106 protein-coding genes, 4 tRNA genes and 1 pseudogene (1 of these 111 running past the window's edge) are annotated in these 115343 nt (G+C 69.4%); 80 read left to right on the top strand and 31 right to left on the bottom strand.

The genetic code is table 11. The features are described 5' to 3' along the window. From atpB to murA (RF646_RS06940), 9 genes are all read left to right on the top strand, one after another. On the top strand, positions 1–442 hold the 3' portion of the coding sequence (atpB, locus tag RF646_RS06980; RefSeq protein WP_144930710.1) for a F0F1 ATP synthase subunit A. It extends 350 nt beyond the left edge of the window; only the last 442 of its 792 coding nucleotides appear in the window; its start codon lies beyond the left edge, outside the window; the stop codon is at positions 440–442. Positions 443–555: 113 nt separating this feature from the next. Continuing rightward, positions 556–756 carry an ATP synthase F0 subunit C gene (atpE, locus tag RF646_RS06975; RefSeq protein WP_035964663.1) on the top strand — a complete coding sequence of 67 codons (201 nt, stop codon included), beginning with the start codon at positions 556–558 and terminating at the stop codon, positions 754–756. A gap of 49 nt (positions 757–805) precedes the next feature. Then, entirely contained in the window at positions 806–1357 is a 552-nt protein-coding gene (locus RF646_RS06970) for a F0F1 ATP synthase subunit B (protein ID WP_035964661.1), read from the top strand. Between the two features lie 38 nt (positions 1358–1395). Then, complete coding sequence (locus tag RF646_RS06965; protein WP_368835573.1) at positions 1396–2169, top strand: F0F1 ATP synthase subunit delta; 774 nt, start codon at positions 1396–1398, stop codon at positions 2167–2169. 169 nt (positions 2170–2338) lie between these two features. Beyond that, the gene (atpA, locus tag RF646_RS06960) at positions 2339–3964 is read left to right on the top strand and encodes a F0F1 ATP synthase subunit alpha (protein ID WP_367402225.1); all 1626 of its coding nucleotides are present in this window, start codon (positions 2339–2341) and stop codon (positions 3962–3964) included. 57 nt (positions 3965–4021) lie between these two features. Continuing rightward, on the top strand, positions 4022–4933 hold the full coding sequence (locus RF646_RS06955; RefSeq protein ID WP_144998107.1) for a F0F1 ATP synthase subunit gamma: 912 nt from the start codon (positions 4022–4024) through the stop codon (positions 4931–4933). 42 nt (positions 4934–4975) lie between these two features. Beyond that, entirely contained in the window at positions 4976–6442 is a 1467-nt protein-coding gene (gene atpD / locus RF646_RS06950; protein ID WP_085106342.1) for a F0F1 ATP synthase subunit beta, read from the top strand. A gap of 2 nt (positions 6443–6444) precedes the next feature. After that, positions 6445–6723, top strand: a complete 279-nt coding sequence (locus RF646_RS06945) for a F0F1 ATP synthase subunit epsilon (RefSeq protein ID WP_064845716.1) — start codon at positions 6445–6447, stop codon at positions 6721–6723. A 131-nt stretch (positions 6724–6854) separates the two neighbouring features. Further along, positions 6855–8138 (top strand): UDP-N-acetylglucosamine 1-carboxyvinyltransferase, encoded by a 1284-nt coding sequence (gene murA, locus RF646_RS06940; RefSeq protein WP_368835572.1) that lies wholly within the window; start codon positions 6855–6857, stop codon positions 8136–8138. Between the two features lie 262 nt (positions 8139–8400). On the opposite strand, the gene RF646_RS06935 is transcribed toward murA (RF646_RS06940), so the two are convergent. The 3 genes from RF646_RS06935 to RF646_RS06925 all read right to left on the bottom strand — a co-directional run bounded on the left by RF646_RS06935 (position 8401) and on the right by RF646_RS06925 (position 10973). After that, positions 8401–8604: a cold-shock protein gene (locus RF646_RS06935; protein WP_064845714.1), complete on the bottom strand. Its 204-nt coding sequence runs from the start codon at positions 8602–8604 to the stop codon at positions 8401–8403. Between the two features lie 292 nt (positions 8605–8896). Then, positions 8897–9592, bottom strand: a complete 696-nt coding sequence (gene nucS, locus RF646_RS06930; protein ID WP_368835571.1) for an endonuclease NucS — start codon at positions 9590–9592, stop codon at positions 8897–8899. Positions 9593–9791: 199 nt separating this feature from the next. Further along, positions 9792–10973 (bottom strand): AI-2E family transporter, encoded by a 1182-nt coding sequence (locus RF646_RS06925; RefSeq protein WP_368835570.1) that lies wholly within the window; start codon positions 10971–10973, stop codon positions 9792–9794. 150 nt (positions 10974–11123) lie between these two features. Between RF646_RS06925 and RF646_RS06920 the strand changes: the two genes are divergently transcribed. The 4 genes from RF646_RS06920 (at position 11124) to RF646_RS06905 (ending at position 15373) form a co-directional block, all read left to right on the top strand. Continuing rightward, a complete protein-coding gene (locus tag RF646_RS06920; protein WP_085106339.1) occupies positions 11124–12083 on the top strand; it encodes a tetratricopeptide repeat protein in 960 nt (319 codons plus the stop codon). 186 nt (positions 12084–12269) lie between these two features. Continuing rightward, positions 12270–13271, top strand: coding sequence for an ABC transporter ATP-binding protein (locus RF646_RS06915; RefSeq protein WP_368835569.1), 1002 nt, complete (start codon positions 12270–12272; stop codon positions 13269–13271). After that, complete coding sequence (locus tag RF646_RS06910; RefSeq protein WP_368835568.1) at positions 13253–14998, top strand: hypothetical protein; 1746 nt, start codon at positions 13253–13255, stop codon at positions 14996–14998. The genes RF646_RS06915 and RF646_RS06910 overlap by 19 nt, the downstream gene beginning before the upstream one ends. 24 nt (positions 14999–15022) lie before the next feature. Beyond that, positions 15023–15373 carry a DUF3039 domain-containing protein gene (locus tag RF646_RS06905; RefSeq protein WP_179861270.1) on the top strand — a complete coding sequence of 117 codons (351 nt, stop codon included), beginning with the start codon at positions 15023–15025 and terminating at the stop codon, positions 15371–15373. Positions 15374–15431: 58 nt separating this feature from the next. On the opposite strand, the gene RF646_RS06900 is transcribed toward RF646_RS06905, so the two are convergent. Next, entirely contained in the window at positions 15432–15611 is a 180-nt protein-coding gene (locus tag RF646_RS06900) for a hypothetical protein (RefSeq protein WP_121544245.1), read from the bottom strand. Between RF646_RS06900 and RF646_RS06895 the strand changes: the two genes are divergently transcribed. Beyond that, on the top strand, positions 15612–17399 hold the full coding sequence (locus tag RF646_RS06895) for a DEAD/DEAH box helicase (protein WP_167318356.1): 1788 nt from the start codon (positions 15612–15614) through the stop codon (positions 17397–17399). Between the two features lie 79 nt (positions 17400–17478). On the opposite strand, the gene RF646_RS06890 is transcribed toward RF646_RS06895, so the two are convergent. Then, positions 17479–18096 carry an isochorismatase family protein gene (locus tag RF646_RS06890; protein WP_368835567.1) on the bottom strand — a complete coding sequence of 206 codons (618 nt, stop codon included), beginning with the start codon at positions 18094–18096 and terminating at the stop codon, positions 17479–17481. Positions 18097–18110: 14 nt separating this feature from the next. Then, a complete protein-coding gene (locus tag RF646_RS06885; RefSeq protein WP_318545728.1) occupies positions 18111–19451 on the bottom strand; it encodes a nicotinate phosphoribosyltransferase in 1341 nt (446 codons plus the stop codon). 112 nt (positions 19452–19563) lie between these two features. Between RF646_RS06885 and clpS the strand changes: the two genes are divergently transcribed. From clpS to RF646_RS06845, 8 genes are all read left to right on the top strand, one after another. Continuing rightward, complete coding sequence (gene clpS, locus RF646_RS06880; protein WP_179861274.1) at positions 19564–19866, top strand: ATP-dependent Clp protease adapter ClpS; 303 nt, start codon at positions 19564–19566, stop codon at positions 19864–19866. Continuing rightward, positions 19866–20441 (top strand): DUF2017 domain-containing protein, encoded by a 576-nt coding sequence (locus RF646_RS06875; protein WP_064845706.1) that lies wholly within the window; start codon positions 19866–19868, stop codon positions 20439–20441. Before clpS ends, RF646_RS06875 begins: the two co-directional genes overlap by 1 nt. Positions 20442–20509: 68 nt before the next feature. Continuing rightward, the gene (gene murI / locus RF646_RS06870; protein ID WP_098054744.1) at positions 20510–21400 is read left to right on the top strand and encodes a glutamate racemase; all 891 of its coding nucleotides are present in this window, start codon (positions 20510–20512) and stop codon (positions 21398–21400) included. A gap of 25 nt (positions 21401–21425) precedes the next feature. After that, a complete protein-coding gene (locus tag RF646_RS06865; protein ID WP_368835566.1) occupies positions 21426–22226 on the top strand; it encodes an MBL fold metallo-hydrolase in 801 nt (266 codons plus the stop codon). A 49-nt stretch (positions 22227–22275) separates the two neighbouring features. Next, positions 22276–23085, top strand: coding sequence for a ribonuclease PH (rph, locus tag RF646_RS06860; protein WP_085106331.1), 810 nt, complete (start codon positions 22276–22278; stop codon positions 23083–23085). After that, positions 23075–23776, top strand: coding sequence for an RdgB/HAM1 family non-canonical purine NTP pyrophosphatase (gene rdgB, locus RF646_RS06855; RefSeq protein ID WP_098054742.1), 702 nt, complete (start codon positions 23075–23077; stop codon positions 23774–23776). Before rph ends, rdgB begins: the two co-directional genes overlap by 11 nt. A gap of 3 nt (positions 23777–23779) precedes the next feature. After that, positions 23780–24640, top strand: coding sequence for a phosphotransferase family protein (locus tag RF646_RS06850; RefSeq protein WP_064845701.1), 861 nt, complete (start codon positions 23780–23782; stop codon positions 24638–24640). A 39-nt stretch (positions 24641–24679) separates the two neighbouring features. Continuing rightward, a complete protein-coding gene (locus RF646_RS06845; RefSeq protein WP_368835565.1) occupies positions 24680–25261 on the top strand; it encodes a 3'-5' exonuclease in 582 nt (193 codons plus the stop codon). 28 nt (positions 25262–25289) lie between these two features. On the opposite strand, the gene RF646_RS06840 is transcribed toward RF646_RS06845, so the two are convergent. From RF646_RS06840 to RF646_RS06830, 3 genes are all read right to left on the bottom strand, one after another. Beyond that, on the bottom strand, positions 25290–26498 hold the full coding sequence (locus RF646_RS06840; RefSeq protein ID WP_368835564.1) for an ADP-ribosylglycohydrolase family protein: 1209 nt from the start codon (positions 26496–26498) through the stop codon (positions 25290–25292). Between the two features lie 214 nt (positions 26499–26712). Then, on the bottom strand, positions 26713–27684 hold the full coding sequence (locus RF646_RS06835) for a hypothetical protein (RefSeq protein WP_368835563.1): 972 nt from the start codon (positions 27682–27684) through the stop codon (positions 26713–26715). A gap of 131 nt (positions 27685–27815) precedes the next feature. Beyond that, positions 27816–28595 carry a DUF6318 family protein gene (locus tag RF646_RS06830; protein WP_368835562.1) on the bottom strand — a complete coding sequence of 260 codons (780 nt, stop codon included), beginning with the start codon at positions 28593–28595 and terminating at the stop codon, positions 27816–27818. Positions 28596–28909: 314 nt separating this feature from the next. On the opposite strand from RF646_RS06830, the gene RF646_RS06825 reads away from it, so the two are divergent. Genes RF646_RS06825 through RF646_RS06815 form a run of 3 tightly spaced genes read left to right on the top strand, consistent with a single transcriptional unit; the run spans position 28910 to position 34713 of the window. Next, complete coding sequence (locus RF646_RS06825; protein WP_368835561.1) at positions 28910–30133, top strand: exonuclease SbcCD subunit D; 1224 nt, start codon at positions 28910–28912, stop codon at positions 30131–30133. Then, positions 30130–33417 carry an AAA family ATPase gene (locus RF646_RS06820; RefSeq protein ID WP_368835560.1) on the top strand — a complete coding sequence of 1096 codons (3288 nt, stop codon included), beginning with the start codon at positions 30130–30132 and terminating at the stop codon, positions 33415–33417. The genes RF646_RS06825 and RF646_RS06820 overlap by 4 nt, the downstream gene beginning before the upstream one ends. Before the next feature lie 9 nt (positions 33418–33426). Continuing rightward, positions 33427–34713, top strand: coding sequence for a hypothetical protein (locus RF646_RS06815; protein WP_368835559.1), 1287 nt, complete (start codon positions 33427–33429; stop codon positions 34711–34713). Positions 34714–34792: 79 nt separating this feature from the next. Here RF646_RS06815 and RF646_RS06810 read toward each other — a convergent pair whose 3' ends face one another. The 8 genes from RF646_RS06810 to bcp form a co-directional block, all read right to left on the bottom strand. Then, positions 34793–35476 (bottom strand): MBL fold metallo-hydrolase, encoded by a 684-nt coding sequence (locus tag RF646_RS06810; RefSeq protein ID WP_368835558.1) that lies wholly within the window; start codon positions 35474–35476, stop codon positions 34793–34795. Continuing rightward, entirely contained in the window at positions 35473–36570 is a 1098-nt protein-coding gene (locus RF646_RS06805; protein WP_368835557.1) for an S-(hydroxymethyl)mycothiol dehydrogenase, read from the bottom strand. The genes RF646_RS06810 and RF646_RS06805 overlap by 4 nt, the downstream gene beginning before the upstream one ends. Positions 36571–36827: 257 nt before the next feature. Continuing rightward, positions 36828–37907 carry a YihY/virulence factor BrkB family protein gene (locus RF646_RS06800; protein ID WP_167318365.1) on the bottom strand — a complete coding sequence of 360 codons (1080 nt, stop codon included), beginning with the start codon at positions 37905–37907 and terminating at the stop codon, positions 36828–36830. A 312-nt stretch (positions 37908–38219) separates the two neighbouring features. After that, positions 38220–38570, bottom strand: a complete 351-nt coding sequence (locus RF646_RS06795; protein WP_231885488.1) for a MarR family winged helix-turn-helix transcriptional regulator — start codon at positions 38568–38570, stop codon at positions 38220–38222. 307 nt (positions 38571–38877) lie between these two features. Further along, positions 38878–40362: a malate:quinone oxidoreductase gene (locus RF646_RS06790; RefSeq protein ID WP_368835556.1), complete on the bottom strand. Its 1485-nt coding sequence runs from the start codon at positions 40360–40362 to the stop codon at positions 38878–38880. 115 nt (positions 40363–40477) lie between these two features. Then, complete coding sequence (locus RF646_RS06785) at positions 40478–42085, bottom strand: ABC transporter substrate-binding protein (protein ID WP_368835555.1); 1608 nt, start codon at positions 42083–42085, stop codon at positions 40478–40480. Positions 42086–42137: 52 nt separating this feature from the next. After that, positions 42138–42222: transfer RNA gene (locus tag RF646_RS06780), tRNA-Leu, on the bottom strand. Between the two features lie 157 nt (positions 42223–42379). Beyond that, positions 42380–42853, bottom strand: coding sequence for a thioredoxin-dependent thiol peroxidase (bcp, locus tag RF646_RS06775; protein WP_085106319.1), 474 nt, complete (start codon positions 42851–42853; stop codon positions 42380–42382). Between the two features lie 287 nt (positions 42854–43140). On the opposite strand from bcp, the gene RF646_RS06770 reads away from it, so the two are divergent. After that, positions 43141–43656: a MarR family winged helix-turn-helix transcriptional regulator gene (locus tag RF646_RS06770; protein WP_368835554.1), complete on the top strand. Its 516-nt coding sequence runs from the start codon at positions 43141–43143 to the stop codon at positions 43654–43656. 127 nt (positions 43657–43783) lie between these two features. On the opposite strand, the gene RF646_RS06765 is transcribed toward RF646_RS06770, so the two are convergent. After that, a tRNA-Lys gene (locus RF646_RS06765) sits at positions 43784–43856 on the bottom strand. A gap of 165 nt (positions 43857–44021) precedes the next feature. Here RF646_RS06765 and RF646_RS06760 point away from each other — a divergent pair. From RF646_RS06760 to RF646_RS06700, 13 genes are all read left to right on the top strand, one after another. Then, entirely contained in the window at positions 44022–44999 is a 978-nt protein-coding gene (locus RF646_RS06760; RefSeq protein ID WP_368835553.1) for an NAD(P)-dependent oxidoreductase, read from the top strand. Between the two features lie 365 nt (positions 45000–45364). Next, entirely contained in the window at positions 45365–47242 is a 1878-nt protein-coding gene (locus RF646_RS06755) for an acetolactate synthase large subunit (RefSeq protein WP_368835552.1), read from the top strand. Positions 47243–47245: 3 nt separating this feature from the next. Further along, entirely contained in the window at positions 47246–47755 is a 510-nt protein-coding gene (gene ilvN, locus RF646_RS06750; protein ID WP_064845687.1) for an acetolactate synthase small subunit, read from the top strand. A gap of 98 nt (positions 47756–47853) precedes the next feature. Further along, a complete protein-coding gene (gene ilvC / locus RF646_RS06745) occupies positions 47854–48879 on the top strand; it encodes a ketol-acid reductoisomerase (protein WP_085106315.1) in 1026 nt (341 codons plus the stop codon). Between the two features lie 144 nt (positions 48880–49023). Continuing rightward, entirely contained in the window at positions 49024–50577 is a 1554-nt protein-coding gene (gene metG, locus RF646_RS06740) for a methionine--tRNA ligase (protein ID WP_131332696.1), read from the top strand. A gap of 212 nt (positions 50578–50789) precedes the next feature. Continuing rightward, complete coding sequence (locus tag RF646_RS06735) at positions 50790–51878, top strand: 3-isopropylmalate dehydrogenase (RefSeq protein WP_368835551.1); 1089 nt, start codon at positions 50790–50792, stop codon at positions 51876–51878. A 108-nt stretch (positions 51879–51986) separates the two neighbouring features. Then, complete coding sequence (locus RF646_RS06730; RefSeq protein ID WP_368835550.1) at positions 51987–53084, top strand: branched-chain amino acid aminotransferase; 1098 nt, start codon at positions 51987–51989, stop codon at positions 53082–53084. A gap of 117 nt (positions 53085–53201) precedes the next feature. After that, the gene (locus tag RF646_RS06725; RefSeq protein WP_368835549.1) at positions 53202–53975 is read left to right on the top strand and encodes a fumarylacetoacetate hydrolase family protein; all 774 of its coding nucleotides are present in this window, start codon (positions 53202–53204) and stop codon (positions 53973–53975) included. Between the two features lie 194 nt (positions 53976–54169). Then, on the top strand, positions 54170–55690 hold the full coding sequence (gene gltX / locus RF646_RS06720) for a glutamate--tRNA ligase (RefSeq protein ID WP_368835548.1): 1521 nt from the start codon (positions 54170–54172) through the stop codon (positions 55688–55690). 143 nt (positions 55691–55833) lie between these two features. Then, positions 55834–55905, top strand: a tRNA-Gln gene (locus RF646_RS06715). Positions 55906–56069: 164 nt separating this feature from the next. Beyond that, positions 56070–56142: transfer RNA gene (locus tag RF646_RS06710), tRNA-Glu, on the top strand. A gap of 120 nt (positions 56143–56262) precedes the next feature. Next, a complete protein-coding gene (locus RF646_RS06705; RefSeq protein ID WP_368835547.1) occupies positions 56263–58017 on the top strand; it encodes a dynamin family protein in 1755 nt (584 codons plus the stop codon). Further along, positions 58014–59681 (top strand): GTPase, encoded by a 1668-nt coding sequence (locus RF646_RS06700; RefSeq protein ID WP_368835546.1) that lies wholly within the window; start codon positions 58014–58016, stop codon positions 59679–59681. The genes RF646_RS06705 and RF646_RS06700 overlap by 4 nt, the downstream gene beginning before the upstream one ends. 63 nt (positions 59682–59744) lie before the next feature. Here the strand turns inward: RF646_RS06700 and RF646_RS06695 are convergent, their stop codons facing one another. Beyond that, a complete protein-coding gene (locus RF646_RS06695) occupies positions 59745–60479 on the bottom strand; it encodes an IclR family transcriptional regulator (RefSeq protein ID WP_167319135.1) in 735 nt (244 codons plus the stop codon). A 238-nt stretch (positions 60480–60717) separates the two neighbouring features. Between RF646_RS06695 and leuC the strand changes: the two genes are divergently transcribed. From leuC to RF646_RS06660, 7 genes are all read left to right on the top strand, one after another. Beyond that, positions 60718–62151: a 3-isopropylmalate dehydratase large subunit gene (gene leuC / locus RF646_RS06690; protein ID WP_085106308.1), complete on the top strand. Its 1434-nt coding sequence runs from the start codon at positions 60718–60720 to the stop codon at positions 62149–62151. 46 nt (positions 62152–62197) lie between these two features. Further along, on the top strand, positions 62198–62797 hold the full coding sequence (gene leuD / locus RF646_RS06685; protein WP_035964598.1) for a 3-isopropylmalate dehydratase small subunit: 600 nt from the start codon (positions 62198–62200) through the stop codon (positions 62795–62797). Positions 62798–62894: 97 nt separating this feature from the next. Continuing rightward, on the top strand, positions 62895–64214 hold the full coding sequence (murA, locus tag RF646_RS06680; protein WP_064845678.1) for a UDP-N-acetylglucosamine 1-carboxyvinyltransferase: 1320 nt from the start codon (positions 62895–62897) through the stop codon (positions 64212–64214). Between the two features lie 72 nt (positions 64215–64286). After that, a complete protein-coding gene (locus RF646_RS06675) occupies positions 64287–65030 on the top strand; it encodes a 1-acyl-sn-glycerol-3-phosphate acyltransferase (RefSeq protein ID WP_098054707.1) in 744 nt (247 codons plus the stop codon). Next, complete coding sequence (locus tag RF646_RS06670) at positions 65027–66097, top strand: NAD(P)H-dependent glycerol-3-phosphate dehydrogenase (RefSeq protein WP_144998168.1); 1071 nt, start codon at positions 65027–65029, stop codon at positions 66095–66097. Before RF646_RS06675 ends, RF646_RS06670 begins: the two co-directional genes overlap by 4 nt. Beyond that, complete coding sequence (locus RF646_RS06665; protein WP_064845675.1) at positions 66094–67245, top strand: D-alanine--D-alanine ligase family protein; 1152 nt, start codon at positions 66094–66096, stop codon at positions 67243–67245. Before RF646_RS06670 ends, RF646_RS06665 begins: the two co-directional genes overlap by 4 nt. Before the next feature lie 58 nt (positions 67246–67303). Continuing rightward, positions 67304–68386 (top strand): sulfite oxidase, encoded by a 1083-nt coding sequence (locus RF646_RS06660; RefSeq protein WP_368835545.1) that lies wholly within the window; start codon positions 67304–67306, stop codon positions 68384–68386. Here the strand turns inward: RF646_RS06660 and RF646_RS06655 are convergent. Beyond that, positions 68373–69023: a DUF3515 family protein gene (locus RF646_RS06655; RefSeq protein ID WP_368835544.1), complete on the bottom strand. Its 651-nt coding sequence runs from the start codon at positions 69021–69023 to the stop codon at positions 68373–68375. The two genes, RF646_RS06660 and RF646_RS06655, sit on opposite strands and share 14 nt — an antisense overlap. Before the next feature lie 74 nt (positions 69024–69097). Here RF646_RS06655 and thiL point away from each other — a divergent pair, with 74 nt between their 5' ends. The 4 genes from thiL (at position 69098) to rsmD (ending at position 74013) form a co-directional block, all read left to right on the top strand. Then, positions 69098–70213, top strand: coding sequence for a thiamine-phosphate kinase (gene thiL, locus RF646_RS06650; protein ID WP_368835543.1), 1116 nt, complete (start codon positions 69098–69100; stop codon positions 70211–70213). After that, positions 70203–71150 (top strand): DAK2 domain-containing protein, encoded by a 948-nt coding sequence (locus tag RF646_RS06645; RefSeq protein WP_240505578.1) that lies wholly within the window; start codon positions 70203–70205, stop codon positions 71148–71150. Before thiL ends, RF646_RS06645 begins: the two co-directional genes overlap by 11 nt. 65 nt (positions 71151–71215) lie before the next feature. Further along, positions 71216–73423 (top strand): ATP-dependent DNA helicase RecG, encoded by a 2208-nt coding sequence (locus RF646_RS06640; protein ID WP_241180823.1) that lies wholly within the window; start codon positions 71216–71218, stop codon positions 73421–73423. After that, positions 73420–74013: a 16S rRNA (guanine(966)-N(2))-methyltransferase RsmD gene (rsmD, locus tag RF646_RS06635; RefSeq protein ID WP_064845671.1), complete on the top strand. Its 594-nt coding sequence runs from the start codon at positions 73420–73422 to the stop codon at positions 74011–74013. The genes RF646_RS06640 and rsmD overlap by 4 nt, the downstream gene beginning before the upstream one ends. Before the next feature lie 140 nt (positions 74014–74153). Here the strand turns inward: rsmD and RF646_RS06630 are convergent, their stop codons facing one another. Then, positions 74154–75422, bottom strand: coding sequence for an aminotransferase class I/II-fold pyridoxal phosphate-dependent enzyme (locus RF646_RS06630; protein WP_368835542.1), 1269 nt, complete (start codon positions 75420–75422; stop codon positions 74154–74156). A gap of 38 nt (positions 75423–75460) precedes the next feature. Here RF646_RS06630 and coaD point away from each other — a divergent pair, with 38 nt between their 5' ends. From coaD to RF646_RS06590, 8 genes and pseudogenes are all read left to right on the top strand, one after another. After that, a complete protein-coding gene (coaD, locus tag RF646_RS06625; protein ID WP_368835541.1) occupies positions 75461–75931 on the top strand; it encodes a pantetheine-phosphate adenylyltransferase in 471 nt (156 codons plus the stop codon). A gap of 356 nt (positions 75932–76287) precedes the next feature. Then, positions 76288–76491 carry a hypothetical protein gene (locus RF646_RS06620; protein ID WP_368835540.1) on the top strand — a complete coding sequence of 68 codons (204 nt, stop codon included), beginning with the start codon at positions 76288–76290 and terminating at the stop codon, positions 76489–76491. A 60-nt stretch (positions 76492–76551) separates the two neighbouring features. Then, the gene (locus RF646_RS06615; RefSeq protein ID WP_064845669.1) at positions 76552–77142 is read left to right on the top strand and encodes a DUF177 domain-containing protein; all 591 of its coding nucleotides are present in this window, start codon (positions 76552–76554) and stop codon (positions 77140–77142) included. A 2-nt stretch (positions 77143–77144) separates the two neighbouring features. Next, positions 77145–77348, top strand: a complete 204-nt coding sequence (gene rpmF / locus RF646_RS06610) for a 50S ribosomal protein L32 (protein ID WP_012398114.1) — start codon at positions 77145–77147, stop codon at positions 77346–77348. Between the two features lies 1 nt (position 77349). Further along, positions 77350–78054 (top strand): ribonuclease III, encoded by a 705-nt coding sequence (gene rnc / locus RF646_RS06605; RefSeq protein ID WP_312796701.1) that lies wholly within the window; start codon positions 77350–77352, stop codon positions 78052–78054. Positions 78055–78061: 7 nt separating this feature from the next. Next, a complete protein-coding gene (mutM, locus tag RF646_RS06600; RefSeq protein ID WP_368835539.1) occupies positions 78062–78991 on the top strand; it encodes a bifunctional DNA-formamidopyrimidine glycosylase/DNA-(apurinic or apyrimidinic site) lyase in 930 nt (309 codons plus the stop codon). 130 nt (positions 78992–79121) lie between these two features. Beyond that, the gene (locus RF646_RS06595) at positions 79122–79778 is read left to right on the top strand and encodes a cation transporter (RefSeq protein ID WP_368835538.1); all 657 of its coding nucleotides are present in this window, start codon (positions 79122–79124) and stop codon (positions 79776–79778) included. Positions 79779–79849: 71 nt separating this feature from the next. Then, a pseudogene (locus tag RF646_RS06590) lies at positions 79850–79945 on the top strand (type II toxin-antitoxin system YoeB family toxin); the annotation flags it as partial. Positions 79946–80030: 85 nt separating this feature from the next. Here the strand turns inward: RF646_RS06590 and RF646_RS06585 are convergent. The 3 genes from RF646_RS06585 to RF646_RS06575 form a co-directional block, all read right to left on the bottom strand. Further along, positions 80031–81191: an NAD-dependent epimerase/dehydratase family protein gene (locus RF646_RS06585; protein WP_368835612.1), complete on the bottom strand. Its 1161-nt coding sequence runs from the start codon at positions 81189–81191 to the stop codon at positions 80031–80033. A gap of 245 nt (positions 81192–81436) precedes the next feature. Further along, positions 81437–84178: an alpha/beta fold hydrolase gene (locus tag RF646_RS06580; protein WP_368835537.1), complete on the bottom strand. Its 2742-nt coding sequence runs from the start codon at positions 84176–84178 to the stop codon at positions 81437–81439. A gap of 46 nt (positions 84179–84224) precedes the next feature. Next, positions 84225–85250, bottom strand: coding sequence for a 3-oxoacyl-ACP synthase III (locus RF646_RS06575; RefSeq protein WP_368835536.1), 1026 nt, complete (start codon positions 85248–85250; stop codon positions 84225–84227). Between the two features lie 344 nt (positions 85251–85594). On the opposite strand from RF646_RS06575, the gene smc reads away from it, so the two are divergent. Then, positions 85595–89245, top strand: coding sequence for a chromosome segregation protein SMC (smc, locus tag RF646_RS06570; protein WP_368835535.1), 3651 nt, complete (start codon positions 85595–85597; stop codon positions 89243–89245). A gap of 206 nt (positions 89246–89451) precedes the next feature. Here smc and RF646_RS06565 read toward each other — a convergent pair whose 3' ends face one another. Both RF646_RS06565 and RF646_RS06560 read right to left on the bottom strand, forming a co-directional pair. Next, positions 89452–89610 carry a hypothetical protein gene (locus RF646_RS06565; RefSeq protein ID WP_368835534.1) on the bottom strand — a complete coding sequence of 53 codons (159 nt, stop codon included), beginning with the start codon at positions 89608–89610 and terminating at the stop codon, positions 89452–89454. Positions 89611–89616: 6 nt separating this feature from the next. Continuing rightward, positions 89617–90984: an MFS transporter gene (locus RF646_RS06560; protein ID WP_368835533.1), complete on the bottom strand. Its 1368-nt coding sequence runs from the start codon at positions 90982–90984 to the stop codon at positions 89617–89619. A gap of 25 nt (positions 90985–91009) precedes the next feature. On the opposite strand from RF646_RS06560, the gene ftsY reads away from it, so the two are divergent. The 21 genes from ftsY to RF646_RS06455 all read left to right on the top strand — a co-directional run bounded on the left by ftsY (position 91010) and on the right by RF646_RS06455 (position 109658). Then, positions 91010–92116, top strand: coding sequence for a signal recognition particle-docking protein FtsY (ftsY, locus tag RF646_RS06555; protein WP_368835532.1), 1107 nt, complete (start codon positions 91010–91012; stop codon positions 92114–92116). Positions 92117–92389: 273 nt separating this feature from the next. Next, complete coding sequence (locus RF646_RS06550; protein ID WP_239321680.1) at positions 92390–93709, top strand: ammonium transporter; 1320 nt, start codon at positions 92390–92392, stop codon at positions 93707–93709. Further along, the gene (locus RF646_RS06545) at positions 93706–94044 is read left to right on the top strand and encodes a P-II family nitrogen regulator (protein ID WP_368835531.1); all 339 of its coding nucleotides are present in this window, start codon (positions 93706–93708) and stop codon (positions 94042–94044) included. The genes RF646_RS06550 and RF646_RS06545 overlap by 4 nt, the downstream gene beginning before the upstream one ends. Positions 94045–94157: 113 nt before the next feature. Beyond that, positions 94158–95729, top strand: coding sequence for a signal recognition particle protein (ffh, locus tag RF646_RS06540; protein WP_368835530.1), 1572 nt, complete (start codon positions 94158–94160; stop codon positions 95727–95729). Positions 95730–95735: 6 nt separating this feature from the next. Next, positions 95736–96230 carry an NUDIX hydrolase gene (locus RF646_RS06535; protein ID WP_064846132.1) on the top strand — a complete coding sequence of 165 codons (495 nt, stop codon included), beginning with the start codon at positions 95736–95738 and terminating at the stop codon, positions 96228–96230. After that, positions 96227–97213, top strand: coding sequence for a hypothetical protein (locus tag RF646_RS06530; protein ID WP_368835529.1), 987 nt, complete (start codon positions 96227–96229; stop codon positions 97211–97213). The genes RF646_RS06535 and RF646_RS06530 overlap by 4 nt, the downstream gene beginning before the upstream one ends. Before the next feature lie 177 nt (positions 97214–97390). Then, positions 97391–97819, top strand: a complete 429-nt coding sequence (rpsP, locus tag RF646_RS06525; protein ID WP_064846130.1) for a 30S ribosomal protein S16 — start codon at positions 97391–97393, stop codon at positions 97817–97819. Between the two features lie 2 nt (positions 97820–97821). Then, a complete protein-coding gene (locus RF646_RS06520; RefSeq protein WP_035964545.1) occupies positions 97822–98064 on the top strand; it encodes an RNA-binding protein in 243 nt (80 codons plus the stop codon). 124 nt (positions 98065–98188) lie between these two features. Then, the gene (rimM, locus tag RF646_RS06515; RefSeq protein WP_368835528.1) at positions 98189–98764 is read left to right on the top strand and encodes a ribosome maturation factor RimM; all 576 of its coding nucleotides are present in this window, start codon (positions 98189–98191) and stop codon (positions 98762–98764) included. A gap of 3 nt (positions 98765–98767) precedes the next feature. Then, complete coding sequence (gene trmD, locus RF646_RS06510; protein ID WP_368835526.1) at positions 98768–99718, top strand: tRNA (guanosine(37)-N1)-methyltransferase TrmD; 951 nt, start codon at positions 98768–98770, stop codon at positions 99716–99718. Between the two features lie 177 nt (positions 99719–99895). Then, a complete protein-coding gene (gene rplS / locus RF646_RS06505) occupies positions 99896–100258 on the top strand; it encodes a 50S ribosomal protein L19 (RefSeq protein WP_098056045.1) in 363 nt (120 codons plus the stop codon). Between the two features lie 10 nt (positions 100259–100268). Beyond that, positions 100269–100958, top strand: coding sequence for a signal peptidase I (gene lepB, locus RF646_RS06500; protein ID WP_368835524.1), 690 nt, complete (start codon positions 100269–100271; stop codon positions 100956–100958). A gap of 132 nt (positions 100959–101090) precedes the next feature. Further along, on the top strand, positions 101091–101906 hold the full coding sequence (lepB, locus tag RF646_RS06495; protein WP_368835523.1) for a signal peptidase I: 816 nt from the start codon (positions 101091–101093) through the stop codon (positions 101904–101906). Further along, positions 101903–102604, top strand: coding sequence for a ribonuclease HII (locus RF646_RS06490; protein WP_368835522.1), 702 nt, complete (start codon positions 101903–101905; stop codon positions 102602–102604). Before lepB (RF646_RS06495) ends, RF646_RS06490 begins: the two co-directional genes overlap by 4 nt. A 140-nt stretch (positions 102605–102744) precedes the next feature. After that, a complete protein-coding gene (locus tag RF646_RS06485) occupies positions 102745–103224 on the top strand; it encodes a YraN family protein (RefSeq protein ID WP_368835521.1) in 480 nt (159 codons plus the stop codon). A gap of 155 nt (positions 103225–103379) precedes the next feature. Beyond that, entirely contained in the window at positions 103380–104537 is a 1158-nt protein-coding gene (locus tag RF646_RS06480; RefSeq protein ID WP_368835520.1) for a hypothetical protein, read from the top strand. Between the two features lie 9 nt (positions 104538–104546). Beyond that, positions 104547–104711 (top strand): hypothetical protein, encoded by a 165-nt coding sequence (locus RF646_RS06475; RefSeq protein WP_193519836.1) that lies wholly within the window; start codon positions 104547–104549, stop codon positions 104709–104711. Between the two features lie 296 nt (positions 104712–105007). Continuing rightward, complete coding sequence (locus tag RF646_RS06470) at positions 105008–106579, top strand: YifB family Mg chelatase-like AAA ATPase (RefSeq protein ID WP_368835611.1); 1572 nt, start codon at positions 105008–105010, stop codon at positions 106577–106579. Next, positions 106576–107955, top strand: coding sequence for a DNA-processing protein DprA (gene dprA, locus RF646_RS06465; protein ID WP_368835519.1), 1380 nt, complete (start codon positions 106576–106578; stop codon positions 107953–107955). The genes RF646_RS06470 and dprA overlap by 4 nt, the downstream gene beginning before the upstream one ends. Further along, positions 107915–108937, top strand: a complete 1023-nt coding sequence (locus tag RF646_RS06460; RefSeq protein ID WP_368835518.1) for a tyrosine-type recombinase/integrase — start codon at positions 107915–107917, stop codon at positions 108935–108937. Before dprA ends, RF646_RS06460 begins: the two co-directional genes overlap by 41 nt. A 217-nt stretch (positions 108938–109154) precedes the next feature. Further along, positions 109155–109658 (top strand): DUF3145 domain-containing protein, encoded by a 504-nt coding sequence (locus tag RF646_RS06455; protein ID WP_085106278.1) that lies wholly within the window; start codon positions 109155–109157, stop codon positions 109656–109658. Positions 109659–109902: 244 nt separating this feature from the next. Here RF646_RS06455 and RF646_RS06450 read toward each other — a convergent pair whose 3' ends face one another. The 5 genes from RF646_RS06450 to RF646_RS06430 all read right to left on the bottom strand — a co-directional run bounded on the left by RF646_RS06450 (position 109903) and on the right by RF646_RS06430 (position 115049). Continuing rightward, positions 109903–111165 carry a beta-ketoacyl synthase gene (locus RF646_RS06450; RefSeq protein WP_064846119.1) on the bottom strand — a complete coding sequence of 421 codons (1263 nt, stop codon included), beginning with the start codon at positions 111163–111165 and terminating at the stop codon, positions 109903–109905. A 123-nt stretch (positions 111166–111288) separates the two neighbouring features. After that, a complete protein-coding gene (locus RF646_RS06445; protein ID WP_035964527.1) occupies positions 111289–111534 on the bottom strand; it encodes an acyl carrier protein in 246 nt (81 codons plus the stop codon). 148 nt (positions 111535–111682) lie between these two features. After that, positions 111683–112750: a beta-ketoacyl-ACP synthase III gene (locus RF646_RS06440; RefSeq protein WP_368835517.1), complete on the bottom strand. Its 1068-nt coding sequence runs from the start codon at positions 112748–112750 to the stop codon at positions 111683–111685. A gap of 60 nt (positions 112751–112810) precedes the next feature. Next, positions 112811–113722: an ACP S-malonyltransferase gene (locus RF646_RS06435; RefSeq protein WP_368835516.1), complete on the bottom strand. Its 912-nt coding sequence runs from the start codon at positions 113720–113722 to the stop codon at positions 112811–112813. A gap of 91 nt (positions 113723–113813) precedes the next feature. Continuing rightward, positions 113814–115049 (bottom strand): CdaR family transcriptional regulator, encoded by a 1236-nt coding sequence (locus tag RF646_RS06430; RefSeq protein ID WP_064846116.1) that lies wholly within the window; start codon positions 115047–115049, stop codon positions 113814–113816. Between the last annotated feature and the right edge of the window lie 294 nt (positions 115050–115343).

The following is a 115343-nucleotide window of genomic DNA, read 5'->3' as shown; positions in this document are numbered from 1 at the left end:
GCCCACGTTCTCGCACCCCGGCACCGCGTACGTCTTCGCGGCAATCGCCTACGTCGTGTGGGTCGGGGTCGGCATCAAGCGCCACGGTCTGGGCCACTTCATGGCCAAGATGACCATGCCGCCGAACGTCCCCAAGGTCCTGTACCTCATCCTGATCCCGCTCGAGTTCCTCTCGAACATGATCATCCGCCCCGTGACCCACGCACTGCGTGTGTTCGCCACCATGTTCGCCGGCCACATGGCCATCATGGTCGCGGCGGCCTTCATGGCGTACCTCGCCACCGAGGTGGGCGGCGCCCTGGGCATCGGCGGTTCGATCTTCGGTCTGGTCCTCGGACTGTTCATCTACTTCCTGGAGGTTCTGATCCAGATCCTTCAGGCCTACATCTTCACCCTGCTGTTCGCCGTGTACGTACAGGGCGCACTGCAGGAGGGGCACTAGCCCCACGAAGGAGCGCGACCTCCGGGCCGCTCACGTGACCATCGACCATTCACGGTTTCCCGTAATGGCACCACGGCCCGCTCCAGCGGGCACCCAGAAAGGAAATATCCATAATGGAAGGTTCGCTCAGCGTTATTGGCTACGGTCTCGCTGCCATCGGCGGTGGCATCGGTGTGGGTCTCATCTTCGCGGCTTACATGCAGTCCGTGGCCCGTCAGCCCGAGTCCCAGCGCGTGATCCAGCCCATGCTGTTCATGGGCTTCGCCGTGGTCGAGGCGCTCGCCATTCTGGGCTTCGTCCTGGCGCTGCTCTAAGGGCTCTCCCTTTCGCACTCGCCCTAACTAGAGAACAGGAATCGCGCTCATGAACGCAATGGTGTTGGCAGCTGAAGAGGGGCAGAGCCCTCTGTTCCCCAACGGCTGGGAAATGCTGATTACCTTTGTGGGGTTCGCAATTCTGCTCTTCATCGCGTACAAGTTCATCGTCCCGGCGTTCGAGAAGGTCTTCAGGGACCGCGCCGACGCCATCGAGGGTGGACTGGCCAAGGCCAAGGCTGCTCAGGCCGAGGCGAAGGCCGCTCGCGACGAGTACAACCAGCAGCTCGAAAGTGCCCGGCTCGAGGCCCAGAAGATTCGTGAGGAAGCTCGCTCCGAGGGCGAGAAGATCCTGGCGGACTTCAAGGATCGCGCCAACCTCGAATCCGCGCGGATCACCGAGAACGCCCACAAGGCCATCGAGGCCGAGCGTGCGGCCGCTGTGGTCTCACTGCGTGACGAGGTCGGCACTTTGGCAACACAGCTCGCGTCCAAGATCGTCGGGGAGTCCTTGAACGACGACGATCGCGCCAACCGCGTGGTCGATCGTTTCCTGGCTGATCTCGAGGCCGAGCAAGGTCGCACGGGAGCTGCACGGTAATGGCAGAAGCATCGAACGAACCCTATCGTCCGCTCTCCGTGGACGTTGACCGCTGGGCATCTGCCGCGAGTCCCGAGATCGCACACCAGTTGTTCGAGATCCTGGACATCGTGGACGAGAACGGCGCACTGCGCCGCGCTCTCACGGATCCCTCCCGGCCCGCAGAGGACCGCGCCCGGTTCGTGCACACGCTGCTCGACGGCCGCGCGCACGAGGTGGCCGTGGACGTCGTCGCCGAACTCGCATCCCAGCGCAGCGCCACCGAGCGCCAGCTGGGTGACGGGATCGAACGCACGGCCGTGTTGTTCGCGGCCGCGTCCGCCGAGAACCGCGGCGGCGTGAACGCGCTCGAGACCCTCGTGGACGAACTGATCCGGTTCAAGTCCGTACTGGATCACTCCACCGAGGTGCAGAACGCGTTCTCGGACTCGCGCGCGAGCGCGCAGGCCAAGGTCACCCTGGCCCGTCGTCTCATGACGGCGAGCTCGGAGGAGGTGTCCTTGCTGATCGAACGCGCGGCGAGCGAACCCCGGGGCGCACTACCCGGTCGCCTGCTCGGGCACTTTGCCGAGTTGGTCGCGGACCGTCAGCAGCGCTGGATCGCGCGGATCACCACGGCTCGTCCCCTCCGGGAGGACCAGACGGAGAAACTGCGCCAGGGTCTGAACCGGCTGTACGGACGGGACCTGAAGCTCACCACGGAGGTGGACCCGTCGTTGGTGGGTGGCCTGCGGGTGCAGGTGGGCGAGGAGGTCATCGACGGATCGGTGACCCACCGGCTGGAACAGTTGCAGCAGCGGATCGCAGCCTGATCCCCGCGCGCAGCGGGGATCGCGGGGAGTCGGTCGATGCCGGCATCTCGTCACGTTGCCCCCCGACCGCTGAGGCGGCCGCACGGCGATGGGGCAACGCATCGCGACAAGTACAACCGTGGTCATGGCTCGAGCGATGATCACAAGACGTAGAGAGCAGGGACAGTAGATGGCCGATGTGACCATCAATGCCGATGAGGTCCGTAGTGCGCTGAATGAGTTCGCGGCGTCCTACGATCCCGGCAATGTGGAACGAGTAGAAGTCGGACGCGTGTCGTCCGCCGCGGACGGTATCGCGCATGTGGAGGGCCTGCCCTCCGTCATGGCGAACGAGTTGCTCAAGTTCGAGAACGGGGTGCTGGGCCTGGCCCTGAACCTCGACACCCGCGACATCGGCGTCGTGGTGCTCGGTGACTTCCAGGGCATCGAGGAAGGCCAGGAGGTGCACCGCACCGGCGAGGTGTTGTCGGTGCCCGTGGGCGAGGGCTACCTCGGCCGCGTCGTGGACCCCCTGGGCGAGCCCCTGGACGATCTCGGACCCATCGCCACCGAGGGTCGCCGCGAACTGGAGCTGCAGGCTCCGGGCGTGACCATGCGTAAGTCGGTGCATGAGCCGCTGCAGACCGGCATGAAGGCCATCGACGCCATGATCCCGATCGGGCGTGGCCAGCGTCAGCTGATCATCGGTGACCGTCAGACCGGTAAGACCGCAATCGCCGTGGACGCCATCCTGAACCAGCGCTCCAACTGGGAGTCCGGTGACGTGGACAAGCAGGTGCGCTGCATCTACGTGGCCATCGGTCAGAAGGCCTCCACGATCGCCGCGGTGCGCCAGACCCTCGAGGACAACGGCGCCCTGGAGTACACCACGATCGTGGCCGCTCCCGCGTCCGAGTCCGCCGGTCTGAAGTACCTGGCCCCCTACTCGGGTTCCGCGATCGGTCAGCACTGGATGTACGGCGGCAAGCACGTGCTCATCGTCTTCGACGACCTCTCCAAGCAGGCCGAGGCCTACCGTGCGGTGTCGCTGCTGCTGCGCCGCCCGCCGGGACGTGAAGCGTACCCGGGTGATGTCTTCTACCTGCACTCCCGTCTGCTCGAGCGTTGCGCCAAGCTCTCCGACGAGCTGGGCGCGGGCTCCATGACCGGTCTGCCGATCATCGAGACCAAGGCGAACGACGTCTCGGCGTTCATCCCGACCAACGTCATCTCCATCACCGACGGCCAGATCTTCCTGCAGTCGGACCTGTTCAACGCCAACCAGCGTCCCGCTGTGGACGTGGGCATCTCGGTGTCCCGCGTGGGCGGTGCCGCGCAGGTCAAGGCCATGAAGAAGGTCTCCGGCACGCTGAAGCTGGACCTCGCGTCCTATCGTTCCATGCAGGCGTTCGCCATGTTCGCCTCGGACCTGGACGCCGCGTCCCGTCAGCAGCTGACCCGCGGTGAGCGGCTCATGGAGCTGCTCAAGCAGCCCCAGTACACGCCGTACCCCGTCGCGGACCAGGTCGTGTCCATCTGGGCCGGTACCACGGGCCAGCTCGACGACGTCGACGTCGCCAACGTCGCGGACTTCGAGCGCGCGCTGCTGGACCAGGTACGGCGCACGACCAACGTGATGGACTCGATCAACTCCACGGGCAAGCTCGAGGACGACGCGGTCGAGGCGCTCAAGACGGCCGTGGCCGAGGTCAAGCGGGACTTCCACGGTTCCAAGCACGGGATCGAGGCCGGGGTCGAGGAGCACGAGTCCCTGGGCGCGACCGCTGTGAACCAGGAAACGATCGTCAAGAAGTAACCGTTCTCGTGGTGCGCCGGGATCCGGCGCACCACGGCGGTGCCGAAAGGAAATTTCATGGGAGCGCAGATTCGGGTCTACCGACAGAAGATCGCGTCCACGTCGTCGATGAAGAAGATCTTCAAGGCGATGGAGATGATCGCGACCTCGCGCATCAACAAGTCCCGTCAGAGTCTCGAAGCCGCGTACCCGTACGCCAATGCGCTGACCCGCGCGGTCTCCCAGATCGCCACGCAGCACAACATCTCCCACCCCCTGACCACCGTCCCCGACGATGTGCGGCGTTCGGCCGTCCTGGTGTTCACGTCGGACCGCGGGCTCGCGGGTTCCTACTCCTCCAACGTGCTCAAGCGCACGGAGGAGTTGCTCGAGCTGTTGCGTTCGCAGGGCAAGGAAGCACGCGTGTACCTCGTGGGCCGCAAGGCCAAGGCGTACTTCGACTTCCGGCACCGTGACTACGACGAATTCTGGACGGGCAACACGGACAACGCCACGACCGAGCGCGCCGAGGAACTCACGGACCAATTGATGCGCGACATCAACGCCCCGTACGAGGACGGTGGCGTGGACGAGGTGCTGCTCGTGTACACGCAGTTCAACTCCATGGTGAACCAGGAGCCGCGGGTGTTGCGCCTGCTGCCCCTGGAGGTCGTGGACGCGAACGACCTCGGGGACGAGATCTCCGAGCGTTACGAGGCCCTCGAGGAGACGCAGAACAACTTCGAGTTCGAGCCGAACGCGGAGGAGCTCTTCAACCAGATCCTGCCCCGGTACGTGAAGGCGCGGATCTACTCCGCCCTGTGCCACGCGGCGTCGAGCGAGCTCGCATCCCGCCAGCGCGCCATGAAGGCCGCCGGGGACAACGCGACCGAGCTCATCAAGAAGTACACGCGCTTGATGAACAACGCCCGCCAGGCCGAGATCACCACCGAGTTGACCGAAATCGTCAGTGGCGCCGAGGCACTGTAGCCCGCGCTGCCCGCCCTTGCCAGCCGAAACGAAGTGAGAGAAATGACTGCCACAATCAACGACCAGGCCACCCAGCCGGTCTCGGAAGGTGCCACCGGCCGCATCGCCCGGGTGATCGGGCCCGTGGTCGACGTCGAGTTCCCCGAGAACCAGGTCCCCGACCTCTACAACGCGCTGACCGCGGACTACGAGTTCAACGGTCAGCCCCGCCGGATCACCTTCGAGACGGCACAGCACCTGGGCACCAACGTGGTGCGCGCGATCTCCCTGCAGCAGACCGACGGTCTGGTGCGCGGGACCCCCGTGCAGGACACGGGCGCCCCCATCTCCGTGCCCGTGGGTGACGTGGTCAAGGGCCACATCTTCAACGTACTCGGTGACGCGCTGGACCTGCCCACCTCCGAGCTGGACATCAAGGAGCGCTGGCCCATCCACCGCAAGGCCCCGTCCTTCGCGGAGCTCGAGGGCAGCACCGAGATGATGGAAACGGGCATCAAGTCCATCGACCTGCTGACCCCCTACATCAAGGGCGGTAAGATCGGCCTCTTCGGCGGTGCGGGGGTGGGCAAGACCGTGCTGATCCAGGAGATGATCACGCGTGTGGCCCGCAACTTCGGCGGTACCTCCGTGTTCGCCGGCGTTGGTGAGCGTACCCGTGAGGGCAACGACCTGTGGGTCGAGATGGAGGAGGCGGGCGTTCTCAAGGACACCGCCCTCGTGTTCGGCCAGATGGACGAGCCGCCCGGAACGCGTCTGCGCGTGGCCCTGACCGGTCTGACCATGGCGGAGTACTTCCGCGACGTGCAGAACCAGGACGTGCTGTTGTTCATCGACAACATCTTCCGGTTCACGCAGGCCGGTTCCGAGGTCTCTACGCTGCTGGGCCGCATCCCCTCCGCCGTGGGCTACCAGCCCACCCTCGCGGACGAGATGGGTGTGCTCCAGGAGCGCATCACCTCGACCCGTGGTCACTCCATCACGTCCATGCAGGCCATCTACGTGCCCGCTGACGACTACACCGACCCGGCTCCCGCGACCACGTTCGCGCACCTGGACGCGACCACCGAGCTCTCGCGTGAGATCGCCTCGCGTGGTCTGTACCCCGCGATCGACCCGCTGTCCTCGACCTCCCGCATCCTGGACCCGCAGTACGTGGGCCAGACCCACTACGACGTGGCCACCCGTGTCAAGGGGATCCTGCAGGAGAACAAAGAACTGCAGGACATCATCGCGATCCTCGGTGTCGAAGAACTCTCCGAGGAGCAGAAGGTCGTGGTCTCCCGCGCCCGCCGCATCGAGCAGTTCCTGTCCCAGAACACCTACACCGCCAAGCAGTTCACCGGCGTGGAGGGCTCCACGGTTCCCCTCGAGGAGACCGTCGAGGCCTTCGGCAAGATTTGCGACGGCGAGCTGGACAACGTCCCCGAGCAGGCGTTCTACAACGTCGGCGGCCTGGATGACGTCATGCGGCGCTGGGACGAGATCAAGGCCGAGACGGGCGAGAAGTAATCATGGCCGAACTCATCGTGGAAATCGTCGCCCTGGATCGCAAGATCTGGACGGGTACCGCGCGCCTCGTGCGGGTACGCACCACCGAGGGCGACATCGGCATCATGCCGGGACACGAGTCCATGGCGGGGCTGCTCAAGCCGGGGGAGTTCGCCATCGACCGTGTGGACGGCGACCGTCTCGTGGGCAGCATCGACTCCGGGTTCGTCTCCGTGGACAACAACCGTGTCACGGTGGTTGCGGACGAGGTCTCCCTGGATTCGGAGGCGCGTTCCGCCTGAGCGGTATCGCGTGACCCGTCGACGTCGACCCTCGTGCCTTCGGGTGCGGGGGTCGACGTCGTTCGCGTACCGTGGTGCGCCGGCCCAGGTGTCGCGGCGGACTGTCCCGTACTCGTGATCGAGGAGAATGCATGGAAGAGAAGATCGAAGTACACGGGCCCACGAAGGTCAACGGTGAGCTGCCCGTGTACGGCGCCAAGAACAGTGTGCTCAAGCTCATGGCTGCGGCGCTGCTCGCCACGGGCCATTCCACGATCACCAACGTCCCCGAGATCCAGGACGTCACGATCATGGCGGAGCTGTTGCGCCGGCTCGGGTGCGAGGTCTCGTACGAGCCCTCGGCGCACACCGTGACCATCGACGTCCCGGAGGAGCTCGGTCACCAGGCCGACTACGACCTCGTGCGGGCCATGCGGGCGTCCATCTCCGTGCTGGGCCCGCTCATGGCGCGCTGTCTCCAGGCCGAGGTCGCCCTGCCGGGCGGGGACGCGATCGGAACCCGGGGCCTGGATATGCATCGCGCGGGACTCGAGGCCATGGGGGCCCGGTTGACCATCGAACGCGGGTTCCTGCGAGCTAGTGCACCGGACGGTCTGACGGGTGCGGCCTATCGACTGGACTACCCCTCCGTGGGGGCCACCGAGAACCTGATGACCGCGGCCACGACCGCCCGGGGCGTCACGGTGCTGGACAACGTGGCCCGCGAACCGGAGATCGTGGACATCGGCCGGATGCTGCAGGCCATGGGTGCACGGATCGAGGGGCTCGGTTCCACCACGATCATGGTCGAGGGGGTCCCGCGGCTGCACCCGGTCACACACCGCACGGTCCCGGACCGTATCGTGGCCGGGACGTGGGCCTTTGCCGCCGCGGTCACGGGCGGTCGCGTGGAGATCGTGGGCGCGGAACCGGAACACCTGGACGTGGTGCTGGCCAAGCTGCGCTGCGCGGGTTGCGAGATCAACACCGCCGATGGGCGGTTCGTGGTGCGCGGTCCCGAGCGGCCCAAGGCCATCAACGTCTCGACCCTGCCCTATCCGGGGTTCCCCACGGATCTGCAACCGTTCGTGGTGGCGCTCAACGCGGTGGCCGAGGGTAGTGGGATCATCACGGAGAACGTGTTCGAGGCCCGGTGGGGATTCACCGCGGAGCTTGAGCGGCTCGGTGCGCGTGTGCGCCTGGACGGGCATCACGCCCGGGTGGACGGCGTCCCGTCGAACAAGCTGTCGGGTGCTCCCGTGGAAGCCATGGACATCCGGGCCGGCGCGGCTCTCGTGATCGCGGGGATGGCGGCCCACGGGGTCACCGAGGTCTCCGGGGTGGGGCACATCGACCGCGGCTACGAGCACTTCGTGGACCATCTGGCCGGAGCGGGAGCCAAGGTGCAGCGCCGCATGGCGCGCAGTTGGAACTGACCGCCCCCGCGGCGCTCCTCGGATAACCCACCGCGCCCACCCCCACCCCTGCTCCTACTCAGCAAAAGCAGATTTTGGCGCGCTGAGCTGCTTCTGCTCCACTTGACATTCTGTGGAGTGGGATTGCCGCGGCGTACGAACGTCCCGTGCGTTCCGGCATCTGCCCCTCAGCTCACCCGGCCCCGCGACTCGCTCGCGTCACAGCGGGCACGAGAAAACCCCCGCCACCTCGAAAGGCGACGGGGGTTTCGTCCGGGGAATGTCAGATGACGTTCACGCCGGTGGCCTGCGGGCCCTTCTGGCCCTGACCGATCTCGAACTCGACGCGCTGGTTCTCTTCGAGGGTGCGGAAGCCGCCCGACTGGATTTCGCTGTAGTGCACGAAGACGTCGCCATCAGCGTCGTCCGGCGTGATGAAGCCGAAGCCCTTCTCTGCGTTGAACCACTTAACGGTGCCCTGAGCCATAATGGGGCATCTCCTTCTGGAGTATGTAGTGCGTGCACACGATTGTGCACCTGAACCGGTACCGCGAGAAGGCTGTGGATGCGGCTCACAAGATGTTGTGCCACAGCGCCAGTCAGAACTTCACGCTCGCTACCATTCCTGCGAGCATGTCAAACATGATGCGAGAACACCTCAAGCATCACACACTGCCGCCCCAGGGTCAATCGGCATCAGGTGATTTACTACGAGGTCCGAGAATATGACCGGTTTCCTCCCACGCGATCCGTAGACGGGTTCCGACATAGGGGGCTGATCAGAAGAGGCGGGACTGGGTGTCCACGTTGCCGCGCATCTCGTCGTAGTCCAGGGTCAGGCACTCGATGCCGCGGTCGTGCGCGAGGACACGGGCCTGCGGTTTGATCTGCTGGGCCGCGTAGACACCTCGCACGGGGCTCAACAGGGGATCGCGGTTGAGCAGTTCGAGGTAGCGGGTCAGCTGCTCCACGCCGTCGATGTCACCGCGGCGCTTGAGCTCCACGGCCACCGTGGCCCCGCCGGCGTCCCGCGCGAGGATGTCCACGGGGCCGATGCTCGTGGGGTACTCGCGACGCACCAGGGAGAACCCGTCCCCGAGCAGGGTGATCTGCTCGGCGAGCAACCGCTGCAGATCGGCCTCCACGCCGTCCTTGACCAATCCGGGGTCCGTGCCGAGGTCGTGGGTGAGCTGGGAGTGGACGGTCATGATGTGGATGATCAGCCGGTCGTCGGACTTGCCCGCCTGGACCTCCCACACCTCGCTCACACCGTCCGCGGCAAGCTCGTCGGAGGGTTCGCGCACGTGCATCGTGGCGGGCGGGCTCATCCAGTTCAGCGGTTTGTAGGATCCGCCGTCGGAGTGGATCAGCACCGAGCCGTCCGCCTTGAGCATAATGAGCCGACGAGCCAGGGGCAGGTGCGCGTTCAAGCGCCCTTCGTACCGGACCGAGCAGTCTGCAATCACTAAACGCACCAGGACAGCCTAGCGGTCCGGCTGCCCCCGGCTCACGCGCTCTTGTGCACCGGCGACGACGCCGCGCGTCGGCATGGGCGGCAACGGCACGGAGCTGCCGCCGCGGACGACGGCCCGCACCTGCCTGCTCGGACGACGACGCGCCCCCACCTGCACGGGCGACAACGCGGCGCGGCGGGGTACAGCGGCGTCGCCGCCGTCAGCGCGCGTCCTGGCGCGGGACGAAGACCTCGCGCACCAGCAGCAGTCCCGCGGCCGCGGTGGGGATGGCGATGAGTGCACCGAGGATGCCCCACAGCGCACCGCCGGCGGCCACCGCGATCACCGCGACCGCGCCGGGAACGGCCACCGCGCGGGCCATGATCCTGGGCGAGACCACGTAGGCCTCGAGCTGGAGGTACGCGAAGTAGCACAAGGCAAACGGGATCGCGGTGTCCCACCCGCCGAGCGTGGCCATGAGCGTCACGAGGATGCCGGCGAGCACGCCACCCACCAGGGGGATGAACGCGAGCAGCGCGACGAACAGGACCAGCAGTGTGGCGTAGGGGACCCCCGTGACGTTCATGAGGATGAACGCGACGAGCGCGTTGAGCAGTGCCACGCACGCCTGACCCATGACGTAGTTGCCCACGCCCTTGGTCATCTGGTCGCCCAGGTGCTTGACCCGGGCGCGCTTGCTCGCGGGGGCCAGGCGATAGCACCAGGCCTTGATCGTGGGCAGCGAGAAGAGGAAGTACAGGCTCAGCGCCATGACGATGAGCGTCCCGGTCACTGCATTGATCACCACGCCGCTCACGCTCACGACCGAACCGAACATCCCGCCCAGCAGGTTCTCGTCCGTGGCGAGGCGATCCTGGAAGGCCCCGGTGGTGTGTTGCACGGACGCGGCGATGTCGAAGCGGTCGTCCAGGCCCTGGAACAACTCGGAGTTCATGAACTCGGTCACGAGCTCGGGGGCGCGGGCCACGAGTTGCTGGGCCTGCTCGATCATGCGGGGGACCACGACCATGATGAACGCGGTGATCACCAGGGCCAGGGCCAGGATCACCACCCCGGCGGCCACCGCGCGGGGCAACCCCTTGGTCTCGAGCCGGCGGACCAGGGGATCCATCCCCAGACAGATGAACGCGGCCGTGACGATCCACCCCACGAGTCCGCCCACGTTGGTCAGCACGTAGTAGCCCAGCAGCGCGATCCCCACGCCCACGGTGAGCAGGAAGCCCGTCTGGATGGGATGCGTCCGCGTGTTCACGGGGTGGTCCCACGGCGCACGCCGCACGGGCTCTCCACCCGCAGCGGGTTCGGGCGGCACCTCGAAGCGGTGGCGGGTCGGACGGAAACGCGCGGGGGGCCGACCCTGCGCTCCTGGGGATGTGCTCACGCCGGAAGCGTACAACGCCGGGCCGCCGGGACTTCCAGCGTTCCCGGTGCACATAATGGGAGCAAAAGACACCCGTCCGTGCGCCCGGGAACAGGGCGCACGATCGAGTCCGCGTCGCATGTCGCGGACTCGCCGTCGAAGGAGGTTCCCATGAGCGAATTCCCCCGTTCCACCCCGGACCAGCAGCCCCCACGGGACGAGCAAGCGGTTCCTGCGTCCGTGCGCGGTGCCGTGGATCTCGGCGCGTCGGGCGGTGCCCGGACGGGTGCCCCGAACGACGACGCCGCGGCGGCGTCCGCGGGCGCCGGTAGCTACCGCGTGGAGCTGACCACCGCGAACTTCCAGCGCTACGCCGAGGCTTCCGCGACGTACCCTGTGGTCGTGGTGCTGCACGCGCCCCAGAGCCCGGAGTCGGAGACGTTCGTGGACGTGGTCGGGCGGGTCGTGGACGAGTTCCGGGGTCGGCTCATGCTGGGGACCGTGGACGCCGCCGCGGAACCGCAGATCGCGCAGGCGTTCCAGGCGCAGACCGTTCCCACCGTGCTCGCATTGCTCGGTGGGCGCGTGGTGCCGCTCGTGAACTCCACGGTCTCGGAACAGCAGTTGCGTGAGCTGCTGACCGAGCTCGTAAGCCTCGCGCAGCAAAACGGCGTCACGGGGACGGCCGAACCGGTCGCGGCGAACGAGCCCAAACCCCTGCCCCCGCTGCACCAGGAGGCCCTGGACAAACTCGAGGCCGGGGACCTGGCCGGCGCGGAGGCTAGTTACAACAAGGCGCTCGCGGAGAACCCGGGTGACCACGACGCCAAGCTCGCACTCGCCCAGGTGCACCTCTTGCAGCGCGTGAGCGCGATGGACGCGGCCGCCGTGCGGGAAGCCGCGGCCGCTGATCCCACGAACGTGCAGGCCGCTCTGGACGTCGCGGACCTGGACCTCTCCGGTGGGCACGTGGAGGACGCGTTCCGGCGCCTGCTCAACCTCGTGCGCACCACGGCCGGGGACGACAAGGATGCCGCGCGGGCGCGCCTCGTGGACCTCTTCGACGTCGTCGGCGCGGAGGATACCCGCGTGGTGGCCGCGCGCGCCCAGTTGATGCGGGCGCTCTTTTAGGCTGCCGCTGATGTCCGGGCTGCGGCTGAAGTCGACCGGTACGGGCGGTGGGCCTTGCGGCGACGCGCGGCCCCGGACGGGCGTCGTTCAGCGGCCCCGGTGAAGGGTTGGCGGGATCCTCGGGTCGACAGTGACGAGGTCCGGTGAATCCGCCATGCCACGCGGGTCACTCAGTACATTGGTGACATGAGTAGCCCAGTGAACGGACCCACGACCCCGCGCCGCGAGCCCGCCCCCGGTGCCGGGGGACCCGTGGCGAACGACCCCTCGACCGAGCAGCAGGGAGCACCCCGGCACGCGGCGCCCTCTGAGCATGCGGCACTCCCTGAGGCCGCCCAGCGGTATGCGGCGCCCCATGCCACCACGCAGTACGCGCCCCGAGACCCCGCGCTGCACTCCGGCACGGGGACGCCCGCGCTCGCCGTGCGGGACCTCACCAAGTTCTACGGCCAGTCCGGCCGACCCGCCGCGGATCATGTGAACCTCACGGTGCCGCGGGGCTCCTTCTACGGCCTCGTAGGGCGTAACGGCGCTGGCAAGACGACCACGCTGTCCATGGCCACGGGATTGCTGCGCCCTTCCGCGGGCTCGGTGCTCGTGGGCGGGGGAAGCCGCGACGAGCTCGTGGACGTGTGGCGTGATCCCGTGACCGCCAAGCGACGCATGGGTGTGCTGCCCGACGGCGCCCACCTGTTCGACCGGCTCACGGGACGCCAGCTCGTGACCTACTCGGGTCTGCTGCGCGGGATGGACCGCGAGCTCGTCGCGCAACGGACCGAGGACCTCATCGTGGCCATGGACCTGCAGGACGCAGCGGGGCGCCAGGTGCAGGACTACTCCGCGGGTATGACGAAGAAGATCGCCCTGGCCGCGGCCATGATCCATGCACCGAGCCTGCTCGTGCTGGACGAGCCGTTCGAGTCGGTGGACCCGGTCTCCGCCGCGAACATCCGATCGCTGCTGCACCAGTACACGAATTCGGGCGGCACCGTGGTGGTCTCGAGCCACGTGATGGACCTTGTGCAGCGCATGTGCGATCACGTGGCCGTGATGGACCAAGGCCGTGTCCTCGCGCAGGGGACCATGGACGAGGTGTGTGCCGGCATGTCCCTCGAGGACCGGTTCGTGTCCTTGGTGGGCGGACGCACCGAAGCGGGGGAGGGGTTGCAGTGGCTGCGTCCCGAGTGAACGACCCGCGCGACGCCGCGGCTCCCGACCACCTCGACACCGCATTCGCAGGAGGCCCCGCACAGGACGTCGCGCCCGACGCCGCCGTTCCCGCCTCCGTGCGCCCCTCGCACGGCGGGGGTGAACCCGTCACGCGCAGCATCGGGGCGTTCGAGGAGGCCCGGCGGCTGGCCGGGCTGAAATGGCGCGTGCTCATCAACACCCTGACCCGCAGCACGTGGATCCTGGTGGGCACGATTCTGGGTGGCCTCTACGCACTGTTCCTCCTGGGGATGGCGCTGACCGCGTTGATCGCGCTCGGGGGTGAAGCCCTCGAGACCGTGGTGGTCGCGTCGGTCCTGCTGGGTTCCCTGCTGCTCGTGGGCTGGTGGCTCGTACCGCTGGTCTCGTCCAAGGCCGACTCCACGCTGGACCCTTCCCGGCTCGCCCTGTTCCCCCTGAGCACCACGGGTCTGGTGGCCGGCCAGGTGGCGGGCGCGGTCGTCGGGATCCCGGGGGTGCTGACCGTGATCGCCCTGCTCGGCTGGCTGTTCTCGTGGCGCGGTTCCACGGTGGCGCTCATTGCGGCAATTCCGTGCGCGATCATCGGCGCCCTGCTCGCGTTCGTCGGTTCGCGCTGCGTTACGGCCCTGGGCGCGAACTTCGCGAAGGGGCGGCGCGCGAACGAGATCATCTCCATGGTCGTGCTGGTTCTCGTTGTGCTGCTGGGGCCCCTCATCTCCTTGTTTGCGACCGGCCTGGGCCAGGTGTGGCAGCTGCTGCCCACATGGGCGGGAGTTCTCGCGTGGACCCCCCTCGGTGCTACCTGGGCGGTCCCCGGCGACGTCGCGTCGGGTCACTGGCTCGCGGCCCTCGCCCGGGTGGCGATCTCCCTGGTCACGCTGCTCCTGCTCGTGGTCGTTACGTGTGCGGGTCTGCGCCGCGCCCTCGGCGACGCCGCCGGCGGAGGCGCCCGGGGGACGTCCCGCCCGCAGGAGGGCGTCGGTCTGTTCGACCGGTTCCCGGCGAACCAATGGGGTGCGGTGGCCGCACGGTGTCTCACGTACTGGCTCAAGGACCCGCGCTACTCGGCGTCGCTGCTCATGATCCCCGCGATCGGGGCGGTCTTCTGGTTCATCGCGGGTGAGTCGGGGTTCAGTCTGTGGGCGCTGCCCCTGTTCGTGTCGCTGCTCATGGCGTACGCGATCTCCGCGGACGTCTCCTACGACAACACCGCGTTCAGCCTTCACGTGCTGGCACCGGTCTCCGGGCGTGCGGATCGGCTGGGGCGCGTGGTGGCCCTGCTGATCGTGGCCGTGCCGCTGGTGCTGCTCTCCATCGTGCTCTGGCTCGTGGGCGTGCAGCGCTGGGACGCCCTGCCCGCCGTGGTGGGCGTGTGCGTGGGGATCCTGCTCGGTGGCGCCGGCGTGGTCTCGATCGTCTCGGCCCGGTACACGTATCCCACGCCGCCCCCGGGCGCGTCCCCCATGAAGACACCCCAGGGGTTCACGATCCTCAACATGGTGGTGCAGTTCGTGATCATGGGTCTGATGGCCCTGCTCGCGCTCCCGGCCGGGATCCTGCTGATCGTGTACCTCGTCACGGGAGCCGCCGTGTGGTGCTGGCTCGCGCTCGCGGTGGGCCTCGTGGAAGGCTTTGTGGTGTTGTGGATCGGCGTGCGTTCGGGCGGTAAGTGGCTGGACGCGCGCGGGCCCGAACTGCTCCAGGAGGTGGCCGCCTACCGGTGAGCCGGGCCCGGTGCGCGGGGTAGAGTGGGGGACATGGAAATCACCGAAGCCCAGGAATTCACGGATCCTTCCGTGCGCTCCTCCCGGGTGATCAGCAACGGTCTGTTCGGCACGAAGCCCGAGACCGTGGGTGGCACCTCCACGATCGAGCGCGAGGACACCCGGCAGCTGCAGGAACCCGGTGATCACGAGCGGTTCGCGCACTACGTCCGGAAGGAGAAGATCATGGAGTCGGCACTGTCCGGCGAACCCGTGATCGCCCTGTGCGGCAAGGTGTGGACCCCGGGTCGGGATCCCCAGAAGTTCCCCGTGTGCCCGGAGTGCAAGGAGATCTACCAGGGCCTGCGTCCCGGCAAGGACGAGCCCGAGAACTGACCACCCTTCCCTTCTCGTGAGGTCCCGCGCCGGGCGGGACCACCGGCGGCGCCCGCGCTCAGCGGGCGCCTTTGCCGTGCAGGGTCGCGCGGGCGTCGTCGTCCGTGCCTCGTACGACGGCGATCCGAGCGTCGTCGTCCGCGCGAGCGAGACCCCCGATCCGTGTGACGGGACCGGAGTGGATGCGCGCCAACGAGCGCGCGGAGAGGACGAGCACCACGTGTCTGACAGCGATCAAATGTCCCTTTTCGGAGCCGCGGCGGATCTCCCGCCGGCCTATCCGGACCGGGCGGCGTGGGGGACCGCGCCCAAGTTGCGCGCGTGGCAGGCGGAGGCGATCCACCGCTACGAACAAGCCCAACCGCGTGATTTCATGGCCGTGGCGACCCCTGGTGCGGGTAAGACGACCTTCGCGTTGACCGTGGCCAAGAAGCTGCATGACGCGGGGACCGTTCAGCGCGTGACCGTGGTGACCCCCACGGAACACCTCAAGCGCCAGTGGGCCGACGCCGCGGCGCGCGTGGGACTCGCGATCGACCCCAACTTCAAGAACGCGGACGGCCAGCACGGCCGCGGCTACATGGGCGCGGCCGTGACCTACGCACAGGTGGCCAACAAGCCGCTGCTGCATCGCGCGCGCACCGAGGCCGGGCGCACGCTCGTGATCATGGACGAGATCCACCACGCCGGTGACTCCCTGTCCTGGGGCGACGGGCTGCGCGAGGCCTTCGAACCCGCGACCCGCCGGCTCGCCCTTACGGGTACACCGTTCCGCTCGGACACCTCGCCCATCCCGTTCGTGAGCTACGAGGAGGACGGGGACGGGATCCGCCGGTCCACGGCCGATTACACGTACGGGTACGCGGACGCCCTGCACGATCACGTGGTGCGTCCCGTGATCTTCATGGCCTACTCGGGTCAGATGCGCTGGCGGACCTCGGCCGGTGAGGAGATGGCCGCCCAGCTCGGGGAGGGGTTCACCAAGGACATCACGTCCCATGCGTGGCGTACCGCCCTGGACCCGCACGGGCAGTGGATCCCGTCCGTGCTGCGCGCCGCCGATCAGCGGCTCACGCAGGTGCGGCGCACCGTCCCGGACGCCGGGGCGCTCGTGATCGCCACGGACCACCAGGACGCCAAGGCCTACGCCGAACAGTTGCACGCCATCACGGGGGAGCGGCCCACCGTGGTGCTCTCGGACGACAAGACCGCGTCCAACAAGATCGACGAGTTCTCCGAATCCGACAAGCGCTGGATGATCGCGGTGCGCATGGTCTCCGAGGGCGTGGACGTGCCCCGGTTGGCCGTGGGCGTGTACGCCACGTCCACCTCCACGCCGCTGTTCTTCGCCCAGGCGGTGGGTCGCTTCGTGCGCGCCCGCAAGCGCGGGGAGACCGCGTCCGTGTTCCTGCCCTCGGTGCCCACGCTCATGGCGCTCGCCAACTCCATGGAGGAGGAGCGGGACCACGCGTTGGACAAGCCCAAGAACATGCCGGGGGTCGTGGACTTCGACCAGCCCATGGAAACGGGCTGGGACGACGACCTGCTGGATGAGGCCAACCGCGAGGACAAGGCGTCGTCGTCCCTGGCCCAGGGCAACTTCCAGGCCCTGGACTCGGACGCGTCCTTCCACGGTGTGCTCTTCGATGGCGGCGCCTTCGGCGGTGGCGCGGCGGTTGGTTCCGAGGAGGAAGCCGAATACCTGGGGATCCCCGGGTTGCTCGACGCGGACCAGGTCTCGGCCCTGCTGCGGGAGCGGCAATCGCGCTCGGCCCAGCGCAACGGTCGGAGCGGCCATGACGCACCCCAGACCCCCGCGGTGCCGGATCACCGCCGCCTGAAGGACCTGCGCTCGCAGCTGTCCAAGAACGTCTCCGCGTGGTCCGCGCGCACCGGAACACCGCACGGGGTGATCCACAACGAATTGCGCACCAAGTGCGGAGGCCCGGCCGTGGCCCAGGCCTCCGAGGACCAGCTGACCGCACGGATCGCCCTGTTGCAGCGCTGGTTCATCGGCCGGAAGTAGCCGACGCCGCGTAGTGGCCGACGCGGCGACGCGGCCAAGCGACGCAGCGTCGCGGCCCGCACGGCGGCGCGGCGGGCGTTCAGTCCAGGTCGGTCACGACCTCCGCGCCCGCGGCCTCGAGTTCCTCGACCGCCCGCTCACCGGACTCGGCTGCCACGGGCGCGGTGAGCGGCAGCAGCACCCGGGTCTCGTAGCCGGCCTCCACGGCGTCCTTGGCGGTGGCCAGCACGCAGTGGTCCAGCGCGAGACCGACGACGTCCACGGCCTCGACGCCGCGTTCCTGCAGCCAGTCGTCCAGGCTCACGCGTTCTTCGTCGGAGTCCTCCTCCGATTCCCCCATGGGGACGTCCACGTCCGGGGCGGACAGGCCCTCGAAACCGGAGTAGGCGGCGTCGTATGCGCCCTTACGGAAGTACTCCGTGACGTACTCGGTGTCGAGATCGGGGTGCGTGTCAGCGCCGGTGGTCTCCGCGACGCAGTGCACGGGCCAGCTCGTGGCGAAGTCGGGGGTGTCGCTGAAGTGCTCCCCGGGGTCAACATGCCAGTCCTGGGTCGCGGCCACGGCAACGTAGTCGCCGTGGTGGTCCTCGAGGTACTCGGAGACCTGCGCGGCGACCGCCGCCCCGCCTTCGACGGCCAGGCTGCCGCCCTCGCAGAAGTCGTTCTGGATGTCCACGATCAGCAATGCAGTGCGCATGGCTACCTCCCTGGTCAGTGTGCGGTTCCGGGTTCGATCACGGTGGGGATCACGGGCTCGCCCTCGGAGAGTCGGCGCGCCGCGCGGGGCAGTTCGGCCACGGAATCGACGTGGCGCTGCCGGGCACGGGTGACGGCCTCGGGGCCCGTGTAGCCGTCGTGCAGCTCGCCGCCGGTGACGTAGTCCACGAGCAGGGGGCGGTCATCGCCGTCGTCCTCGGGCACGTGCGACACGCCCACGATCTCGTGTGTGGCCACGCCCTGGGGATCACGACGGCGCAGCGCGTACTTCTCGCCGCCCACCGACTTCTTGCCGGAGGACGCCTTGGCCACGGGTTCCATGGCGCCCGAGGCGCCCTCGCGCGAGACGAGCTTGTAGACCATCGACGACGTGGGGGCACCCGAGCCTGTGACGAGGCGCGTGCCCACGCCGTATGCGTCCACGGGAGCGGCGCGCAGGGCGGCGATCGCGTACTCGTCCAGGTCGCTGGTGACCGTGATCCGGGTGTTGGAGTTGCCGAGCTTGTCGAGCAGCGCGCGCACGGACGTGGCCTGCGTCACGAGGTCGCCGGAGTCCAGGCGTACGCCCCCGAGGTCCTTGCCCGCGATCTCGACGGCGAGCGTGACGGCCCGTTCGACGTCGTACGTGTCGACCAGAAGGGTCGTGGACACACCCAGCGCGTCCAGTTGGGCGCGGAACGCCTGCTCCTCGGAGTCGTGCAGCAGGGTGAACGAGTGGGCCGCGGTGCCCACGGTCTTGACCCCGTAGCGGAAACCGGCCTCGAGGTTGGAGGTCGAGTCGAAGCCCGCGACCACGGCGGCGCGGGCCGCGGCCACGGCCGCCTGCTCGTGGGCGCGGCGCGATCCCATCTCGATGCACGGGCGCTCTCCCGCGGCACCCACCATGCGGGAGGCCGCCGAGGCCACGGCGGAATCGAAGTTCAGGACGGAGAGGATGTAGGTCTCCAGGACGCACGCCTCGGCGAATGAGGACTCCACGCTCAGCAGCGGCGAGTGGGGGAAGTACGTCTCGCCCTCGGCGTAGCCGCGGATCTGGCCGGTGAAACGGAAGTTCTCCAGGTACGCCACGGTCTGGGCGTCCACCACGGCGGTGTCCCGCAGGAACCGCAGCTGCTCGTCGGTGAATCGGAACTGCTCGAGCCCCTCGAGCACCCGGCCCATGCCAGCGAACACCCCGTAGCGGCGGCCGTTAGGGAGTCTGCGGGCGAAGACCTCGAACACGCTGCGGCGGGACGCGGTGCCTGCCCGGAGCGCGGCCTGCAACATGGTCAGCTCGTAGTGGTCCGTCAGCAAGGACGTGGGCTGCGGGTGCCAGGAATAGGTGTGCTCGTTCACGTGGCCAGCCTAGTGGGCCGTCCGTCGTGCGCACATCCGTGTCCCCGTGACTACCATGGAGGCGATGTTCACTACGCACCGCGCCGTCCCCGCCCGGATCCCGGCCGTCCTGATGAGCTCCGCGCCGGCGGAGTCCCCCGTGCTCGAACGGGAGGAGCAGGCGGTCACGGCCATGAACGTGCCGTGGAACGTGGTGGTGTGGGACGATCCCGTGAACCTCATGAGCTACGTGGTCTACGTGTTCCGCGCCCACTTCGGCTACTCGGACGCCAAGGCCCGCACACTCATGCTCGAGGTGCACAACCGGGGCCGCTCGATCGTGTTCACGGGAACCCTCGAGGAGGCGGAGACGCACGTGAGCTCGCTGCACGGCTACGGCCTGTGGGCCACGTACGAGAAGGCGGGGGAGCACTGATGGCGCACGGGTTCAAGCGCACGCGCAAGGGCATCGTCGGTCGGTTCGAGGCCCCCGAGGTGCGGTTGTTGCAGAAACTGTTCTCGGACGTGGGGGAGACCCTGGCGCCCGCAGCGCGCGAGGACGGACCGGCTCGCAACGACGACCCGCTCGAGGCGCTGCTCGGCTGGGACGAGGAGGTGGCCGAACCGACGGACCCGGCGGTGCGCAGGCTGCTGCCCGCGGCGTCGTCGGACCCGGAACAGGCCGCGGAGTTCCGGCGACTCACGGACCGCTCGCTGCGCGAACGCAAGACCGCGGCATTGCGTGCGTCCTCCCTGGCCCTGGAATCCCAGCCCGTGGTGCTGAGCGTGGCGCAGGCACAGGACTTCGCGCGCTCGCTCAACGACGTCCGCCTGGTGCTGGCCTCCCGGCTGAACATCGACTCGACCGAGGCCGCCGAGCGCGTGGCCGAGCTGACCGACTTCGGCCGGGCCGAGGACGTGGAGCAGTACATGGGTGTGGTCTACAACTTCGTCTCCTGGCTTCAGGAGACCCTCATGAACGCGCTACTGAAGACCCTGCCGCCCCGGTGACCGGGGATCGCCAAGGTCACACGTCTCATGCGCGAGGGCGCGCGCGAAAAGCACTACAGTTTTCCGGTATGCAGGTGCACGAACGTCCCACCGGTCCCAATCCCAACTCGCCCATTGGCGTGTTCGATTCGGGTGTGGGCGGGCTCACGGTGGCGCGGGCGATCATCGACCAGCTGCCCAACGAGGAGATCCTCTACGTCGGTGACACCGCGCACGGCCCCTACGGGCCCCTGCCGATCGCCGAAGTGCGTTCCAACGCCCTGCGCATCATGGACGACCTCGTAGATTCCGGGGTCAAGCTGCTCGTGATCGCGTGCAACACCGCGTCCGCCGCAGTGCTGCGGGATGCGCGCGAGCGTTACACGCGCGGTTACAACATCCCCGTGACCGAGGTCATCCAGCCCGCGGTGCGCCGCGCGGTGGCCACCACACGCTCCGGTCGGGTGGGGGTGATCGGCACCGAGGCGACGATCGGCTCGCGCGCGTACGACGACACGTTCGCGGCCGCACCCCAGCTCGAAATCACGTCCGTGGCGTGCCCCGAATTCGTGGAGTATGTGGAGCGCGGCGTCACCACGGGGCCCGATCTGTTGCGCACCGCCCAGCACTACCTCCAGCCCCTCAAGGACGCGAGCGTAGACACCCTGGTGCTCGGGTGCACGCACTACCCGCTGCTCACGGCGGTGATCTCTTACGTCATGGGCGAGAGCGTGAACCTGGTCTCGTCCTCGGAAGAGGCCTCGCGGGACGTCTACCGCTGCCTGTTGGACAACCACCTCGAGCGGGATCCCGAGCTCGCTCCCCACCACGAATTCCTGGCCACGGGGGACCCCGTGAGCTTCGAGGTCCTCGCCCAACGGTTCCTGGGCCCCGAAGTGGTCCGCGTCCGGCACACGGCGTCCGTCGCGGAGCAGTACCCCACCGGTTCCCTCGCCACGATCCACGCGGCTCAGCGCTGAGTCGGCACCAGAAAGGCGATCACCCATGATCCTCACAGTGATCGGTAACACAGGAAGTTTTCCCGGGCCCGATGCCCCCGCCTCGTGCTACCTGCTCTCCGGCGAAGACGCGCACGGGCGCACGTGGCGCATCGTGCTGGACATGGGCAACGGTGCCCTGGGTGTCCTGCAGCGCCACATCGACCTGCACGAGATCGACGCGATCATGCTCTCCCACCTGCACCCGGACCATTGCGTGGACGTGGGCGGTCTGCACGTGGCCGTGAAGTGGGATCCCCGCGGATGGCAGGGCGGTCGCATCCCGATCTACGGTCCGTCCATGCTGCACGGCTACCTCAACCAGCTGCACCTGTTGCCGCCCGAGCATTCGATGGACACCGAGTTCGACTTCCACGTGTGGCAGGCCAACCAGCCCGTGACCGTGGGTCCGTTCACGGTCACACCCCACCCAGTGAACCACCCGTGCCCCGAGCCCTATGCGCTGCGCGTCGAGTACCGCGGGGCCCAGGGCACGGAAGTCCTCACGTATTCGGGGGACACCGACGTGTGCGACGAGCTCGTGGCAGCGGCCCGCGACGCGGACGTGTTCCTGTGTGAGGCCGCCTACCAGGAGGGCCGCGAGGACCATCTGCGCGGGATCCACCTCACGGGCAAGCGCGCGGGAGAGACCGCGACCGCCGCGGGTGTGCGTCGGTTGCTGCTGACCCACCTGCCCGTGTGGAACTCGGTGGACACGGCCACGGCGGAGGCCGTCGGAGCGTTCTCCGGCCCGGTCACGGTGGCCCGCGTGGCCACGAGTTACGACGTCGCCGGGCCGACCGACTAGTCGTTCACTGCATTGGCAAGCGCGGTGACCGGGGACTAGGCTGAAACCCATGACTTCGCCTACCGAGCCGGCACGATCCACCGAGAATTCCACGGGCGAGGGTGGCTCCGCCGCATCGGGGCTGGTACGAGCGGACGGGCGCGCCGTCGACGAACTGCGGCCCATCACCATCACCCGCGGTTGGTCCGAACAGGCCGAGGGTTCCGCCCTGATCGAATTCGGCGGCACGCGTGTGCTGTGCACCGCATCCCTCACGGAGGGCGTGCCTCGCTGGCTCAAGGGTGAGGGCCGGGGTTGGGTCACCGCGGAGTACGCCATGCTCCCGCGCGCCACCTCCACGCGCTCGGCCCGCGAATCGGTCAAGGGCAAGGTCGGTGGCCGCACCCATGAGATCTCGCGTCTTATCGGCCGCTCCCTGCGTTCGATCATCGACCTCAAGGCCCTCGGGGAGAACACCGTGGTCCTCGACTGCGACGTCCTGCAGGCCGACGGCGGTACGCGCACCGCGTCCATCACCGGCGCGTACGTCGCGCTCGCCGAGGCCATCCGCTGGGCCCACGACAACGGTATCCTCAAGCCGCGGGTCAACCCCCTCATCGACACGGTCTCGGCCGTGTCCGTGGGGATCATCGACGGTGTTCCCATGCTGGACCTGCCGTACGTGGAGGACGTGCGCGCGGAAACCGACATGAACGTCGTCGTGACCGGCTCGGGGGACTTCGTGGAGGTCCAGGGCACGGCCGAGGGCGCACCGTTCAAGCGCGCCGAACTGGACGTGCTGCTCGACCTCGCCGTGGCTGGGTGCGCCCAGCTGGCCGAGATCCAGCGGGAGACCCTGGAGGCCACCCGTGGCCGATGACGTACGCGGTGCCCGCGTGGTGCTCGCGACACAGAACGCGGGCAAGGTGCGCGAGCTGCAGGCCATGCTCCGCGACGCGGGGCTGACCGATCCAGGGATCGTAGTGGACGCGCGCACGGCCGGGCTGAGCGACGTCGTCGAGACGGGCGTCACGTTCCAGGAAAACGCGCTGCTCAAGGCGCGTACTGCCGCCGCGGAGACGGGACTCATCGCGCTCGCGGACGACTCGGGACTCAGCGTGGACGTCATGGGCGGCGCCCCGGGCATCTTCTCCGCGCGGTGGAGCGGGGTCCACGGCGACGACGCCGCCAACCTCCAGCTGCTGCTCGCCCAGCTCGGGGACATCGCCCCCGAAAACCGCCGCGGCTCCTTCCTGTGCGCCGCCGCGGTCGTCGCACCGGACGGCGCCGAGCACGTGGTCACGGGTGAGCTGCCCGGGAACATTCTGCGCGAACCCGCGGGGGAGAACGGGTTCGGCTACGACCCGATCTTCGCCCCGGACGGCCAGGACGGCCTCAGCTGCGCGCAGTTGAGCCCAGAGCACAAAAACAGGATCAGCCATCGTGCGCAGGCCATGGCCGCCGTGTTGCCGCACTTGTTGCAGCTGCTCACGGGTTCGAGTGGGACCGCGCGGCAGGACGGGCCGGAAGCCACAGTGGCGTCCCCCCTGGAACCGGAGCCAGAGGACTGACCCATGACTTTCGCGTGCGGACACCTACCTTTTGCTCCGGCTGTCGAGGCCGTGTTGGCGGAGGCCAGGGTGCGCGTGGATCGCTCCGAGTGGGAGCTGCACGCCGGCGGGTCCGCGCACATCGTGGTCAACGCGGGGCACGTGATGAGCGTGCGGATCGCCAAGAACCCGACCTCGGGGGAGAACGTGCGCAGGCGTACCCGTGCGCTGTCGCGGCTACCGGAGTTCGACTTCGCCGTGCCGCGCCCCCTGACCCCCGTGCTGCAGGACGGGCGGTACACCGCGGTGGGGATGACCTGGATCCCGGGCAGCCCCCGCCCGCCGGGGCACGCGGACCCGCGGGAGCTGCGCAGGGTCCTCGAGCAGGTACATAATGCGGACGCGCGCGCGGCGGAACCGTGGCTGGACCGGCCCGGTCAGCACTGGGGCGGTCACCGCCGTCGCCACGTCCTGCTGGACCAGGTGCTGCCGCTGCTGCTCCCGCGGAACCGGGACCGCGCCATGAATGCGATCGAGGACCTCGTGGCCCTGGACAACGTCCCGCCGCGGCTCGTGCACGGGGACCTCATGGGCTCCAACATGCTGTGGCAGGACGATCACCTGGTGGGCGTGATCGACTGGGACCACGCGAGCATGAGCGATCCCGCGTACGACGTCGCGTCCCTGGGACTCTGGTTCGGATGGTCCAGCGTGCGCCAGGCCACGGACGAGGAGAACTATCTGCGCGCGCGGTTGCACTCCCGGATCTTCCCTCTGCAGGCCGTGGCATACGCGCTGCACCATGAGCTCGACACCGCCCAGATCCGCCAGGCCGTGGAGAAGGCGGACGCGTGGTACGAGACCCGAGCCATGGCCTCCGTGTGAGCGACATGCCATGTCGGAGGCGTTGCCTACCCTGATCGGGTGCCCGTCAGTTTCACCGCCATAGATTTCGAGACCGCCAATCGCAGCCCTGCGTCCGCGTGCGCCCTGGGGGTGGTACGGGTCCGGGACGGCCAGGTGGTGGACACCCGGTACTCACTCATCCGTCCGCCGCTCGGTCACGACGGGTTCGAGCCCGGCAACGTCCGGATCCACGGCATCCGGCCCGCGGACGTCGCCCACGCGCCCACGTTCGACCTGCTGTGGGACTGGATGTGCGAGAACATCAGCCCGGGGGATCCGGATTCGGTTCTGGTGGCACACAATGCCGTCTTCGACACCGGCGTGATCAAGGCGGCGAACCGGGCGTGCGGCGGAACCGCTCGGAACTGGGACTACGCGTGCACTCTTCGCTTGGCCCGTGCGGCCTACACGCTGCGTTCCTACGCTTTGCCGTCGGCGTCCCGTGCGGCGGGGGCGGAGGTCGTGGAGCACCACAATGCGCTCAGTGACTCCCTCGCGTGCGCCGGGATCGTGCTCGATCTCGCGCGCCGCAGTGGGGCGCGCAGCATGGCCGAACTCACGGCGCACTACGGGGTCAGGCTGCAGCGCGCGACCCTGTGACGCGACGCGCCTCCGATCGGGGTGATTCTCAGGCGTGCGGCCGCCACAGGGCGAGCCAGCGATCGGCCAGGGCGAGCAGTTCACGGCGGGTCGCCCCGCGGGTTCCGGAGGGATCCGTGCCGGATGTGTCCGTGCCGCTGTCCGTTTTTGTGGTGCGGCTGTTGTCGTCGGCCACGGCGTCCTGCCGGGCCATGCGGTCGTCGCCGGCGGCGCCGTTGCCGCCGGGCGCGCCGTTGCCGCTCTCCCCGATGTCCTCGCCGTGTGTGGCGTCGCCGAGCCCCCAGCGCGCGGCAGCAACACTGACCGCGACGGTACGTGCCGCGTCGTTCGCCGCCGGGTGACCGGACAGCAGCGAGAGAGCCCGCTGAGCGACGTCGTCCCCCGAGTTGTCCGCGTGCGGCGTATCCTCGGCGCACAGCACCGCCGCGAGCCCCAGTGCCAGGGCCGACGACGCCGCGGTTCCGTCCCCCACGGCCCGCGTGAACGCTCCCGCGGGTTCCGTCATCCCATCGAACAGGGAGTCCCGGGCGGATCGGTCCGCGCACAGGTCGAGCAGCTCCCGGGTGAGGGGCGCGGGCCGGGTCATGAGTGCGACCACTCGGCCGGTTTCCTCGACCACGTCCTGCAGTGAGGCCCCACTGCCCCGCGCACGGCCCGCCGCGTGAACGGTCAGGGCCGCACCAACAGCCGCGGTCTGTGCCTCGGCGCTGCCGTGGGTGATCGCGGCCGAGTCCACGGCGAGGGCCACGAGCGACTTCCACCCGATGTGGGGCACCAGTCCATAGGGCAGCGTGCGGGCCAGGATCTCGGCGCTGTCCGCGAGTGGCAGGACCGGACGAGTGACCTCGCCCAGGCGGCCCGTGGACAGGGCGGTGAAACCGTCCCCGGCGTGCTCACCCGGTGCGGTGAGGAGGGGGTAGTCGTGGTCCAGGTCGTCGTCGGGCGGGTGCGGTGCGTCGCCGGGGAGCTTGGCGCCGTTGCGCATGGCCCAGCGCAAGTACGCGAGCCACGCGCACGCCGTGGGATCCGCGGCCTGACCGTCATTCGCCCAGTGGGCCACCTCGTTCAGCGCCCCCGCGGTGCGCGCGAGGAGCTGGGTTCCCTCGCCGGGTCGTTCGGCCGCGGTCGCGCGCCACGGCGAGAGGAACACGCTCCTCACGAGCGACGGATACCACGACGACGCCGCGTCCAGACCGCGGTCTTGTTCCAACAGTTCGGGCGTGCGCGGTGAGGTCATGGGATCAGTCTATGAGGGCGGCAATGGAGCGTGCGGGGTGACGCAGCTCGGGCATGGGCCGTTCAAGAGGCCCGGGCGGCATGGGAGCCTGCCCGGGCTGGGGGCGCCTCGGGTACGGGACGGATTAAGTCGGCCGGGTGCCTCAGGAGATTGTGAGGGCTAACGGGCATGTCCGGCCTCGAGAGCGTGGGGGCGCGACCCTCCCTGGGCTCGGCTATTTGTCGGTGCCGGGGCAGCCGATGCCGGTGGGGTTGGTGTGGCAGTCATCGGCGACGTTGTGCACGGTGGCCCGCCACACACTCAACGCGACCGGGGGTGAGGTGACTTGGTTGTAGCCGGCGACCGGTTGCCAGCCGGTGTCGGCGATGTTGTATTCCCCGTAGAACGAGGTTGTCAGGGTCACGGTGAAGTCCCCGGTGGTCGTGTAGACGTGGGAGGTGTCGGTGGGCTCATCCCACGCACCGTCGGGTAGGGGTGCCCCGGTCAGGGGTGTGGGGCCCAGGGTGGTGCCGTCCCCGTAATACCAGGTGTATTGGACGGGGTAGGCCCGTACTTGGACGGGGTATCCGCCCAGGGTCGTGGTGAAGGTCTGGGGTTGGGCCTGCGCATAAACATTGGTGTGCATGTTCTTCAAGGTGTCCGGGGCGGGTTGGACATGACTGGCGGCGGGGGCGACGGCCAGTTGTTGGAAGTCCTGGAGGGTGAACACCGGCAGCGGCACGTACCCGTCGTCGCTGGCTTGATCGGCTTGGGTGTTGCTGACGCACAGTTGGGTACCGCGCGCGGCGCGGGTCCTGTCATTGGCCCCGCCAATGACGATGTCCATGTTCACACCGGCGGCCCCGGTGTCGTCGGTGCATTCTTGGGTGGTACGGCACCGTGTGAGTGCTGCCCCACGTTGGTCGGTGCAGGGGTCTTGGAGGCCGTAGACGGTTTTGTTCTTGGCGGTGTCCATCAGGCGGGCGTTGAAGAAGATTGAATCCTCGTTGGACATGAGCCGGTCACGCAGCGCCTTCTGGAACGCAGGATCGGTATCCGGATCCCACGCCGCAGCTTGGCGGGTCGCGTTCGAGGTAGTGCCTCCGTTGCGCTCATTGACCTCAGCCCTCGACATGGCAGATGAATTGCTTCGACTTTTCAGAATGACATTGATTGTTGCCCCGTGCGCATGGGCATTCGTTGACATCTGACTTTCCTTGGAAGAGATTCCGAAATCCGGAACGCCACCGTCATCGGCGGAAGCGGACTGAGGTAGTAAACCTGCGAATCCAAGAATTACAAGGGGCATGACAAACACCCTCAGGGACGATGACCATTTCACAGGGAGCCTCGTGGTGATCCGGTGAGGTACATCCAGCGATCCCCGTCGCGGTAGATGTAGCAATCGAACGCATCTTTTTCTGCGAACGGTAGTTGTCGTCTCGGGATGGCTTGGTCGACGAAGGCCACGGATCCCGAGCTCTTGACGTCGACGGGAAGGTTGTAGCCTCCGTCAGGCCGCTGACTGAAGGAGCCGGGTACGATCGTGGGCACTTCGAATCCACCCGCTGCCCAATTCCCCTTGGCGTACATGGCCTCATACGCGTCGTATTGCTCGGTGCACTTCTCGCAATCCGTCGAGGTGACTTCCCGAATCAGCGAGGTGTCCCCGGTCTGGATCGAGTACCACTGGGCATCGGCGCGGTAGTTCAGGAACGCCTGCGCGCCGGCCTCGGTTTCGTCCCTGGCCTCCGCGGGCATCACGGGCTTGGGAACATTGCGGGCCGGATGCTCCAGCGTGGCGGGTTCGTAATCCTCCGGGACCTGCTGGCCCGTGGCCAGCACCGTGGGTTCCTCCGGACGCCAGTCATCGGGCAATGCGCTGTCGGACCCGCTCGGGGACCCGCTCTGCGGCGTCGTCGGGGATGCGGGGGAGGCGTCCGGCGCGGGGGACGTGGGCTGCGCCGTCGTCCCCGCGGAAGTGACTCCCGTGGGCGCGGCGCTGTCACCCCCACCCGCTCCGGGCGAGCCGTTACCGCACCCGGTGAGTAGCAGCGCTGCGAGCAGGGCGAGGGTCGTTCCCCGGCCGGCCGTGGCGATCAGTCGTGGTGAATGCATCCCGGTGAACCCCCTCGTGCCACACCGTTGTGTGACGTACCAGACATCCCCCAGAGCATAGAGGCGCAAGACGGCGCGGGCCATGGCTGGGCCGTAGCTTGTGGACGACGAAGAACATGCGCATGCATGACCCCTGGTCACGGCGTGGAAGAGGGAACTAGCGAGTAGAAACAATCCGCCACGTGGCGCGCCGCCGGCCTAGCGAAGCGGTGGCGGCCGCGGTGGATCACACCGTCAGGGGCGCCCGCGCCGTGTGACCTGCACATGTGCGGGAGGTCGCTGTGGGTGTCCGAGACCGCGGTTACATTGACCCCATGCTGATCTTGCACACCTCCGACTGGCACCTGGGGCGTACCTTCCACGGCGTCGACATCCTGGACGTCCAGGCGCAGGCCATGGCCGAGATCGTCGAGTGGGTACGGCACCACGGTGTCTCCGCGGTCCTGGTCTCGGGGGACGTGTACGACCGCGCCCAGCCCCGCACGGAGGTGGTGGAGCTGCTCAGCGCCACCCTGGCGCAGATCCGCGAGGCGGGCGCGTACGTGATACTCACGAGCGGCAACCACGACTCCCCGGTGCGGTTGGGTTTCGGCTCCGGCATCATGTCCCACGGCGGCGTCCACCTGTTGACCCGCGTGCCGGACGCCCACGTCCCGGTCCTGCTCTCGCAGTCGACGGACTCCACGATCACGGTCGCCCGGGCGACGACGCCGCCCGCCCCCGGCCCGCGCGGTGCCACCCTGCCGGGGGCGTTCACGGTGGCCGTGTACGGCATCCCGTACATCGAACCGCGCGCGGCCGCGCCGTCGCTCGACTGTGCACCCACGCACCAGGCCGTGCTGGGCACCGTGATGGAGCGCATCGATGCGGACAGGAAAGAACGAGGCGACATCCCGTCCGTCGTCATGGCGCACGCGTTCGTGACGGGGGCGCAACCCACGGATTCGGAGCGCGTCGTCGATTCCGGGGGCCTCGGCACCGTCCCGGCGGAGGTCTTCGCCCGTCATGACTACACGGCGCTCGGCCACATCCACCGCCGGCAGCGAGTCGCGGACGCCGTGCGCTACAGCGGCTCGCCCGTGGCCTATTCCTTCTCCGAGGCCGGACACCCCAAGGGAGCGTGGCTCGTGGACGTCCAGGAGACCGGGGTCCATGAGGTCACCGGCTTGGACCACGCCGCGCGCATGGATCTGGCGTGCCTGCGGGGGACACTCGACGAGTTGTTACGGGATCCGGCGCACACCTCGGCGGAGGGTGCCTGGTGTCAGGTGGTCCTCACGGATCGTGACCGCCCGGCATCCGCGATGGATCGGATCAGGACGCGGTTTCCCCGCACGGTGGAACTGCGCTGGGAACCCGAGGGCGGCCGGACTCTGACCCAGCAGGCGTACAGCGCGCGGGTCGCGGAAGCCGCCGGTGCCGAGGAGCTGTGCGCGCAGTTCTACGACCACGTGCGGCACCGGGGGCTGTCCGGGCCGGAGCAGGACGAGATCGCGGACGCGGTGGCCGCCGCGCGCAGCAGGGGAGTGGAGCAGTGAAGCTGCATCGGATGGAGATCACCGCCTTCGGGCCGTTCGCCAAGCGGGAGACGGTGGATTTCGACGTCCTGAACGAGGCAGGGGTCTTCCTGCTCAACGGCGAAACCGGGTCGGGTAAGACCAGCGTGTTGGATGCCATTTGCTTCGCGCTCTACGGATCCGGGCCCACGACTGTCGCCAAGGGCGGGCGCAAGGCCCAGCACAGTGATCACGCGGATCCCCGCACCGGGCCGCGCGTCGAGTTGGAGTTCACGGCGGGTGGCCGGCGGTGGCACGTGAGCAGGACGCCCGCGTGGCGCGAACCGTCCTCCCGGGCTGCGTCCGGGTGGAGCGACCGTCACGCCACGGTGTCATTGCGGGAACACGTGGCGGGGCAATGGGTGGACCGCGGTTACCGCCCGGACGACGTGGGGCAGACCATCCACCACGTCGTGGGCCTGGACCGTGAGCAGTTCACCCAGGTGATGATGCTTCCCCAGGGCCAGTTCGCCAGGTTCCTGCAAGCCGGTTCCAAGGAGCGGGAAGACCTTCTGGAAACGCTGTTCGGCACGGACGTCTACGCGGACATCCAGGATGAGCTGAAAACGCGCTCGGATCGAGCCAAGAGCGTCCTGTACGAGGCGGAACGCGAGGCGGAAAGAGCGGACGAGGTCCTCGCCCGGCTCAGGGAACGCGTGGCCCACACGGTCGCCCGGTTACCGGAGGACGTCTTATCGGACCTCCCCGGGGCGCTCCGGACCCGATTGGATCTCCCGTCGGACGAGGGGTCGGTCGGCGACGTCGCCGTGGGCACCGCGGCGGACGCCAACGGTGGAGAAACCGACGCGGATTCGTCTGACCAGGGCCGAGCCTCGACCAGTGCTGCGTCGGCCGCTTCGGAGGAGGGGCCCGCGGACGGGAAATCGGGGGACGCCGACAACGAAGGGGGCCCGGATCGATGGCGTGAGCTGGTCGACGACTGCGTCACCCTCGTAAACACGGTGGGCCGGGCACGGGACGGCGCGGCGTCGTCGTACACAGGGGCCCAGCAGCGCTACGCACAATTGGAGACCCTGCATTCGCTGGTCAGGAGGCGCGGCGAACTCACGCGGCGCCGGGATGAACTCGCGGAGCACGCGGAGCAGTCGGAGGGTGCGGCCCGACAACTGCGCGAGCACGAGGCGGCACAGGAATTGCAAGCGCCGCTCGTGGAACTGCGTGACGCCCGACGGCGCGTCGCGACCCTTGACGCCGCCGTCACCGACCTGCGTGCCACTGTCACGGGGGACGCGCCGTCGGCCCGCGTGGCTCAGCACATTCTGGGCCCGAACGCGAGCCTCATGGACGCCGTGGACGAGTCCGGGCAGGTGCCCGCGGGTCTGCGCGATGCAGTCGTGACCGCGCGCGAATCCGCCAGGGGCGCCGTGGCCCAGGAGGAGTCACTCACGAGGGACGAGGAGGAGGCGGCTCGCGAACGCAAGGCCCTTTCGGCGCTCGAGGAGCGGGCGACGCACCTCACCCGGGATCTCGCCTCCGCGCGGGACGCCTTGACCCGCAGCGAGGAATCGCATCGCGAACTCCTGGGGGAGGTCAAGGACGAGGCCCTCGTGCGCGAACGGGCCCGCACCGCGCGGGAGGCCGTGGCCGCGAGTCGGGAATACGCACGGGCCCGGGCGGAGGAGCAGGAACGGGCGCGCCGGTACCGGGAGGATGAAACCGCACGGCGGGCCGCCGCCCAGCACGTGGAAGCGCTCGAAGCGCAGCGCTACGCGAGTGCGGCCGCGACCCTCGCCACCGGGCTGGAGCCGGGGGATCCGTGCCCCGTGTGCGGAGCCACGGAGCACCCGCACCTCGCCGGCGCCGGAACCGAGGACGAGGTCACCGATGACGCACTCGATCGCGCACGCGCCGCCCGGGACACCGCACAGGACACCGTGGATGCATCCCACGCAGCGTGGCAGCGGGCGCAGACCGGTGCGGCCGAGGCGCTCGCGCGCGGCGCGGACACGGACGTCGACGCCGCCGTGGACCGGTGTCGCCACGCCGATGAAGAACTGGCCCGACTCGAGCAGAGCCTGACCCGGGTGCGCCGGGGTGAGGCCGAGATCGCGGCTGCTCGGCGGGAGGTCCAAGATCTCGAGGGGGAGGGGACGCGGATCAACGGTGACATCGCGGGGACCCGTGCGCGCCTCAAGGGACTCCTGACACGGTGCGACCGGGCGCGTGAGGAGTTGGCCCGGCGCATCAGGGGTTTCGATTCGGCCACCGAGTTCCTCGAACGGTCCGAGCGCCTCGTGCGCACGGTGAGCGAGTGGGAATCGCAACAGCGGACGCTGGAGGCCGCGCAACACGAGGTCCGCACCGCGCAGGGTGCCGTGGAACGTGCCCTTGACGCGTCCCCGTTCGAGACCGAGAGCGCCGCGGACGAGGCTCTCATGGACCCGGCGGACGCGGCCGGACTCGCCGAGCGGCTCACCGCCCTGCAGGAGGAGCGGGACTCAGTCTCGGCGGAACTCGCGACCCAGGACATGCAACGTGCCGAGGGGCTCAGCGCCGAGGAACGCGCGGGCTTGTCCGAGGAAGCACTGGCTCGCACCGCCGCCGAACGGGACGAGTACGAACAGTTGCGGGATGCATTGAACCAGAAGCTGGGCGGACTGCAGACCCTCGCGGCCGACGCCGCATCCCACGCCGAGCACATGCCCGCCCGACACGCCGAACTCGAGCGTGCTCGAGAGAACGCCCAGCGCCTGAGCGGACTCGCGGATGTGGCCACGGCGAACTCCCCCGAGAACGCCCTGCGGATGACCCTGACCTCGTTCGTACTCGCCGCGAAGCTCGAGCACGTGGCCGCGGTGGCGTCCGAACACCTGGCACGGATGTCCTCCGGTCGCTTCACACTGGTGCATACGGATCGCACCCGAGGGGGTGGCAAGTCCGGGCTCGGACTCGAGATCGACGACTCGTGGACCGGTGTCCGCCGCGGCACGGAGACACTGTCGGGCGGGGAATCCTTCTTCACCTCGCTCGCACTCGCCCTGGCTCTTGCGGATGTCGTCCGGTCCGAGGCCGGGGGACAGGAGATCGACACGCTCTTCGTGGACGAGGGGTTCGGCTCCCTTGACGAACAAACCCTCGAGCAGGTCCTCGAGACCCTGGACGGGTTGCGCCGCACGGGGCGGGTCATCGGTGTGGTGTCCCACGTGAGCGAGATGAAACAACGCATCGACACCCAGCTCGTGGTCACCAAGACCCCCGGTGGCTCGCATCTGTCGGTCGTCGCGGGGCCGTGGGATGCCGCGTAGGCTGAGGTCGTGAGTACAGCGATCCGCCGCCCCGCGCCCGAGAAGCCCGGCAAGGTGCTCACCCCTCGTGAACGCACCGTGCGCAGTGATCGCAGGCTGGGCGCGATCACCCTGTTGCTCCGCCTGCCCCAGGTCATGGCCCCGTTGGGCCTGCTCACGCTCGTGGCGGTCTCGTCCTCCTCGGCGTGGACGGCCGCGTTGAGCTCGGCGTCCCTGTGTCTCGGCATAGCCGTGAGCGGCGTGGGTGTGGCCGCGCTGGCCAACGCCCGCTGGCGATTGTGGGCCTTGGCCGCGTTCTCCCTGATCCAGGGGATCATCCTCTGGGTGCTATCACGAGCCCAGGTCACCGAGATCCCGGTCTCGTGGGATGCCGTGTCCGCGCTCGCGCCGTTCTTCGTGGCCGGCGTGGTCATGACACCCATGGGACTGGCCGCGCGGCTCCGCTGGGCCTCCGTGTTGCGAGCACAGGACCGGTCACAAGCGTTCCCGGCGGCCATGCGCCGCGAATCCGTGAACGAGGGACTGGCCACGGTGCTGGGTGCCGCGCTCACGGGACTGCTCGCTGTGACCATGGGCCCGGCGGTGGTGCTGCGTTTCGCCGCTGTGTGGACCGTGCTGATCACGGCGGCATTCGTCCTGCATTCCTCCGCCCGCTGTCCCCGCGCGGACATGCCCCTCTGGTCCTGGCGACGCCCCCGCGGCGCGCCCGGGCGCAGCCGTGCCGTGTTCCGGTTGAGCCATGGATTGATCTACGGTGTGGCGGCGCTGAACGCCCTCATGGGCGCGGTGCTCGGGTGCCTCGTGGTGTACTCAGTGTCCCTGGACAGCGTGGAGACCATGGGGGTCATCTATGCGTTGCTGGGGTTCGGGGCCGCCGTGGGGTCGAGCCTGGCCGTGCGTTTCCGCCGCCGGTTGAGCGCTGAGAACATGTGGATTCTCGCCGCCACGGGTGCACTGTTGGCATCCATGCTCATGTCCGGGCCGTCCGGTTTCGTGGGGTATTCCCTCGTGCTCCTCGCGCTCGGGTTGTTCTCAGGCCCGTGTCTGCTGTGCCTCCACAGCAGTGCCGGTTACGTCACTGCGGGCAGCGACGTCCTGGGACTCGTGGCACGCATGACTGTGACGTCGAGCATCGCCACGGCGCTGGGACTCACGCTCAGCGCGTACCTGGGCGTACACTTCGACGACATGACCGCGGCCATGGTCCCCATGGCGGCCGCCATGGTGCTGTTGGCCACCGCCCTCATCTTCAATTACACGCAACGCCGCAGCCCCGGGCCCAGGCCCCGCATCTGACGCTGCTCACACGACGACGCCGCCCGGGCCGGTTCGCAGGGGACCGGGCCGAGCGGCGTCGTACCGCGAGCGCGATCACTCAGTGACCGCGGGCGATCCATTCGCTCAGGTGTGGCTTCTCCTGGCCGATGGTCGTGGAGTCGCCGTGACCCGTGAGCACGAGGGTGTCCTCGGGCAGCGTGAGCAGCCGTTTCTCGATGGAGTCGATGATCGTGGGGAAGTCCGAATAGGACCGCCCCGTGGCACCCGGGCCGCCCTGGAATAACGTGTCCCCGGTGAAGACCACCCCGTTCTCACCCAGGTGCGGGGCGTGGAACACCACGGACCCGGGAGAGTGGCCGGGCGTGGCCAACACGGTGAACACCTCGGTGCCCGCGAGGATCTCCTGTCCGTCTCGCAACGGCTCGGGCTCCGGCCCCTCCGGGTAGACGGCGCGCCACAGCATGAGGTCCTCGTGGTTCATCATGATCGGGGCGTCCGTGCCCGCGCGGTCGGTGAACTCGCGCACCGCCGCGATGTGGTCATCGTGACCGTGGGTCAGCAGCACGTGCGTGATGGTGCGGTCCGCGACCGCGGCGAGCACGGCGTCGGGGTTGTGCGCGGGATCGATCACGACGCACTCGGCCTGGTTACCCACGACCCACACGTTGTTCTCCACGTCGAAGGTCTCGCCGTCCAGGCTGAACGTACCCTCCGTGACGCAGTTCGTGACGGTGACGCCGCCGCGCGGGTCGGTCAGGACGGTCTGCGGTGTGCGCGTCATCGGGCCAGTTCCACGACGGAACGCAGGACCTTGCCGGACTTCATGGTCCCGAACGCGGCGTCCACGTCCTCGAGGGCGATGCGCTCGGAGACGAAGGCATCCAGGTCCAACCGGCCCAGGAGGTACTGGTCCACGAGCATCGGGAAGTCGCGCGAGGGCAGGGTGTCCCCGTACCACGCGGACTTGATGGACCCGCCGTGGGAGAACACCTGGTCCAGCGGGATCTCCGCCACGGTCCCGGGATTGGGAACGCCCACCAGGACCATGCGACCCGCGAGGTCACGCGCCTGGAAGGCCTGCATGAAGGTGTCGGCCACGCCCACGGCGTCGATCACGAGATCCGCGCCGTGACCGCCCGTGAGCTCGCGGATGGTCTCCACGGGATCCACGGACCGAGAATTGACGGTGTGGGTCGCGCCGAGCCGCTGCGCGGTGCTCAGCTTGTCGTCGTCCACGTCCACCGCGATGATCGTCGTCGCACCCGCGAGCGCCGCACCCGCGACCGCGGCGGTGCCCACGCCGCCGCAGCCGATGACCGCTACGGACTCTCCGCGCTTGACCGCACCGGTGTTGATCGCCGCGCCGATCCCGGCGGTGAGGCCGCAGCCCAGCAGACCCACCGCGGCGTACTGTTCGCCCTCGAGCGGGGATTCGATGAGGGTGCACTGCCCGGCCGCGACCAACGTCTTCTCCGCGAACGCACCGATCCCCAGGGCGGGCTCGAGTTCCGTGCCGTCCTCGAGGGTCATCTTCTGCTCGGCATTGTGGGTGTTGAAGCAGTACCACGGTTCACCGCGGCGGCACGCCCGGCATTCGCCGCACACCGCTCGCCAGTTGAGGATCACGTGATCGCCCACGGCCACCTCCGTGACGCCCTCGCCCACGGCGCTCACCACGCCCGTGGCCTCGTGCCCCAGGAGGTAGGGGAAGGCGTCCCCCACGCCGCCCACCTTGTAGTGCAGGTCCGTCTGACACACCCCGCACGTAAGCACGTCCACGAGTGCCTCGCCCGGCCCCGGATCGGGGACCAGGATGGTTTCCACGGTGGCGGGCTCATTCTTGGCCCGCACCACCACGCCTTTGACCTTGTGCATACGGTTGCCTCCGTCGTCTCGCAGCTTTCTAGGGTCCTTCCCAGTATGCGTGGTGGCCGCCACACGGCGCACGACGACGCCGCGTACGTTCGCCCCGCGACGAATACCGGGCGCGGATGACGAGCCGGGAGATGATCTGGGTCGACGCAACCAAGTCGGGGAAACCGGTCGGCGACACCGGATGGCAGGCCCTGAACATGAGAACGCGGGCCCGCACGATGGTGCGGGCCCGCGTTGTGAAGGATCGTCGTGGTGACTCAGGAGTCCTGCGAGTAGTCGACGTGCTCGGTGCGCAACCGGATCTTGCGCCCCTCGGCCTCGAGCTTCTCCTCCTTCTCCTTCTGCTTCTTCACCTGGGTGGTGTCCCGGGGAGGCAGCTGGACGGCGTGCTCGGCACGGATCCCGCCCTGCAACTGGCGGCCACGCTCGAGTTCGGCGTCCACCTCGGCGCCGAAGAGGAGCACGTTGTTCATGATCCACAGGCCCAGGAGCAGGATGATCACGGAGCCGATGATGCCGTAGGTCGCGTTGTAGCTCGAGAAGTTCGCCACGTAGAAACCGAACCCGAGCCCGGCGATGATCATGAACACGAGCGCGATCGCTGCGCCCGGGCTCAACCACTTGAACTTGGGCTGCTTCACGTTGGGCGTCGCGTAGTACAGGATCGCAATGAGCAGCACGAGCAGGAACAGGATGACGGGCAGCTTGGCCCAGTTCCACACGGTCACGGTGGTGGAACCCAGACCCACCAGGTCACCCACGGTCTGCGCGAAGTCACCGGAGAGCAACACCATGAACATCACGGCGGCCACGATCAGCACGATGATCAGGGTGATCAGCAGCATGATGGGCTTGAGCTTCCAGAAGGGGCGACCCTCGGCGATCTCGTAGATGCGGTTCATCGCCCGGGAGAACGCACCGGTATAACCCGATGCGGTCCATAGTGCACCCAGGACACCGACGACCAGGGCCAGTCCGGCCCCGGACTGAGTGGTCAGCTGGGAGATGGGTCCGGAGAGCAGATCCACGACGGACGAGGGAGCATAACGGTTCAGGAAGTCTAGGATGGCGCTCGTGGTGGCCTCACCCTGGCCGAACACACCCAGCAGGGACACCAACGCCAGAAGCGCCGGGAAGATGGAGAGCACCGCGAAGTACGTCAGTGTCGCGGCGAGGTCAGTGCATCCGTCCTTACTGAATTCGGACAGGGCGCGCTTGAAGACGTAACCCCATGACTGCCCCTTGAGCTTGGTGGGGGAGTCGGGTTTGGCATCATGGTCCGGGTCCGGGGCCGCGTCCCCCCGACGCGCCGTGGACTCCAAATGCTGAGTTGTCATGGGGGTCCTCTCCAGGAGCGAATGTGGTGGCTGCGCAAAGCAGGTACTCCCAACAGTTTAGCGGCCTCCCGACCCCCGCCGACGCACCGTGCGCCTATACGGCGCCGGCCCGGTGCTGCCGCCGACGACGCCGCCCGGCGCAGCGCCATCGGGCGCGGCACTGCATCATATGGTATCGGGGCATGCGGCACCGCCGGGGCGCGACTCCGCTGTACGCGACGTCGCCGGACACGACACCGCGCCCACGACGAATCGTGGGCGCGGTGTGGGCCGCCGTACGGGCGGGTCAGTGCGTGCAGCGGTGCGGATCGGTCACCGTGACAACGACAACGCGTACTGATGGATGCGTTCACTCAGTCGCGTAAGCACCCTGATCTCCTGGGCGTCCAGAGCGGTGCTCATGACGTCCGCGACCATCTGGTCGTTGTCCTGCGAGATCTGCTCGTAGAGCTGGGTCCCGGCATCGGTCAGGGCGACCCGCACACCGCGCAGGTCCTGGGAATCCTGGCGCCGGGTCACGAGCCCCTTGTTCTCGAGACGCTCGAGCATGCGTGAGAGGCTCGATTGCGTCAACAGCACGTGGCTGTTGAGATCGCGTAACCGCAGGCCACCCCGGCCGGTGGTGCACAGCGCGGCCAGGACCTCGAACTCACGACGAGACAAGCCGCGTAAATCCACTCCGCGTTGGAGCTGACGTGTCACCGACACATGGCAGCGGCTTAGTGCATCCCACGCTTCGACACTCCCCCTTGATGTCATTCTTCCCCCTTTGGCAACGTCCACCCCCTATGGACGTTATCTACATGTTACGAGAGGGGATGAGCGCGCCCCCAGCGAGCGGTGTCCACACTTGTGGCCGGGAGGACAGAGCCTGTCCACGCATTGGGGCACAGCTGATCAGGGGTGGAGACGACGGAGGGCCTTTGTGCGCAGTGCACAAAGACCCTCCGTAACGTCCGCCGGAACGGGACTACTTGATGCCGAGCACCTGGGCGGTGTGACCCATGATCTCGTCCGCGAGCTGCGGGTTCTCATCGAGCTTCTTGCCGTAGGAGGGGATCAGCTCCTTGATCCTGGGCTCCCACTCGGACATCTTGGCCGGGAAGCAGCGGGAGAGCAGGTTGAGCATGATCGGCACGGCCGTGGACGCACCGGGGGAGGCGCCCAGCAGAGCACCAATCGAGCCGTCCGCGCTGGTCACGAGTTCGGTGCCGAACTGCAGCACGCCACCCTTCTGCCGATCCGACTTCATGACCTGCACGCGCTGACCGGCCTCGATGAGCTCCCACTGGGACTCCTCGGCGGTGGGGTAGTACTCCCGTAGGGCGTCCATGCGTTGGGACCGGGTCTTGGTCAGTTCGCCCACGAGGTACTTGACTAGGTCCAGGTTGGCCAGACCCGCACGGGTCATGGGGTAGAGGTTGTGCGCGCGCACGCTCTTGGGCAGGTCCAGCAGGGAACCGTGCTTGAGGAAGTTGGGCTTGAACCCGCCGTAGGGCCCGAACATCAGGGTGCGCTCGCCGTGGACGTAGCGCGTGTCCAGGTGGGGCACGGACATGGGCGGGGCGCCCACGGAGGCCTGGCCGTAGACCTTGGCGTTGTGCTGGGACGTAACGGTGGGATCGGTGTTGCGCAGGAAGAGACCGGAGACGGGGAACCCGCCGAAGCCCTTGGCCTCCCGGATCCCCGACTTCTGCAGCAGGGACAGCGCGCCGCCGCCGGCACCCAGAAAAACGAAACGCGCGTGGATGACGCGGTTGTTGTCGCTGTTGAGCCTGTCCTCGACCGAGACGTTCCAGGAACCGTCGCTCTGGCGTTTCAGGGTGGTGACTTCCTGGCCGTAGCGCACGGTCACGTTGCGCCCGGTCAGGTGGGTGAGCAGCTGGTTGGTGAGGGCACCGAAGTCCACGTCCGTGCCCTCGGGGGCGAAGGTCGCCGCCACGCGACCGGCGCCGCGGCCGTGCATCGTGAGGGGCGCCCACTCGGCGATCTGGTCGCGGTTCTCGGTGAACTCCATGCGCTCGAACAGCTTGTGAGGCTTGAACGCGTCGTAGCGGGCGCGCAGGTAGTCCGCGTGGTCATCACCGAACACCATGGAGATGTGGGGCACGGGGTTGATGAACGTGTCGGGGGACTCGAGCGTGCCGTTCTCCACGAGCGAGCTCCACAGCTGGCGCGTCACCTGGAACTGCTCGTTGATGTTCAGGGCCTTCGTGGCGCTCACAGTGCCGTCCGCGGCCTGGGGTGCGTAGTTCAGTTCGCACAGCGCAGAGTGTCCGGTGCCCGCGTTGTTCCAGGCATTGGAGCTCTCGAGACCCGCGGCGTTGAGGCGCTCCAGGACGGTCATGGACCAGTCCGGCTGCAGGTCGCTGAGCAGGGTCGCGAGCGTGGCGCTCATGATGCCGGCGCCCACCAGGACGACGTCGACGGATTCGGTGGGTTGAGATGAAGTCACATTGTCTCCCGTGCGTGCATGATCGACGCGGCACTGCGCCGAGGCTTTCCGCTGTCCAGGGTATCCCCAGCTCCAGCCAACTCCCAACGGGGCCGCCGGGCACACATGGTGCGGTTCAGGCCAGGCGCAGCTCGTTGAAGCGTTCGAACCCCGTGGAGGTCAACGGGAAGGACGCCACGCGCGAGTTCACAGCCACCGCCGAGACGGGGTGCGCGAGCGGCACGGCCGGGATCACCGCCGAGACGCGGTCATTGAGCGTGCGGTACGCGGCATTGCGGGCGTCGCCCTGGGGCATGGTGGCGGCGCGGTTGACCGCGGTGAGCAACCCGGCGTCGTCGTCCCCCAACTGCGCGTCGGGGGTGCCCAGCAACGGGCCCATGAAGCCGTCGGGGTCGCGGAAGCTCCCGCTCCAGCCCAGGAGGCTGAACGCGTGGCCCGCGGTGGGATCGGTCACGGCGTCCACGTACCCGTCGTCCCAGTCCATGGGGACGGGGTCCAGACGGAAGCCCGCGCGGGTGAGCTGCGCCGAGATCTGCGCGTACACGCGCTCCGGTTCCTGCAGGTACATCCGGGACGTATTGCGCGGGTAGTAGAAGCGCAGGGCCTGCCCCCGGTAGGAACTGGCCCGCAACTGGTCCCGGGCGCGCTGGGGGTCGTAGCCGGGGATCTGCGGGTTCTCGCCGTCCACGTTGAACCGGGCGGGGACGAACTGGTCCGCCACGTTGGTCCCGCTGGGGTACAGCTGGGACGCCAGGGCACCGCGGTCGATCGCGGAGGCGACGGCGCGGCGTACCGCGACGTCCCGCAGCACGGGGACGGAACGGTTGAACCCGAGGTAGGACACAGAGTAGGGGTCGCGGTAGAGCACCTGCACGCCGCGGCGCGCGAGGGGCGCGAAGGCGTCGAGCCCCACGAGGTCGTACGCGTCCACCTCACCCGTGAGCAGGGCCGCACAGCGCACATGTGCGTCACGGATGACCCGCATCTCGAGGGTGCCCACGTCCCCGAGCTCGCCCCAGTAGCCCTCGTGGGCGGAGAGCTTCACGGTGTCGGCGGTCGCCGAGTCGAAGCGGAAGGGGCCCGTGCCCACGGGGTGCTCGTTCTCCGTCCCCGCCTCGATGCTCGCGGGGGAGGCGATCCCGAACGCCGGCTGGGTCAGGGCGGCCAGCAGCGGCGTGTAGGGGCGGGTGAGCTTCACCACCACGGTGCGCTCGTCCGTGACCTCCGTGCCGGCGTAGGCCGAGGCCACGAGCGAGCTCGACGTGCCGTGGCGGAAGGCCGTCGCGAACGCACAGCGCGAGGCCCACGGTTCGGAGGACTCGGCCTGGGCCTGCCACTTGTCGAAGTTCGCCTTGACCGCGGCGGCGTCCAGCGCGGCACCGTCATGGAAGCGGACCCCCCGGCGCAGGGTGAACGTCACGGACCGACGATCATCCGCGAGCTCCCACGACTCCGCGAGGCCCGGCGCGGGCTCACCGGTCGAGCGGTCCGCCGTCACGAGCCCCTCCAGGATCTGCGTGGCGATCCGGGCCGTCTCCTGCGAGTTCCTCCGGGAGGGGTCCAGCCCCGCCGGTGCCGCGGCGTGCGCCAGAACAAACGTGTTGCGGGGTGCGGTGGCGCTCGCCGAGGGGCGGGCGGTCGTGGACCCGCAACCGGTGAGCATGAGCCCCGCGCCCGCGAGGGAGAGGAAGGAACGCCGTCCGAGGCGGTTCTCAGCAACCACGGCGCATCCTTTCTCTGGCCGCCGCGTCGTCGCACGGCAGTACGCGGCATCATGGTGCGCAAGACGGGAATCGAACCCGCACGCCGTGAGGCACAGGAACCTAAATCCTGCGTGTCTACCAGTTCCACCACTCGCGCTGACATCGGGACCCGGACCCGGCCTGAACGCGGAGGGGGTGCCCGGAATCGTCCACCATACTAACCAGTGACTAACCAGTGCTTCCTCCGCGCTCGCCGAGAAGCGCGCGCGGTGCGGCCCCGGTTCCGGGTCCCAGGCCGGGCGGCGGCCCCCCGCTCAGGCGTCGAGGCCGAGGTCCCGGCGCAGCTTGGCCACGTGCCCCTTGGCGCGCACGTTGTACTGGACGAGGCTCACCGTCCCCTGTTCGTCGAGCACCACGGTCGAGCGGATGAGACCCTCATAGACCTTCCCGTAGTTCTTCTTCTCGCCCCACGCGCCGTACGCCTCCGCCACGGCGTGGTCCTCGTCCGAGAGCAGCGGGAAGCCCAGACCCTCGTTCTGTGCGAAGCGCTCGAGGGCAGCGGGGGCGTCCGGTGAGATCCCGAGCACACGGTAACCCTCGGCGCCGAACGATGCCATGTTGTCCCGGAAGTCGCACGCCTGCGTGGTGCAGCCGGGGGTCGCGGCGCGGGGGTAGAAGTACAGGATAACCTTGCTCCCGCGCAGGCCCGCCAGGACGACGGGCTCCCCATGGGCGTCGGGCAGGGTGAAATCGGGAGCGGCGTCCCCGGGGGACAGACGAACGGTCACGGCGTGATCCTTCCTGGTGAGTGACAGGTGTTCCCTAAGGACGCGTTCTCACGTACAGTTCAGGGATGCACCCGAGCATGCCATGCTTCGGGTTCGCGCACCGGCTCCGGTCTCGGTCCCGCCGTACGACGTCGCTACGTCCGTCCCGCGCCCAGTGCGCACGATCCCGGGCGGTTCCCGCAGTCGCACGAGAGGGGTTCGCAAGACGATGTTCGGCGCGGGGATTTGACTGGCGGGGTGCCCTGTAGTATTGTTCAGCGATTTCGTCGAGTGGATACGATAGTCCTATGTCCTACAAGAACCAGTGGCCCACGAACCGTCTGCTGTCCACGGCGGCTCGCCTCGTGGAACACGCGTGGAACGAGAACCTCGCGTCTCTCGGTATCACCCACGCGGGCGTGATGGCCCTGGACGTCCTCCGCTCGGAGGGCAGCATGACGCAGGCGCAACTGGCCCACCAAGTGCGCGTCCAGGCCCAGACCATGGGCAAGACCCTGCACCGGTTGGAGGTGCATGGTCACATCACGCGTTCCCGCAACGCGCTCGACCGCCGTTCCCACATGGTGAGCATCTCCCCGGCGGGGGAGCGGGTCCTCGTGGACGCCGCGCGGTTGGAGAAGGGGTTGCTGGGTAGCGACCGTGACACGGACGAGCAGTTCCGCCGCAAGCTCATCGACCTGATCTCCACCCTGGGTGGTGCACGCTGGCGCATGGAGGTCGAGGATGGCGCCGAGACCCCGGCCGGTCCCACGGAGGGTGCCGCCCCACCGACGGAGTCGGAACACAGCGCCACGTCGCGCTGACCCGGGCGGCGCAGCGGCGTCGTCGTGACCCGGAACGCGACGAGCGGCGGGGCGACCGCGCACGCTCGTTGAGTTCAGACACCGAAAGGACCGGATCACATGTGATCCGGTCCTTTCGGTCGTTCCGTGCGCCCCCAGGGACTTGAACCCTGAACCCATTGATTAAGAGTCAATTGCTCTGCCAATTGAGCTAGAGGCGCGGGCGTTGGACGGGTCAGCGGGCGATGTTCGCCGTTGCTTTCTCCCTCGCAACGAGAGATTACTTTAGCACCACGGCGGGGGGAGTCAAATCGGGCTGCGGGGTGCCGATGGCCACGTCCGTAGTACGGGTCCTACGGCGTATACCGGACCGTAGAATCGGGGGCATGAGCCACTCCCAGGATGTTCCGCTGTCCGACCTGCGTGTGATCTCCTTGCCCGAGCAGCAGCTCTTCGACGAGATCAGCGCCGAAACCACCGGTTTCACGTGCGTGCTGTGGGATCTGGAGAACGAGCCGGAGGGCTGCGCCCGGGAGGACGTGGACATCGCCGTGACCCCCTACTACAGCGGGCGCTGGCTCAAGGACCCCTCCGTCGTGCGGGACGTGAGCCTGGTGCAGTTGCAGTCCACGGGCTTCGACGGCGTGCCCGAGAAGATCGGTGAGGACGTGGCGCTGGCCGCCGGCGGCTGGGTGCACGCGGCCGGGACCGCGGAGATCGCCCTGGGACTGATCATTGCCGCGCAGCGCAACCTGGACCGGGCCGTGCTGCAACAGCACGAGGGTGTCTACAAGCGGTACTTCTCGCGCGCGGTGGCTGACTCCCGCGTCACCGTGGTGGGCGTCGGGGAGATCGGAGGCGCGGTCATCTCCCGACTCGCACCGTTCGAGGTGGAGCTCACCCGAGTGGCTTCCCACGCCCGCGAGGACGAGGCCGGCCGTATCCACGGCATCGACGAACTCGACGAGATCCTGCCGCGCACCGACATCCTGGTGCTTGCGCTACCCCTCGGTGATGCGACCCGCGACCTGGTGGGCGAGCGGACCCTGGCACTGCTGCCGGACGACGCCCTCGTGGTCAACGTGGGCCGGGGTCCCGTGGTGAACACGGACGCCCTGACCGCGGAGGTCGTCTCGGGCCGTCTGCGCTGCGCGCTGGACGTGGTGGACCCCGAACCGCTTCCCGGTGACCACTCCCTGATGAGCGCGGCGGGCTCGATCGTGCTGCCCCACGTGGGTGGCTCCAACGTCTCCTTCCGGCCCCGGGTGCGCAAGCTGATCCTGGAGCAGCTGGAACTGATCCGGCAGGGTCGCTCACCGCAGTTCCTCGTGCAGCCGGGCCGACTGGCCCTGCAGGACGAGTGAGCACGGACAACCACGGTCCCGCACGGTCGACCACGGACGGGCTCGCGCACGCGGACGGGGGGGGGGCACGGTGGGGGACACAATGTTTCACATTGTGAGAAGGGGTGTCCGTAGTTTGACACCCGCGTTCTGTGGGTCACACCATGGTCTGTATGACAACGGCACTGCGCATCGTGGTAGACCTCGTACCGGTCGTCCTCATCGGACACCGGGCCTGAGGAGTACTCGACGCGCGTACCCGCCAGGCCCTCAGCCCACGGAACCCGTGGCAAGGGCCTTTTTCCATGTATGACGACCTGTCACCGGCTCGCCCCGCGCCACCCGCTCGGCATCTCGCACAACACAGCAGGTAAGGACACAGCACTATGAGTAAGGATCAGCCGATCTCACCGGCGGTGATGGCCCAGCGGCGGCCGCCCGCGGCTTCGGCGCCCCGGCCCGCGGAGACGGACCAGGCACGGCTGACGGGTACCGCGGCGGAGGTCGTGGCCCCGGAGGAGATGACCGGTTCCCAGGCGATCATCCGCTCCCTCGAGCAGCTCGGTGTCACGGACGTCTTCGGTCTGCCGGGTGGTGCCATCCTGCCCACCTACGACCCGTTGTTGGACGCCGAGAAGATCAACCATATCCTCGTACGCCACGAGCAGGGTGCGGGGCACGCCGCGGAGGGCTACGCCCTGGCCTCGGGTCGCGTGGGCGTGTGCATCGCCACGTCCGGTCCCGGTGCCACGAACCTCGTGACGGCGCTCGCGGACGCCAACATGGACTCGATCCCCATGCTCGCGGTCACCGGTCAGGTGGCCAGCTCCGCGATCGGTTCGGACGCCTTCCAGGAGGCGGACATCGTGGGCATGACCATGCCGGTGACCAAGCACTCCTACCTGGTCACGGACGCCCAGGAGATCCCCCGGGTCATCGCCGAGGCTTTCCACCTCTCCTCGACCGGGCGTCCGGGACCCGTCCTGGTGGACGTGGCCAAGGACGCCCAGCAGGCGATGATGACCTTCAGCTGGCCCCCGCAGATGGAACTGCCGGGCTACCGTCCCGTGACGCGCGGGCACTCCAAGCAGATCAAGGAGGCCGCCCGCATGATCGCGGCGGCACAGCGTCCGGTGCTCTACACGGGTGGCGGCGCCATGCGGGCGGACGTGCCCGCGGAACTGCTCGAGCTCGCCGAACTCACCGGCGCGCCGGTGGTCACCACGCTCACGGCGCGCGGGATTTTCCCCGACTCGCACGACCAGAACCTGGGCATGCCCGGGATGCACGGGACCGTGCCGGCGGTGTACGCGCTGCAGCAGTCGGACCTGCTGATCACCCTGGGAGCGCGCTTCGACGACCGCGTGACCGGTCAGCTGAGCTCGTTCGCCCCGAACGCCAAGGTGATCCACGCGGACATCGACCCCGCGGAGATCTCCAAGAACCGCGTGGCGGACGTGCCCATCGTGGGGGATCTCAAGTACGTGATACCGGACCTCACCCAGGCCGTGCGCCAGGAGTTCGAGGAAACCGGCACGCCGGATCTGGGTCTGTGGTGGGATACCCTGAACTCCCTGAGCGAGACCTATCCGCTGGGCTACACCAAGACCGATGACGGTCTGGGCAGTCCCCAGTACGTGATCGAGCGGATCTCAGAGCTGACCGGGCCGGATGCGGTCTACGTCTCCGGTGTGGGGCAGCACCAGATGTGGTCCGCGCAGTTCGTGGACTACGAGCGGCCCCGGCAGTGGCTGAACTCCGCGGGCCTGGGCACCATGGGTTTCGCGGTCCCCGCGGCCATGGGTGCGCAGGTGTCCCAGCCGGACCGCGTGGTGTGGGCGATCGACGGTGACGGGTGCTTCCAGATGACCAATCAGGAACTCGCCACGTGCGTGATCAACAATATTCCCATCAAGGTCGCGGTGATCAACAACTCGTCCCTGGGCATGGTGCGCCAGTGGCAGACCCTGTTCTACGACGGTCGCTACTCCAACACGGAGCTGAACACGGGTCACAACTCCCGCCGCATCCCCGACTTCGTCAAGCTCGCGGAGGCCTACGGCTGTGCCGCCCTGCGCTGTGAGAAGGACGAGGACGTGGACGAGACCATCAAGAAGGCGCTCGAGATCAACGACCGCCCCGTGGTGATCGACTTCGTGGTCTCCGCGAACGCGATGGTGTGGCCCATGGTCCCCGCCGGGGTCTCCAACGACCAGATCCAGATCGCCCGCAACATGACGCCCGAGTGGAACACGGAGGACTGATCGATGAGCCGACACACTCTTTCCGTCCTGGTGGAGGACAAGCCGGGCGTGCTGACCCGCGTGGCGGGGTTGTTCGCGCGGCGCGCGTTCAACATCCACTCGCTCGCGGTGGGCCCCACGGAGCTGAACGGGATCTCCCGGATCACCGTGGTGGTCGACGCTGAGGGTGAGCTGCTCGAGCAGGTCACCAAGCAGCTGAACAAGCTGATCAACGTGATCAAGATCGTGGAGCTGTCGCCGGAGTCCTCCGTGCAGCGGGACCACATCCTGGTCAAGGTCCGTGCGGACGCGGCCACCCGGTTGCAGGTCACGCAGGCCGCGGACCTGTTCCGCGCCACGATTGTGGACGTCTCCACGGAATCCGTGGTCATCGAGTCCACCGGATCGCGCGACAAGATCCACGCCCTCATGGACGTCCTGGAACCCTTCGGGATCCGGGAGATCGTGCGAGCCGGCACCGTGGCCCTGGGCCGCGGCCCCAAATCCATGTCCGATCGCGCCCTGCGTCACTGACCGCTCGGCCGCAGGACACCGCATCTCGCGCAACGCCCGTGCCGTTGCGCCCCGACGTGCAATGCCCATCCGCTATTCGAAGGAGATAGAGCAAGCCCATGGCAAAGATCTACTACAACGACGACGCCGACCTGTCGATCATCCAGAACCGCTCCGTGGCCATCATCGGCTACGGGTCGCAGGGCCACGCGCACGCGCTGAACCTGCGTGACTCGGGTGTAGACGTCCGCATCGGCCTGTCCGAGAACTCCAAGTCCCGCGCCAAGGCGGAGGCCCAGGGCCTGCGCGTGCTGACCGTGGCCGAGGCCGCCAAGGAAGCGGACGTCATCATGATCCTGACCCCGGACCAGGTCCAGGCGCAGGTGTTCGAGGAGTCCATCAAGGACAACCTGGACGAGGGTGACGCGATCTTCTTCGCGCACGGCTTCAACATCCGTTTCGGTTACATCACGGCCCCCGAGGGGGTGGACGTGGCCATGGTCGCCCCCAAGGGCCCGGGCCACACCGTGCGCCGCGAGTTCGAGGCCGGGCGCGGTGTCCCGGACCTCGTGGCCGTCGAGGTGGACGCGTCCGGTCAGGCGCTGCAGCTCGCGCTGTCCTACGCCAAGGGCATCGGTGGCACGCGCGCCGGCGTCATCAAGACCACCTTCACCGAGGAGACCGAGTCGGACCTGTTCGGTGAGCAGGCCGTGCTGTGCGGCGGCATGTCCCACCTGGTCCAGTACGGCTTCGAGACGCTGACCGAGGCCGGCTACCAGCCGGAGATCGCGTACTTCGAGGTGCTGCACGAGCTCAAGCTCATCGTGGACCTCATGGTCGAGGGCGGCATCGCCAAGCAGCGCTGGTCCATCTCCGACACCGCCGAGTACGGCGACTACGTCTCCGGCCCGCGCGTGATCGACCCCTCCGTCAAGGAGCGCATGCAGGACGTTCTCAAGGACATCCAGGAGGGCGTCTTCGCGGACCGCTTCATGAAGGACCAGGCCGCCGGCGGCAGCGAGTTCAAGGAGTTGCGCGCCAAGGAGGAGAAGCACCCCATCGAGACAACGGGCCGCCAGCTGCGCTCGCTGTTCGCGTGGGAGCAGACGGACGAGGACTACACCGAGGGCACCGCCGCTCGCTGATCCCTCCTCCCGTTGCCTCCGCGCCGATAGAGCGTGACATAACTGACGACGACGCCGCGGTGCCCCTCCCACGGGAGGGGCACCGCGGCGTCGTACCCACTTCAAGGGCGACGGGCACGGTGCGCGGGTCGATAGAGTGGTGGGGTGACTGAGCAGACTCCCTTCTACGTGACCACGGCCATTTCCTACCCCAACGGCGCGCCGCACATCGGCCACGCCTACGAGGCGATCGCCGCGGACACCCTGGCCCGGTTCAAGCGGCTGGACGGCTTCGACGTCCGCTTCCAGACGGGGACGGACGAGCACGGCCAGAAGATGCAGCAGACCGCCGAGAAGCTGGGCGTGAGCCCTCGTGACCTCGCGGACGCCAATTCCGCGCGCTTCCTGGCCATGGACGACAAACTGCAGATCGGTTACGACCGCTTCATCCGCACCACGGACGAGGACCACTACGCGGCGTCGCAGGAGCTGTGGCGGCGCATGGAGGCCAACGGGGACATCTACCTGGGCAAGTACGCCGGGTGGTACTCCGTGCGGGACGAGGCCTACTACGCCGAGGACGAGACCGAGGTGCGCTCGGACGGTCAGCGCTACTCGATCGGTACGGGCACGGAGCTCACGTGGACCGAGGAGGAGAGCTACTTCTTCCGGCTCTCCGCGTACCAGGACCGCTTGCTCGAGCTCTACCGCACCGGGTTCGTTCAGCCCGAGACGCGCTCGCACGAGATCGCGTCCTTCGTGAGCGGCGGACTGCAGGACCTGTCCATCTCCCGCGCCACGTTCGACTGGGGCGTGCCCGTGCCGGGCAACCCCGAGCACGTGATGTACGTGTGGGTGGACGCCCTGACCAACTACCTCACGGGTCTGGGCTACCCGGACACGGACGCCGAGCTGTTCCGGGCGTTCTGGCCCGCGGACGTGCACCTGATCGGCAAGGACATCGCGCGCTTCCATGCCGTGTACTGGCCGGCGTTCCTGATGTCCGCGGGGCTCGAGCTGCCCCGGAAGGTCTTCGCGCACGGGTTCCTGTTCAACCAGGGCGAGAAGATGTCCAAGTCCGTGGGCAACGTGATCGATCCCCACGCCCTGATCGGCGAGTACGGGCTGGACCAGTTGCGCTTCTTCCTCTTGCGAGAGGTCCCGTTCGGCCAGGACGGCAACTACTCGCACGACGCGATCGCCGGACGCATCAACTCGGATCTTGCCAACGACCTCGGCAACCTGGCCCAGCGCAGCCTTTCGATGATCGCCAAGAACCTCGGGGGCGCGGTGCCGGAACCGCGGGACTTCACTGCCGAGGACCTCGAAATGCTCGAACAGGCGGAGTCGGCGGTGGGGGACTACCGCGCGGCGTTCGACGAGCTCGCGTTCCACCGCGGTCTGGAGACCGTGTGGCGGGTCATCGCATCGGCCAACCGCTACTTCACGGCGCAGCAGCCGTGGGTGCTGCGCAAGACCGATCCGGAACGGATGGCCACCGTGCTGTACGTGACGGCGGAGGTGCTGCGCATCGTCGCGATCCTCGTACAGCCGGTCATGCCGGATTCCATGGCCAGGCTGCTGGACCAGCTCGGTCAGCCCGAGGGGGAGGCGCGGCAGTTCTCGGCCCTGGGGACGCGGCTCGCCGCGGGGACCGAACTGCCCAAGCCCTCCGGCGTGTTCCCGCGCTACGAGGCCCCGGAGGCGCTCCAGGACTGAGGTACTGCGGTATCGAGGTGCGGTGGCCGGGTCGTCGTCGGTCGGCCCGGCCGTTGCCTGTCCGCACGACGCCGCAGCGACCGTTGCGGGCCGGCCGAGCGTCGTCGGGCCGGTCGGCTGTCAGCGGATCTCGCGCCCACTGTTCGTCTCGCTATATGAAACCCGGGTTCACCATGTGGAAGGCCGCGGCGGGCGCACCTAAGCTGACCTCCATGAGTCCGACGTCACCTTCCGCACCCGCCCGCAGCCACTCGATCGCCGTCCTGCCCGGTGACGGTATCGGCCCGGAGGTCGTGGCCGAGGCCATCAAGGTCCTCGACGCCGTGACCCGCCCCGCGGGGGTGACCCTCGAGAAGACGAGCTACCCGCTCGGCGCCGAGCACTGGCTCGAGACCGGTGAGGTGCTCAACGAGGACACCATGGAACGGTTGCGTTCCCACGACGCGATCCTGTTCGGTGCCGTGGGTGCCGCCCCCAACGACAAGCGCATCCCCTCCGGGATCCTCGAACGCGATCTGCTGCTCAAGCTGCGCTTCGGGTTCGACCACTACATCAACTTGCGCCCCGCGGTGCTGTACCCCGGTGCCACGAGCCCTCTGTCGGACCCGGGGGAGATCGACTTCGTGGTCGTGCGCGAGGGCACCGAGGGGCTCTATGCGGGTAACGGTGGCACGCTGCGAACGGGCACCGAGCACGAGATCGCGACCGAGGTGTCCGTGAACACCGCCCACGGTGTCCGCCGCCTGGTGCGCTACGCGTTCGACCTCGCGAACAGCCGCACGCGCAAGCGGCTGACCCTGGTCCACAAGCACAACGTCCTGGTCAACGCCGGGCGGCTCTACCAGCGAACCGTGGACGAGATCGGGGAGCAGTACCCGGACGTCACCGTGAACTACATGCACATCGACGCCGCCACGATCTTCATGACCACCGACCCCGCGCGCTTCGACGTGATCGTGACCGACAACCTGTTCGGGGACATCCTCACCGATCAGGCCGGCGCGGTCACCGGGGGTATCGGTCTGGCGCCCAGCGGCAATATCAACGCGGACCGCACCGCGCCGTCCATGTTCGAGCCCGTCCACGGCTCCGCCCCGGACATCGCCGGTACCGGCACCGCCCAGCCCACGGCCGCGATCCTCGCGGGCGCCATGATGCTCGAGCACCTGGGCCACCCCGATCTCGCGGAACAGGTCAACGCCGCCGTGCGCGCAGACCTGGAGGCGAACGGTTCCGCGCAGCGCAGCACGTCGCAGGTGGGCGACGACGTCGTGGCGCAGTTGGGTGCGCACAGCGCCTAAGGTCCGCGTCCCGGCCACCGCGGGCGGGATACTGGGAGCACATCATCACGTGCCAGCGCACCGCCTCAGCAGGGATGCCCGGCAGCACGCCGTCAAAGGAGAACACCAGTGAGCACTGAATTCGTCAAGCAGCTCAACCCCCACCCCGCAACCGATGAGGTGCGCGAAGCCGTGTTGCAGAACCCCGGTTTCGGCAAACACTTCACGGACCACATGGTGTGCATCGACTGGCAGGGGGACGTGGAAGCGAACACCGGCCGCTGGGACAACGCACGGCTGCAGCCGTACGGCCCGCTGAGCCTGGACCCGTCCACCGCCGTGCTGCACTACGGCCAGGAGATCTTCGAGGGACTCAAGGCCTACCGGCACGCGGACGGATCCGTGTGGAGTTTCCGCCCCGAGGTCAACGCCGCGCGGCTGAATCGCTCGGCGCAGCGGCTGGCCCTGCCCACGCTGCCCGAGGAAACGTTTGTAGATGCCATCCGCGAGCTCGTGGCCCAGGACGAGAAGTGGGTTCCTTCCGGGGAGGGCGAGTCCCTCTACATCCGTCCGTTCATGATCGGTACGGAGCCGTTCCTGGGGGTGCGTCCGTCCAGGGAGGCGCTGTTCTCCGTGATCGCGTCCCCGGCGGGCAATTACTTCGGCACGGTCGAACCCGTGGACATCTGGCTCTCGCGCACGTACGCCCGCGCGGGCAAGGGCGGCACGGGCTCCGCGAAGTGCGGTGGCAACTACGCGGCGTCGTTGATCGCCCAGATGGAGGGGGACGCGCACGGGTGCAGCCAGGTGCTCTTCCTGGACCACGAGCGCGGGGACGCGGTCGAGGAACTCGGTGGCATGAACGTGTTCTTCATCTTCGACGACGGCCGGCTCGTGACCCCCGAACTGACCGGGACCATCCTCGAGGGGATCACGCGCGACTCCGTGATCCAGCTGGCCAAGGAGCGCGGGCTGCAGGTCGAGGAACGCGCCTTCACCCTGGACGAGTGGCGCGAGGGCGTGAACTCGGGTCACCTCACGGAGGTCTTCGCGTGCGGCACGGCCGCGGTGATCGCACCCGTGCGGCGGCTCGTGAGCCACGACGAGACCATCGGCCCGGAGGACGCGGCTCCCGGCAAGGTGACCATGTCCATCCGCAAGCAGTTGCTGGACATCCAGACCGGTAAGGCGGAGGACACGCACGGTTGGTTGACCCGCTTGGCGTGATCCACGTGGCGTGAATCCCTCGGCACGCTTCGCGTGGCGGGTCCGTGCCACCCGTTCGACCAGCCGCCCCCCGGTCCGACCTCGGTTGCACCGGGGGCGGCTGTGTAGCCTGTGAGCATGCGCATCGCACGGTTCACACACGACAACGAAATCCACTTCGGCACGGTGCACGGGCAACCCGGCGCCGAGACGCTGCGGTACCTCACCGGCGACCCTCTGTACGTGGGGATCCAGGAGCTCGAACGCACCGTGGCCGTGTCCGAGGCCCGGTTGCTCGCCCCGGTGATCCCGCGCTCCAAGATCGTGTGCGTGGGGCGCAATTACGCAGCGCACGCGAAGGAGCTCGGCAACGAGCTGCCGCCCGCTCCCATGCTGTTCTTCAAACCGAACACCGCGGTGTCCGGTCCCGGCGATCCCGTGACCCTGCCCAGCTGGACCGAGGAGGTCTCGTACGAGGCCGAGCTCGCCGTGGTGATCGGGCGCATGTGCAAGGACGTCCCCGTGGAACGCGTTCCCGAGGTCGTGTTCGGCTACACCGCCGCGAACGACCTCACGGCCCGCGACGCCCAGCGCACCGACGGCCAGTGGGCCCGGGCCAAGGGATTCGACGGCGCGTGCCCGATCGGCCCGTGGATCGAGACCGAGCTGGACACCTCCGCCCTGTCCGTGCGCTCCACCGTGAACGGGCAGCTCAAGCAGGACGGCAACACGCGGGACATGATCTTCGACGTGGCCACGCTCGTCTCCTACGCGTCCGAGGCCTTCACGCTGTTACCCGGTGACGTCATCCTCACGGGGACCCCCGCGGGGGTCGGGATCGTGGACGAGGGCGATCAGCTCTCCGTGCAGGTCGAGGGGATCGGCGAGCTCACCACGGTGCTGCGGCGCTGACCTGGCGCGCCGCCAGCCGACCCCCCCGGGGTGCGCCGTCGCCTGACGACCCGGGGCGCACGCGTTGCCGAGCCGTCCCTCGGCGCACCGTCGTCGGAGCCGGCCGGGGCGGTGCGGCAGCGCTCGCCGACGCCCGCGCGGGCAGTCCCCGTACCCGCCGCGGGGATGACTCCTACCCGTAGAATAAACGCATCATGACTGACGACGCAGCGACTTTGCACCCCACCGTTCCCGCCGACGCACCCGTGCGCGTGCGCTTCTGCCCGTCCCCCACGGGCACCCCGCACGTGGGTCTGATCCGCACGGCCCTGTTCAACTGGGCGTGGGCCCGCCACACGGGCGGCACGCTGGTGTTCCGGATCGAGGACACGGACGCCGCCCGCGATTCCGAGGAGAGCTTCCAGCAGATCCTGGACGCCCTGGGCTGGCTGGGCATCACGTGGGACGAGGGCGTCAACGTGGGCGGACCCCACGAGCCCTACCGGCAGTCCCAGCGCGGCGAGATCTACCAGGACGTCCTGACCCGGCTCGTGGCCGGCGGCTACGTCTACGAGGACTTCTCCACGCCCGAGGAGGTCGAGCAGCGTCACCGTGCCAAGGGTGAGGACCCCAAGCGCGGGTACGACAACTTCGATCGTGACCTCACAGAGGAGCAGAAGGATGCGTTCCGGGCCGAGGGCCGCAAGCCCGTGCTGCGCCTGCGCATGCCGGACGAGGACATTACGTTCACGGACCTCGTGCGCGGTGAGATCACCTTCAAGGCGGGCTCGGTCCCGGACTTCGTGGTGGCCCGCGCGAACGGCCAGCCGCTCTACACACTCGTGAACCCCGTGGACGACGCCCTCATGGGGATCACCCACGTACTGCGCGGCGAGGACCTGCTGTCCTCCACGCCCCGGCAGATCGCGCTGTACCGCGCCCTCATGGGCATCGGGGTCGCCGAGTTCATCCCCGAGTTCGGGCACCTGCCCTACGTCATGGGGGAGGGCAACAAGAAGCTCTCCAAGCGGGACCCGGAGTCCAACCTCTTCCACCACCGCGACAACGGGTTCATCCCCGAGGGTTTGCTGAACTACCTGGCCCTGCTCGGGTGGTCGCTGTCCGCGGACGAGGACATCTTCACCGTGGACCAACTCGTGGCGAACTTCGACATCCACGACGTCCTGGCCAACCCTGCGCGATTCGACCTCAAGAAGGCCACGGCGATCAACGGCACGCACGTGCGCATGCTGGACCCCCGGGACTTCCGGGACCGGCTGATCCCGTACCTGCGCTCCGCCGGCCTCGTGGGGGAGACCCTGACCGAGAAGGAGAACGACGTCCTGGATCGGGCCGCCCCGCTCGTGCAGGAGCGCATGAACCTGCTCGGTGAGACCCCCGGCCTGCTGGGCTTCCTCTTCCTGCCGGACGAGCAGATCGAGATCGCCCCGGACGCCGCCAAGCAGCTCAAGGACAGCGCACCCCAGGTGCTCGACGCCGCGCTCACGGCTCTCGAGTCGCTGGAGGAGTTCTCGGCCGAGAAGATTGAGATCGCCCTGCGCGAGGCAATCGTGGATGGCCTGGGGATCAAGCCGCGCCTGGCGTTCGGCCCGGTCCGCACGGCAGTGTCCGGCCAGCGGATCTCCCCGCCCCTGTTCGAATCCCTCGAAATCCTGGGGAAAGAATCGTCGCTCAGGCGCATTCGCGCGCTGCGCGAGCACGTCGCCGCGTCCTGACCCGATCCGTCCGCGACGGGTGGGTGTCACCCGGGAGGTGACCCCCACCCCGCGGACCGGTTTGGCAGCGGCGGGTTCCCCGGGTATAGTTATTGCTCGTTGCGCGGCCGATCCGGTGCGGACCGGGCGGGCAGCGAGACCATTGGGATATGGTGTAATTGGCAACACAACGGTTTCTGGTACCGTCATTCTAGGTTCGAGTCCTGGTATCCCAGCGCTTTCTGGCATCGAACGGACCACGGTTCGAACGAACCGAGCATCGCTGTTCCACGGTGGGTTTTCCCGAATTGGAGCATGACCGCGAAGATGTTACTGTTTGGTGCGTCAACGCGGGACCGCACAGGAACGAGTTTCCGACCGCGGTCCACGGAAAGTACACGGCCCCATCGTATAGCGGCCTAGTACGCCGCCCTCTCACGGCGGTAACGCGGGTTCGAATCCCGCTGGGGTCACTACGGAAGAGCCTCGGTTTCCTCGGAAACCGGGGCTCTTCGCATGTCTGCCACCCACTGCTCCCGTCCGTTCCCGGCGCGCTGCCGCGACGCCCGCGTGACGGCTGGCACAATGATCGTGTGAACACCGAGAACGCACCGGCCGTGCCGCTCATCGAGTCCCTCGAGACCACGCGTGAGCTCTTGCGCTCCACGACCCTGCCGCTCGCCACGGCGAGCGCGGCGCAACAGCGCGAGAACGCGGCGCGTGCCGTGGCCCAGTTGGACGACTACGTCCTGCCGCGTGTCCGTTCGTTGGACGCCCCGCTGCTGGCCGTGGTGGGCGGTTCCACGGGCGCGGGGAAATCGACCCTGGTCAACGCCCTCGTGGGCCACCCGGTCACACGCTCCGGGGCCATTCGCCCCACCACGCGCAGACCCCTGCTGATCCATCACCCGAGCGACGCGGGGGCGTTCACCACTCAGCGTGTGCTGCCGCACCTGGCCCGGGTCCAGGGGACCCTCGTGGATCCCTCTCGCCCCGCGCCGGCGCCCGACGACGGTGGGACGGCCGTGGAGGACATTGGGTCCCTCGTGTTGCTCGCGGACCAGAACATCCCCAAGGGCCTCGCGATCCTGGACGCCCCGGACGTAGATTCCGTCTCGGACAATAACCGGGCCCTGGCCGCCCAGTTGCTCTCCGCCGCGGACCTGTGGCTGTTTGTCACGACCGCCAATCGCTACGCGGACGCCGTGCCGTGGCAGCTGCTGCGCAACGCTGCGGGGCGCGACATCACGGTGGCCGTGGTGCTGGACCGGGTGCAGGCGTCGTCGGCCGCGGAGATCGAGGAGGACCTGCGGCGGATGCTCAATGAGGAGGGACTGGGTGGCGCCCCAATCTTCGTGGTCGAGGAGTCCCCGCTCAACGAGCTGCGCATGCTGCCCCCGGCCGCCGTGGAACCGCTGCGTGAGTGGCTCGAGACGCTCGGCGCGGACGCGCAGGCCCGCTCGGAGATCGCCGCGCGCACCCTCGGGGGAGCGGTGCGGGAACTCGCGGACACGACCGACCGCACCGCGGAGGCCGTGGCGGGCCAGCAGCACACGGAGGAGCACCTGCGCCGCGAGGTGACCACGTCCTTCGACGAGGCGCTGCGCGCGATCATCGACTCCACTCGGGACGGGACCCTGTTGCGCGGTGAGGTGCTCGCGCGCTGGCAGGACTTCGTGGGAACCGGCGAGTTCTTCCGCAGCCTCGAGGCGGGAATCGGGCGGGTCCGGGACCGGGTGACCGCGTTCTTCAAGGGCCAACCCGCACCCGAGGTGCGCGTGGAGGAAGCCATCGAATCGGGTCTGCAGGCCGTGATCGTGGAGAACACGGCCCGTGCCGCGGAATCCGCCGAGCGGCGCTGGCGTGACGAGCCCGCCGGACAGGTGTTGCTCGCGGGCCGGGATGCGGCCGCCCTGCCGCCGGACTTCCCCGACCAGGTCGCGGAGAGCATCCGGTCGTGGCAGTCGGACGTCATGCTCATGATCCAGCAGGAAGGCGCGGGCAAGCGCACGCGGGCCCGCGCAATGTCGCTGGGCGTGAACGCGCTCGCCGTGATCCTCATGATCGCCGTGTTCTCGACCACGGGCGGGCTGACCGGCCTGGAGGTCGGGATCGCGGGTGGTTCGGGTGTCGTGGGGACCAAACTGCTCGAGGCGGTCTTCGGTGAGGACGCCGTGCGCCGGATGAGCGACCAGGCGCGCAAGAACCTGGAGACCCGGATCCGGACGATGCTGGCCGGTCGGGCCAAGCAGTTCCTGGACACGATCGACGAACTCGGGGAGCACCCCTCGGCCGAGCAACTGCACGCAGCGGCCGCCCGCGTGCGCGCAGAGAGTGAGGCCCTGTGAACCCGCGTTCCCGGGACCAGGACGTGTCCCTGTCCGATCGGATCTCCGGACTCGCGCAGGCCGTGGACATCGCGGAGGGTCGCCTGGACGCCGAGGTGATCCGGGGTGCGCGGGAAACCCTCGAGCGCGCCGCGCAGCGCCGGGCGCTGTCCGCGGACCACACCGTGGTGGGCTTCTTCGGCGCCACGGGCTCCGGCAAGTCCTCCCTGTTCAACGCCGTGGTCGGTCAGGACCTCGCCCGTAGTGCGGCGCGCCGACCCACGACCTCCGCACCGCTCGCCGCGATCTGGGGGGATGAGGGCAGCCAGCCGCTGCTCGACTGGCTCGACGTCGCTGACCGCAGGGTCGTGGGTCCCGCGCTGAGCACGTCCACCGGGCGCGGGCGCAAGGCGAGCACCACGAGCGGTGGGCTCGTGCTGCTGGACCTGCCGGACTTCGACTCCGTGACGCGGGAACACCGGCAGATCGTCCAGCGCATGGTCGGTCTCGTGGACGTGGTCGTGTGGGTCGTGGACCCCCAGAAGTACGCGGACGCGGTGTTGCACCAGGACTTCGTGCAGCCGCTCGCCCGCCACGGCGCCGTGACCATGGTCGTGCTCAACCAGGCGGACCGGCTCGATGAGCGGGACGTCCCCTCGGTGCTCGCATCGCTCACGGAACTCGTGGCGCAGGACGGCCTCCCCGCGACCGGGCCGAGCGCGCCCGTGGCCGTCTCCGCTCTCACGGGTCAGGGTGTCCCGCAACTGCGGGACCGGATCCACGCCGTGGCCGCCCAACGCGCCGCCGCCGGGCAGCGACTCGAGGCGGACGTCATCCACAGCGCCGGGGAACTCGCGCGCGCCGCGGGGGAGGGCGATCCGCGCGGGATCACCAAGGACGCGAGTGAGCGGCTCACCGCCGGGCTCGCGCGTGCCGCCGGCATCGACCTGGTCGCGGACGCCGCGGCCCGTTCGTACCGGTTGCGCGCGGGGCGGCACACCGGGTGGATCGCCACGCGCTGGCTCACCCGCCTGCGCAAGGACCCGCTCAAGCGCCTGCACATCGAGAGCCATGACAAGCACTCGGACCCCGGGGTACACCGCACGTCCCTGCCGCCCATGAACGCGTCCCAGAAGGCCGCCGCGGACTCCGCCGTGCGCGGTTTCGCGGACGATGTCTCCCAGGGCGCCGGGGAGCCGTGGCGGCGCAGCATCCGTGGCGCCGCCCGCAGCAACGAACAGCGGTTGCCGGACGCGCTGGACCAAGCCGTCGCACGCACCAAGTTCTCCGCGCGCGGGGCGTCCTGGTGGTGGATCGTCTTCGACGTCCTGCAGTGGCTCGCCATGCTCGTCACGGTGCTCGGTCTGTTGTGGTTGCTGGGTCTGTTCCTGGCCGAGTACTTCCAGATCCCCCTGCCCCCGCCACCCACGGTCGAGGGCTTCCCACTACCCATGCCCACGCTCATGGTGCTCGCGGGGGTCGTGCTCGCGCTCTTCCTCGCGCTCACGGGCGCGGTGATCGCGTCGCTCGCGTCCCGTGTCCGGGCCTCGCGGGTACGACGTCGCTTGCAGCGTTCCGTCCGCACGACCGCCGAGGAGACGGTCCAGGCCCCGGTGGAACACGAACTCGAGGCGCACCGCGAGTTCACCGGGGCCGTGGCACGGGCGGCGCTCACGCGGCGCTGACCTGCACGGCGTGCTCGGGGCTCACCCTTGCCGATGCGCCCGGCCCGGGTTGCGCCCACGGGCTCACGCGGCGCTGACGCGCACGGCCTCCGTGAGGTGCCGGGCCGCCTGGACCACGATGTCCGCGTGCTTCCGACCGGGCTGCTTGGACAGGCGTTCGATGGGTCCCGAGATGGACACCGCGGCGATCACCCTGCCCGAGGGTCCACGCACGGGCGCGGAGACCGAGGCGATCCCCGGTTCGCGTTCGCCGATCGACTGGGCCCAGCCGCGGCGTCGTACCCCGGCGAGGGTCGTGGCGGAGAACCGCGCGTGATGCAGCCCCTCGATCAGGCGCGCGTGGTCCTCCCACGCCACGAGCACCTGCGCGGCGGAGCCCGCCTTCATGGACAACTGGGTGCCCACGGGGATCGTGTCGCGCAAGCCGATGGGCCGTTCGGCCGAGGCCACGCACACGCGCCACTCGCCCTGGCGGCGGAACACCTGGGAGGACTCACCGGTACTGTCCCGCAACTGCAGGAGCACGGGGGCCGCGGCAGAGATCAGTCGGTCCTCACCAGCGGCCGAGGCGAGCTCCACGAGGCGGGACCCGAGGACGAAGCGCCCGTGCACGTCCCGGCCCACGAACCGGTGATGGGCGAGCGCCACCGCGAGCCGGTGGGCGGTGGGTCGCGCGAGCCCCGTGGTCTCCACGAGATCCGCGAGGGAGGCCGCACCGGCCTCGAGGGCGTCCAGGATGAGGGAGGCCTTGTCGATGACCCCCACGCCGGAGGGGGAGAACGAGGACTCCTCGGGCATGCCCGAGCCCGTCCCTCGGCCGCCCAGGGGAGAGCCCAGGGGGGCTCCGGAAGGATCCATCGCGTGCGTCGTGTCCATGCCTTGATATTGCCGTCTCACAATGCGAGAAGCAAGTCCGAGGAGTGGAACTGCTCGCCGCGAGCGATGACCATGATGGCAACGGTCACGTGCGGGACGCGCGAACGCCGCCCACGCGGCGTCGTCCACCGCACGCCAGGACACGAGCAGGAGTGACGAGATGACGAGCACACAGACCACCGCGCCGCGGACGCTGGCGGAGAAGGTGTGGAACGACCACTTGGTGCGCCAGGGCGAGGCCGGACGCCCCGACCTGATCTACATCGACCTCCACCTGCTCCACGAGGTCACGAGCCCCCAGGCCTTCGAAGGCCTGCGGCTGGCCGGACGCGGACTGCGGCGCACCGATCTGACGATCGCGACCGAGGATCACAACACGCCCACCGAAAACATCTTCTCGACCATCGCGGACGAGACCTCCCGCAAGCAGATCGAGACGCTGCGCCGCAACTGCGAGGAATTCGGTGTGCGGCTGCACTCCCTGGGGGACGCCGAACAGGGGATCGTGCACGTGGTGGGTCCGCAGCTGGGGCTGACCCAGCCGGGGATGACCGTGGTGTGCGGTGACTCCCACACATCCACGCACGGAGCCTTCGGGGCGCTCGCGTTCGGGATCGGCACGTCCGAGGTGGAGCACGTCATGGCCACCCAGACCCTCTCGCTCGCACCGTTCAAGACCATGGCCATCAATGTGGAGGGCACGCTCAAGCCGGGGGTCAGTTCCAAGGACATCATCCTGGCCGTGATCGCCAAGATCGGCACGGGCGGCGGGCAGGGTCACGTGCTCGAGTACCGCGGGTCCGCGATCCGCTCCCTGTCCATGGAAGCGCGCATGACGATCTGCAACATGTCGATCGAGGCGGGTGCGCGGGCGGGGATGATCGCGCCGGACCGAACCACGTTCGACTACGTCGAGGGCCGCCCGCACGCGCCGCAGGGTGAGGACTGGGACGCCGCCGTGGAGTACTGGAAGACCCTGCACACGGACGAGGGCGCCACGTTCGACCGCGAAGTGTTCATCAACGCGGATGAACTGGAGCCGTTCGTCACGTGGGGCACCAACCCGGGTCAGGGCGTGCCGCTGTCCCAGGCGGTCCCGGATCCGGAGGACGCCGGGGACGACAACGCCAAGGACGCCGCGCGGCGCGCCCTCGAGTACATGGGCCTGGAAGCCGGAACACCCATGAAGCAGATCCCCGTGGACACCGTGTTCCTGGGCTCGTGCACCAACTCCCGCATCGAGGACCTGCGGGCCGCCGCGGCGATCGTCAAGGGCCGCAGCAAGGCCGAAAACGTGCGGGTCATGGTTGTCCCCGGTTCCGCCAAGGTGCGCTTGCAGGCCGAGGCCGAGGGGCTGGACAAGGTGTTCACGGACTTCGGCGCGGACTGGCGCTTCGCGGGATGCTCCATGTGCCTCGGGATGAATCCGGACCAGTTGGCGCCGGGGGAGCGCTGCGCCTCCACGTCCAACCGCAACTTCGAGGGGCGCCAGGGCAAGGGCGGGCGCACCCACCTGGTGTCGCCGGTGGTCGCGGCGGCCACGGCCGTGCGGGGGACCCTCAGCGCGCCGTCGGACCTCGAGCCGGTGGCCTGAGCCCCGCAACCCGCCGCGACGTACACCACCAGAAAAGGACACAGCCATGGAGAAGTTCACCACCCACCGGGGCGTGGGTGCCCCGCTCAAGCAGTCGAACGTGGATACCGACCAGATCATCCCCGCCGTCTACCTCAAGCGCATCACCAAGACCGGTTTCGACGACGCCCTGTTCGCCGGGTGGCGCAAGAACCCCGAGTTCGTGCTCAACCAGCCCGAGTACCGCAACGCTTCCGTGCTCGTGGCCGGCGCGGACTTCGGTACGGGGTCGTCGCGCGAGCACGCCGTGTGGGCGCTACGCGACTACGGGTTCAAGGCCGTGATCTCCTCCCGTTTCGCGGACATCTTCCGCGGCAACTCGGGCAAGCAGGGATTGCTTGCAGCGCAGGTGGACCAGTCGGACGTGGAGTTGCTGTGGAAGCTCATGGAGGAGCAGCCCGGCGTGGAGATCCAGGTGGACCTGGAGTCGCGCACCGTCACGTGCGGGCCCGTGACGGTGCCCTTCCAGATCGACGACTACACCCGCTGGCGGCTCATGGAGGGTCTCGATGACATCGGGTTGACCCTGCAGCATGAGGCGGACATCGATGCGTACGAGCGCACCCGCCCCGCGTTCAAGCCCACCACGCTGCCCGCCCGAACCTGAGTGGCGGCTGGACCGATCAGCGGTTCGAGCCGGTAGAATGTCGAGGTCCCGTGCGTGTTCCGCGCCCGGGAGATCCCTTCCCGCAGATCGGTAGGTCATGACTTCTTTGCGCATCACCGGCGGCGTTCCGCTGTCGGGTCAGGTGACGGTACGCGGCGCCAAGAACCTGGTTCCCAAGGCCATGGTGGCCGCGCTGCTCGGCTCCACTCCTTCCACGCTGGGCAACGTGCCGGAGATCAAGGACGTCAAGGTCGTCACGGACCTGCTGAGCCTGCACGGTGTGGAAGTCACGCGCGACGACGCCCGGGGTGAGTTGACGCTCGACCCCACCAACGTGACTCGTGCCCGCCATGCGGACATCGACGCCCACGCCGGCGACTCGCGGATCCCGATTCTGCTGTGCGGCCCGCTGTTGCACGCCCTGGGAGAGGCGTTCATCCCGGACCTGGGCGGGTGCCGGATCGGTGACCGACCCATCAACTACCACCTCGAGGTGCTGCGCAATTTCGGCGCCAAGGTGGAGAAGCTCGATTCGGGGATCCGGATGAGTGCACCGCACGGGTTGCAGGGCGCCAAGATCGACTTGCCGTACCCGTCCGTGGGGGCCACGGAACAGGTGCTGCTCTCCGCCACGCGTGCCGAGGGCCATACCGAGCTGCGCGGTGCCGCGACCGAGCCCGAGATCATGGATCTGATCGCGATCCTGCAGAAGATGGGCGCGCTCATCACCGTGCAGACGGACCGTGTGATCCGCATCGAGGGCGTTCCTGAACTCACGGGGTACGTGCACAGCGCGCTGCCCGACCGCATGGAGGCGGCGTCGTGGGGTTCCGCGGCACTGGCCACCGGTGGTGACATCTTCGTGGCCGGCGCCAAGCAGGCGGACATGATGACCTTCCTCAACACCTTCCGCAAGGTGGGCGGTGGGCTGGACATCCGCGAGGACGGCATCCGCTTCTACCACCCGGGCGGGGACCTCAACCCTCTGATCGTGGAGACGGACGTGCACCCCGGATTCATGACCGACTGGCAGCAACCGCTCGTGGTCGTGTTGACCCAGGCCAAGGGCGTGTCGATCGTGCACGAGACCGTGTACGAGAACCGTTTCGGCTTCACGCGCGCGCTCAACCGCATGGGCGCCGTGATCCAGTTGCACCGCGAGTGCCTGGGCTCGGTGCCGTGCCGCTTCGGACAGCGTAACTTCCTGCACTCCGCCGTGATCTCCGGCCCCACGCCGTTGCATGCCACCGACATCCACATCCCGGACCTGCGCGGCGGGTTCTCCCACCTGATCGCGGCGCTGTCCGCGGAGGGCGTCTCGCACGTGACCGGTGTGGAACTGATCAAGCGCGGCTACGAGCACTTCACCGACAAACTGGGTGGGCTGGGCGCGAACTTCACCGTCGACGAGCGGTGAGCCCCCGCCCGCACCGCACGGCTCACCCGATCGAGGGAACTGCAATCCGTCCAGCAAGGAGTGACAGCCCGGATGAGTAGGACCTCGCAGCGTTCCACGTTCCGCGTCCTCGCGGGGATGGTGATCCCCGTCTACCGACTGTTCGCCAGATCCCACTGGCGTGGCCGGGAGAACTTCCCGGACTCCGGCGGTTTCGTGGTGGTGGCCAACCACCTCACGGAGCTCGATCCGATCACCGTGGCCTACCCGGTGTACGCGTCCGGGATCATGCCGCGGTTCCTGGCTAAGGAGTCGTTGTTCCGGGTCCCGGTGGTGGGCACCATCATCGCGAAGATCGGGCAGGTCCCCGTGTACCGCGGAACCTCGCGCGCCAAGGACTCCCTGGTGGCCGCCCTGGCCGAACTCGACAGCGGCGGCGCCGTAATCGTGTATCCGGAGGGCACCATCACGCTGGACACCGAGATGTGGCCCATGCGCGGGCGCACGGGAGCCGCTCGTCTCGCGCTCAAGGCCGGCGTCCCGGTGGTGCCCATGGCGCACTGGGGGGACCAGGAGATCCTGTACCGGGACCCCAGCGGTCACCGCACGGTGAGCCTGTGGCCCCGTAAGCGCGTGGACGTGCTCGTGGGAGAGCCGATGCACCCGGAGGACCTCGTCCCCGGCGGTCTCCAGCGCCCTGGTCATCCGTCCTCCGACGAGCTCACGAAGGCCACCGAATCCATCATGGGTGCGATCACCGATCTGCTGGGTGAGTTGCGGCAAGAAGAAGCACCGCGCGAGCTCTTCGACCCGCGGGCCGGGAAGGTGGCTCCGTGACGCCGGATCCGAACGGTCCCCGCAAGGTCACCGTGCTGGGAGCGGGTTCGTGGGGCACCACGTTCGCCAAGGTCCTCGCGGACGCCGCCGCGGATGCCGGCGCCCAGCGCACCGTGTGTCTGTGGGGCCGCGATCCCGAGTCGATGCAGCGGATCGCCCGCGAGCACCGCAACGACCGCTACGTCCCGGAGATCGAGCTACCGGAAACCCTCGAGTATTCGAGCGACCTGCGCTCGGCGCTCGCGGGAGCGGACCTCGTGGTCGCCGCGATCCCCGCCCAATCGCTGCGCGCGCAACTGGGCGCGGCGGCGTCGTACGTGGAACCGGAGGCCGTGATCCTGTCCCTGGCCAAGGGACTCGAATCCGGGACCGGGCTGCGGATGACCCAGGTGATCGCTCAGGTGCTCGCCGAACACACGCAGCGCACCGCGGAGGAGTGGGCCCGGCGTACGTGCGTGCTCTCGGGGCCCAACCTGGCCATGGAGATCGCGCGGGAGGAACCCACGGCGTCCGTGGTCGCGGCCACCGATCACGACACCGCCGCGTGGGTTGCGCGCTGCTGTGCCGCACCCTATTTCCGGCCCTACACGAACACGGACGTGATCGGCACCGAGATCGGCGGTCTCGTGAAGAACGTGATCGCCCTGTGCGTGGGGATCTGCGACGGCCGCGGCTACGGGGACAACTCCAAAGCTTCGGTCATGACGCGCGGCCTGGCCGAGACCACACGGCTGGCCCTGGCGCTGGGCGGCGACCTGACCACCTTGTCGGGGTTGTCCGGGATGGGCGACCTCGTGGCCACGTGCTCGTCCTCCCTGTCCCGCAACCACACGGCCGGTAGGCTCCTGGGGGCCGGACTGAGCCTCGAGCAGGTGCAGGACGCCATGACCCAGACCGCGGAGGGGATCAAGTCCGCCCCCGCGGTCCTCGCCCTCGCGCGCCACCACGGCGTGGACATGCCCATCACGGAGGCCGTGGTGAGCGTGCTGCGCAACGACGTTCCGGTCCACGAACTGGCGCCCAGGCTGTTGGGCCGCGATCTGAAATCCGAAGGGAACAGCGCATGAGCACCACCCACGAGAACCCCGAGTCCACCGCCGCGGGCAGTAAGCCGTGTGTCGCGGTCGTGTTCGGCGGGCGCTCGTCGGAACATTCCGTCTCCCTCATCACGGCGCGCTCGGTACTGCGGGCCATCGACCGTGACACGTGGGACGTGGTGAGTGTGGGGATCTCCACGGACGGCGCATGGTTCCTGTACTCCCAGGAGGAACTCGAGGCGCTGCTGGACGAGCAGCCCATGGCGCAGCTGCCCGTGGGGCGGCGACGAGTGAGCCTGCCCCTGCAGACGGGGGACAGCCGGCTGCTGATCCATGATTCGGACGAGCACGGTGCCGCCCTGACCCGCGGCCGCCACGTGGACATCGTCTTCCCGTTGCTGCACGGTCCGTTCGGTGAGGACGGGACCCTGCAGGGGCTGCTCGAGCTCGCGGACCTGCCGTACGTGGGGTGCGGCGTGGCGGCCTCGGCGATCGGGATGGACAAGCACTTCATGAAGCTCGCGTTCCAGGCCGCCGGACTCGAGGTGGGTCCGTACACCGTGGTCCACGACCGCACGTGGCGCACCGACCCGCAGGGCGTGCACCGCGCCGTCGCCGAGCTGGGCTTCCCGGTCTTCGTCAAGCCCGCGCGCGCCGGGTCGTCCTTCGGGATCACCCGGGTGGACGACCCCTCCGGACTGGACGCGGCCATCGAGACCGCGCGCGAACACGACCGCAAGCTCGTGATCGAGGCGGGCATCGACGGCCGTGAGATCGAGTGCGCCGTCCTGGGTGGCCACGGCACCGACGAGGCCCGCGCGTCCCTGCCCGGGGAGATCGAGGTGCAGGGTCACGCGTTCTACGACTTCGAGGCCAAGTACCTTGAAGACGACGGCGCTGCACTCTCGTGCCCCGCGAAGCTCCCGGAGGACGTGATCGACACGCTGCGCCGCGAGGCGGTGCGCGCGTTTCACGCCGTGGACGGTGAGGGGCTCGCACGCTGCGACTTCTTCGTGACGCCCGATCACCGCGTGATCATCAACGAGATCAACACCATGCCCGGGTTCACCCCCATCTCCATGTATCCGCGCATGTGGGACGCGAGCGGGCTGCAGTACAGTGCACTGATCGACGAGTTGATCACCCTGGCGCTCGAACGGCCCGTGGGGCTGCGCTGAACCCGCCCACGCACGCCGCGTGAGGGTCGCGTGAACGCCGGGGTCGGAAGGGGCACCCGTGTGGCGCAAACGCGATGACATGATCGTCCACGAGACCGACCCGTACAACGCGGAACCACCCCGGGCGGGACTCCACGATCCGATCACGACCCCCGATTCCTTCTACGTGCGCAATCACGGCCCGGTGCCCGAGAACGACCCCGGGGACTGGGCGGTCACGGTCGACGGGCTCGTCGACGAGTCCGCGAGCTTCACGCCGGAACGGTTGCGGGAGGAGTTCACGCACCACACGCTCACGGCCACGATGCAGTGCGCGGGCAATCGCCGTGCCGGTTTCCTGCCCGTGCGTGACATCCCGGGGGAGGACCCGTGGGGACCCGGGGCCACCTCCACCGCGCCGTGGACCGGGGCTCGATTGTGCGACGTCCTGCGGTCGGTCGGTATCGCGGACGGCGCCCGGCACGTGGAGTTCACGGCCTCGGACGTCTCCGACCTCGCGGATCCCCCGCAGGCCTACGGCGGGTCGATCCCGCTCGCCAAGGCGTTGTCGTCCGAGGTGCTGCTCGCGTGGGCGATGAACGGCGAACCCCTGCCCGTGGTGCACGGGGCGCCCGTGCGCGTTGTCGTCCCCGGGTATGTGGGGGCGCGTAGCGTCAAGTGGTTGCGCGGGATCACGGTGCGCGCGGACCCGTCCGAGAACTACTTCCAGGCCACGGCCTATCGCGTCCTGCCGCCCGAGGCGGACCCGGATCACGCCGGGCCGGGGGACGGCATCAGTCTGGGATCCGTCGCGTTGAACTGCGACATCCTGAGCCCGGAGGAGCACGAGCACGTTCCGGGCGGTCCGGTGCGCGTCACCGGGTACGCGTACGCGGGGGACGATCGCACGGTGGCGCGCGTGGACGTCTCCGGGGACGACGGGCGCACGTGGCACCAGGCCGAGCTGGATGCGGTGGCCTCCCCGTGGGCGTGGCAGCACTGGGAGGCACTCGTCCCGGTGACCGGGGCCGGGTCCCACGTCCTGATGGCCCGCGCGTGGGACAGCACCGGCGCGTGCCAGCCGGAGTCACCGCGAGCGCTGTGGAACCCCAAGGGTTACGTGAACAACTCGTGGGCCCGGGTGGAGGTCACGGTCGAGTGAGGCCGCCTTCTAGGGGGCGGCCCTGCTGCTCCAGGGTGTCCTTGACGGACAGGCACTGCCGGGTCTGCTCGATGTTCTGCATGGCGGGTCCCGTGTCCACGAGCGCGGTCGAGGACGGCACGCGGCTGCTGTCGAAGAGCACCTCCACCGCGGGGGAGCGGCCGTAGGTCACCGCGCGCCACTGGTCCTTCTGATCCGGCACCTCGGAGATCAGCCAGTCCACGCCGTTGACGTTCGTGCACGGGTCCGTGGTGGGTCCCGGTTCCTCCGCGCCGCAGCGCACGATCATGGCCGACGGGTCCCCGTAGGCCGTGGTGCCCTGGCTCGAGGTCTCCCGCTGATCCAGCCCGCTCACCGACTCGGGCATCGCGAGCATCACGGACGCGCAGTCGGGGTTGGCGTTGTCCGGGGCGCCGTCCACGGTCACGGTCGAACCGCACCCGGTGAGCACGAGCGCACCCACCACAGCCGCGCCGGCCACGCGGCGGCGGGACGACGACGTCGCTCGCGCCCTTCCGCGCCCCGCGGCGGCGGCGTGCCCTGCGCCCCGTACGACGCCGCGCAGCCGCGGCCGAGTCCCGGGGGCCTGCGCGGCGGATGTGGGCGTGGACGGGTGCTGCGAGGCCGGGGGAATCATGGCACCCAGGATAGGTGCTGCACCCGGGAGTTCGGTGACTGTGCCCGTCGGAGTGGCTCGCTAGTGTAAGGGACATGACGCACGAGCCCGCCGCCCCGCCCGGGACCACCGTGTCCCAGCTGAGCGAGACCGAGCTGCTGGACGCGTTCCTCCCGGGCGCCACCACGGACGGACCGCACGTCCTGGTGGGACCCGGGGACGACTGCGCCGTGATCGCGGCCCCCGGCGAGCGGGTCGTGATCACCACGGACACGCTGACCGTGGACCAGGACTTCGCGATCGTGTGGCCGTGCGGTTACCGCACCACCGGCGCGGACGTGGGGCACAAGTGCGCCGCGCAGAACCTCGCGGATATCGCCGCCATGGGGGCCGTGCCCACGGCCATGGTCGTGTCCCTCACCATGCCGGGGGAGACCCAGGTCGCATGGGTTTCCGAGTTCGCGGCGGGACTCTCGCGGGCCTTCGGTGAACTGGGCGCGGCGGAGTGCGCGCTCGTGGGCGGGGACCTCGGGTGGGGGCGGGAACTGTCCGTCACGGCCACGGTCCTGGGCAGGCTCGAGGGTGAGCCCGTGCTGCGCAGTGGGGCCGGATGGGGCGGGACCCTCGTGCACGTGGGCGTGCTCGGCCGCGCGGCGGCCGGACTGGACGCCCTGCAGAGCCCCGTGCCGGGGCGCTGGGATGGCGTCCCCGAGCCCGAACGGAGCGCGCTGCACCGCGCCCAACTGCGACCTGCCCCGCCCGTTTCCGTGGGGGCGGAACTCGCTCGGGCGGGGGCGATCGCCATGCTCGACATCTCGGACGGTCTGTTGCGCGATGTCCGCCGGATCGCACGAGCGAGCGGCGTGAGCATCGACCTGGACCCGCAGGCCCTGGAACCCGCGGTGCACACGCTCGCCCACGCGGGGGAAGCCGTTGGGGTGGACCCGTGGCAGTGGGTGCTCACGGGGGGTGAGGACCACGGTCTGCTCGCCGTGCTCCCTGTGGATTCCCCGCTGCCGTCCGGGGTCCGTGCGATAGGCTCGTGTGCGCCCTTGCCCCGCGGGGACGGCCCCCGGGGCGGTGGCTCGTCAGCAGGGAACGGAGCACGGCAGCGGCGCCACGAGCGCGGCACCGTGACCATTGCGGGCCGGAGCCCACGGCAGTGGTTCGGTCGCGACGTCGTCGAAGGATGGGATCACTTTGAGCCATAGAGCCGGCTCGTCCACCACCGAGATACGCAACTGGCTCGACGCCGCGCACCGTCGGCTGCGCGAGCACGCGGACGTCCTAGACGATCTCAACGTCTTCCCCGTCGCGGACGCGGACACCGGGGCGAACCTCAGCGCCACGGTGGGATTCGCGGCGGAGGCCGCGCACCTGATCGAGGGCAGGGACGTGGGCGAACTGCTCGTCTACGCGGGCCAGGCCGCCCTCGAGCAGGCCCGCGGGAACTCCGGCGTACTGGCCGCGGTGGCGTTGACCGCCATGGGCCAGGCGGTGGAGGGTTGCGTGCGGCTGACCGCCGCGCAGCTCAAGGCGGCGCTCATGGCAGCCCAGGTCCGGTGCTGGTCCGCACTCACCGAGCCCGTTCCGGGGACCATGATCTCCGTCCTGCAGGCCGCCGGGGAGGTACCCGTCCCGGACACCGCCGCGGAAGGGTCCAATCAGCAGCTCGTCGAGTGGCTGGACCTCATGGTGCAGGCCGCCACGCAGGCCGTGATCGACACCGTGGACCAGATTCCGGTGCTCAGTGAACGCGGCACGGTGGATTCCGGCGCGCTCGGCATGCTCGTCATCCTCGCGGCGCTGCGCACCGAACTCAGCGGGGAGGACTCGGCCGCGGACCCCGTGCAGGACATCGTCCGGGACCACGCGCTGCCGCTCACGAGTGACGAGCAGGAGCCCTCGGAGGGGTACGAGGTCATGGGCACCATGGACCTCTCCGCCCTGGACGCCGCCGAACTGCGCCACGAGCTCGACGACGCCGGGGACAGTGTGATCGTCAGCGCGGTCAGTGAGAACGAGAACGGGTACACGTGGCGCGTCCACGTGCACGTCGCGGACCCGGACACCGCGCTGGACCTCATGCGCCGGCGCGGCACCGCGCGCAATGTGACAGTGACGTCCCTCGCGGCGGAGCCACGGTGACCAGCCACCAGCCGGACGGGGATGCGCCTGCCGCGCCGCAGGGGTTGCCCGCCTTCGCGGACCTGCTGGACCAGCCCCTGACCCGTTACGTCCCCGGGAAGTCCCCGCGCTCCACGGTGTCCCTGCTGGCCCAGGACCTGGGGATCACCACGGTGGGCCAACTGCTGGACCACGCGCCCCGGCGTTACATCCGCCGGGGGAAGATCCAGGCGCTCACGGACCTGGTGGCGGGGGAGCGGACCTCGTTCGTCGCACGCGTCGAGAGCACAAGCACCCGGCGCATGCGCAGTGATCCCCGGCGCAGTCTCACGGACGTCACGGTCTCGGACGACTCCGGTGCCTACCTGAAGATCACGTTCTTCAACGCGTACTCCGCCCAGAAGGACCTCCCCGTGGGGGCGCTCGCCCTGTTCACGGGGAAACCGGAGTTCTACCGGGGGAACCTGTCGATGGCGGGCGCGGACTACGCCCTCGTGGACACCCCCGAATCGGTGTCCCGTGCCACCTCGGACTCCGGTGAGCTCATGCCCATCCCCGTGTACCCGGAGTCCGGCAAGCTCACCACGCCGCGGATCGGAAAGGTGGTCCAGCAAGTACTGCTCACCGCGGACCTGGACGCGATCCAGGACCCGCTGCCGCCCGACGTCGTCGCCGCGCAGGGACTGCCGGAACCGGGACAGGCCTACCGGGATCTGCACGTTCCCGAGACCGTGGCGGCCTACGAACGGGCGCGCAATCGGTTCCGGTTCCAGGAAGCGTTTGTCCTGCAGGCCGAGCTCGTGCGCCGTCGCGCGGAGCACGCCGCGCATCCCGTGGCCCCACGACCCCCGCGGGAGGACGGCCTGTTGGCCCGCTTCGACGCCTCCCTGCCCTTCGCCCTGACCCCTGGCCAGCGGGCGGTCGGGGAGGAGATCTCCCGGGAGATCGCGGGCACCGCACCCATGAACCGGTTGCTGCAGGGCGATGTGGGCTCCGGTAAGACCGTGGTCGCGCTGCGGGCCATGCTCCAGGTCGTGGACCACGGCGGTCAGGCGGCCATGCTCGCCCCCACCGAGGTGCTCGCCGCGCAGCACCACGAGAAGATCACGGCCGCGCTGGGCCCCCTCGCCATGGCCGGGCAGCTGGGTGGGGACCCGGAGGCCACACGGGTCACCCTGCTCACCGGCAGCATGTCCGCACCCGCCCGCCGCAAGGCCCTCCTGGACATCGCCAGCGGCGCCGCGGGCATCGTGGTGGGCACCCATGCCCTGATCCAGGACGCGGTGCAGTTCGCGGACCTCGGCTTGGCCGTCGTGGACGAGCAGCACCGCTTCGGCGTGGAACAACGCGACGCCCTCCGGGACAAGGCCGGCCAGGCCCCGCACACCCTCGTGATGACGGCCACGCCCATCCCGCGCACCGTGGCCATGACGGTCTTCGGCGACCTGGACGTGAGCACACTGCGGGAGTTGCCGGGCGGGCGCCAACCCATCGGCACGTTCGTCGTGGGCCTCGCCGAGCACGGCCCGGCCTGGGAACGCCGCGTGTGGGCGCTCGCCGCGGAGCACGTCGCGCGCGGTCGACAGGTCTACGTCGTCGCGCCCAAGATCGGCGATGACGCCGCGGTGCCCCCCTTCGAGAGCCTGCGCGATTCCATCGAGACGCAAGAGGAAGATCTCGAGCCCGCGACCGTCACGTGGCTCACCGAGCTCGTGGCCGCACAGCCCGAACTTCGGGGCGCCCGCGTGGCCGTGCTGCACGGTCGCCAGGACACGCCACTCAAGGCTCGCACCATGGCGGACTTCGCGGCGGGGAACACCGACGTACTGGTTTCCACCACGGTGATCGAGGTCGGGGTGGACGTCCCCAACGCCACGCTCATGATCATCGCGGACCCGGAACGGTTCGGGATTTCCCAACTACACCAGCTGCGCGGGCGGATCGGGCGCGGTGAGCACCCGGGCACGTGCTTGCTCGTGACCCGCACGCCCCCCGATCATCCCGGGCGCGCGCGTCTCGACGCCGTGGCCGCGACCACGGACGGCTTCGATCTCGCGGAAGTCGATCTGAGCCTGCGCAAGGAGGGGGACATCCTGGGCGCGTCCCAGTCCGGGGGCCGCTCCGGCCTACGGTGGATCAGTGCACTGCGGGACGAGGCCCTCGTCGCACGGGCCAGGGCCGCCGCGGAGATCGTGGTCCACGACGACCCGCAGCTCACCGAACACCCCGCCCTGCGTGCGGCGATCACACGGGTCCTGGACGAGGACCGACAAGCATTCCTGGAGCGAGGATGACACGGATCATAGCCGGACGAGCCGGCGGCCAACGCCTGAAGTCGGTGCCCGGCTCGGCCACACGACCCACGACCGACCGGGTCAAGGAATCACTGTTCGCCCGGCTCGACGCCTGGGGCATGTGTGAGGGCGCACGCGTCCTCGACCTCTTCGCGGGCTCGGGCGCCCTGGGCCTCGAGGCGGCGAGCCGCGGAGCCGCGACCGTCACGCTCGTGGAACGAGCGGCCGTGGCGGCGGCGGTGTGCCGGGAGAACGCGACGCTCGTAGCGGCGTCGTGCCCGGACACCAAGATCACCACCGTGCAGTCCGCCGTGGCCGGGTACCTGGGCCGCGCCGCGCACCACCGCTGGGACCTCGTGCTCGCCGACCCGCCCTACCCTCTGGACAACGATGAGCTCGCCCGGACGCTCTCGCGGCTCGCGGGTCGGCTGGGGCCGGGCGGGGTGATCGCGGTCGAGCGTTCCACACGCACCGAGGAGCCCGCGTGGCCCCGCGGCCTGCGCCGTTTCGAGGACGGCGAGCATGGCGAGACCCGCTTGTGGTTCCTCGAAGCGGACGACGACGCGCCCGGTGCCTCGGACGCGGACTGACCTCGGCGGCACCCCGGTCCGGGCGTCGTCGACCCGGGCCCCTGCGCGGTCGACCTGGTCAGCTGCACCGGCTCAGGCACCTCGCGAGCCGGAGCTGCGCGAGGCCGAGCGCGCCGCCGTCGGCGCCCGGTAACGGCCTGTCAGACCGCGGCGGCGAGTCCCGCCATGGCCCCGCGCAGCACGTCCGTGCGCTTGCAGAACGCCAACCGCAGCCAGTCCGCGTACAGCCCCCGGTTCGCGGGACCCGCGAACGCCGAGACCGGGATGCCCACCAGACCCGCGTTCTCGGCCCAGTGCCGGCCGAGGTCCGTGGCGTTGTCCACCCCGGCGAGCGCGTAGTGATCGCTCACGTCCGCGACCGCGAAGAACGTGCCCTCGGGAACCGGCGGGGTCAGCCCGGCCTCCCGCAGCCCGGCCACGAGCACGTCTCGGCGTTCGCGGTAGTCCTCGAGCAGCGCATCGTAGAACGCGGGCGGGAAACTCAGTGCATGGGCCACGGCGTGCTGCAGCGGGGCGGCCGCGCTGTGCGAAAGATAGCTCTTCACGGCGATGACCCCGCGCATCAGCTCGGGCGGGCCGCTCACCCAGCCCACGCGCCAGCCCGTGGCGGAGAACGTCTTCCCCGCGGAGGACACGCTCAGGGTGCGCTCCGCAGCCCCGGGCAGGGAGGCGATGGGCTCATGGGGCCCGGCGAACCGGAGGTGCTCGTACACCTCGTCGGTCACGATCACGGCGTCGAACTCCGTGGCGAGCTCCACGAGCAGTTCCTTGAACTCGCGGGACGCCACCGTGCCCGTGGGGTTGTGCGGGTCGTTGAGTATCACGGCGCGGGTGCGGGGGGAGAACGCGGCGCGCACGTCGTCCGGGTCCGGCGTGAAGGTCGGGGGGAGCAGGGGGACGGGAACGGGCGTGGCGCCGGTGAATTCCACGGCCGCGCCGTAGAGGTCATAGCGCGGCTCGAACATGACCACTTCGTCCCCGGGTTGCAGCACGGACAACAGCGCCGCGGTCATGCCCTCGGTCGCGCCCGCGCTCGCGGCGATCTGCGAATCGGGGTCGAGGTGCAGACCGTAGTGGTCGCGCTGGTGCTTAGCCACCGCCTGGCGCAGTGCGGGGACGCCGATGATGGGCGCGTACTGGTGGTGCCCGGTGTGCAGGGCGGCCACCGCGGCGTCGACCATGGGCTGCGGCGGCGCGAAATCCGGGAACCCCTGACCGAGGTTCACCGAGCCGGTGCGCGTGGCGAGCGCCGTCATCTCTTCGAAGACCGTGGAACGGAGGGCCCCGGAGGGATCCAGCAGCCCGCCGCCTGCGGCCATGCGCTGCCACGGCTGGGCGCGGGACAGCTCCCGGGCGGGATCGGCGCGGGGTGCGGCCGCGGGCGAGTGGTCGTGAGCGTCTGCGATCATGGGCCCAGTCTAGGAACCCCTGCCGCTAGGGTGGTGCCATGCGACGCGCCATCTGCCCGGGGTCCTTCGACCCGCTGCACCTGGGACACTGCGCGGTGATCCACCGCGCTGCCCGCCTGTTCGACGAGGTGATCGTGGCCGTGTCCACGAACCCCAACAAGACCCACCGCTTCAGCGAGGACACCCGGATCAAACTGGTGCGCGAGGTGTTCGCGCACGAACCGGCCGTGGTCGTGGAACCGCTCGCATCGGGGCTGATCGCGGACTACGCGGAGCGCCGGGAGGCGGTGGCGCTGATCAAGGGGCTACGCAACAGCGCGGACTACGACTACGAACTGCCCATGGCCACCATGAACCGTTCCCTCACGGGCGTGGAGACGGTGTTCCTGCCGGGGGAGCCGTCCCTGTTGCACGTGTCCTCGTCCCTCGTGATGGAGGTCGCGGCACTCGGGGGCGACGTCGCGTCGTTCGTTCCCGACCCCGTCCTGCGGGCCATCGAACGGCGCTGAGGGGCCCGGCGGAATTGCCAGGTTGGGCATGGCCGCGGGGTGGTAGAGCTCGACCCCGTTGATCGAGTCCCTGACCAGCACCTCGGTGGAACGCACCGTGGAAGTGATCCTGTCCGTGTTGCTGTTCATGGACGCTTTGGACATCCGCGACGCCCCGCGTCGCAGCCGCACCCCGGTGCTGCGCGTGCTGTTCCTGGCCCTGCCCCTCAGTCTCATCGCGGTGTTCTTCGCCGCCATGTACCTGCTGCCGGACGTCCGGTTGTCCCTGTGCCTCGTGCTGGCCTGCATCCTGGTCCCGAGCGACCTGGCCCGAACGCGCCACGATCGCGTGGCTGGATCCGCGCGGGATCGCCTCCGTGGTGCTGGCGCTCCTTGCCCTGCAGGCCGGGATCGATACGCAGATCGGGATCATCCTGGAGAGTGTGGTCATGGTCGTGTTCTGCTCCGTGATGCTGCATGGTCTCACCGCGCCGCTGATCGGGCGGGCCGTCGCCCGGCGAGAGCCCGCGGGTGCCACGGACGTGCGTCCGGAGGACATCCGGACGGGGCCCGTGGGATGAACCGACGAGGGTCGGCATGCTAAGGTGGTCTGTCGGCCAGTGTCGTTAGCCAGGAGTTTCGTGAATCACCGCAACAGTTCAGCCCTCACGTTCAACGTCAGGGATCTCGAACACCGACCGGGGACCATGGAAACCCTGGATGTCGAGGCACCCGCACCGAAGGACTTCGGTACGGCGCTCATCGGCTCGCCGGAGGGCGCGCCCATGGATCTGCAGCTGCGCCTGGAATCCGTCCACGACGGTATTCTGGTGTCCGGAACCGTGATCGTGAGCGTTCACGGGGAATGCAGTAGATGCCTCGACCCCATCGACTACGAACTACCGGTCGACGTGCAAGAACTTTTCGTCTTCGATCCGTCCCCCCAGGGTGACGAGAACGTCGAGGACGAGCAAGTGTATGAAGTGCGGGACGAGGAGATCGACCTCGAACCGATGCTTCGGGACGCAGTGATCACACAACTGCCGTTCCAACCGGTGTGCCGGGCTGACTGCCCGGGCCTGTGCGCCCAGTGCGGCGCACGGCTCGAGAACGACCCGGACCACCACCACGACGTCCTGGATCCCCGCTGGTCCGCCCTGCAGGGGCTGATGACCGAATCGGGGGATCCGCAGGCGTCGGAGCCGACAACCGACACGAGAGAAGAGAGATAGCCGTGGCTGTTCCCAAGCGGAAAATGTCCCGCGCGAATACCCGGATGCGCCGCTCCCAGTGGAAGGCGCAAGCCCCCAAACTGGTGAAGACCGTGGAGAACGGCAAGGTCAGCTACAGCCTGCCGCACCAGGCCAAGCTGGTCTCCGATTCCGCCGGCACCCCCTTGTTCTACGAGTACAAGGGTCGCAAGGTCGCTGACGCGTAAGGTGACCATTTTGCCGGATCCCGGCGAACTGCTTGAGCGTCTCGGTGTCGACCTCGACACCGAGACGCTTCGCATTGCGCTCACACATCGTTCGTACGCGTACGAGCATCCCGGGGAAGTCCACAACGAACGCCTCGAGTTCCTGGGGGACGCGGTCCTGCAGCTCGCGGTCACGGACGAAATCTTCCACCGCTACCCCGAGTGGGACGAGGGGAGCCTCGCGAAACTGCGGGCATCCGTGGTCTCCGCCCGCGCGCTCGCCGCGGTCGCCAAGACTCTCGGCCTCGGCCCCCACATCCGCCTGGGCAAGGGCGAGATCCGCACGCACGGGGCCGAGAAGGCCTCCATCCTCGCGGATACCACCGAGGCCCTGATCGGCGCCGTCTACGAGGCGTGTGGGCCGTTGCCCGCGCGCGATCTCGTACTGCGACTGATCGTCCCACTGCTCGAGGACACCCGCGTGCTGCACGAGGGCCGCGACTGGAAGACCCGCGTGGTGGAACTCGCCTCCCAGTACGAGCTGGGGACCGTGCGCTACGAGGTCGAGGGCACCGGCCCGGACCACGCGCGCCGCTTCGCCGCGGACGTCGTCGTACACGGTGATGTCCTGGGACACGGCGAGGGGACGTCCAAGAAGGCCGCCGAACGCGCGGCCGCCGCGGTCGCGTGCGAGGCAATCGTCGAACGTTTCGCCACCGAGAACTGAGCGCGCCGTGCCTGAGTTGCCCGAAGTGGAAGTGGTGCGCCGCGGCGTCGCACGCTGGGTCGTGGGGCGCACCGTGGAGAGCGTGGAGGTCGTGGACCCCCGGTCCCTGCGGCGTCACACCGACGGCCCGGAGGATTTCCGCCGCGAACTGACCGGGCTGACAGTTGTCAACGCGTGCCGGCGCGGCAAGTTCCTGTGGTTGCCCGTGCGCGCTGCGGATGGGTCAGAACCTTCTCGCGCACTGCTCGTGCACCTGGGGATGAGCGGGCAACTGCTCGTGGCCTCCCCGGAACACCCCAGGCCGCGCCACGAGCGCATCCGGCTGGAGCTGTCCCCGGCGCTCGACGAGTCCGGGCAGCCGTTGCCAGAGCAACTGCGGTTCGTGGACCAGCGGATCTTCGGCGGGATGCTGCTGGATCGTCTGGTGCCCGCGTCGGACGGCCACGGCACGGTCCCGGAACACGCCGTGCACATTGCGCGCGATCCGCTGGACCCGCTCTTCGACGTCGCGGCCTTCCACGCGGCGCTGCGGCGTCGTCGGACCGGGCTCAAGCGCGCGCTGCTGGACCAGGGGCTGATTTCCGGGATAGGCAACATCTACGCGGACGAAGCGCTGTGGGCGGCGCGCCTGCACTGGGCCGCGCCCACCGAGACCATGACCGCGCCGCGCACATACACACTCGTGGCGGCGTGTCAGGAGGTCATGCGTCGCGCGCTGGACGCGGGCGGCACGAGCTTCGACTCGCTGTACGTCAACGTCAACGGCGAGTCCGGGTACTTCTCCCGGTCACTGAACGCCTACGGCCGTGCGGGCCAGCCGTGCCCTCGCTGCGAGGCCGGCGGGGACGACGGCGTCATCGTGCGTGAGCGCTTCGCCAACCGTTCCTCGTATCGCTGCTCGCGGTGCCAGCGGCGGCCGAGACGTTTCCGGCCCTGACGAGAGACCCCGAAGGCGGCTCGCCCGTCGGGGGTCGAGACCGACATCGATGTCCCCACGCAGCCCAGGCCATCCGGATCACCCGCTGGCCCCGGGGCGACCCCGAGAGCCAATGACGAGAATTGTGCCCATGAACGCTCCCAGTGCACCGGACGAAAACCCGGGGAAGGCGCCCGGCGCCTTCGATGCACCCCGGGTCCGTCGAGCGGTGCTCACGGTCGCCCTCCTGAACTTCGGGTACTTCTTCGTGGAGTTCTTCGTCGCGCTCGGTTCAGGGTCGGTGTCGCTGCTGGCCGACAGTGTCGACTTCCTCGAGGACACCTCGATCAACCTGTTGATCTTCGTGGCGCTCGGCTGGGCCCTGGCCAAGCGCGCCGTCATGGGCAAGGTCATGGCCGTCGTGATCCTCGCTCCGGCCGCGTTCGCGGCATGGGAAGCAGCTCAGCGGTTCGCCGAGCCTGTGGCACCGGACGTGCTGCCCCTCGTCCTCGCCTCGCTCGGCGCCATTGTCATCAACGGGACGAGTGCTCTCGTCATCGCCCGCGTCCGCAACCACGGTGGCTCCCTCGGCCGCGCCGCGTTCCTCTCGGCCCGCAACGACGTGCTGGTGAACGTGGCGATCATCGTCATGGCCCTGGTCACCGCATGGACGGGCTCGGGGTGGCCGGACATGGTCCTCGGATGCCTGATCATCCTGCTGGCGTTGCACGCCGCCTACGAGGTGTGGGAGGTCAGTGAGGAGGAGCGCCTGGCCGCCAAGGCCCTCGCCGGCGAAGAGATCGATTGATCCGGGCATCTGTCCCGGCCCTGTCCGGACGTCGTACCCGGTCACTCACGCCAGGATGCACCGGAGGCAGAGGCGCGTGGTCGAGGAGAATCACTGCCGAACACCGGCTGGTCTACATGGTCGTGGCTGACGATCTCGTCATCCTGCAAGCGCGCTACCACTACTGAGCAACCGCACGCGGATGCCGGGTAGCGAGGACTGCCCCCTGGTACGCATCGTGCCCGCGGCTCCACGCCGCGGGCACGACAGCGCCTACTGTGCGCGCACGATCTGCAGGTCGTTGCTCGTCCCGCTCTCTTCTTCGGGGGCGATCGAGGCGTCCTCGGCGCGGATGCGCTGGTCGTCGGCGACCTCCACCACGCGTGACACCGCGACCGATCCCGTGTTGCGCTGCGGGCGCGGCTTGTCGGAGTAGTACGCGGCGAGCCGCGCGAAGCCCTCGTCCAGGCTCACGGACGGCGTCCAGTCCAGCAGTTCGCGGGTCTCGCGCTGGTCAAACCAGTGGGCCGTGGACAGCTGCTCGGCCAGGAACTCGGTCATGGGCGGCTCGCCGTCCCCGCCGCGGAACTTCGCGGGCAGGTACGGCCAGACCTTCTCGATGACGCGGCCAGCAACGCGTGCCACGCCACCGGGGATCGAGCGCGTGGGCGCGGGGGCGCCCGCGGCGCGGCACATCCGCGCGATGAGTTCGCCCACGGGGCGGGGCTCACCGTTGGTGATCACCAGCGCGCGTCCGCGCACGGTGTCAATGCGCTCGAGCGCCCGCACGATGCCCTCGGACGCGTTGTCGATGTAGGTGGTGTCGATCATGGCCGCACCGTTGTCGAGGTACGGCATCCGCCCGGCCGCCGCGCGATCCGCGACGCGCTCCACGAGCTGGGTGTCCCCGGGGCCCCACACGATGTGCGGACGTACCGCGGCCACCTTGAGGTCACGCTGGCCGTCCATGCTCAGGCCGAGCAGTTCAGCGGCGGCCTTGGACCGCGCGTAGTTCCCGCGCGCCGTCTGGGGGTTTGCGGGTTCCGCGCCCGCGCCCTCGATCGACACGCCCGCGTGGGCCACGGACGGCGAGGACACGAAGACCACGTTCTGCACCCCGGCGTTCTGCGCCTGGCACAGCAGCACACGCGTCCCGGTCACGTTGACCCGCACGAAGTCCTCCCAGTCCCCGGTGAAGGAGACCTTGGCCGCGAGGTGGATGACGTCGTCCACGCCGTCAAGCGCGCGCGCCACGTCGTCGGGATCGGTCACCGAACCGAGCACCTCGTCGACGCCTTCGCGCTCGGCCACGGATGCGTGACCCCGCTGGAAGACGCGCACGCGCCAGCCGCGCGAGAGCAGGACGCGGGCGACGTCCCCACCGAGCATCCCTGACGCGCCGGTCACCAGCACGGTGCGGCCGTCCCCGGTCAGCTCACCCTGGGTCGCGGTGGCGCCGCCACGCTCGGGATCCGCGATCTGCGCGACACCGGGAGCAGTGTCCTGCCGGTCCCCATTCGTTGCGTTTGCATCGGAATTGCTTGCGTTCCCGTCGTTCCGGGGAGCCGACGACGCCGCCCCGGCCGCGGTGGCCCCGGGAGCCGGCGCAGCGGCGTCGTGATCGTCGGCGCGGTGGCGGCCGGCGCCGGAGCGGTCGGGAGCGGGGGTCTGGTCGTGGCTCACAGGGCACTCATCTTTCCGGTGGCCAGGGCCTGCTCGGCCCAGTCACTCAATTCGGCGCGGTCGATCTTGGAGTTGTGGCGGATGTCCGTGGGCTGCTCGGGGATCACGAGCACGGCGCTCACAGCCAGCCCGGTCGCGAAATCGATCGTAGCGCGCACGCGCTCGGCCAGATCCGCGGGGGCCACGTGGGGCTTGGTGGCCGGGGGCACCGTTTCGATCACGGCCACGGGGGACTGGGAACCGCGGGGGCCCACACCCACGACGGCCACGCGGCCCACACCGGGAACCGTCTGGGCGGCGTGCTCCGCCGCGACGGAAGACACCGGCCCGTCGGACATCGTGATCACGTGGGCCAGGCGGCCCTCGTACCACAGCCGCTCACGGGCGTCGAAGTGCCCCACGTCCCCGGTGCGGTGCCAGCCGGGGGTCAGGTCGGAGGCGCGCTCCGTGATCCACAACCGGTCGTAGTGGTCCTTGGCGTGCGGGGCGCGCGCCACGATCTCGCCGGTGACACCAGGGGTGGTCACAATGTCGGGGGAGACGGAGCCGTCTGCGCGCAGCGGCAAGACGCCGAGCTGCGCTCCCTCGACCGGGGTGCCCACACACACGCCGCGGCCCGCTCCCTCGACGCCGCTCTGGGCGTCCTCCCGTGCCGCGCGGATCACGTCCAAGCTGACGTCGGTCAGGGGCAGCGCCTCGGTCATCCCGTAAGGGGTGTGCAGCTCGGCCGCGGGCATCAGCTCCTGCAACCGGGCGAGCAGCTCCTCGGGGATCGGCGCTCCGGCGGAGAGCATGAGGTCCACCCGGGCCAGCGCATCACGCTCGGCGGGGGACAATTCGTCCGCGGTGGCCAGGACGTTGGCGATGGCCGCGGGGGACGCGAATACCGCGGTGGCGCCGATCGCCATCGTAGCTTCGGTGAGCGCCTGCGCGGTGAGCGTCTTGGGGCTCGTGACGTCCATGTCCGGTGTGACGGAGGTGGCACCAAGGGCGGGGCCGAGCAGCGCGAACGGCGCGAACCCGGCCACGAGTCCGGTTCCGGCCCGCAGCCCGTAGGTGTCCCGGATGGTGTCGCGCATCCCGGCCATCTGGCGGTGGGTGTAGACCACGCCCTTGGCGGGTCCGGTGGAGCCGGACGTGAACAGCACGGCGGCCGCGGCGTCCGGGTCCACGGCGGGGATGTCCTCCGGGCGCACGGTGGTCACCGAGTCCATGAGCTCGGCCACGGTGTGTTCCACGCCCAGCAGCTTCTTGGACACGGGGTCCAGCCGGTCCGCGGAGATCCGGCGTCCGGGCCAGCCCAGGGCGCGCGCACCCATGAGGGCCTTGCGGATGCCGATGAACCAGTCGGGGGACGAACCGCGCAGCGCCCGGGTCAGTCCCTTGCGGCCCAGCCCCTGGTCCGCGACCACGATCACCGCGCCCATGCGCAGGCACGAGTAGATCAGGGTGGTGAGCATGGAGCCCGGGGGGACCATGAGGTTCACACGGTCCCCGGGGCGCACGCCCGTGCGCAGCAGGGCCACCGCGAGCTGGTCCACGGACGTGCTCAGCTGGGTCCAGGTCACGGTGCGTTCCACGTTGAGCGCCGGTGCGGAACCGTCCACGGTTCCCATGACGGGTCCCATGTCCACGACGGCGGGGGAGGCGTCGCGGCGTCGTGCGTCGAGTTCGGCGAAGAACGGCACGAAGTCCCCGCGACCGCGCGCGCGGCGCTCACGGTGGGCCTGCACCACGGGCTCGTCCTGACCGAAACGCTCACCGAGCCATGTGAGGATCGCTGGGGCGATGTCCCGGGCCTCGGGCAGCAGGTGCTTGGCGCCTTCGAAGCGGTGGACGTCCGCGTGGGGCGCCCGCCGCATGAGGTCCTCGAGGTAACGCTGCTGGAACACGGGATCGTTGGTGCCCCACAGCAGCAGCGTGGGGACCTCGCGCGCGCTCATCCGCCCGGCGATGCGCTCGTACGCCGCGTTGGAGGGGTGGCCCGGTTCGGCGGGGATGTCGGCGACGAAGTGCGCGATGCCCTCGCGGCGCTCGCGGGAGGTGTACGGAGCCTTGTAGGCCTTCTTGAGGTCCTTGGCCGGGGCGGGATCGCACAGGGCCAGGGTGGTGTCCAGGAACGCGGTGGTCCCGGAGGTGAGGGGTTCGTGCACGGCGCGGTTGAGCGCGAGCCGCAGGGCCGAGGGGATGGGCTCGGCGTTGTCGTGGTGAACGGCGGTGTTGGTCATGATGGTCGCCGCGTGGAGCTGCGGGTGTTCCTGCGCCCAGCCCTGGGAGATGAGCCCGCCCCAGTCGTGGGCCAAGGTGACCACCGGCAGTCCGGCATCGTCGATGCCCAGCGCGTGCGTGAGGTCCCCAAGGTCCCGGACGCGGTCCTCGAGCCGGCGGAACAATCCCGTGCGCTCGGAGAAGCCCATGTCCAGCTGGTCCACGGCCACCACGCGCCACGGCTGCTCGGCCGTCTGGCCGGCGCGCACCACGTCCCGCCACAGGTAGGACCACGTGGGGTTGCCGTGCACGGCCAGGATGATCCCGCGGGGGCTGCGGCCCGCCTCGGTGATCGCGTCCCCGTTGTCCAGCACGTGCCAGCGGCGCTTCCTGCCGGGCACGGGTTCCACGACCGCCGTGGTCGGGACGCTCACCGTGGTGGACCACGCGGGGTCCACACCCGGCAGCGGGGTGTCGGTGAAGGGCAGACGCACCGTGGTGGTGCGTTCCGGGGAGGGTGTGGAGAGCACGTTGCTCCTCCGTTCTGTGAGGCGGTGACCGGGGGCTACGGGCGGGCTACCAGGCGATCTCCATGAGGGTCGTGTTCAGGCCCGAGCCCACGCCCAGGCACAGCACGCGCTGGCCGGATTCGAGCCGCTCGGCCTCGAGCGCGAGTGTCATGGGCAGGGCTGCGGCGGCCACGTTGCCCCAGTACGGGAAGGTGAGGGGGACACGGTCCGCGTCCAGGCCCATGTCCTGGATGAGCTTGTTGGTGTGCGAGTTGGAGACCTGGTGGGTCACGTAGGAGTCCATGTCCCGCCACTGCCAGCCGTCCTTCTCGGCCTCGAGCCACGCCTCGACCACGAGGCCCACCCCGTGGTTGAGCAGCCCGGTGGCGTCCGTGAACATGCCGTCGTCCCCGCCGATGCACAGGTGGTTGAACTCCGTGCCCGCGCGCGTGACGGATCCCACGATGCGGTGCCCGTTCGGGTGGCGGTCCGCGGGGCCCACCACGGCCGCGGCGGCACCGCACCCCAGCGTGAGCGTGGCGAACTCCTGCACCACCTGTGCGCGGGTGATGTCGTCCCCGCGCAACCGTTCCACCGCTGCGTGGTGCCACGGGGAGGGGTCCTCACCGGCGACCACCAGGGCGTACTCGATCGCCCCGGCGTCGATCATGGACGCCGCCACGGTGAGGGCATTGACGAAGCCCAGGCACGCGTTGGTCATGTCGAAGTTCAGCGCGGAGCTCGGCAGGCCCAACCGGTCGTGGATGCCCACGGCCACGGCGGGTTCGAAGTTGTCGCGGGTCACGGACGCGTTGATGAACAACCCGATCTGCTCCGGGGCCACCCCCGATTGCCGCAGGGCCTCCTGGCCGGCCTCCGTGGCGCCGTCCGTGAAGTGGCGTCCCGGTGCCCAACCGCGGCGTTCCTTGATCCCGGCCAGTCGCTCGAGCAGCCCCTTGGGCATGCGCAGCCGCCGGAAGGTCTCTGCCAACTCCTCATCGAACCGAGTAGACGGGATGACCACGTCCGCCTCCGTCTTGGTCACGGATAGGACTGCGGCATTTCGGTTTCTGATGGTGGAGTTACCGGTCAATGTGGCGCTTTCGATCAGACGCCACCCGTACCGTCAAGGAATCGATCGTGAGAGGAGAGCCTCGGCGCTCGGGTGAACTAGCGGGTTGGACCGGCTCAGTCTAACGGTCCCGACTGACAGCTCCCTTCGGATGTACGTGGCGTTTCTCTGCGGGCGCAGGCCGTTCCGGCCCCGGTGAGCCGCGGATGTGAGCCCCTGCACGCGCCCCGCACCGCCGCGGGGCCCGCCCCGGGTAGACTCGGGGGCTGCCCCCGCGCTCGTGATCGCCCAGGTCGGCGCGCCCGTCACCCGCCGGTGCGCGCGCCGAGGGGCGGCGTAAGCGACAACGACATTGGAGACCCCGCGTGCATCTGAAGACCCTCACCGTGCGTGGTTTCAAGTCCTTCGCGTCCGCCACCACGTTCCACATGGAGCCCGGGGTCACCGCTGTCGTGGGGCCGAACGGGTCGGGTAAGTCCAACGTGGTGGACGCCCTCTCGTGGGTCATGGGGGAGCAGGGCGCCAAGTCCCTGCGCGGCGGGAAGATGGAGGACGTCATCTTCGCAGGCACCTCCGGTCGCTCCGCCCTGGGCCGCGCACACGTGTCCCTGACCATCGACAACGCCGACGGCGCCCTGCCGATCGAATACTCCGAGGTCACCATCTCGCGCACGCTGTTCCGCTCCGGGGGCTCCGAATACGCGATCAACGGCCGTTCGTGCCGGTTGCTGGACATCCAGGAGCTGCTCTCCGACTCCGGGCTGGGTCGGGAGATGCACGTGATCGTGGGGCAGGGGCAGCTGGACCGGATCCTGCAGGCCACCCCCGAGGACCGCCGTGGGTTCATCGAGGAGGCCTCAGGGATCCTCAAGCACCGCCGCCGCAAGGAGAAGACCCTGCGCAAGCTCGAATCGGTGCAGGCGAACCTGGACCGGCTCGAGGACCTCACCGGTGAGATCCAGCGTCAGCTCACGCCCCTGGGCCGGCAGGCGCGCACGGCTCGCAAGGCGCAGCGGATCCAGTACGACGTCCGCGATGCGCGCGCCCGTCTGCTCGCGGACGATCTCGTGGCGGCGCGCGCCGGAATGGACACGGACCAGGACGCGAGCCGCGCGGCGCGCGAACGCAAGGCCGAGCTCGAGACCGCGGCCGCGGATCTCGCCCGGCGGCTGCACGAGACCGAGACCCGCGCTGCGCGCACCACTCCGGAACTGAACGCCGCCCGCACGAGCTGGTACGAGCTGAGCACGGTGCGCGACCGCTGCCGCGCGCTGGCCGCCCTGGCCGAGGAACGCCGTCGGCTGCTGGGCAGTACCGAGGAACCCACCGCCACGAACCGGGACGCGCAGACCCTCGAGGAACAGGCCGCCCGGACACTCGCCGAGGCCGAACAGCTGGCCGAACGGGTCGCGGGGGCGCGCGAGGACCTCGACCGTGCGCATGCGGCGCGTGAGGCCGCCGAATCGACCGCGCGGGACGCGGAAAAGGAATCGGCCGCGCTCGTGCGCCGTGCCGCGGACCGACGCGCGGGGCAGGTCCGGCTCGCCGCGGCGGTCACGGCCGCGCGGTCGGCGCTCACGGCCGCAGAAGCGGACGTGGAGCGTGTTCGCGGAGAGCTCTCCGACGTCGTGACCCGCGCCGAGAGTGCCCGCCTGGACACCGCGTCCCTGCGCGAGACAGCCGAGGCCACCGCGGTCGAGGCGCAGCGCCTCGGGGAACGGGCCCGCGAAGCCCAGGAAACGGCCGATGCCGCTCGCGCCCGCTCGCGGGAGGCGGACGACCACCGGCAGCAGACCGCGAGCGCGCTGCACGCCCACACCGTGCGCCTCGAGACCCTGCGCGAGTCCGTGCGGCAACCGGACGGCTCGTCCTCGGTGGCGGACGTCGTCCCCGTGCTGGGGGAGGTGCCGCGGGCCGTGCGCGTGAGCCCGGGGTGGGAACGTGCCGTGGCCGCTGCGCTGGGCCCGTGGTCCGACGCGCTCGCCGTGGCGTCCCACACCTCGGCCGCCCGGGTCTTCTCGCGGTTGCGCGATGCCGGGTCGGGTCGCGTGCACCTCGTGATCGCGCAGGAGGACGGCGCGGCCACCGAAGTCACCGGTCCAGCGCTGCCCGAGGGGTGCGTGCGCGCCACGGAGGTCCTCTCCTCGGCCCCGGAGGAATCCGACACCACGGGCCACGCGGCCGTCGTGGCCGCGGTGCGGGCCGCACTCGCCACCACAGTGCTCGCCCCGGACGCGACCGCCGCGCTCGCGGTCCTCGACGCCGCGGCGCAGGACGGGCGGGCCGACGCCGCGTGGCGCGTGGTCACCCGCGACGGTGACGTGTACGGCGTCCATCGGGTCCAGGGCGGAGCCACGGAAGCGGCCGGCAACCTCGAGATCCTCGCGTTGATCGACCGCGAGGTGGAAAAGACCGCGACCTTGCGGGACGCCGCAGAGACCGCGGCGGAACGGGCCCGGGAGGCCGAGGAACAGCGCGCGGGCGCGGAACGGGAAGCCCGCGAGACCGGCTGGGCCGCGCAGCGGGCCCAGCAGGAGGCCGCGGCGGCCGGGGCGGCGTCGAGCAGGGCGGAGGCCACGGCGTCGTCGGCGGATTCCGAACTGGAACGGCGCCGCGGTGTCCTGGCGACCGCACAGCAGCGTTTGACCCAGCGGGATGCGGAGCTGCGCGAGGCCGTGGAACGCGCCGAGGCCGCGGAGACCGGGGACGAGGAGGACCTCGACCGCGAGCAGCTCGCGGCCGCGTCCGCCAAGGACCGTGCCGAGGAGCAGGCCCGGACCGCCCGCGAGGTCGAGACCGAGGCGCGGCTCGCGCTGCGCGGGCTCGAGGAACAACATCGCCACGCCGAGTCCCGGGCGCAGGCCCAGGCGCGCGCGGCGCGTACCGAACGTGTCGCGCAGGCCGAGGCCGCGCGGCGTGCGGAACGTCGCCGCGTGCAAGCGGTCGTGGCGCGGGCCGTGGGGGAGGCCGCCCGCTATCTCCGGGAACGCGCCGACGACGCCGCGGCGCGGGCGGCCGCCCAGCGCGACGCCATCGAGACCAGCAGGGCCGGGCTGGACGAGGTCGCGCAGCGATTGCGCTCCGAACGTGACGAGCTCGCCCGGCGGATCGGCGAACTTACCGAACAGCTGCATCGTGCGGAACTGGACCTCGCGCAGCGCCGGGCCCGGCTCGAGGGGCTCGAGACCACGGCCCTCGAGGAGTTGGGGATGACCCCTGACTTCCTCGTGGACTACTACGGCCCCCACCTGCCCGTCCTGAACGCGGACGCAGCGCTCGAGGCGGCCCAGCGCGCCGAGGAGGACGGCGCGCCCGTGCAGCTGGCTCTGCCCCGGATGACCGATGCCGGGGCCCCGTTCCGACGCGAGGAGCAGGAGACCCGGTTGCAGCGCGCGCAGAAGCAGCTCAAGGCGCTCGGCAAGGTCAACCCGCTCGCGCTCGAGGAGTTCGCCGCGCTCGAGGAACGCCACAAGTTCTTGGTCACCCAACTCGAGGACGTCAAGAATTCCCGCGCGGATCTGCGCAACATCATCCGGCAGGTGGACCAGCACGTCGAAGAGGTCTTCGCGCAGGCCTACCGGGACACCGCGGAGCAGTTCGTCTCGGTGTTCGCGACCCTGTTCCCGGGCGGGGAGGGGCGGTTGCGCCTGACCGACCCGGACGACATGCTCAACTCGGGGGTCGAGGTCGAGGCCCGGCCCGCCGGGAAGAAGATCAAGAGGCTCTCCCTGCTCTCCGGCGGCGAGCGCTCCCTGACGGCACTCGCGTTGCTCGTGGCCATCTTCAAGGCCCGGCCGTCCCCGTTCTACGTCATGGACGAGGTTGAGGCCGCGCTGGACGACCGGAACCTGGGTCGGTTGCTCACCATCTTCGAGCAGCTCAAGGAGAGCTCGCAGCTGATCATCGTGACCCACCAGAAACGCACCATGGAGATCGCGGACGCGCTCTACGGGGTCTCGATGCGCGGCGACGGCGTGAGCCTCGTCGTGGGCCAGCAGCTCTCGCAGTTGCGCTGAGCTCTTCCGCCGACGACGCCGCTCGCCCGCCGAGGGTGGGGCGGCTCAGCTTGTCGCCGCGCGGGCGCGGCGCAACAGCGCGGCCCCGCGGCAGCGGAAGGTCAGGTCACTCCCGATCCTCGCGGTCAGCGTGGTGCCGTCAGAAGTCAACTCGGTATCGGGATGGGAGAGGGTTTCCCGGATCCGCTCCGGGGCCACTTCCGGTGTCAGGGACGGAACACCATGGCGAGCACGAGCACCGGCGTGGTGATGATCCCGCGGTCCCGTAACTCCATGAGGATCGCGTTCGCGACGAACATCGTCACGAAAACGACCATGAAGAGTACCGCCGTGGAACGGGGACGACGTCGCTCGGTCGCGGCCACGGGGGCTCACTTCCGTCGGGGGGCGGTTCCCTGGGTGCGTGACTCCGGGGGCAGGGTGTCCCTGACCGGAAGCCACGCGACGGCGGCGAGGAGCATGAGCGCTCCCGAGATCCCAAAGGCCCAGCCGAAACCGGCGGCGTCCGCGAGCGCGCCCGCGAGCACGGGGCCGGCGATCTGGCCCGCGTCCGCGCACATCTGGTACCGGGACAGTACCCTGCCGCCCGCTCGATCCGGGCCGATGACATCCGCCACGGCGGCTTGCTGCCCCGGGTTGAGGGTTCCGGAGCCCACCCCGGAGAGCAGGGACAGTACGGCGAACGCCACCACGGACGTGCTCAGCCCCACCCCAATGGTCGCGAGGCCGCACACGAGCAGGCCCGTGAGCACGAGCGGTTTACGCCCCACGCGGTCGGTGAGCCGCCCCGTGACGGTCAAGGCCGCAGCGTTGCCCACGGCGAACAGTGCCAGCGCGAGCCCGGCGACGGCCGGACCCTCACCGACCACCTGGACGGCCAGGAGAGGGACCAGGGCCACGCGTACGCCCATGGCCGTCCAGCCCGTGGAGAAGCTGGACACGAGCGCGGCACGGTACGCTCCGGCGTCGAGCGCTTCGCGGACGCGCATGGGCGGCTGGGCCCGGCCGGTGCGTCTGGCGCCGATCGTCTCGTCCTTCAGCCGCAGGTACACCACGAGGACGGCGACCAGCAGAGCGCCGGCGTAGATCAGGAACGGGGCGTGCATCCCGAGACCCGCGAGCAGTCCGCCGAGCACGGGCCCCAGGATGCCGCCCAGCAGGAACGCGGTCGCGTAGTACCCGGAGACCCGCCCGCGCATGGTGGGCGGGGCCAACCTCACGATCAGGCCCATCGCGGACACCGTGAACATCGTGGACCCGATGCCCCCGAGACCGCGGAAGATCAGCAATTGCCCATAGGTCTGCGCGAACGCGGTCGCGGCCGAGGACAGTGCCACCACGATCAACCCGATCAGATACGTGGGCCGCTCACCCAACGTGTTGACCACCGCACCGCTCGCGGGGGCGAAGACGAGCCGGCACAGGGCGAACGCGCTGATCACGGCGGAGGCCGCGGCCACGCCCACGCCGAAACTGGCCGCGAACTGCGGCAGCACGGGCGCCACGATCCCGTAGCCCAGGGCGATCACGAAGGCCGCAGCGATCAGGACCTTGATGGGCTCGGGGACCCTGCCGCGCGGCGCGGGTTTTCCGGCGGCGTCGTCCGATGCAGTGGACGCTGCGGCGGCGGCGTCCGACGCGGTCGCAGCAGCGCGCGCGTCGTCGGGGGAGGCGGGGACGGGATGCTCGGCGGGGTCGCGGGGATCGGGGCGGGACACGCCCTGCAGTTTATGGGACATTAGGAGGGTGATCACGACTGACCTGATGTGGATACTCATTGTCGCCGCGGTGGTGGTGGTGCTGCTCGTGGTGTTCGGCATCCTGCTGCTGCGCCGACCCAAGGCACCGCGGGGAGGTTACACGGACACCCGGGACCTGGACGACGTCCCGGAGACCGAGGGCGACACCCTCGTCGAGGACAGACCGGTCAGCACGCTCGAACGCCCGGAGTCCGCCCGCGGGCGCCTGGCCCGGTTGCGCGGACGGCTGGCCAAATCCAACACCATGCTCGGCAAGGGTCTGCTGGTCTTGCTGTCCCGCGAACGCATCGATCAGGACACGTGGGACGAGATCGAGGACACGCTGCTCATGGCGGACCTCGGCACGGACGCGTCCCTCGAGCTCGTGGAGAACCTCAAGAAGCGCGTGCGGGTCGAGGGCACCAAGGACCCCGCGCAGTTGAAGTCCCTGTTGCGTGAAGAAATGCTCGCGCTCGTGGACCCCACCCTGGACCGTTCCCTGCGCACCGAGTCCGCCCCGGGCAAGCCCGCGGTGGTCCTGGTGGTGGGTGTCAACGGCGTGGGCAAGACCACCACGGTCGGCAAGCTCGCGCGCGTGCTCGTGGCCGAGGACAAGGACGTCCTGCTCGGTGCGGCGGACACGTTCCGCGCGGCCGCCGCTGACCAGCTCGAGACCTGGGGAGCCCGCGTGGGCGTGCCCACGGTGCGCTCCGAGCAGGAGGGCGCGGACCCCGCCTCGGTCGCGTTCGATGCCGTCAAGGCCGGCATCGACCAAGAGGCGGATGTGGTCCTCGTGGACACCGCTGGCCGGCTGCAGAACAAGGCCGGTCTGATGGACCAGCTCGGCAAGGTCAAGCGCGTGATCGAGAAGGCCGCCGAGGTGGACGAGGTGCTGCTCGTGATCGACGCGACCACCGGGCAGAACGGCATGACCCAGGCAAAGGTCTTCGCGCAGGCCGTGGACATCACGGGCATCGTGCTCACCAAGCTTGACGGCACCGCCAAGGGAGGGATCGTGGTCGCCATCCAGCGCGGCCTGGGCGTGCCCGTCAAGCTGATCGGTCTCGGCGAGGGCCCGGACGACCTCGCACCCTTCACCGCCGAGCAGTTCGTGGACGCGATCATCGACTGAGCCTGCTCCCTCTCGCGACGACGACGGCGCCCGCCCCCTTCGTGGGAGTGGGCGCCGTCGTCGTCGGAGCACCGGCACTTGCACTGGCCCCGCCACTGCACTGGAACCGGCATCGACACCGGTACCTGAGGAGTTAACACGATCGTCACACGCGGACGTGACGTGAAACACCGGCGTCACGAACCCGCGCTGTCGCGGTAACACCCGCCCCGTTGACTGTGTGCAACAGGCGCAAAGGCTGTGCCGACACGAGACAGGGACGAGGTGATCCGGGTGGAGTTGACCGCCGGACACGTGTGGACCGTGGTGGCCGCGGGGTTGGTGTTCTTCATGACCCCCGGACTTGCACTGTTCTACGGAGGCATGACCCGCGCCAAGGGTGTGCTGAACATGATGATGATGAGCTTCGCGGCGCTCGGCGTGGTGGGCGTCGTGTGGGTGCTGTGGGGCGGTTCCATGCTCGCCGGGGACCCGGTGCTGGGCGGCCTCACCGCGGATCCGTTCGCGCACTTCGGTCTGCACGGCCTGATGGGCACCGAGGACCTGCTGTCCTCGGACTTCTCCGTGACGTTCGCGATCATCACCGTGGCCCTGATCTCCGGCGCGATCGCGGACCGCACCCGGTTCGGCACGTGGGTGGTCTTCACGCTCGTGTGGGTCACCCTGGTCTACTTCCCCCTCGCGTACATGGTGTGGGGTGACGGGCTGTTCTCCGAGGACGGCGCCCTGGGCCGGATCTTCGGCGAGCCGATCGACTTCGCCGGCGGGCTCGCCGTGCACATCAACGCGGGCATCGCGGCGCTGGTGCTCATCCTGCTCATCGGTGCCCGCCGCGGCTTCGGCCGCGACTCGGGCCAGCGCCCGCACAACCTGCCGCTCGTGATGCTCGGCTCGGCCATCCTGTGGTTCGGCTGGTTCGGCTTCAACGCCGGCGCCGCAACCACCGTGGAGCAGGCCGCCCTGATCTGGACCAACACGCTCGTGGCCCCGGCTGCGGCCATGCTGGCCTGGCTGCTCACCGAGCGTATCCGGGACGGGCACGCGACGTCGCTGGGTGCGGCGTCGGGCGTCGTCGCCGGGCTCGTGGCCATTACCCCGGCGTGCGCCGACGTGACCCCGCTCGGCGCGATCCTGCTCTCCGCCGTGGCCGGTGCGTGCTCCGCGATCGCCGTGGGCCTGAAGTACCGGATCCACCTGGACGACTCGCTGGACGTGTGCGGCGTGCACCTGGTTTCCGGCATTGTCGGCACCGTGGCGCTGGGCTTCCTGGCGATCCCCTCCGAGGGCCGGGCCGGACTGTTCTACGGTGGTGGCTGGGGCCTGCTGGGCACCCAGCTCGCCGCGACCCTCTTCGTGACGCTCTACACCAGCGTCCTCACGCTGGTCATCGGGCTTGTCCTGAAGGCCACCATGGGGCTGCGGATCACCCGCCGGGACGAGGTCATCGGCGTGGACCTCACTCAGCACGCGGAGTCCGCGTACTCGCTGAAGGACGAGGCCACCGGCTACTTCGCCGGGCAGGCCCCCGCGCGGCCCCTGCCCGGGACCGCCGAAGCCCCCGTGCCCGCCGCCAGCAAAGGAGACAACCAGTGAAGCTGATCACCGCAGTGGTGCGACCCGAGAAGTTCAGTGACGTCAAAGACGCCCTGGAGATATACGGCGTGCAGGGCATGACCGTGCTGACCGTCCACGGCTACGGCCGCCAGCGCGGGCACCGTGAGGTCTACCGCGGTGCCGAGTACACGGTGGACCTCCTCGAGAAGGTGCGCATCGAGACGGTCGTGGAGGACGGCGAGGTCCAGGACCTCGTGGACGTCATCGTCACCTCCGCACGCACGGGCGAACCCGGGGACGGCAAGGTGTGGGTCACTGCCGTGGAGAACACCGTGCGCGTGAGCACCGGCGAACTGGGTGACGTCGCGCTCTGAGGTCGCGCGCGACGTCGTCGGCACAGGCCCCGTCCGGGCGACCGGGCGGGGCTTCGCTTGCTAACCTGGGACACTGAATTCATCCGTTGTCAGACGAAAGCAGCGACCACCCCGTGTTCAATTCACTGTCCGACCGGCTCACAGCGACCTTCAAGAACCTGCGCGGCAAGGGCCGGCTCTCGGAGGCCGATGTCGATGCCACCGTCCGGGAGATCCGCCGGGCCCTGCTGGAGGCGGACGTGGCCGTGCCCGTGGTCCGGGAGTTCACGGCGGTCGTCAAGGAGCGCGCGCTCGGCGCGGAGGTCTCGGAGGCGCTGAACCCCGGCCAGCAGGTCGTGAAGATCGTCAACGAGGAGCTGCAGAACGTCCTCGGCGGCGAGACCCGGCGGATCAACCTCGCCAAGACCGGGCCCACGGTGATCATGCTCGCGGGCCTGCAGGGTGCAGGCAAAACCACCTTGGCCGGCAAGCTTGGTAAGTGGCTCACGGACCAGGGCCACAAGCCCGTGCTCGTGGCCTCCGACCTCCAGCGCCCCAATGCCGTCACCCAGCTGCAGGTCGTGGGTCAGCGCGCCGGGGTACCCGTGTTCGCCCCCGAGCCCGGCGCCACCTCGGAGTTCGACGACCCCACGGGGGATCCCGTGAAGGTGGCCCGCGACGGCGTCGACTTCGCCCGCTCCAAGCTCTACGACGTCGTGATCGTCGACACCGCCGGACGCCTGGGCATCGACCAGGCGCTGATGAACCAGGCGCGCGACATCCGCGACGCCGTGGACCCGGACGAGGTCCTGTTCGTCATCGACGCAATGATCGGTCAGGACGCCGTGAACACCGCCAAGGCGTTTGACGAGGGCGTGGATTTCACCGGCGTGGTGCTCTCCAAGCTTGACGGCGACGCCCGCGGCGGCGCGGCCCTGTCCGTACGTGCGGTGACCGGCAAGCCCATCATGTTCGCGTCCACGGGCGAGGGCGTGCGGGACTTCGAGCAGTTCCACCCGGACCGGATGGCCTCGCGCATCCTGGACATGGGTGACGTCCTCACGCTCATCGAGCAGGCCGAGCGACAGTGGGACAAGACCGAGGCCGAGCGGATGGCCAAGAAGTTCACCGATCAGGAGGACTTCACCTTCGAGGACTTCCTCGCGCAGATGCAGCAGCTGCGCAAGATGGGGTCCATGAAGAAGATGCTCGCCATGATGCCCGGCGCCGCCGGGATGCGCGAGCAGCTCGAGAACTTCGACGAGCGGGAGATCGACCGCGTGGAGGCCATCGTGCGCTCCATGACCCCGCACGAGCGCGTGGCCCCCAAGATCATCAACGGCTCGCGCCGCGCGCGCATCGCGAAGGGTTCCGGCGTCTCGGTCTCCGAGGTCAACCAGCTCATGGAGCGCTTCGCCCAGGCGCAGAAGATGATGAAGCGCCTGGCCCAGGGCAAGGGCGTGCCCGGGATGCCCGGCGGCATCCCCGGGATGGGCGGCGCCGGCGGGGGTGCTGCCAAGAAGGGCAAGTCCAAGAAGAAGAGCTCGCGCTCCGGCAACCCCGCCAAGCGCGCGCAGGAGAACGCGGCACTCGCCTCCGGTCAGAAGCCGGCGGCGCCGGGCAGCGCGTTCGGTGCCCAGGGCAAGGACCTGGACGCCGAGTCGCTGAACCTGCCCAAGGGCTTCGAGAAATTCCTCGGAAAGTAGGCGGTCATGGGTTCATACCTCCCCGACGACGAACTGCGCAGCTTCATCGCGTCGCTGCCCACCCGGCGGCTCGCGTCCGCTGCGATCATCCGGGACGAGAGCGGTCGCGTGCTCACGGTCGAACCCAATTACAAGGACGACTGGACCCTGCCCGGCGGCACCGTGGAGGCGGGGGAGGATCCCCGCACCGGGTGCTTCCGCGAAGTGGTGGAGGAGGTCGGCCTGCACCTCGAGGGCGGGCGGCTGCTCGCGGTGAGCCACGGCGTGGGCATGGGCATGTGGGGGGACTCCGTGTCCTTCCTCTACGACGGCGGGCAAATCCCCTCCGACACCCCCATCACGGTGCAGGAGGAGGAACTGCTCTCGTACCGGTGGGTGGCCCCCGAGGAGCTCGAGACCGTGCTGAGCTCCGGCCTGGCGCAGCACATCCGCGCGGCTCTGGAGGCCTTGCGCTCCGGGACCGTGGTCGAACGCGTCATGGACGGCGGCCGGCGCGCATGAGTGCCGCGCCGCGCACCGCGCTGATCGTGCACGCGGACGCCCCGCAGTTGCCGTTCATCGCCACCGCTCTGGGGACCAGGTTCACGGCGCTCGCGCGCAACGGCTGGTCAGTCGTGCTGGTCCCGGACGAGTTGGACCCCGGGGCCCTCGCTGCGGCCGCGGACCCTGACGCGATGGCGGTCCTGATCTCCTCGGACGGGGAGAGCCGCAGCCTGCGGATCTACCCACCCGTGAACTCGTTGAACGCTCGTGAGTCGTGGAGTGCCCAGTTCGCGCGGATCGCAGACGATTCCACGCTGTGCTGGGAACCCGCGGAGTTCGCGACCGACCTCGCCCTCGAAGCGCTCCGGGGGCAGGCGAGCCCGGTGCCCACGGCCCAGCCCGCGCGTGACGCGCAGGACACGAACGGCGCTCTGGATTTCAGCGGCGCCCCCGATACCGTCAGCGCCGCGGGCGCGGACGACGCCGCGTCGTCGCCCGCCGCGGGCACCGCCGAGGCCCGCATGCTGACCACGGTGGAGTTCATCGCGTCCCTGACCGAGCTGGACGCCGCCGCCACGGCCCGGCTCGAGAACTACGCGCGCACGCCCAGCTCGGGGCTGCTGCTGGAATCCGTCCTGCAGCTGCTCGGCCTACCCACCGTGGCCGCGAAGCTCGTGGAGTCCCAGCGCGAGCTGCACGAGGTCGACGGTGTCTCGGACTTCGAGCCCCGGCCCCTGGGCCTGTCCATGCTGGACGCCGCGAGCGTGGAGCCTAGCGGCGGGGACGTGCTGTCCCGGATCCAGCGGGCCTACGTGCGCAGGCCGGGACTGCTGCTCGCGATCGGGGGAGCGGAGATCGCCCTCGGCGCAGGGCTCGCGGGTCTCGCAGCCCGCGGGGGACGCCGTGCCGCTGTGCTCGGTTCGGCGTCGGCGGCGCTGTTCACGGACGCCGCCCTCCAAGCCGCCCTGTGGGCCTCGGTGCGCGCACGGAAGAACCGCTGACGCGTTCGCCCCGACCGCCCGCGGTTTGACACGTATGGCATAATGGTCGGGTACTCGACCCGTGCGGACCCTCTCACCGCGCGTGCTGTCGCGTCCACAGGAAATCCACTCACGGCCCGCCCCACGGGCAGGTGTGTGCGATGTCCGATTCCATTCGAAACAGGAGTAACCACACAAGTGGCAGTCAAGATTCGTCTCAAGCGTATGGGCAAGATGCGTGACCCTCGTTACCGCGTGGTCGTCGTGGATTCCCGCAAGAAGCGCGACGGTCGCGTGATCGAAGAGGTCGGTGTGTACCAGCCCACCGAGCACCCCTCGTACATCAACCTGGTGTCGGATCGCGTGCAGTACTGGCTCGGTGTGGGTGCGCAGCCCTCCGAGGCCGTGCTGTCCCTCATGAAGATCACCGGTGACTGGCAGAAGTTCAAGGGTGAGCCGGGCGCCGAGGGCACCCTCAAGCAGCCCGAGGCCAAGGCCGAGTTCGTGGCCCCGGACAACGGCTCCGTGATCATCCCCGAGGCCATCACCGCCAAGGCCGACAAGGCCGAGGAAGCTCCCGCCGAGGAGACCGCGGCCACGGAGGACGACGCCGAGAAGGCAGAGTGAGCATGCTCGCCGAAGCGCTCGAGCACCTGGTCCGTGGCATCGTGGACAGCCCCGACGACGTGTCGGTGCGCTCCCGCGACGGCCGGCGCGGTCAGACGCTCGAGGTGCGAGTGCACCCGGACGATCTGGGTCGCGTGATCGGGCGATCGGGACGCACGGCCAAGGCCCTGCGCACCGTGGTCTCGGCACTGGCTTCCGGCGAGAACGTTCGCGTGGACGTGGTCGACACCGACCGGCGTCGCTGACGCGAACACACGAGACACACGTATCACGGCCCCCGTTCCTCGCACCGAGGAGCGGGGGCCGTGGTCGTTGCCCGCGCGGTAGCGTGCGGGCCCCACACAGCACGAGTCGCCACGAGGAGATGCCATGAGCGTTCGGGTAGCCCGGATCGGTAAACCGCACGGGGTGCGGGGAGAAGTCACGGTGGAGTTGTTCACGGACGACCCGCGGGCGCGGTTCGCCCCGGGCTCCGTACTCGAGGTGCAGCCCGCCCGTGAGCAGGGCAGGAGCGAGGGCAATGCACCGGCCGGGGCCGGCTCCCCGCAGCTCGAGCACGTGACCGTGAGCGGTTCCCGGTGGAACAAGAACGTGCTGGTGGCGCGTTTCGAGGAGATCGAGGACCGCACCGCGGCGGAGGCCGCGCGGGGTCTCGAACTGTTCGCGGAGGCCGCGGACCTCGAGCTCGACGACGACGAGTGGCACCAGGACGACCTGCTGGGTCTCACGGCGGTGGACATCACACGGGACGACGCCCGGATCGGGACGGTCAAGGCGCTGATCCAGGGTGTCGCCCAGGACCTGTTGGAGATCACCCCGGACGGCGGCGGGCGGCCCGTGCTCATCCCGTTCGTGGAAGAAATCGTCCCCGAGGTGGACTTGGACGCGGGCGTCGTGCTGGTGAGCCCGCCCCCGGGCCTGCTCGAGCTCGCGGAAGCGGAGTGAACCGTGCGCATCGACGTGCTGAGCATCTTCCCCGAGTACCTGCAGCCCCTCAACCTGTCACTGATCGGTAAGGCCGTCACGGACGGGGTCCTCCACCTCGCGGTCACCGATCCCCGCGACTTCACCACCGACCGGCACCGCACCGTGGACGACACCCCCTACGGCGGGGGCGCGGGCATGGTCATGAAGCCCGAGCCATGGACGCTCGCCCTCGAGTCGGTGGTGCGCGCAGGGGGCGACGCCGCGGCGTCGTCGTGCGCTCGGACCGCACCGGAGGCCCCGGAGACCGCGGTACCGGCTGTCGTGACGGACCCTGCGCAGACCACAGAGCCGGGTGCCGCAACGTCGTCCTTGACCGTCGGGAAACACTCCGCGGCACCCGTGCTCGTGGTCCCGTCCCCGGCGGGGGAGGTGTTCACGCAGCGGATCGCGTACGAACTGGCAGCGGAGGAACACCTGATCTTCGCGTGCGGGCGCTACGAGGGGATCGACGAGCGCTTCATCGACAACGCTCGGACCGAGGTGCGGGTGCGCCCCCTGAGTCTGGGCGACTACGTGCTCAACGGGGGAGAGGTCGCCGTGCTCGCCATGGTCGAGGCCGTGACGCGGTTGATCCCCGGCGTGATCGGCAATCCGGAATCACTGGCCGAGGAGTCCCACACGGGCGGGCTGCTCGAGTACCCCGTGTACACGAAACCCGCGGTGTGGCGGGAGCGGGCCGTACCCGAGATCCTGCTGTCCGGTCACCACGGGCGGATCGAACGGTGGCGGCGGGACCAGCAACTCTCGCGCACCGCGCAGCGCCGCCCGGACATGATCCTGGCCCTGGACCCCGCACAGCTGGACAGGGCGGACCTCGCGGTGCTCGCCGAGACCGGCTTCCACGTGACGGGTGGATCGTGGCGCCGTGACGGCGGGCACGCGGCCGCGGAAGGCACGCCGGATATGGCATAATAGAGCGCTGTGTGTGCGTCGGGCACGCCCCTGCCGCAGGGGGGAGAGCGACCAACGACGCACCACCCGGCACGGCCATCCCAAGTTCCGTCCCGGATCCTGGAGCGATGCCACCCCGCGCGGGGTGACACGCGGACCACACGTGGGAGACCTGCGGCGATCACGAGGAGTTATGTCATGAACATTCTTGACCAGCTTGATGCCAAGTCGCTGCGCAACGACGTCCCGGACTTCCGTGCCGGTGACACCCTCAACGTGCACGTGAACATCGTGGAAGGCAACCGCTCCCGTGTTCAGGTGTTCAAGGGCTTCGTCGTGGGCCGTCAGGGCTCCGGCGTGCGCGAGACCTTCACCGTGCGCAAGGTCAGCTTCGGTGTGGGCGTGGAGCGTACCTTCCCGGTGCATTCCCCGATCATCGAGAAGATCGAGCTCGTGAGCCGCGGCGACGTGCGCCGTGCCAAGTTGTACTACATGCGCGATCGTCACGGTAAGGCTGCTCGCATCCGCGAGAAGCGCGACACGAGCGCATCGAGCAAGTAAGACTCACCGGGTGCCACAGCACACGGAACACGCGGAGGGCCCGGCATCTGCCGGGTCCTCCGCCGTGAGACGGCCCGTTTCCACGCGCCGGTGGTGGTTGTGGGTCGTGGCCATCGCCCTGCTCACGGCCTTCGTCCTGGCCTCGGTCGTGCGCGGTTTCGTGGCGGACGTCTACTGGGTCGGTTCCGATTCCATGGAGCCCACGCTCCAGGGCGGGGACCGGGTGCTGGTGGACAAACTCGTCTCGGGGAACGACGTCGCTCGGGGCGAGCTGGTGGTCTTCGACGGCCGCGGTTCCCTGGACCCGCTGCACTCGACGGACCCGTGGCACCAGCAGGTCGCCCGCACCCTGGGCCGCTGGCTGGGCGTCACCGGTTCAGACACCGCGTACGTCAAGCGGGTCATCGGGGTCGCAGGGGACACAGTGTCCTGCTGCACCGCGGACGGACTGGTCACCGTCAACGGCCGGCCACAACACGAGGACTACGTCTTCCGCGGGGACGAGCCGTCCCGGATCCCGTTCACGGTGCACGTGCCCGAAGGACGGGTGTGGCTCATGGGTGACCACCGCAGCGTGTCCGTGGACTCCCGATCGCTGCTGGGCTCGCCGGGCGGCGGCCTGATCCGCACCGAACGCATCGTGGGCACCGCCGAGCGTGTCGTGTGGCCCCCGGAGCGCGCCCGTACACTGCGGGAGTGACGGTCTCGGTGCTCCGCCCCGCCCCGTGCACCCCCGCGCGGGCGGCATCCCAGGCGCGAGCGACGTCGCCGAGCAAACTCCCGCGCGCGAACACGCAACCGTGTCCGTGGGACCCGAGAAGAGGAATGCGTAGTGGCTGAGCAGCATGGATCAGGTGTCGAGGGCGTTCGCGGACCGGGTGAGCCCGCACCGCAGCGCGACCCCGGCGGCGCGGCGGCACCCCGGGACGCGCGGGCGAGCGAATCCGGCGCACGGCGCCGCGGCCGCCGGGACGCCAAGGAGCCCACGACCGGGTGGGGCGCGGTCAAGGAGATCCTGATCGTGGTGGCCCTCGCGCTCCTCATCGCGTTCCTGGTCAAGACCTTCCTGATCCGCGGCTTCTTCATCCCCTCCGGGTCCATGGAACAGACCCTGGAACTCAACGACCGGATCTTCGTCAACGTGCTGGACGGCCGCACGGGCAACATCGACCGCGGCGACATCGTGGTCTTCGAGGACACCCAGGGTTGGCTGCCCGAGGCGCCCCGGACCGCGGCCAACCCCGTGCGCGGCGCGCTCGAGTTCGTGGGCCTGTTCCCCGACAGCAGCCAGCAGGCCCTGGTCAAGCGCGTGATCGGCGTGGGCGGGGACCACGTGACGTGCTGCGACGCGTCCGGGCGGGTCACGGTCAACGGCGAGGCGCTCGATGAGCCCTATTTGTACCCCCGGGCAGCGCCGTCCGACATCTCGTTCGACGTCACCGTGCCCGACGGCAAGCTGTTCGTGCTGGGTGACCACCGCAACGCCTCCGCCGATTCCCGCTACCACATCGCCACCGGCACCGGGTTCGTGAGCGAGGACGACGTCGTGGGCACCGCGTTCGTGATCGCGTGGCCGCTCGATCGCTTCCAGTTCCTGCACAACCCCGCCGAGGTGTTCCAGGACGTCCCCGCGGCCGGCGGGCAGTGAGCTCCGCGACGCCGCGCACCGTGCCCACGCTCGAACTGGAAACGGAACTCGCGCGCGCCGGGCACCGCTTCGTGGCCGGAATGGACGAGGTGGGCCGGGGAGCCCTCGCGGGCCCCGCGAGCGTGGGCCTCGCGGTCCTGGACCTCGAACGGATGACCGGGGGAGCGCCGTCGGACCCGCCGCCGTGGCACGGCGTGCGTGACTCCAAGGCCCTGAGTCCAGCGCGGCGTGCGGCCCTCGCGGGCACGATCGCGGCGTGGGCCGTGGGCACCGCGGTGGGGCACGCGCAACCGCGCGAGATCGACCAGTTCGGTGTCACTGCCGCGCTGCGCTTGGCCGGGCTCCGGGCACTGGCCACCGTGGCCGCACACGGCACGCGCGTCGATGCCTTGATCCTGGACGGTTCCCACAACTGGCTGGACGCACCCCCGGTGCTGGGGCAGGACGCCGACGACGCCGCGTTGCCGCCGGTCGTGCGCACATTCGTCCGGGCCGATGCGCACTGTGTCAGCGTGGCGGCCGCGTCGATCCTGGCGAAAGTGGAGCGCGACGAACTCATGGTCTCGCTCGGCCGCGAGTTCCCCGTGTACGCGTGGGAGTCCAACAAGGGCTACGGCAGTGCTGTGCATCGCGCGGCGCTGCTCGAACACGGCACCACGCCGCAGCACCGGCTCAGTTGGAACCTGGGCGCGCGGTAGTCCGCTGGTCACCCGCATTCCTTCGCAGGTGAGGTGGGGGCCTGGTACTCGAGGGCCCATAGCGCGTCCTGGACGGATCCGCCCTGCACAGGCGCGCCCCGGCCATGGCCAGGAGTGTCGTCGCGCATCACAGTGGGTCCATGACGACTTCCACTTCTGCCCATGTGCCACGCAATTCCGGTCGTCCGGGCACCGCTCCGCCCGATACCGCCCCGCCCGACACCGCCTCGCCCGACGCCCCGGTCGCGGCCCATGTGAGCGTGGGGAGGGCGGGGGAGGAACTGATCGCGGACCTGTTGCAGCGTTCGGGCTGGCGGATCCTGGACCGGAACTGGCGCCCCGCCGTTGGGCCCGGGGCGCCCCGCGGTGAGCTGGACGTCGTCGCCGAGCGACAGGGAACCGTGACCGTGTTCGAGGTCAAGACGCGCTCGGGCGGGGACTTCGGACATCCCGCGGAGGCCGTGGGGTGGGAGAAGCTGCGGCGACTGCACGTCCTCGCGCGCGCCTGGGCCAGGGAACACAGGGCTGTCGCGATCCCCGGCGTGGACGTCGTGGCGGTCCACTGGCCCCGCGGCGGTACCCCGCGCGTGGAACACATAGGCTCCCTCGGCTGGTTGTGAGGCATCCGCGCGATCCGTGCCACGGGGCCCGTTCGCCGCCGACCTCCACCGGGGAGTCACACTCCGGGTCGTCACCGAGAGCATTATGAATTTCCCCCTCCCCGTGCCACGGTATTTTGTGGGATGAGTACAAAGGCTCGGCGATCGGGGGACGCATGAAGAGTCCGGCGTGGCTTCCTCACGTGTTGTCGGCCACGGCATTGGCCGCGGCCGCCTCGCTGATGCTCGTCTCGTGCGCGGACGAGGAGCCGCCCGCCGGATCCGACGCCTCCGCGTGTGCCACCTCAGCCGCGGGTGACCGGGGTCTGCATGCCGGGATCTTCCGGGCGCACCTCCCCAACGGGGCGTCCGTGCGCATCACGCTCCCCGCGCGGGAGATCCCCGATCCTGAACTCGACGAACTGCGCAAGGATGCCCGCGTCAAGCGCGCGACGTACGCCACCGTGGAGATCGACAACGAACGGGGAGATTCCCCCGTGTCGGTGAGTCGTATGATCCTCAAGGCCTCCGACGGCGGGTCCTACCAACTGGAGAACGTCTCACGGGCCCTGGACCGGTGGCGGCCCCGGACGTCCGGGGACCAGTACCGCGCCCATGACGGGTCGCCACTGACCGAGCACGAGGCCCGGCACCTCAAGAATCGCATCGAGGAGGCGGACCGGACCGCCGCGGGGGACATCGCCGCGGGCGAGCGCGGTACGAACATCCTCGTGGGGGACATCTCCCGTGTTCCGGAGAGCTTCGAGAGCCTCGAGCTGATCCCCTCCATCGGTAACCGGGAAGTCACCCCCGTGCGTGCCCAGCCCGAGGACACCGATGACACCCCGAGCGGCGACGGGCCCGCGGGCGGCGGACGATCGGGCAGCGGGAACGGATCGGACGGCGCCGGGGAGAGTGCGAGCCCCGATGCCCCCGCGGAATCGGCTGCTCCCGGTCTCCCCGCTCCGGACGTCCCCGAACCCTCGGCATCGCCCACCGCGGACACCCCTCAGGTGCCCGGGGATCCGGGTGCACCCGCGGTTCCGGACCCCGGGGCGCCCGTTCTCCCGGATCCGGGAGGGATCCCGCCGGTGAATCCCGATCCGGGCGGTCCCGTGCCTCCGAGCCCGGCGCCCACGATCCCGATCCCGCCGGTACCCGCGCCCGACACCTCCGTCTCACCCCACCCGGCGGTGACCGATCCCATCGTCTCGGTGCCCACGGTGCCCACGGTGCCAGCACCGGTGATCCCGGACCCCGTGGACCCGGATCCGGGGATTCCGGGCCCGGGATCCCTGGAGCCCGCAGCCCCGGCGGAATCGCAGGACCTATAGCTCGGTCCCATGAACCTGGAACTGCGGGCCGGAGCCCCGGTCACGGAGCTTCCCGACAGCGCCGTCTCCGTGGTGCCGGTGTCGGTTCCCACCGACGTGCTGCCCGTCGAGGACACGGACCCGGCAATTGCCGTCCCCGTGCCCCTGGAGGACCCCGCGCCCGCTGCTCTCTAGTGGGCCGTTCGTTGGGATTCGCCCCGGTACACGGTTCTGTTCAGGGGCGCCTCGCGACGTAGTCTGCTGCGCCCGGCCGGGTCACGGGTCCGCCGTGCCGGCGCTGTGAGGGGCCTCCGCGGGTGATCGTGTCCCACCGGGTCTCTCGAGTCGTGCCTCGCTCGTCTGGCCAGTTCATTTCCGCATTGGGGCCGCGGCATCTGGGCTGCACACTGCTGGGCTGTGCTAGGGCCCGGCGGCCCGGGCGGGAACGCTGGACCCATGATTCGAGATTCGGTGACGTGCAGCGCCAACCCATGGTTCGGACGTGGCTCGTGAACGGGTTCGCGCGCAGCCGCAGTGTGGCGCTGGTCGGGTTGGCGGGGCACGTGGTGGAGGTTGAGGCGGACATCGGCCAGTCACTGCCGGCGTTCACGATCATCGGCCTGCCCGATCAAGCGGTGAACGAGTCCAAGGAGCGGATCCGTTCGGCCGCGCGCCATGCCGGGGCCGCCCTCGCACCGCGCAAGATCACGGTGAACCTCTCCCCGGCCACGCTCCCCAAGCGGGGGTCGCACTTCGACGTCGCGGTCGTGATGGCGGTGCTCAGCGCCCAGGGAGTGGTGCGGGTGCCGCCGGACACGGTGTTCTACGCCGAGCTCGGTCTGGACGGTTCCCTGCGTCCGGTGCGCGGTGTCCTGCCCGCCGTGTTGGCAGCGGTGCGGGCGGGGTATCCCCGAGTGGTCGTCGCCGAAGCCAATCGGGCGGAGGCCGAGCTGGTGGCCGGCGCGGACGTGACTTCCGCCGCCCACCTGTCGCAGCTGCTCGTCGCCCACGGAGCGGATCCTACGTTGCTGGCCCGTGCGACGTCGTCACGGGCCGAGAGCGCGCCGGACGGCGGGAACCCGCAGGAGCCGGACGGAACGGCCGTGCCAGACCTGCGGGACGTGGTGGGGCAGGTCGAAGGGCGTCAAGCGCTCGAGATCGCCGCCGCCGGTGGACATCATCTCCTAATGGTGGGTCCACCGGGAGCGGGCAAGACGATGCTCGCGGAACGGTTGCCGGGGATCCTGCCGGACCTCGCGGACGATGACTCCCTGGAGGTCACGTCCGTGCATTCGCTGCGAGGCGACGACGTGTGTTCGTCTCTCATACGGCGGCCCCCGTTCCAGGCCCCACACCACAGCATCACCATGCCCGCGCTGTGTGGCGGAGGCAGCGGGATGCCACGGCCCGGGGCCATTTCCCTGGCGCACCGGGGCGTATTGTTCCTGGACGAGGCCCCTGAGTTCGACCGCCGGGTGCTGGACGCCCTGCGGCAACCGCTCGAATCGGGAACGGTCACGATCGCCCGGGCACAATCCGTGGCCCACTATCCCGCGCATTTCCAATTGGTCCTGGCGGCGAATCCGTGTGCGTGTGGCAACGCGGGCGGCACGGACCAGGCATGCACATGCACGGCGGTGCAGCGCCGCAGGTATTTCGGCAAACTGTCCGGGCCCCTGCTCGACCGTGTGGATCTGCAATTGCGGGTCCCCGCCGTGACCTACCACGAGCTCAGCGGGGGCCACGGCCGGACCCCCGAGGACAGCGCAGCCGTCGCGGAGCGGGTCGCGACCGCCCGGGACGCCCAGGAGGAGCGGCTGCGCCGCTGGGGGTGCCGACTGAACAGCGCGGTTCCCGGTTCACTGTTGCATCGCACCCTGTCACCGGGCACTCGATCCGTGCTACCGCTCAAGGCCGCCATGGACAACAAGACCCTGACGGCCCGTGGATTCGTGAAGGTGTTGCGTGTTGCCTGGACCCTGGCGGATCTGGCCGGGGCCACGGTTCCCAGCCCCGAGCACGTGCAGCTGGCCCTCTACTTCAAGACGACGGTGACGACATGACGGAACACCACCCCGCCGGGTCTGAAAGCTACGGCAGCTCGACAGAGCACCACCCCGCCGGGCCGGACCGCCGCGGCAATATGACGGATCTAGGGGCCACCGTGGGGGACACTGCCGCGGTCGGCACCCCGGGCGATCCATACCACGCCGTCCGGGCGTGCCGCGTGCGCTTATCGCGCATCCTCGAACCCGGTGACACCGCGGGCTTGATCCTGCTGGCAGCCCTAGGCCCTGAACTGTTGTGGCGCAGCATCGTGGAATTGCAGGCCCCCAGTCCCGCTCTGTGTTCCGTTTATCGCAAGGCCACCGAGGAGCTGGCCCCGGACTCGTCGGTCCCGAATCTCCTCAAACGGTTCGCGGCCTGGCGCTCGCGGCTGCCCGTCCTGGAGCCCCGCGTGGATGCCCGGCACGCCGAACAGATCGGTGCGTGGACACTCATCCCGGAGGATCCGGAGTGGCCCGCGCAGCTCGACGACCTGGGCCTGCAGCGCCCGGTGGTCCTGTGGGGCCGGGGTCATCGTGATGCGCTGTCCCGGCTGGATCGCAGCGTGGCCGTGGTGGGCGCGCGCAACGCGAGCGGTTACGGGGCCGCAGTGACCCGTCAGATGGCCCATGAACTGGCCGCTGCCCATTGGTGTGTGGTCTCGGGCGGCGCGTACGGGATCGACGCCGTGGCGCACACGGCCGCCCTTGAGGCAGGCACCGGGGACGGGGCCACGATCGCCGTTCTGGCGTGCGGTGTGGATCGGTTCTACCCGGCGGGCAACGCGGACCTGCTGCATCACATCACGCAGCGTTCAGTGGTGCTGAGTGAGGTCCCCCTGGGCTGTGCTCCCGCGCGCTACCGGTTCCTGCAGCGCAACCGCATCATCGCGGCCCTCACGCGAGCCACGGTGGTCACGGAGGCGGCGTGGCGTTCCGGATCGCTCAACACCGCACGCCACGCAGCGGGGCTCTCGCGGGAGGTCGCCGCGGTCCCGGGAGACGTGCTCGTGGGAGGATCGGCGGGCTGCCATCGCCTCATCCGCGACGATCACGCGGTGCTCGTGAGCAATGCCGCCGAGCTCCTGGAACTCATGGAGCCCCTGGGCAATGCGGTGGCCCAGGATGCACACCGGGCGGCGAGTACCCGTGACGAGCGCCCCGAGGACGGCCTGGATCCCACGTTGTTGCGCTTGTTCGACGCGCTGCCCCTGCGCACCGACGCGGACCCGTCCCACCTGTGCGCGGTGTCCGGGTTGAGCCCGGGGGAGGTGCTCACGGGTCTCGTAAGGCTCCGTGACGCCGGACTGGCCGCGGACTCGCTGCTCGGATGGCGGCGGGTAGGCTCGCCGCATGGGCGCAGTAAAAGACCGGACGGTCGAACGGGAACCTGAGCATGCGGCGTCGTCGGGCGCGCAGGGGACACCGGCAGCAGGGGCGAAGGATACCCCGCCCGGGCCGCTCGAGGCCTACCTCCCGCAGTTCCGGGCGTACCTGAGCCTTGAGCGGTCCCGCAGCGACCATACCTTGCGCTCCTACGTCAACGATGTCTCGGACCTCTCGCACTGGATGCGGGACCACGGGATCGACGCCATGGACCTGCTGGACCGGGACACCCTGCGCGGCTGGCTCGCCCAGCGCCACCACCGAGGACTCGCCCGCAGTTCCCTGTCCCGGGGGATCGCGGCCGTGCACACGTTCTTCCGCTGGGCCGTGGACACCCAGGGGCTGCGTCACGACCCGGCCGCGGGGTTGCGCGGGCCGCGCCCCGCCAAGCACCTCCCGGACGTCGTGGGCGCCACGGCACTCAACGACATGCTCGACGACCTCGGGGACGTCGCCCTCGGTGAGCACGACGACGCTCACGCGGCAGCGCTCGCGGCGCGCGACTGGGCACTGCTCGAACTGCTCTACGCCACGGGCGCTCGGATCAGCGAGCTCGTGTCCCTCGACGGGTCCCACGTGGACGCCGTGAACCACGTCCTCACGGTCACGGGCAAGGGCAACAAACAACGCCGGGTCCCGTACGGGGAGAGCGCGGGGGAGGCGCTGGCCCTGTGGGGACATCGGCGCGCGGAGCTCGCGGCACCCGACGCGGGCGACGCCGTCTTCGTCGGGGCCCGCGGTGCCCGGGTCGACGCCCGGGTGGCCCGCAGGGTCGTGGCCCGTGCGCTGGAGACCATCCCGAACACCACCGCCCGTGGGCCGCACAGCCTGCGGCACAGCGCTGCGACCCACTTGCTGGATGGGGGAGCGGACCTGCGCACCGTGCAGGAAGTGCTGGGCCACGCGAGCGTGGCCACCACCCAGATCTACACCCATGTGTCCGTGGAGCGGCTCAAACGTGCCTACTCCCAAGCGCATCCGCGAGCTTGACATTTCAGCGCGAGCAGTGATTCGGGTTGACCGGTGAGTAGCCCTGCTGGACAATGAAACGGAATGAGCCACCCCCGCGGCCTCGAATCCGCGAGGGTGTGTACATCAGGTCGCCGAACACCGACCAGACAACTTCATACGGGCGCCGAAACACATAGGCCGGGGCCTCCGAGCAGGACGTTGGGGAAGACGTACCTACACAACGGAGGAACAGGCTATGTCTTCACCTACCACGCGGGGTGTGCTGTACGTGCACTCCGCGCCGCAGGCGCTGTGCCCCCACATCCAGTGGGCTCTGGAATCCGTCTCGCGACAGCGCACGGATCTACAGTGGACACCGCAGAACGCCGAGCCCGGTTGCGTGCGCACCGAACTCGAGTGGTCCGGCCGCGCAGGCACGGGGGCGCTGCTCGCCTCCGCGCTCCGGACCCTGGGGCGGGTGAGGTTCGAGGTGACCGAGAACGCGAGCCGCGGTAACGACGGCTCCCGGTGGTCCTTCACGCCGGATCTGGGGATTTTCCACGCGACCACGGACGTCGCCGGGAACATCTGCGTGAGCGAGGACCGGATCCGGTTCGCGTTCGAGGCCTCCGGTGGGGACCCCTCCGCCGTGGTCGCGGAGCTCTCCCTGGCACTGGGGGAGGCTTGGGACGAGGAGCTGGAACCGTTCCGTCACGCCGCCGAGGGCGCACCCGTGCGGTGGCTGCATCGCGTCGGATGACCCCCGCCAGATAGCCGCCCGCCGGTAGACCCGCCGGATGACGCGGCTCGCCCCGGAAAGGCGTTACCGATGCGGCGTGACGTGGTGGGTGATCTACCCGGGGACCCCCGATGGGTGCCACCTGTACCTACAAGTTTCCGACCTCAGAACTCTCGCTCCGAATCCGTTGCGGAGCACGAACGAACCCCGGTGTCCCACCTCCACAGGGTGGGCCACCGGGGTTCGTCGCTGGGGTGGGCGCCCGCTACAGGGAGCGGAATGCCGCCACCGAGTTGTGCCCGCCGAAACCGAACGAGTTGGAGATCGCGACCATGTCCCCACCGGGGAGATTCCGGGCGGTGGTCACCACGTCCAGATCGATCCGGGGGTCCTGGTTCTCCAGGTTGATGGTGCACGGGGCCTTGCGCTCGGATAGGGCCAGGACGGTGAGCACACCCTCCACGGCTCCGGAACCACCGAGCAGGTGACCCATCATGGACTTGGTCGCGGACACGGCCATGTCGTCCACGGCGGACCCGAATGCGCAGCGCAGTGCGCCGGCCTCGGGGATGTCGCCCACGGGGGTAGAGGTCGCGTGCGCGTTGACGTGCTTGATGTCCGAGGGGGCGATGTCCCCCGACTCCATGGCCTCACGCAGCGCGCGGGCGGGTCCGCCCTCATCCCCGGTGGCGGGAGCGGTGATGTGGTGGGCGTCGGCACTGAGACCCGCACCCGCCAGTTCGGCGTAGATCCGCGCGCCGCGGGCCTTCGCGTGCTCCTCGGACTCGAGCACCACGGCACCGGCACCCTCACCCATGACGAACCCGTCGCGGTCCACGTCGAACGGGCGGGAGGCGCGCTGCGGATCGTCGTTGCGCCGGGACAGGGCCTGCATGGAGTTGAACGCGGCAATGGTCATGGGGTGGATCGCACTCTCGGCGCCGCCCACGATCACCACGTCCGCCTTGCCCGAGCGGATCAGATTCAGACCCTGGAAGAACGCCTCGGTGCCGGATGCACACGCGGAGACCGGGGTGATCGCGCACGCGCGGGCCTTGAATTCCATGCTCACCGAGGACGCATTGCCGTTGGGCATGAGCATGGGCACGGTCATGGGCTTGACGCGGCGGGGCCCCTTGGCGAGCAGGGTGTCCCACGCATCCAGGAGGGTCCACACACCGCCGATACCGGTACCGAACGCCACGCCCACGCGGGTGGGGTCCAACTCGTCGCTCGAGTCGGCGTCGGCGCCGGAGAAACCGGCGTCCGTCCACGCCTCACGAGCCGCTGCCACGGACAGCTGACCGGAGGGGTCCAGACGCTTGGCCTGCACCCGGGACACGGCATCCTCAGACGGCTTGGGGGAGGTGGCGCCGATGCGCACAGGGAGGTCGTACTTCTCCACCCACTCCTGTTCCAGAGCGTGGACACCGGAGACACCCTTGAGGGCGTTCTGCCAGGTTTCCTGGACGTTCTCACCGATGGGAGTGATGGCACCCAGGCCGGTGACGACTACTTTGCGGGACATGTTGTGCACTTCCTCGTGTCCGGGGTCGCAGATGTTCCAGGGCTTGCTCGGTCGGCCGCCTGGTGTGACGTGAGGTGGCGTGCCCCGCTCACGCTGGAGGGCACGCCACCTGACACCCGGGGATCAGTCCTGGGCGTTGTCGATGAAGTTGACGGCGTCCTCGACGGTCTTCAGGTTCTTGACCTCTTCGTCCGGGATGGTGACGTCGAACTTCTCCTCGGCATTGACCACGATGGTCATCATGGAGATGGAGTCGATGTCCAGATCCTCGGTGAAGGACTTGTCGAGCTGCACGGCGTCGGTCTCGAGGCCGGTCTCTTCGTTCACGATTTCTGCCAGGCCGGCCAGGATTTCGTCTTTGCTCGCCATATCGGCTTCCTTTCCTTATAGTCGCGGTGCGCGACCTTACTGGGTGAGCACGGGGTTCGGGAGAACTACCGTGCGGACCGCCCGAGTGCTCGAACGGTCCGTGGACAAGAGGTGTGCGGTCTAACCCTACGGCACGCCACGGGTGGGATCAGGGCAGCAGCACCACTTGGGCGCCGTACACGAGACCCGCCCCGAAACCGATCTGCAGGGAGGGCTTCCCGGACAGTTCCGGGTGCTCCGCGAGCAGGCGGTGGGTGGCCAGCGGGATGGACGCCGCGGAGGTGTTACCAGCCTCTGCGATGTCCCGGGCGATGATCACGGAATCAGGCAGCTTGAGCACCTTGGCCATCTGATCGATGATGCGCATGTTCGCCTGATGGGGCACGAATGCCGCGAGGTCCTCGGGCTCGAGCCCGGACGCCTCGAGGGCTTCCTTGGCCACGCGGGCTCCCTCCCACGAGGCCCACCGGAAGACCGTGGGTCCGTCCTGGCGCAGGGTGGGCCACATGGTGGCGTCCGGGCGCATCTCACCGGTCTCTGGGTCCGCGAGATCCTTGGCGAAGGTCCGCTCGCCACCCTTCTCGACCGTGCGGATGTCGGTGAGCGGGTGGGTCATACGGATCGCGTCCCACTTGGATCCGTCCGAACCCCACACGGACGGGCCGATCCCCGGGACGTCGGACGGGCCGATGACCACGGCGCCGGCGCCGTCGCCGAGCAGGAAGGAGATGGAACGCTCGGTGTTGTCGATGACGTCGGAGAGCTTTTCCACGCCGATCACCAGCACGTTGGTGGAATCCCCGGAGCGCACGAGCGCGTCCGCCTGGGCGATGCCGTAGCAGTAGCCCGCGCACGCCGCGGAGATGTCGTAGGCCGCCGCAGGTGTGGCCCCCAGGCGGTCCGCGAGCTGGGCGGCGAGGGACGGGGTGAGGTACGGGAAGGTCACGGTGGACACGATGATGGTGTCCAGCTGCTCACCCGTGAGACCGGCGCTCTCGAGTGCCTCGCGGGCCGAGTGCTCGGCCATCTCCAGGACGGTGACGTCCGCCGGGGCACGGTGGCGGGTGTGGATGCCCGTGCGCTTGACGATCCACTCGTCGGAGGATTCGATCCACTGACAGACGTCGTCATTGGTCACGATCTCGGACGGGCGGTAGGCGCCGATACCCAGGATGCGTGTGTGGGCGTTGGGGGTGTTCTGTTTGATGGTCGCCACGGGAGGCCGACTCCTTACCTGGTGCAGTTCACGAGTTGTCCGGGTGCGTGCGCACACTTGTCAGCTCAGAATACTCCGCACCGTCTCCAGGTCCTCCGGTGTGTTGACCGCGGTTGCGGGCACGCCCTTGAGCCCGCGCTTGGCCAGACCCACGAGGGTCCCGGCCGGCGGCAGTTCCACGATGTGCTCGACCTGCAGTTCGGCCAGGGTCTCCATGCACGCGTCCCACCGCACCGGGCGGCAGACCTGCTCCACGAGCGAGTCCACGGCCGCTGCACCGCCGTCGACCCGGGCACCGTCGAAGTTGCTCAGCAGGGGGTGCTTCGGATCGTTCGGGGACAGCTGCGGCACGAGCTCACGCAGCGGCTCCAGCGCGGGCGCCATGTGCTCGGTGTGGAACGCGCCGGCGACCTTGAGCTTGATGACCTTTGCCCGCGCCGGAGGGTTCTCCGCGAGGGCGTCGAGCTGCTCGATCGTCCCGGCGGCGACCACCTGGCCACCGCCGTTCGCGTTCGCGGCGGTGGCGCCGACGGCGGCGATGGCCTGAGCGACGTCGTCTGGCTTACTGCCCAGCACCGCGGCCATCCCCGTGGGGGAGACGGCGGCTGCGCGGGCCATTTCCGTGGCGCGCACGCGCACGAACCGCATGGCGTCCGCCTCGCTCAGCACGCCGGACAGCGCGGCGGCGGTGATCTCACCGACGGAGTGCCCCGCGAAGACGACGTCGGAGCGGTCCTCCAAGTTCGGCGCGAGCAGTCGCCCGGCCACGAGACCCGCAGCCACGATGAGGGGCTGGGCCACCGCGGTGTCCTTGATTGTCTCCTCGTCCGCCTGGGTGCCGTAGTGCGTGAGATCCAGCCCGGCGGCGTCGGATAGCTCGCTCAGGTGGTCGGACACTCCGGGAACGGACAACCACTCAGAGAGGAAACCTGGCTTCTGGGACCCCTGACCGGGGCAGACAACTGCAATCACCCGTTCATTCCACCAAGAGTGGACCGCGCCACGGACTGGTCGGTGTCACCAACCTGGGGGACGAGCTTTGTGGGAGGTCTACAAGACCATGTCATGGCTGACTGTTCAGACGGCCCGCGAGCACGGCGCAGTGCAGCACGAACGCGTCCCGCGGCAGCAGGGGGTCCCACCCGGTGATGTCGCTGACGCGGCGCAACCGGTAGCGCACGGTGTTGGCGTGGACGAACAGCTCGCGCGCGGTGGCCTCGAGCGAGTGCCCCACGCACAGGTAGGTGGTGAGGGTGTCCACGAGTCCGGTGGAGGACGCCGAGAGCGGTTCCCACACGGCCTCCACCATGGAGCGCAGCGCGAGCGGGTCCCCGCTGATGGCGCGTTCGGGCCACAGGTCCTCGGAGTAGACGGGATGCGGTGCCTGGGGCCAGGCCGCGGCAGCGCGCAATCCTGCCTGGGCGCGATCCGCCGATTCCTTGACCTCGAACACGGAGGACACCGCGGGCCCGTGGACCACCGGCCCCTCACCGAACACCGCCGCGAGCTTGGTCAGGGAACGCATGCGGTCTCGGAGCCCGCCGAGCACGAGTACGAGCCGGTCGGTCTGGATGGCCACGAGGCATTCCGTGGCATGGCGGCCGGCCGCGCGCCGGATGCGTTCCACACCGGCGGGTCCGGTGGTGGCGGGCGCGGGGCCCACCATGACCGTGACGTCACCCTGGTCGGTCCAGCCGAGCGCGGAGACCCTGGAGCGCATGGAGTCGGAGTGGTCGCCGCGCAGGATCCCGTCCACCACGAGCGATTCCAGCCTCGCATCCCACGAGCCTCGGTTCTCGGCGGCCTTGGCATAGACGTCCGCGGCGGCGAAGGCGACCTCGCGCGAGAAGCGCAGCACGGCCTCGCGCAGCGCCACCTCGTCGTTGTGCTGGGCGAGCTCGGGGACCTTCTCCTCGACCACGTCCACGACGATGCGCAGCACCTGCAGTGCGTTCTGCAGCGTGATGGAGCGGGTCAGTTCCGTGGGGGCCTGCTTGAAGATCTCCGTCAGCACCCACACGGGTTCCTGCGGGTTCTCGTACCACCGCACGAAGGACGCGATACCGCGCTGGGCGAGCAGCCCGAGTTCCGAGCGTTCGTCCGCGCGCAGCTGGGAGAACCACGGCAGGGACGTGCTCAACCGCTGCACTGCCACGGTCGAGACCTGCCCTAGATTGGCCGTGAGGTTGTCCAGCGTCTTGGGGTGCGGTGTGCCCTGTTGCCGACTGCGGAGCGGCCAGGTTACCCGGCGCGTGGAGCGTGCTTTGCGGGCGGCGGAGCCGGAGGTGTCGGAGGGCATGAGTCGAGGGTAGTCCATGCCGTTCGCCCGTCCGGGGGGATGTCCCCGGACGACGACGCCGCACGCCGGGGCGGGTGCCCCGCGTCGAGTTGCAGGCGGGGTGCGCGCGTCCGCGAATACGGGTCAGGGCGAGCCCGCCGTGGGTTCGGTCTTCGAGGTTTAACGCGTTTGCATGGTACGACGGCGCCCCCGCACTGTCCCGTCCGTGTGTGGGTGGGTGGGTGGTGTGGGGGCGTCGTGGTGGTGGGTTGGTGGGTTAGGCGTCGCCTCCGGTGTTACCGCTGGTGCCGGCGG

The organism is Kocuria sp. CPCC 205261, assembly GCF_040981025.1.
GTDB lineage: Bacteria > Actinomycetota > Actinomycetes > Actinomycetales > Micrococcaceae > Kocuria > Kocuria marina.
This window is presented reverse-complemented; position numbering and strand designations above follow the sequence as displayed.

Bases quoted from the DNA above. Each gene is read 5' to 3' on its own strand.
- atpE (WP_035964663.1), top strand. From the start codon at position 556: ATGGAAGGTTCGCTCAGCGTTATTGGCTACGGTCTCGCTGCCATCGGC.
- RF646_RS06970 (WP_035964661.1), top strand. From the start codon at position 806: ATGAACGCAATGGTGTTGGCAGCTGAAGAGGGGCAGAGCCCTCTGTTC.
- atpA (WP_367402225.1), top strand. From the start codon at position 2,339: ATGGCCGATGTGACCATCAATGCCGATGAGGTCCGTAGTGCGCTGAAT.
- RF646_RS06955 (WP_144998107.1), top strand. From the start codon at position 4,022: ATGGGAGCGCAGATTCGGGTCTACCGACAGAAGATCGCGTCCACGTCG.
- atpD (WP_085106342.1), top strand. From the start codon at position 4,976: ATGACTGCCACAATCAACGACCAGGCCACCCAGCCGGTCTCGGAAGGT.
- RF646_RS06945 (WP_064845716.1), top strand. From the start codon at position 6,445: ATGGCCGAACTCATCGTGGAAATCGTCGCCCTGGATCGCAAGATCTGG.
- murA (WP_368835572.1), top strand. From the start codon at position 6,855: ATGGAAGAGAAGATCGAAGTACACGGGCCCACGAAGGTCAACGGTGAG.
- RF646_RS06935 (WP_064845714.1), bottom strand. From the start codon at position 8,604: ATGGCTCAGGGCACCGTTAAGTGGTTCAACGCAGAGAAGGGCTTCGGC.
- RF646_RS06920 (WP_085106339.1), top strand. From the start codon at position 11,124: ATGAGCGAATTCCCCCGTTCCACCCCGGACCAGCAGCCCCCACGGGAC.
- RF646_RS06915 (WP_368835569.1), top strand. From the start codon at position 12,270: ATGAGTAGCCCAGTGAACGGACCCACGACCCCGCGCCGCGAGCCCGCC.
- RF646_RS06895 (WP_167318356.1), top strand. From the start codon at position 15,612: ATGTCCCTTTTCGGAGCCGCGGCGGATCTCCCGCCGGCCTATCCGGAC.
- RF646_RS06890 (WP_368835567.1), bottom strand. From the start codon at position 18,096: ATGCGCACTGCATTGCTGATCGTGGACATCCAGAACGACTTCTGCGAG.
- clpS (WP_179861274.1), top strand. From the start codon at position 19,564: ATGAGCTCCGCGCCGGCGGAGTCCCCCGTGCTCGAACGGGAGGAGCAG.
- RF646_RS06875 (WP_064845706.1), top strand. From the start codon at position 19,866: ATGGCGCACGGGTTCAAGCGCACGCGCAAGGGCATCGTCGGTCGGTTC.
- murI (WP_098054744.1), top strand. From the start codon at position 20,510: ATGCAGGTGCACGAACGTCCCACCGGTCCCAATCCCAACTCGCCCATT.
- RF646_RS06865 (WP_368835566.1), top strand. From the start codon at position 21,426: ATGATCCTCACAGTGATCGGTAACACAGGAAGTTTTCCCGGGCCCGAT.
- rph (WP_085106331.1), top strand. From the start codon at position 22,276: ATGACTTCGCCTACCGAGCCGGCACGATCCACCGAGAATTCCACGGGC.
- RF646_RS06850 (WP_064845701.1), top strand. From the start codon at position 23,780: ATGACTTTCGCGTGCGGACACCTACCTTTTGCTCCGGCTGTCGAGGCC.
- RF646_RS06840 (WP_368835564.1), bottom strand. From the start codon at position 26,498: ATGACCTCACCGCGCACGCCCGAACTGTTGGAACAAGACCGCGGTCTG.
- RF646_RS06835 (WP_368835563.1), bottom strand. From the start codon at position 27,684: ATGTCAACGAATGCCCATGCGCACGGGGCAACAATCAATGTCATTCTG.
- RF646_RS06830 (WP_368835562.1), bottom strand. From the start codon at position 28,595: ATGCATTCACCACGACTGATCGCCACGGCCGGCCGGGGAACGACCCTC.
- RF646_RS06825 (WP_368835561.1), top strand. From the start codon at position 28,910: ATGCTGATCTTGCACACCTCCGACTGGCACCTGGGGCGTACCTTCCAC.
- RF646_RS06810 (WP_368835558.1), bottom strand. From the start codon at position 35,476: ATGACGCGCACACCGCAGACCGTCCTGACCGACCCGCGCGGCGGCGTC.
- RF646_RS06805 (WP_368835557.1), bottom strand. From the start codon at position 36,570: ATGCACAAGGTCAAAGGCGTGGTGGTGCGGGCCAAGAATGAGCCCGCC.
- RF646_RS06800 (WP_167318365.1), bottom strand. From the start codon at position 37,907: ATGACAACTCAGCATTTGGAGTCCACGGCGCGTCGGGGGGACGCGGCC.
- RF646_RS06770 (WP_368835554.1), top strand. From the start codon at position 43,141: ATGTCCTACAAGAACCAGTGGCCCACGAACCGTCTGCTGTCCACGGCG.
- RF646_RS06760 (WP_368835553.1), top strand. From the start codon at position 44,022: ATGAGCCACTCCCAGGATGTTCCGCTGTCCGACCTGCGTGTGATCTCC.
- RF646_RS06755 (WP_368835552.1), top strand. From the start codon at position 45,365: ATGAGTAAGGATCAGCCGATCTCACCGGCGGTGATGGCCCAGCGGCGG.
- ilvN (WP_064845687.1), top strand. From the start codon at position 47,246: ATGAGCCGACACACTCTTTCCGTCCTGGTGGAGGACAAGCCGGGCGTG.
- ilvC (WP_085106315.1), top strand. From the start codon at position 47,854: ATGGCAAAGATCTACTACAACGACGACGCCGACCTGTCGATCATCCAG.
- RF646_RS06735 (WP_368835551.1), top strand. From the start codon at position 50,790: ATGAGTCCGACGTCACCTTCCGCACCCGCCCGCAGCCACTCGATCGCC.
- RF646_RS06725 (WP_368835549.1), top strand. From the start codon at position 53,202: ATGCGCATCGCACGGTTCACACACGACAACGAAATCCACTTCGGCACG.
- gltX (WP_368835548.1), top strand. From the start codon at position 54,170: ATGACTGACGACGCAGCGACTTTGCACCCCACCGTTCCCGCCGACGCA.
- RF646_RS06695 (WP_167319135.1), bottom strand. From the start codon at position 60,479: ATGCCCGAGGAGTCCTCGTTCTCCCCCTCCGGCGTGGGGGTCATCGAC.
- leuC (WP_085106308.1), top strand. From the start codon at position 60,718: ATGACGAGCACACAGACCACCGCGCCGCGGACGCTGGCGGAGAAGGTG.
- leuD (WP_035964598.1), top strand. From the start codon at position 62,198: ATGGAGAAGTTCACCACCCACCGGGGCGTGGGTGCCCCGCTCAAGCAG.
- murA (WP_064845678.1), top strand. From the start codon at position 62,895: ATGACTTCTTTGCGCATCACCGGCGGCGTTCCGCTGTCGGGTCAGGTG.
- RF646_RS06675 (WP_098054707.1), top strand. From the start codon at position 64,287: ATGAGTAGGACCTCGCAGCGTTCCACGTTCCGCGTCCTCGCGGGGATG.
- RF646_RS06665 (WP_064845675.1), top strand. From the start codon at position 66,094: ATGAGCACCACCCACGAGAACCCCGAGTCCACCGCCGCGGGCAGTAAG.
- RF646_RS06655 (WP_368835544.1), bottom strand. From the start codon at position 69,023: ATGATTCCCCCGGCCTCGCAGCACCCGTCCACGCCCACATCCGCCGCG.
- thiL (WP_368835543.1), top strand. From the start codon at position 69,098: ATGACGCACGAGCCCGCCGCCCCGCCCGGGACCACCGTGTCCCAGCTG.
- rsmD (WP_064845671.1), top strand. From the start codon at position 73,420: ATGACACGGATCATAGCCGGACGAGCCGGCGGCCAACGCCTGAAGTCG.
- RF646_RS06630 (WP_368835542.1), bottom strand. From the start codon at position 75,422: ATGATCGCAGACGCTCACGACCACTCGCCCGCGGCCGCACCCCGCGCC.
- coaD (WP_368835541.1), top strand. From the start codon at position 75,461: ATGCGACGCGCCATCTGCCCGGGGTCCTTCGACCCGCTGCACCTGGGA.
- RF646_RS06595 (WP_368835538.1), top strand. From the start codon at position 79,122: ATGAACGCTCCCAGTGCACCGGACGAAAACCCGGGGAAGGCGCCCGGC.
- RF646_RS06560 (WP_368835533.1), bottom strand. From the start codon at position 90,984: ATGTCCCATAAACTGCAGGGCGTGTCCCGCCCCGATCCCCGCGACCCC.
- ftsY (WP_368835532.1), top strand. From the start codon at position 91,010: ATGTGGATACTCATTGTCGCCGCGGTGGTGGTGGTGCTGCTCGTGGTG.
- RF646_RS06535 (WP_064846132.1), top strand. From the start codon at position 95,736: ATGGGTTCATACCTCCCCGACGACGAACTGCGCAGCTTCATCGCGTCG.
- RF646_RS06530 (WP_368835529.1), top strand. From the start codon at position 96,227: ATGAGTGCCGCGCCGCGCACCGCGCTGATCGTGCACGCGGACGCCCCG.
- RF646_RS06520 (WP_035964545.1), top strand. From the start codon at position 97,822: ATGCTCGCCGAAGCGCTCGAGCACCTGGTCCGTGGCATCGTGGACAGC.
- rimM (WP_368835528.1), top strand. From the start codon at position 98,189: ATGAGCGTTCGGGTAGCCCGGATCGGTAAACCGCACGGGGTGCGGGGA.
- rplS (WP_098056045.1), top strand. From the start codon at position 99,896: ATGAACATTCTTGACCAGCTTGATGCCAAGTCGCTGCGCAACGACGTC.
- RF646_RS06485 (WP_368835521.1), top strand. From the start codon at position 102,745: ATGACGACTTCCACTTCTGCCCATGTGCCACGCAATTCCGGTCGTCCG.
- RF646_RS06480 (WP_368835520.1), top strand. From the start codon at position 103,380: ATGAAGAGTCCGGCGTGGCTTCCTCACGTGTTGTCGGCCACGGCATTG.
- RF646_RS06475 (WP_193519836.1), top strand. From the start codon at position 104,547: ATGAACCTGGAACTGCGGGCCGGAGCCCCGGTCACGGAGCTTCCCGAC.
- RF646_RS06470 (WP_368835611.1), top strand. From the start codon at position 105,008: ATGGTTCGGACGTGGCTCGTGAACGGGTTCGCGCGCAGCCGCAGTGTG.
- dprA (WP_368835519.1), top strand. From the start codon at position 106,576: ATGACGGAACACCACCCCGCCGGGTCTGAAAGCTACGGCAGCTCGACA.
- RF646_RS06460 (WP_368835518.1), top strand. From the start codon at position 107,915: ATGGGCGCAGTAAAAGACCGGACGGTCGAACGGGAACCTGAGCATGCG.
- RF646_RS06455 (WP_085106278.1), top strand. From the start codon at position 109,155: ATGTCTTCACCTACCACGCGGGGTGTGCTGTACGTGCACTCCGCGCCG.
- RF646_RS06450 (WP_064846119.1), bottom strand. From the start codon at position 111,165: ATGTCCCGCAAAGTAGTCGTCACCGGCCTGGGTGCCATCACTCCCATC.
- RF646_RS06445 (WP_035964527.1), bottom strand. From the start codon at position 111,534: ATGGCGAGCAAAGACGAAATCCTGGCCGGCCTGGCAGAAATCGTGAAC.
- RF646_RS06430 (WP_064846116.1), bottom strand. From the start codon at position 115,049: ATGCCCTCCGACACCTCCGGCTCCGCCGCCCGCAAAGCACGCTCCACG.